The 115,343-nt window shown below is 64.1% G+C and carries 63 protein-coding genes, 2 tRNA genes and 2 pseudogenes (2 of these 67 only partly in view); 41 read left to right on the top strand and 26 right to left on the bottom strand.

Features of this window, described 5'->3' with window-relative positions; translation table 11 throughout:
- The 12 genes from nosZ to AC1RMD_RS10045 form a co-directional block, all read left to right on the top strand.
- On the top strand, window positions 1-1,734 hold the 3' portion of the coding sequence (gene nosZ / locus AC1RMD_RS09990) for a TAT-dependent nitrous-oxide reductase (RefSeq protein ID WP_492926370.1). 195 nt of this gene lie to the left of the window's left edge; 1,734 of the gene's 1,929 nt are visible here — the last part of the coding sequence; its start codon lies beyond the left edge, outside the window; the stop codon is at window positions 1,732-1,734.
- A 59-nt stretch (window positions 1,735-1,793) separates the two neighbouring features.
- A complete protein-coding gene (locus tag AC1RMD_RS09995) occupies window positions 1,794-4,439 on the top strand; it encodes a 4Fe-4S binding protein (protein ID WP_492926140.1) in 2,646 nt (881 codons plus the stop codon).
- On the top strand, window positions 4,436-5,719 hold the full coding sequence (locus tag AC1RMD_RS10000; RefSeq protein ID WP_492926142.1) for a nitrous oxide reductase family maturation protein NosD: 1,284 nt from the start codon (window positions 4,436-4,438) through the stop codon (window positions 5,717-5,719). Before AC1RMD_RS09995 ends, AC1RMD_RS10000 begins: the two co-directional genes overlap by 4 nt.
- Complete coding sequence (locus tag AC1RMD_RS10005; protein ID WP_492926144.1) at window positions 5,694-6,632, top strand: ABC transporter ATP-binding protein; 939 nt, start codon at window positions 5,694-5,696, stop codon at window positions 6,630-6,632. The genes AC1RMD_RS10000 and AC1RMD_RS10005 overlap by 26 nt, the downstream gene beginning before the upstream one ends.
- 16 nt (window positions 6,633-6,648) lie before the next feature.
- Window positions 6,649-7,464 carry an ABC transporter permease gene (locus AC1RMD_RS10010; RefSeq protein WP_492926146.1) on the top strand — a complete coding sequence of 272 codons (816 nt, stop codon included), beginning with the start codon at window positions 6,649-6,651 and terminating at the stop codon, window positions 7,462-7,464.
- Window positions 7,461-7,991 (top strand): nitrous oxide reductase accessory protein NosL, encoded by a 531-nt coding sequence (locus AC1RMD_RS10015; protein ID WP_492926148.1) that lies wholly within the window; start codon window positions 7,461-7,463, stop codon window positions 7,989-7,991. Before AC1RMD_RS10010 ends, AC1RMD_RS10015 begins: the two co-directional genes overlap by 4 nt.
- A gap of 27 nt (window positions 7,992-8,018) precedes the next feature.
- Window positions 8,019-8,702 carry an energy transducer TonB gene (locus AC1RMD_RS10020; RefSeq protein WP_492926150.1) on the top strand — a complete coding sequence of 228 codons (684 nt, stop codon included), beginning with the start codon at window positions 8,019-8,021 and terminating at the stop codon, window positions 8,700-8,702.
- Between the two features lie 31 nt (window positions 8,703-8,733).
- Window positions 8,734-10,857 (top strand): TonB-dependent receptor, encoded by a 2,124-nt coding sequence (locus AC1RMD_RS10025; protein WP_492926152.1) that lies wholly within the window; start codon window positions 8,734-8,736, stop codon window positions 10,855-10,857.
- 22 nt (window positions 10,858-10,879) lie between these two features.
- Window positions 10,880-12,064 carry a sialidase family protein gene (locus AC1RMD_RS10030; RefSeq protein ID WP_492926154.1) on the top strand — a complete coding sequence of 395 codons (1,185 nt, stop codon included), beginning with the start codon at window positions 10,880-10,882 and terminating at the stop codon, window positions 12,062-12,064.
- Window positions 12,048-12,572, top strand: coding sequence for a hypothetical protein (locus AC1RMD_RS10035; protein WP_492926156.1), 525 nt, complete (start codon window positions 12,048-12,050; stop codon window positions 12,570-12,572). Before AC1RMD_RS10030 ends, AC1RMD_RS10035 begins: the two co-directional genes overlap by 17 nt.
- 123 nt (window positions 12,573-12,695) lie before the next feature.
- On the top strand, window positions 12,696-13,082 hold the full coding sequence (locus AC1RMD_RS10040; RefSeq protein ID WP_492926158.1) for a c-type cytochrome: 387 nt from the start codon (window positions 12,696-12,698) through the stop codon (window positions 13,080-13,082).
- A gap of 17 nt (window positions 13,083-13,099) precedes the next feature.
- Window positions 13,100-14,128 carry an FAD:protein FMN transferase gene (locus AC1RMD_RS10045; protein WP_492926160.1) on the top strand — a complete coding sequence of 343 codons (1,029 nt, stop codon included), beginning with the start codon at window positions 13,100-13,102 and terminating at the stop codon, window positions 14,126-14,128.
- A gap of 148 nt (window positions 14,129-14,276) precedes the next feature.
- Here AC1RMD_RS10045 and AC1RMD_RS10050 read toward each other — a convergent pair whose 3' ends face one another.
- The 4 genes from AC1RMD_RS10050 to AC1RMD_RS10065 all read right to left on the bottom strand — a co-directional run bounded on the left by AC1RMD_RS10050 (window position 14,277) and on the right by AC1RMD_RS10065 (window position 19,267).
- Entirely contained in the window at window positions 14,277-16,508 is a 2,232-nt protein-coding gene (locus AC1RMD_RS10050; RefSeq protein WP_492926162.1) for a hybrid sensor histidine kinase/response regulator, read from the bottom strand.
- Window positions 16,505-16,867, bottom strand: coding sequence for an Hpt domain-containing protein (locus AC1RMD_RS10055; RefSeq protein ID WP_492926164.1), 363 nt, complete (start codon window positions 16,865-16,867; stop codon window positions 16,505-16,507). Before AC1RMD_RS10055 ends, AC1RMD_RS10050 begins: the two co-directional genes overlap by 4 nt.
- Window positions 16,864-18,531: a sensor histidine kinase gene (locus tag AC1RMD_RS10060; RefSeq protein ID WP_492926166.1), complete on the bottom strand. Its 1,668-nt coding sequence runs from the start codon at window positions 18,529-18,531 to the stop codon at window positions 16,864-16,866. The genes AC1RMD_RS10055 and AC1RMD_RS10060 overlap by 4 nt, the downstream gene beginning before the upstream one ends.
- A gap of 100 nt (window positions 18,532-18,631) precedes the next feature.
- Window positions 18,632-19,267 (bottom strand): response regulator, encoded by a 636-nt coding sequence (locus tag AC1RMD_RS10065; RefSeq protein WP_492926168.1) that lies wholly within the window; start codon window positions 19,265-19,267, stop codon window positions 18,632-18,634.
- Between the two features lie 204 nt (window positions 19,268-19,471).
- Here AC1RMD_RS10065 and AC1RMD_RS10070 point away from each other — a divergent pair, with 204 nt between their 5' ends.
- Together AC1RMD_RS10070 and AC1RMD_RS10075 are read left to right on the top strand one after the other, a co-directional pair.
- Window positions 19,472-20,539, top strand: coding sequence for an HD domain-containing phosphohydrolase (locus tag AC1RMD_RS10070; RefSeq protein WP_492926170.1), 1,068 nt, complete (start codon window positions 19,472-19,474; stop codon window positions 20,537-20,539).
- Entirely contained in the window at window positions 20,536-20,790 is a 255-nt protein-coding gene (locus AC1RMD_RS10075; RefSeq protein WP_492926172.1) for a helix-turn-helix domain-containing protein, read from the top strand. Before AC1RMD_RS10070 ends, AC1RMD_RS10075 begins: the two co-directional genes overlap by 4 nt.
- A 25-nt stretch (window positions 20,791-20,815) precedes the next feature.
- Here the strand turns inward: AC1RMD_RS10075 and AC1RMD_RS10080 are convergent, their stop codons facing one another.
- The 7 genes from AC1RMD_RS10080 to AC1RMD_RS10110 form a co-directional block, all read right to left on the bottom strand.
- Window positions 20,816-21,256 carry an FKBP-type peptidyl-prolyl cis-trans isomerase gene (locus tag AC1RMD_RS10080; RefSeq protein ID WP_492926174.1) on the bottom strand — a complete coding sequence of 147 codons (441 nt, stop codon included), beginning with the start codon at window positions 21,254-21,256 and terminating at the stop codon, window positions 20,816-20,818.
- A 145-nt stretch (window positions 21,257-21,401) separates the two neighbouring features.
- Entirely contained in the window at window positions 21,402-21,551 is a 150-nt protein-coding gene (locus tag AC1RMD_RS10085) for an AbrB/MazE/SpoVT family DNA-binding domain-containing protein (RefSeq protein WP_492926176.1), read from the bottom strand.
- Between the two features lie 99 nt (window positions 21,552-21,650).
- Window positions 21,651-31,715 (bottom strand): amino acid adenylation domain-containing protein, encoded by a 10,065-nt coding sequence (locus AC1RMD_RS10090; protein WP_492926178.1) that lies wholly within the window; start codon window positions 31,713-31,715, stop codon window positions 21,651-21,653.
- On the bottom strand, window positions 31,712-38,275 hold the full coding sequence (locus AC1RMD_RS10095; protein ID WP_492926180.1) for an amino acid adenylation domain-containing protein: 6,564 nt from the start codon (window positions 38,273-38,275) through the stop codon (window positions 31,712-31,714). Before AC1RMD_RS10095 ends, AC1RMD_RS10090 begins: the two co-directional genes overlap by 4 nt.
- 47 nt (window positions 38,276-38,322) lie before the next feature.
- Window positions 38,323-45,063 carry an amino acid adenylation domain-containing protein gene (locus AC1RMD_RS10100; protein ID WP_492926182.1) on the bottom strand — a complete coding sequence of 2,247 codons (6,741 nt, stop codon included), beginning with the start codon at window positions 45,061-45,063 and terminating at the stop codon, window positions 38,323-38,325.
- 51 nt (window positions 45,064-45,114) lie between these two features.
- Window positions 45,115-58,299: an amino acid adenylation domain-containing protein gene (locus AC1RMD_RS10105; RefSeq protein ID WP_492926185.1), complete on the bottom strand. Its 13,185-nt coding sequence runs from the start codon at window positions 58,297-58,299 to the stop codon at window positions 45,115-45,117.
- Window positions 58,300-58,399: 100 nt separating this feature from the next.
- Window positions 58,400-58,618, bottom strand: coding sequence for an MbtH family protein (locus AC1RMD_RS10110; protein WP_492926187.1), 219 nt, complete (start codon window positions 58,616-58,618; stop codon window positions 58,400-58,402).
- A 273-nt stretch (window positions 58,619-58,891) separates the two neighbouring features.
- Here AC1RMD_RS10110 and AC1RMD_RS10115 point away from each other — a divergent pair, with 273 nt between their 5' ends.
- From AC1RMD_RS10115 to AC1RMD_RS10170, 12 genes are all read left to right on the top strand, one after another.
- Window positions 58,892-59,983, top strand: a complete 1,092-nt coding sequence (locus AC1RMD_RS10115) for an efflux RND transporter periplasmic adaptor subunit (protein ID WP_492926189.1) — start codon at window positions 58,892-58,894, stop codon at window positions 59,981-59,983.
- Entirely contained in the window at window positions 59,980-60,648 is a 669-nt protein-coding gene (locus tag AC1RMD_RS10120; RefSeq protein WP_492926191.1) for an ABC transporter ATP-binding protein, read from the top strand. The genes AC1RMD_RS10115 and AC1RMD_RS10120 overlap by 4 nt, the downstream gene beginning before the upstream one ends.
- The gene (locus AC1RMD_RS10125; protein WP_492926193.1) at window positions 60,645-61,913 is read left to right on the top strand and encodes an ABC transporter permease; all 1,269 of its coding nucleotides are present in this window, start codon (window positions 60,645-60,647) and stop codon (window positions 61,911-61,913) included. Before AC1RMD_RS10120 ends, AC1RMD_RS10125 begins: the two co-directional genes overlap by 4 nt.
- Window positions 61,906-63,282, top strand: a complete 1,377-nt coding sequence (locus AC1RMD_RS10130) for a TolC family protein (RefSeq protein WP_492926195.1) — start codon at window positions 61,906-61,908, stop codon at window positions 63,280-63,282. Before AC1RMD_RS10125 ends, AC1RMD_RS10130 begins: the two co-directional genes overlap by 8 nt.
- 50 nt (window positions 63,283-63,332) lie before the next feature.
- The gene (locus AC1RMD_RS10135; RefSeq protein ID WP_492926197.1) at window positions 63,333-64,433 is read left to right on the top strand and encodes a glycosyltransferase family 8 protein; all 1,101 of its coding nucleotides are present in this window, start codon (window positions 63,333-63,335) and stop codon (window positions 64,431-64,433) included.
- Between the two features lie 19 nt (window positions 64,434-64,452).
- Window positions 64,453-65,619 (top strand): serine hydrolase domain-containing protein, encoded by a 1,167-nt coding sequence (locus AC1RMD_RS10140; RefSeq protein WP_492926199.1) that lies wholly within the window; start codon window positions 64,453-64,455, stop codon window positions 65,617-65,619.
- 53 nt (window positions 65,620-65,672) lie between these two features.
- Window positions 65,673-67,541: an asparagine synthase (glutamine-hydrolyzing) gene (asnB, locus tag AC1RMD_RS10145; protein ID WP_492926201.1), complete on the top strand. Its 1,869-nt coding sequence runs from the start codon at window positions 65,673-65,675 to the stop codon at window positions 67,539-67,541.
- 20 nt (window positions 67,542-67,561) lie between these two features.
- Entirely contained in the window at window positions 67,562-69,235 is a 1,674-nt protein-coding gene (locus tag AC1RMD_RS10150; RefSeq protein ID WP_492926203.1) for a cyclic peptide export ABC transporter, read from the top strand.
- Complete coding sequence (locus AC1RMD_RS10155; protein ID WP_492926205.1) at window positions 69,228-70,037, top strand: 4'-phosphopantetheinyl transferase family protein; 810 nt, start codon at window positions 69,228-69,230, stop codon at window positions 70,035-70,037. Before AC1RMD_RS10150 ends, AC1RMD_RS10155 begins: the two co-directional genes overlap by 8 nt.
- A gap of 163 nt (window positions 70,038-70,200) precedes the next feature.
- Window positions 70,201-70,551 (top strand): hypothetical protein, encoded by a 351-nt coding sequence (locus tag AC1RMD_RS10160; RefSeq protein WP_492926207.1) that lies wholly within the window; start codon window positions 70,201-70,203, stop codon window positions 70,549-70,551.
- A 156-nt stretch (window positions 70,552-70,707) separates the two neighbouring features.
- Window positions 70,708-73,245 (top strand): EAL domain-containing protein, encoded by a 2,538-nt coding sequence (locus AC1RMD_RS10165; RefSeq protein WP_492926209.1) that lies wholly within the window; start codon window positions 70,708-70,710, stop codon window positions 73,243-73,245.
- A gap of 25 nt (window positions 73,246-73,270) precedes the next feature.
- The gene (locus AC1RMD_RS10170) at window positions 73,271-75,823 is read left to right on the top strand and encodes a transporter substrate-binding domain-containing protein (RefSeq protein WP_492926211.1); all 2,553 of its coding nucleotides are present in this window, start codon (window positions 73,271-73,273) and stop codon (window positions 75,821-75,823) included.
- Between the two features lie 86 nt (window positions 75,824-75,909).
- Here the strand turns inward: AC1RMD_RS10170 and AC1RMD_RS10175 are convergent.
- Window positions 75,910-75,985: transfer RNA gene (locus AC1RMD_RS10175), tRNA-Gly, on the bottom strand.
- A gap of 17 nt (window positions 75,986-76,002) precedes the next feature.
- Window positions 76,003-76,101 (bottom strand) — tRNA-OTHER (locus AC1RMD_RS10180).
- 191 nt (window positions 76,102-76,292) lie between these two features.
- Here AC1RMD_RS10180 and AC1RMD_RS10185 point away from each other — a divergent pair.
- The 7 genes from AC1RMD_RS10185 to AC1RMD_RS10215 all read left to right on the top strand — a co-directional run bounded on the left by AC1RMD_RS10185 (window position 76,293) and on the right by AC1RMD_RS10215 (window position 83,000).
- Entirely contained in the window at window positions 76,293-78,854 is a 2,562-nt protein-coding gene (locus AC1RMD_RS10185) for a hypothetical protein (RefSeq protein ID WP_492926213.1), read from the top strand.
- On the top strand, window positions 78,851-79,882 hold the full coding sequence (locus tag AC1RMD_RS10190; protein WP_492926215.1) for a ComEC/Rec2 family competence protein: 1,032 nt from the start codon (window positions 78,851-78,853) through the stop codon (window positions 79,880-79,882). The genes AC1RMD_RS10185 and AC1RMD_RS10190 overlap by 4 nt, the downstream gene beginning before the upstream one ends.
- 262 nt (window positions 79,883-80,144) lie before the next feature.
- Window positions 80,145-80,567 carry an IS66 family insertion sequence element accessory protein TnpA gene (gene tnpA, locus AC1RMD_RS10195; protein WP_492926217.1) on the top strand — a complete coding sequence of 141 codons (423 nt, stop codon included), beginning with the start codon at window positions 80,145-80,147 and terminating at the stop codon, window positions 80,565-80,567.
- Complete coding sequence (gene tnpB / locus AC1RMD_RS10200) at window positions 80,561-80,908, top strand: IS66 family insertion sequence element accessory protein TnpB (protein WP_492926219.1); 348 nt, start codon at window positions 80,561-80,563, stop codon at window positions 80,906-80,908. The genes tnpA and tnpB overlap by 7 nt, the downstream gene beginning before the upstream one ends.
- A gap of 41 nt (window positions 80,909-80,949) precedes the next feature.
- A complete protein-coding gene (locus AC1RMD_RS10205) occupies window positions 80,950-81,072 on the top strand; it encodes a hypothetical protein (protein WP_492926221.1) in 123 nt (40 codons plus the stop codon).
- 21 nt (window positions 81,073-81,093) lie between these two features.
- The gene (gene tnpC / locus AC1RMD_RS10210) at window positions 81,094-82,494 is read left to right on the top strand and encodes an IS66 family transposase (RefSeq protein WP_492926372.1); all 1,401 of its coding nucleotides are present in this window, start codon (window positions 81,094-81,096) and stop codon (window positions 82,492-82,494) included.
- Between the two features lie 17 nt (window positions 82,495-82,511).
- The gene (locus tag AC1RMD_RS10215) at window positions 82,512-83,000 is read left to right on the top strand and encodes a hypothetical protein (RefSeq protein WP_492926223.1); all 489 of its coding nucleotides are present in this window, start codon (window positions 82,512-82,514) and stop codon (window positions 82,998-83,000) included.
- Between the two features lie 37 nt (window positions 83,001-83,037).
- Here AC1RMD_RS10215 and AC1RMD_RS10220 read toward each other — a convergent pair.
- A pseudogene (locus AC1RMD_RS10220) lies at window positions 83,038-83,217 on the bottom strand (ATP-binding protein); the annotation flags it as partial.
- Between the two features lie 417 nt (window positions 83,218-83,634).
- Here AC1RMD_RS10220 and AC1RMD_RS10225 point away from each other — a divergent pair.
- Both AC1RMD_RS10225 and AC1RMD_RS10230 read left to right on the top strand, forming a co-directional pair.
- Complete coding sequence (locus AC1RMD_RS10225; protein ID WP_492926225.1) at window positions 83,635-86,379, top strand: hypothetical protein; 2,745 nt, start codon at window positions 83,635-83,637, stop codon at window positions 86,377-86,379.
- A 1-nt stretch (window position 86,380) separates the two neighbouring features.
- Window positions 86,381-87,091, top strand: coding sequence for a hypothetical protein (locus AC1RMD_RS10230; protein WP_492926227.1), 711 nt, complete (start codon window positions 86,381-86,383; stop codon window positions 87,089-87,091).
- A gap of 44 nt (window positions 87,092-87,135) precedes the next feature.
- Here AC1RMD_RS10230 and AC1RMD_RS10235 read toward each other — a convergent pair.
- Together AC1RMD_RS10235 and AC1RMD_RS10240 are read right to left on the bottom strand one after the other, a co-directional pair.
- Window positions 87,136-87,318: pseudogene (locus AC1RMD_RS10235) on the bottom strand (helix-turn-helix domain-containing protein); the annotation flags it as partial.
- A 192-nt stretch (window positions 87,319-87,510) separates the two neighbouring features.
- Window positions 87,511-88,493, bottom strand: a protein-coding gene (locus tag AC1RMD_RS10240) for an IS5 family transposase (RefSeq protein WP_492926374.1) whose coding sequence is annotated in 2 segments (ribosomal slippage) — window positions 87,511-88,376 and window positions 88,376-88,493 — 984 coding nt in all. Because the reading frame shifts where the segments join, the coding sequence is not laid out codon by codon here.
- A gap of 241 nt (window positions 88,494-88,734) precedes the next feature.
- Between AC1RMD_RS10240 and AC1RMD_RS10245 the strand changes: the two genes are divergently transcribed.
- On the top strand, window positions 88,735-90,180 hold the full coding sequence (locus AC1RMD_RS10245; RefSeq protein WP_492926229.1) for a DUF4403 family protein: 1,446 nt from the start codon (window positions 88,735-88,737) through the stop codon (window positions 90,178-90,180).
- 729 nt (window positions 90,181-90,909) lie between these two features.
- Here AC1RMD_RS10245 and AC1RMD_RS10250 read toward each other — a convergent pair.
- Genes AC1RMD_RS10250 through AC1RMD_RS10265 form a run of 4 tightly spaced genes read right to left on the bottom strand, consistent with a single transcriptional unit; the run spans window position 90,910 to window position 99,169 of the window.
- A complete protein-coding gene (locus AC1RMD_RS10250) occupies window positions 90,910-95,022 on the bottom strand; it encodes a C-terminal helicase domain-containing protein (protein WP_492926231.1) in 4,113 nt (1,370 codons plus the stop codon).
- On the bottom strand, window positions 95,015-96,976 hold the full coding sequence (locus AC1RMD_RS10255) for a phospholipase D-like domain-containing protein (RefSeq protein ID WP_492926233.1): 1,962 nt from the start codon (window positions 96,974-96,976) through the stop codon (window positions 95,015-95,017). Before AC1RMD_RS10255 ends, AC1RMD_RS10250 begins: the two co-directional genes overlap by 8 nt.
- On the bottom strand, window positions 96,973-98,247 hold the full coding sequence (locus AC1RMD_RS10260; protein ID WP_492926235.1) for a hypothetical protein: 1,275 nt from the start codon (window positions 98,245-98,247) through the stop codon (window positions 96,973-96,975). Before AC1RMD_RS10260 ends, AC1RMD_RS10255 begins: the two co-directional genes overlap by 4 nt.
- Window positions 98,248-98,278: 31 nt before the next feature.
- Window positions 98,279-99,169 carry a hypothetical protein gene (locus tag AC1RMD_RS10265; RefSeq protein WP_492926237.1) on the bottom strand — a complete coding sequence of 297 codons (891 nt, stop codon included), beginning with the start codon at window positions 99,167-99,169 and terminating at the stop codon, window positions 98,279-98,281.
- An 812-nt stretch (window positions 99,170-99,981) separates the two neighbouring features.
- Here AC1RMD_RS10265 and AC1RMD_RS10270 point away from each other — a divergent pair.
- From AC1RMD_RS10270 to AC1RMD_RS10290, 5 genes are read left to right on the top strand one after another with little or no spacing between them, the layout of a single operon-like run.
- Complete coding sequence (locus AC1RMD_RS10270) at window positions 99,982-100,911, top strand: DUF4007 family protein (RefSeq protein WP_492926239.1); 930 nt, start codon at window positions 99,982-99,984, stop codon at window positions 100,909-100,911.
- The gene (locus tag AC1RMD_RS10275; protein ID WP_492926241.1) at window positions 100,904-104,242 is read left to right on the top strand and encodes an ATP-binding protein; all 3,339 of its coding nucleotides are present in this window, start codon (window positions 100,904-100,906) and stop codon (window positions 104,240-104,242) included. Before AC1RMD_RS10270 ends, AC1RMD_RS10275 begins: the two co-directional genes overlap by 8 nt.
- Complete coding sequence (locus AC1RMD_RS10280; RefSeq protein WP_492926243.1) at window positions 104,235-105,074, top strand: phosphoadenosine phosphosulfate reductase domain-containing protein; 840 nt, start codon at window positions 104,235-104,237, stop codon at window positions 105,072-105,074. The genes AC1RMD_RS10275 and AC1RMD_RS10280 overlap by 8 nt, the downstream gene beginning before the upstream one ends.
- 30 nt (window positions 105,075-105,104) lie before the next feature.
- Window positions 105,105-107,453 carry a sensor histidine kinase gene (locus AC1RMD_RS10285; RefSeq protein ID WP_492926245.1) on the top strand — a complete coding sequence of 783 codons (2,349 nt, stop codon included), beginning with the start codon at window positions 105,105-105,107 and terminating at the stop codon, window positions 107,451-107,453.
- Window positions 107,450-109,444, top strand: coding sequence for a hypothetical protein (locus tag AC1RMD_RS10290; protein ID WP_492926247.1), 1,995 nt, complete (start codon window positions 107,450-107,452; stop codon window positions 109,442-109,444). The genes AC1RMD_RS10285 and AC1RMD_RS10290 overlap by 4 nt, the downstream gene beginning before the upstream one ends.
- Window positions 109,445-109,956: 512 nt before the next feature.
- On the opposite strand, the gene AC1RMD_RS10295 is transcribed toward AC1RMD_RS10290, so the two are convergent.
- From AC1RMD_RS10295 to AC1RMD_RS10320, 6 genes are all read right to left on the bottom strand, one after another.
- A complete protein-coding gene (locus AC1RMD_RS10295; RefSeq protein WP_492926376.1) occupies window positions 109,957-110,511 on the bottom strand; it encodes an ATP-binding protein in 555 nt (184 codons plus the stop codon).
- Window positions 110,512-110,561: 50 nt separating this feature from the next.
- Window positions 110,562-111,347: an IS21-like element helper ATPase IstB gene (istB, locus tag AC1RMD_RS10300; RefSeq protein ID WP_492926249.1), complete on the bottom strand. Its 786-nt coding sequence runs from the start codon at window positions 111,345-111,347 to the stop codon at window positions 110,562-110,564.
- Entirely contained in the window at window positions 111,344-112,423 is a 1,080-nt protein-coding gene (istA, locus tag AC1RMD_RS10305) for an IS21 family transposase (RefSeq protein WP_492926251.1), read from the bottom strand. The genes istB and istA (AC1RMD_RS10305) overlap by 4 nt, the downstream gene beginning before the upstream one ends.
- 68 nt (window positions 112,424-112,491) lie before the next feature.
- The gene (locus AC1RMD_RS10310) at window positions 112,492-112,797 is read right to left on the bottom strand and encodes a hypothetical protein (RefSeq protein WP_492926253.1); all 306 of its coding nucleotides are present in this window, start codon (window positions 112,795-112,797) and stop codon (window positions 112,492-112,494) included.
- Window positions 112,790-114,274 (bottom strand): IS21 family transposase, encoded by a 1,485-nt coding sequence (istA, locus tag AC1RMD_RS10315; RefSeq protein ID WP_492926255.1) that lies wholly within the window; start codon window positions 114,272-114,274, stop codon window positions 112,790-112,792. The genes AC1RMD_RS10310 and istA (AC1RMD_RS10315) overlap by 8 nt, the downstream gene beginning before the upstream one ends.
- Window positions 114,275-114,333: 59 nt before the next feature.
- Window positions 114,334-115,343 carry the 3' portion of an RNA/DNA-binding domain-containing protein gene (locus AC1RMD_RS10320; RefSeq protein ID WP_492926257.1) on the bottom strand. Its footprint extends 313 nt past the window's final position, so the window shows 1,010 of its 1,323 coding nt (coding positions 314-1,323); the start codon falls outside the window, past its right edge; it ends in the stop codon at window positions 114,334-114,336.

Here is a 115,343-nt window from a genome sequence, read left to right on the forward strand (position 1 = left end):
CTGAAGCCAGGCGAGCTCGACACCTACTATGGCCTGTGGAGCGGCGGCCACACCGGCGACATGCGCGTGCTGGGCCTGCCCTCGGGCCGCGAGATCCACCGCATCCCCTGCTTCGTGCCGGACGCGCTGGTGGGCTGGGGCATCACCAACGAATCGAAGAAGATCATGGGCACCAAGCCCGACGGCAGCCTGAAGTACACGGTGGCCGACACCCACCACACCCACGCCTCCTACACCGACGGCAACTACGACGGCCGCTACGCCTGGATCAACGACAAGATCAACGCCCGCATCGCCCGCATCCGCCTCGACTACTTCATCTGCGACAAGATCACCGACCTGCCCAATGTGCAGGGCTTCCACGGCATCTTCCCGGACAAGCGCGACCCGGTCGACGAAAAGATCAACCACACCACCCGCGTGTTCTGCGGCGGCGAGTTCGCCATTCCGCTGCCCAACACCGGCCTCGACGACAACGCCAAGTACCGCTCGCTGTTCAGCTGCGTCGACGCCGAGAGCATGGAAGTGCGCTGGCAGGTGCTGATCGACGGCAACTGCGACCTGGTCGCCACCACCTACGACGGCAAGCTGGCCGCCACCAACCAGTACAACACCGAGATGGGCGCGCACTACGAAGACATGATGTCCGCCGAGCGCGACGCCTGCCTGTTCTTCCACATCGCCCGCATCGAGGCGGCCGTCAAGGCCGGCAAGTTCAAGACCATCGGCGACTCCAAGGTGCCGGTGGTCGACGGCACCCTGGCCGCCAACAAGGATCCGAAAACCGCGCTGACCGGCTACGTCTCGGTGCCGAAGAACCCGCACGGCGTCAACGCCAGCCCGGACGGCAAGTACTTCATCTGCGCCGGCAAGCTGTCGCCGACCGGCACCGTGATCGAGCTGGCCCGCGTGCTGGACTGGTTCGACGGCAAGCTGGAAAAACTCGACGGCGCCATCGTCGCCGAAGTCGAACTCGGCCTGGGCCCGCTGCATACCGCCTTCGACGGCCGCGGCAACGCCTTCACCACGCTGTTCCTCGACAGCCAGGTGGTCAAATGGAACGTCGAAGCGGCGATCAAGTTCCACAAGGGCGACAAGACCGCCAAATACGTGGTCGACCGTATGGACCTGCAATACCAGCCGGGCCACCTGAACGCTTCGCACTCGGAAACCAAGGCCGCCGACGGCAAATACCTGGCGGTCGGCTGCAAGTTTTCCAAGGACCGCTTCCTGCCGGTCGGCCCGCTGCATCCGGAGAACGAGCAGTTCATCGACATCTCCGGCGACAAGATGGTGCTGCTGGCCGACCACCCGGTGCGCGGCGAACCGCACGACTTCATCATCTTCAAGCGCGAGCTGGTCCATCCGAAGCAGATCTACGCGCTGGACGACTTCCCGCTGGCGACCAAGGATCCCAAGGATTCCGGTGTGGTCCGCAACGGCAAGAAGGTGACCGTCCGCATGACCTCGCAGGCGCCCGCCTTCAGCCTGCGCGAGTTCAAGCTGAAGAAGGGTGACGAGGTGACCCTGATCCTGACCAACCTCGACAAGGTGGAAGACTTGACGCACGGCTTCGCCATTCCGAAGTACAACGTCAACTTCATCGTCAACCCGCAGGAAACCGCCTCGGTCAGCTTCATCGCCGACAAGCCGGGCGTGTTCTGGTGCTATTGCACCCACTTCTGCCACGCGCTGCACCTGGAAATGCGCACGCGCATGATCGTCGAAGGCTAAACGCCGACGGCAGCACCAGCGCGCCCCGCTCCGGGGCGCGCTCTTCACCAGGGACTACCATGTTTTCTTACCGCGACTTTTTTGCCAGGCAAGGGCTCGCCAAGCAGCTGCTCACGCTGCTGATGCTCGGCGCCCTGTGGCTGGCCGCGGCCCCCGGCCGCGCCGCCAGCGGCTCCTATGAGGCGGCCCTGCCGCCCGAGCTGGCCACCGCCAAGGACCTGTGCGCGCTGGTCGCCTGCGCCGAGGTGTTCCCCGGCGCCGCCAGCTTTTCCGAACGGCTGGGCCAGCCGCCCTATGTGCAAGCCTTCGGCCCCGAGGTCGCGGGCCGCAAGCCGCTGCTCGGCTACGTCATGCTGTCGACCGACATCACCGACACCCCGGCCTACTCCGGCAAGCCGGTGGTCACCCTGATGGGCATGGACTTGAAGGGCCGCTTCGTCGGCATCAAGGTGCTCAAGCACTCCGAACCTATCCTGCTGCTGGGCATACCGGAATCGGCCCTGCTCAACTTCAACCGCCAGTATCTGGGCAAATCGGTGGCCGACAAGATCGAGGTCGGCCAGTCGCGTCCCGACGAGGGCGTGCTGGGGGTCGACGCGATCTCCGGCGCCACCGTCACGGTGATCGTGCAAAACCAGGTCATGATGAGCTCGGGCATGGCGATCGCCCGCCAGGTCGGCATCGTCGCGCCCACCGTGCGCGCGCCGGCCGTCTACGCGGTGCGCGGCGCCCACCTGTCGTGGGAGCAGCTGGTCAAGCAGGGCAGCGTGCAGCGGCTGCTGGTCAAGCCGCAGCAGGTCGGCCTGGAGCCGGGCGGCAGCCCCTTCATCGAACTGTGGTTCGGCGACCTGGGCCACCCCGACGTCGGCGCCAGCCTGCTGGGCGACGCCGGCTACCGTTCGCTGCAGGCCCAGCTCGGTCCGCACGACCACGCGCTGTTCATCGTCCGCAGCGGCGGCATCGAATCGTTCAAGGGTTCAGGCTTCGTGCGCGGCGGCCTGTACGACCGCATCCAGGTCAAGCAGGGCGCCGATTCCTATACCTTCCGCGACACCGACTACCTGAACCTGTACGGCCTGGAGGCGGCCGGCGCGCCGGCCTACAACGAGTCGGCGATCTTCGTGATCCGCTCGGCCGCCTTCTCCAGCGCCTATCCGTGGAAGCTGTCCTTCCTCGGCAACCGGGTCGACCGCGCCACCGGCGCGCGCAGCTTCACCACCTTCGACGCCGGCTACTGGCTGGCCGCCGAGCTGCTGCAGGGCGGCCGTCCCGCCGTCGCCGAGGCCGCCGCGCCCTACGAGCGCATCTGGCGTTCGCGCGCGCTCGAGATCGTCCTGTTCGGCCTGCTGCTGGTGGGCGTCACCGTGGTGTACGCGCTGCGCGAACGCCTGACCCGGCGCGCCACCCACAAGAACAAATGGCCGGTGAACGCCTTCAAGTACAGCGCCTGGGGCCTGAGCATCGGCCTGGTCGGCTTCGGCGCCATGGCCCAGCCCTCGATCACCCAGGTGCTGACCTGGTTCCACGCGCTGCTGTTCCAGTGGACCTGGTCGCTGTTCCTGACCGACCCGTTCATCTTCCTGTTCTGGATCTTCATCATCGTCACGGTGTTCCTGTTCGGACGCGGCCTGTTCTGCGGCTGGATGTGCCCGTTCGGCTCGCTGTCCGAGGCGCTCTACAAGGTCGGCCGCGCGATCGGTCTCAAACGCTTCCAGCGGCAACTGCCGCGCGCCCTGCACGACCGCCTCAAATGGCTCAAGTACGCGATCTTCCTGGCGCTGCTGACGGTGTCGATGTTCTCCATGGGCCTGGCCGAGAAGCTGGCCGAAGTCGAGCCGTTCAAGACCACCTTCCTGGTCGGCATCACCCACCGCGCGTGGCCGTACGGCTTGTTCGTCAGCGTGCTGCTGGGCCTGTCGCTGTTCATCGAGCGGCCGTATTGCAAATACATCTGCCCGCTGGGCGCGGCGCTGGCCGTGCCGAGCACCTTCCGCTGGTTCGGTCTCAAGCGCAAGCAGGACTGCAACAGCTGCAAGGCCTGCGCGGTCGGCTGCGGCGCCCAGGCGATCGACGCCGACGGCCGCATCGACCACCGCGAATGCCTGCACTGCCTCGACTGCATGGTGTTGTACACCGATCCCAAGGCGTGCCCGCCGCTGTCCAAGGAACGCAAGCGGCGCGAGCGCGACGGCCTGGAGATCAAGGCGATCGGCGCCGACGGCTACTTCATCCCGATCTACCCGGTGCCGTCCACACCGGCCTCGGCCGCCGTGCTGGCCGGCCCCGACCCGCGCATGCCGACCGATCCGGCGACGCCGCCACGGCCGGCCAGCAGCGGCCCGGCCTGGGTGGTGCGGGAAGTGTTCGAGCACCTGTGGCCGTGGAGCGCAGCCGGCTGGGCCGCGCAGCGCTGGCTGCAACTGGCCGGCTACGCGCTGGCCGTCGCGGCCAGCCTGGCCTGGCTGTTCGCCGGACTGGGCCAGCTGTCGGCCGGCGCCATCATCGGCTGGTGGACCGGCTGGAGCGTGTTCGAAGTGGCGCTGCGCCTGTCCGGCCGCCGCTACGTCAAGGACGGCCCGTGGTGGCAGGCCCACTACCGCCGCGCCAGCCTGATGGACATGCTGAGCTACGTCAGCTTCAAGAACCTGCTGGTCGGCGCCGCGCTGTTCCTCGCGCTCAAGACCTGGGGGGCGCTGTCGGTATGATGCCCGCCGCCCCGCTCCGCGCGCTGACGCCGCTGTTGTTGCTGCTGTGCCTGGCTGCGACGCCGGCGCGCGCCGCCACGCTGCAGGTCGGCCCCGGGGCGTCGCTGCAGCAGGCGATCGCCGCCGCCCGGCCCGGCGACGTGCTGGAGATCGCGCGCGGCCACTACCACGGCAACTTCGTGGTCGACAAGCCGCTGACCCTGCGCGGCCTGCAGCGCCCGACCCTGAGCGGCGACGGCCACGGCGACACCTTGCGCGTGACCGCCGCCGACGTCGTCATCGAAGGCTTGATCGTGCGCGACTCCGGCGACAGCCTGAAGGACCAGAACGCCGGCATCTACCTGTATCCGGGCGCCCACCGCGCCATCGTGCGCCACTGCGACCTGACCTACAACCTGTTCGGCCTGTGGATAGAAAAATCCAACGACGTGCTCATCGAGGGCAACCTGATCACCGGCAAACGCGACTACAACTCCTCGCAGCGCGGCAACGGCGTCCAGCTGTACAACACCACCGGCGCCCGCATCATCGGCAACAACATCAGCTTCGTGCGCGACGCGCTGTACGTCGACGTCTCGCACCACGCCGTGTTTCGCGGCAACCGGCTGCACCACAGCCGCTACGGCAGCCACTACATGAACTCCTACTACAACCTGTGGGAGGACAACGACAGCTACTACAACCGCGGCGGCCTGGCGCTGATGGAGGTGCGCAACCAGGTGGTGCGCAACAACCGCACCTGGGGCAATTCCGACCACGGCATCATGCTGCGCACCATGCAGGACTCGCTGGTCGAGCACAACGTGGTCGCCGGCAACCAGCGCGGCCTGTTCATCTACGACGTCGAGTACGTCACCATCCGCGACAACCTGGTGGTCGACAACCGCGTCGGCGTGCACCTGTCGGCCGGCTCGATCCACAACCAGGTCGAGAACAACGACTTCATCGCCAACCGCGAGCAGGTGCGCTACGTCGGCGCCCGCGACGAACGCTGGGGCGGCGAGCGCGGCAACCACTGGAGCAACTACCTGGGCTGGGACCGCAACGGCGACGGCATCGGCGACTTCGCCTACGAAGCCAACGACATGGTCGACCGCCTGACCTGGCGCCATCCCGGCACCCGCCTGCTGATGGCCAGCCCGGCGGTGCAGGCGCTGCGCCTGGTGTCGCAGCAATTCCCGCTGCTGCGCGTGCCCAGCGTGGTCGATCCCAAGCCGCATATGCAGCCCAATAACAAAAACTGGAGCACCTGGTATGGCAAGCACTATCCCGGACAATAAGCCCGCCGACGCCGCGATCCTGGTGGCCGGCGTGAGCAAGCACTACGGCGCGCTGCGCGCGGTCGACGGCGTCGACCTGGCGGTGGCCGAAGGCGAGATCTTCGGCCTGATCGGCCACAACGGCGCCGGCAAGAGCACGCTGTTCAAGATGATGCTCGGCCTGGTCGCGCCCGACGCCGGCACGATCCGCATCCACGGCACGGCGGTGGACGGACGCGGCTTCCGCCACACCCGGCGCCAGCTCGGCTACCTGCCCGAGAACGTGGTGTTGTACGACAATCTGAGCGGCCTCGAGACGCTGGCCTTCTTCGCCCGCCTGAAGGGCGCGCCGGCCAGCCAGTGCGCGCCCATGCTGGAACAGGTCGGCCTGGCGCACGCCGGCCACAAGCCGCTGCGCGACTATTCGAAGGGCATGCGCCAGCGCCTCGGCTTCGCCCAGGCGCTGCTGGGCTCGCCACGGGTGCTGTTCCTCGACGAGCCCACCAACGGCCTCGACCCGCAGGCGATCCGCGACTTCTACGCCACGCTGCGCGGCCTGCGCGACCAGGGCGTGACCATCATCATCACCTCGCACATCCTGGCCGAGCTGCAGGAGCGGGTCGACCGGCTGGCGATCATGTCGGCGGGGAAAATCCAGGCGCTCGGCAGCGTGGCCCAGCTGCGCGAGCAGACCCATTTGCCGCTGACGCTGCACCTGACGCTGGCGCCGGACGACCACGCGCTGGCGCGCCGCCTGACCGCCCACCTGCCCGGCGTAGCCGCCACCGACGGCCCGCGCGGCCTGACCCTGCGCTGCCCGCGCGAGGCCAAGATGGCGGTGCTGGCGGCGCTGTCCGGCCTGGGCCCGCGCCTGGCCGACCTCGACCTGCGGGAGCCGTCGCTGGAAGACGTCTTCTTCGGCTTTTCGGACTAACAAAGGAATACCCGCCATGGAATGGTCCCAAATCTACACGCTGGCCGCGAAGGAATTCCGCGACCGCATCCGCAACCGCTGGGTGCTGGCGGTGGCGCTGGTGTTCACCGTGTTCTCGCTGGTGATCACCTACCTGGGCGCGGCCCAGCAGGGCGAGATCGGCCTGAAGTCGATCGAGCTCACCATCAGCAGCCTGGTCAGCCTGGTGATCTACCTGATCCCGCTGATCGCCCTGCTGCTCGGCTTCGACGCCATCGTCGGCGAGCGCGAGCGCGGCTCGCTGGACCTGCTGCTGGCGCTGCCGCTGACGCGGCTCGAACTGCTGCTGGGCAAATACCTGGGCCTGGCGGCCGCACTGAGCTTGTCGACCTTGGCCGGCTTCGCGCTGGTGGCGGTGCTGCTGTACCAGCAGTTCAGCTGGCCCGGCCTGGTGCACTACCTGGGCTTCATGTTCAGCTCGGTTCTGCTGGGGCTGGCCTTCCTCAGCCTGGCCGTCTGCATGTCGGTGCTGGCGCGCGAGCGCACCCGCGCCTCCGGCCTGGCGATCGCGCTGTGGTTCTTCTATGTGCTGGTGTTCGACTTGATCGTGCTGGGCGCGCTGGTGGCCAGCGGCGGCAGCTACGGCGGCGACCTGTTCGCCTACGTGCTGCTGTTCAACCCGGCCGACGTGTTCCGCATCATGAACATCTTTTCCCTCGACGAGGTCCGCACCATGTACGGCCTGAGCAGCATCATTCCCGCTGCGCTGGCCAAACCGTGGATGATGGGCAGCGTCATGTTTGCCTGGATTATCGCGCCGCTCGCCGTGGCGCGCTGGAGATTTACATCATGAAAACCACCCGCCGCAACTTCCTCTTCGCCACCGCCGCCGTGCTGCTGGCGCCCGCGCTGGCCGGCTGCCAGCGCCGCGTGCCCTCCGCCCTGACCGCGCCGCTGGAGATCGACGCCCGCACCACCTGCGACCTGGACGGCATGCTGCTGGCCGACTACCCCGGCCCGAAGGCGCAGCTGTTCTACGCCGGCCAGAGCACGCCGGTGTACTTCTGCGACACCGTCGAACTATTCCACACGCTGCTGGCGCCGGAGCAGCTGCGGGCGGTCGCGGCCGTGTTCGTGCAGGACATGGGCAAGACCGACTGGGAACAGCCGCGCGGCCACTGGTTCGACGCCAGCACCGGCTTCTACGTGCTGGGCAGCAAGCGCCACGGTTCGATGGGACCGTCGATCGCCAGCTTCTCGCGCCAGGCCGACGCCGACGCCTTCGTCACGCAATGGGGCGGACGCCGCCTGCGCTACGCCGAGATCAAACGCGACATGGTCGACCTGTCGGGCGGCGCGCTGCACGACAGCAAAATGTAAAACGACATCGCCACCAAGGACCAAACCATGCACCACTATTCCCTCGGCCCCTCCAGCGCGGACGGCGCGGGCCTGCCGGCGCTGGCGCTCAAGGGCGCGCTGGTCGGCGCCGCCCACCTCGCGCTGCTGCTGACGGCGCTGCACACCAGCGGCGTCATCACGCTCAAGGCCAAGCCGCGCCCGGCCGGGGTGTTGACCGTGATGCTGGTCGCTACCCCCGCCCGGCCGACGCCGGCCGCCCCCGCGCGCAAGCCGGTGCCGGTGTTGGCGCAGACCGCGCCGGCGCGCCAGGCCGCCGTGGCGCCGCCCAAGGCCGCCGCGCTCGCCATGGCCGAAACCGCCATGCCCGCCGCCGCGCCGGCCGCCGCCATCGTCGCTGCCGTGGCCAGCGTGGCCGGCACGCCGGCCGCCAGCGCGCCGGAGCAGCGCAGCGAGGCCAGCTTCAATGCCGCCTACCTGAACAATCCGGAACCGGTCTATCCGCTGGCGTCGCGCCGCCAGGGCGAATCCGGCAAGGTGGTGCTGCTGGTGCAGGTCAGCCCGCAGGGCACGGTCGAGCGGGTCGAGGTGCGCCAGAGCTGCGGCCACGCCCGCCTCGACCAGGCCGCGCTGGACGCCGTGCGGCGCTGGCGCTTCGTGCCGGCCCGCCTGGGCGAGCACGCCATCGCGGCCAGCGTGCTGGTGCCGCTCACTTTCAGTCTGAACAGCTAAGCAACACCCCAAACAAGAACAGGAACGCAGCATGAGCACCCACTACTCCCCGCGCCGCCTGGCCGGGCTCGCCATATTGGCCGCCGCCAACGCCGGCGCCACCGAACCGCAGCAACTGGAAGAAATGGTGGTGTCCGCTTCGCGCGGCGCCACCCGGCTGGCCGAGACGCCGACCGCGATCGGCGTGGTCCGCCAAGACATCTTGCAACGCGACCGCCCCAAGACCATGGGCGAAGTGGTCAACCGCATCGCCGGCGTCCACTGGAACGACCTCGGCAACGAGCAGCACAGCATGAGCATCCGCCAGCCGGTCAGCACCAACGCCGTCTACCAGTACCTGGAGGACGGCATCCCGATCCGCCCGCTGGGGGTGTTCAACCACAACGCCCTCAACGAGATCAACCTGGCCGGCACCGACAGCGTCGAGGTGGTCAAGGGCGCGGCCTCGTCGCTGTACGGCAGCAACGCGGTCGGCGGCGCGATCAACTTCATGACGGCGGCGCCCTCGCCCACGCCCTACGCCAGCGTCAGCGTCCGGCGCGACCACATCAACGGCTACCAGCGCTTCGACACCGCCGCCAGCAACACCTGGGGCGATCTCGGCCTGCGCTTCTCGCACTACAGCGCGCGCCGCAGCGGCGACAACTGGCAGCAGTACAGCCGCGGCGACAAGGATGCCTTCTCGCTGCGCGGCGACTACGTGCTGAGCGACCGCGCCCTGCTGCGCGCCACCTTGGTGCACACCGAGCTGGACGCCGCGATGACGGGCACCCTGAACCAGACCGACTACCAGCGCCAGCCCGGCAAGAGCGTCAACCGCTTCACCTACCGGCGCGACATCAGCACCCGCGCCAACCTGGCGTGGGAGGCCGAGACCGTCGCCCGTGGCCTGAGCACGGTCACGCTGTTCTCGCGCAAGAACGACCACGGCCAGCTGCCCAGCTACACCCTGGTCGGCTGCAGCGCCGGCGCCAGCGTGTGCCAGGGCAGCGAGAACAACAGCCATGTCGATTCGCTCGGCCTGGACCTCAAGCACCAGCAGGACTACAGCTGGCTGGCCTCGCGGCTGGTGGCCGGCGTTTACCTCGACAACAGCGCCGCGCCCTACACCAGCAACAATCTGCGCGTGCTGCGCGACCCCGCCAGCGGCAACAACCTCAGCTACAGCAACGCCAACCTGCTCAACCCCAGGGGCGTGCGCGACTACCAGGCCGACATCCGCAACCTCGCCCTGTTCGGCCAGTGGGAAGCCAGTCCGCTGGCGGCGACCCGGGTGGTGCTGGGCGCGCGCGCCGACCGCATCCGCTACGACTACCGCAACACGCTGGCCCCGGCCGGCAGCGACAACTACGGCGCCGCCAGCGAAACGCGCAGTTTCTCGCGGATCAGCCCGAAACTGGGCGCGACCTACGCGCTCGACACCCGCAGCAACGTCTACGCCAACCTCAGCCGAGGCTTCACGCCGCCGGAACTGAGCCAGCTATATGGCAAGACCGGCGTGCCGGACCTGCGCCCGGCCACCTACGACAACTACGAACTGGGCCTGCGCAGCACCCGGTTGGACGGCGCGCTCAAGCTCAACGCCGCGCTGTACCGGCTCGACGGGCGCGACACCATCGTCAGCTACACCATCGCTCCGGGCAACAGCGAGAACCGCAACGCCGGCCGCACCCGCAGCCAGGGGCTGGAGCTGGGACTGAACTACGACGCCGGCCGCTTCGACGCGCGCCTGGCGACGGCGCTGGCCAGCCACCGCTACCAGTCCTACCGCGTGGCGGCCAACCTGGACTACAGCGGCAAGCAGATGCCGCAGGCGCCGGCCGACATCAGCAGCGCCGAGCTGGGCTACCGCCCGGCGGCCGGCGCGCGCGTCGCGCTGGAGCTGCTGCACCAGGGCCGCTACTGGATGAACAACGCCAACACCGTGCGCTATGGCGGCCACACCCTGCTCAATCTGCGCGCCAACCAGGTGCTGGCCGGCGGCTGGGAAGTGTGGCTGCAGGTGCGCAACCTGACCGACCGCCGCTACGCCGACAACGCCAGCAGCGCCTACTCGGGCAGCGGCGCCTACCTGCCCGACAGCCAGAACGCCTATACCCCGGGGGCGCCGCGCAGCGTCATGCTGGGGCTGAACTACACCTACGGCAAACGCTGACACCATGGACACCGAGGCCACCATGACGATCTCCCTTTCGACGCCGCGCCGCGCGCTGGCCGCCCTCGGGCTGGCGGCGCTGGCCGCGCATGCAACAGCGGCGCCGCCTGCCCCCTACGCCGGCAACGCCTTCGCGCCGGACGGCACGCTGTGGAGCGTGCAGCTGGACGCGCAGGGCCGGCTGGCCGCCCACCGCAGCGCCGACGACGGCCGCCACTGGCTGCCGCCGCTGCTGCTCGACACCGGCGGCGACCCGATCAAGACCAGCGGCGAGGGGCCGCCGAAAATCTTGTTCGGCCCGCAGGGGCTGGTGCTGATCAGCTATGCACGGCCGCTGGCGCAAAAGTACGCGGCCGAGATCCGCCTGCTGCGCTCGACCGACGGCGGCGCCCATTTCGCCGCGCCGGTCACGCTGCACCAGGACCGCCAGCCGACCAGCCACAGCTACGCCGCCATGGCCTTCGACGCCGCCGGCGCGCTGCACACGGTGTGGATCGACGGCCGCGACAAGCTGGCCGCGACCGCTGCCGCCACCGTCGCAGGCACCAGCGCCAACTATCGCGGCGCCACGCTGTACCGCAACGTCTCGCTGGACGGCGGCGCCAGCTTCGGTCCCGACCTGCGGCTGTCCGACCACAGCTGCGAGTGCTGCCGCATCGCGCTGTCGCCCACGGCGGACGGCCGGGTGGCGGCGCTGTGGCGCCATGTCAGCGCGCCCAATATCCGCGACCACGCCTTCCTGCTGCTGCCCGGCGCCGACAACGCGGCGGCCGCGCCGGTGCGCGCCAGCTACGACAACTGGGCCGTCGACGGCTGCCCGCACCACGGCCCGGCGCTGACGCCGGCCGCCGCCGGCGGCTACCACGCGCTCTGGTTCGGCGTGCGCGACGGCGCCGCCCAGGTGCGCTACGGCCGGCTGGATCCGTCCGGCGCGCCGCTGGGCGCGGCCCAGGCGCTGCCCGACAGCCAGGCCGAACACGCCGACATCCTCGCCAGCGGCGCGCGCCTGGCCATCGTCTGGCGCAGCTACGACGGCAGCGCCACCCACCTGCGGGCCTGGCTGTCGGACGACGACGGCCGGCATTTCACCCTGCGCGAACTGGCCAGCAGCGGCGCCGACAACGGCTATCCGCAACTGCTGCAAAAGAACGGCCGGCTGTTTGTGATCTGGAACACCACGGAGGAACGCCATGTCGACGCACTGTGACAGCCGCGCGGCACGGCCGCGCCGCAACGGGTCCGCCTGGCTGGCGGCGGCGCTGCTGACGCTGGCCCAGGCCGGCGCCGCGCACGCCGCCGGCCGCATCGAAAGCTTCGACACCCACAGCTGGCAGCGCTTGCAGCAGGACTTGCCGCGCCCGGCGGTGGTGGTGTTCTCCACCACCGACTGCGGCCACTGCCCCGGCACCATCGCGGCGCTGGCCGCGCAGCTCCGGCAGCAAACGCCCCGGCAGCCCAAAGTTCCGCTGGTGGTGGTGGTGATGGACGGCGACGGCCAGCCCGAGCTGCTGCAGGAACCCCATTACCGCGCGGCCGACCGGCTGTTCGTGTTCCGCGGCCAGGGCACGGCGCTGCAATACTCGGTCCATCCGGGCTGGCGCGGCATGACGCCGTATGTCGCCCTGCTGCCGCGCGAGGGCGCGGTCGAACTGGTGCTGGGCCGGCCGTCGGCGCAGGCGCTGGAACGCTGGCTGCAACCCGGCCGTCAACCTTGACTCACATCATGAAAACCGCAATCCGGCGCGCATTTTGATCTGGATCAAGGAATCGGTGCATCCCCACGTGCAACACTCTCAGCACGCCCATGCACTACACCCATTTTTCTAAGGAACACCATCATGAAAACCCCTATCGCACTACTGAGCATCCTGAGCCTGGCGCTGCTGAGCGCCTGCGGCCAGAAGGAGGCGGCGGCGCCCGCCGCCGAGCCGGCCGCCGTCGCGGTGGCCGCCGCCCCGCCGGCTGCCGAGAACGTCATCGGCAAGGCGACCTACGGCAAGACCTGCTCGCTGTGCCACGCCGCCAATGTGGCCGGCGCCCCCAAGCCGGGCGACAAGGCCGACTGGGCGCCGCGCATCGCCCAGGGCGTGGACGTGCTGTACCAGCACGCGTTGGAAGGATTCACCGGCGCCAAGGGCCAGATGCCGGCACGCGGCGGCTCGCCGACGCTGAGCGACGCCGACGTCAAGGCCACGGTCGACTACATGGTGGCGCAATCGCGCTGAGCGCGCAGGAGAATGTGATGTTGACTTCCCTCGACGCCAGCCAGCTGCGCCGCCGGCGCCTGTTGCTGGCCGTGCCGCTGGTGGCCTGCGGCCTGGTGGTGGCGCCGGTGCAGGCGCAGCCCGGCATCCACCAGGCCTCGCGCAACCTGATGGGCACCCGGCTCGACCTGACCCTGCAAGGCGGCGACAGCCGCCGCCTGAGCGAAGCGGCCGACGCCGCCTTTGCCGAGATGACGCGGCTGGCCGACATGATGAGCCGCTACCGCCAGGACAGCGTGCTCAACGCGATCAACCTGGCGGCCGGCCTGCAGCCGGTGCAAGTGCCGGCGGAATTGATGCGGGTGCTGGAGATGGCGCAGCAGGCGGCCCTGGCCAGCGGCGGCGCCTTCGACGCGACCGTCGGCACCCTGAAGGACTGGAATTTCGACGCCGACCATCCCGGCCTGCCGACGGCCGCGCAACTGGCCGCGCAACTCCCGCTGGTGGGCAGCAAGGGTTTGCAGCTGGACCGCCGGCGCGGCACCGCCTACCTGCGCGAGCGCGGCATGCGGCTCGACCTGGGCGGCATCGCCAAGTTGCCGATCCTGCAGGCCGGCCTGGACCGGCTGCACGCGCACGGCGTGCGCAACGCCATGCTCAACGGCGGCGGCGACGTGCTGGTCAGCGGCAAGCTCGATGGCCGTCCCTGGCGGGTTGGCCTGCGCGATCCGCGCCGGCCAGACCAACTGCTCGGCGCGGTCGAGTTGACGCGCGGCTTTGTCGCCGCATCGGGCGACTACGAGCGCTACTTCATGCACCAGGGCAAGCGGCTGCACCATATCCTCGATCCGCACACCGGCTACCCGAGCCAGGGGCCGCACGGATTGGCGCTGGTCGGCGACGACCTGGCCGCCATCAACGGCCTGGGCGCGGCCATCATGGTCGCCGGCGCGGCGGCGGGACAGCGCCGCCTGGCCAGGCTGCCCGGCATCGACGCCTTCATCGTCGACGCCGACCGCCAGCTGTGGCTGTCCGACGGCATGCGCACGCGCCTGCGCCAGGCGTAAACGCGCGGGCGTGGGATATTCCCTTGTGCGCCAGCAGTTTGCGGCAGCGCTCGGCAACGTTGCGGGCGGCGTCCATGTCGGTGGCCGGCGGCGGCATCTTAGTCGAAGAGGTCGGTGAGCCGGCGATCATCCCGGCAAGACTGGGATCTCAATCCATTTTCTCGATGGTATCCGCATTCGCCGACGGCGCGATCCAGCGCACCACCATCGCATGGAACTGCAGCGCGCTAAATGGCTTGCTCAGATAGTCGTCCATGCCGGCCGCCATACAGCGCTCGCGATCGCCTTCGATGGCGCTGGCCGTCAGCGCCACCACCGGTATGCGGGCCAGGCCGCGCTGCTGTTCGCCCTGGCGCCAGCACAGGCAGGCGTGGTAGCCGTCCATGACTGGCATCATACAATCCATCAACACCAGGTCGTAGCGCTGCAGCGCCAGCGCGTCGAGCGCCTGCTGGCCGTCATGCGCTTCGTCCACCGCGCAGCCGAGGCGGGTCAGCAGGATGCGTGCCAATTGCCGGTTCATTTCATTGTCGTCCGCCACCAGCACACGCCGCTGGCCGACGTCGGGCATGGCCGGCGGCGGCGCGGCCGGCACCGCCACCGGCGCCCTGCCCGCCAGCGACACCGGAAAGTCGAACGCGAAGCGCGTGCCGGCGCCGGGACGGCTGCTGCAGCTGATGCGTCCATCCATCAACGCCACCAGGTGCTTGCAGATCGCCAGGCCGAGGCCGGTGCCGCCATATCGGCTGCTGATGCTGTCGTCGGCCTGGCTGAACGGTTCGAACAGCCGCTGCTGCACCGCCGCGTCGATGCCGATGCCCTGGTCGGTGACGGCGTAGCGCAGGCGCCAGAGGCCGGTGCGCTCGCCGTCGACCTCGGCGCTGTATTCCAGCGCGATCACGCCCGACGGGGTGAACTTGATGGCGTTGCTCAGCAAGTTGCCCAGCACCTGGCGCACGCGGGCGGCGTCGCCGCTGACCCAGAACGGCCCCTCGCCCACGCTGGCCTGCAGCCGCAAGCCCTTGCGCTCGGCCGTGACACGGTGCAGTTCGATCACCTGCTGCAGTTGCGCGGCCGGGTCGAAGGCTTGCCGCTCCAGCGCCATGTGGCCGGACTCGATCTTGGAAAAGTCCAGCACCTCGTTGATGATATGCATCAGCTCGCGGATGCCGCGGCAGACATTGTCGGCGTAGCCGCGCTGCGCCGCGTCGAGTTCGGTTTCCAGCATCAGCTCGGCCATGCCGGCCACGCCGCCCATCGGCGTGCGGATCTCGTGGCTCATCATGGCCAGGAAGCGCGACTTGGCCAGATTGGCGGCGTCGGCCTGTTGCTGCAGCGCCAGCGCCTGCTCGGCATCGCGCGCGCGCCGCGCCAGCAGCCGCGCCACCATCCAGAACGCCGCCAGCAGCCCCAGCAAGCCGACCATGGCGACCGCGCCCAGCAGCTTCATATTGCGCCACCAGCCGGCCAGCAGCATTTGCTCGGTGACGGTGGCGTTGATGATCAACGGGTAACCGCGCACCCGGCGCACCGCCCCCATGCGCAACACCGGCAGTTGGCCTTCGGCGGCGCGCGGCGCGCGCGTGATGCGCACATCGGCGTCGAGGCCGTCGCGCATCACGGCCTCGGTGACGCCGGTCACCACCTTCTGCCCGATCAGGGCGCTGGCTTCGGGCCAGCGCGCCATCAGCGTGAAATCGTCGCGGTACAGCGTGATCGCCGCCTGCGGGCCCAGGCTGACCCGCTTGAAGTAATTGACGAAATAGTCGACCGAGATGCCCACCGCGATCACGCCGGCGAAGCTGCCGTCGGCATCGTTGAGGCGCCGGCTCACACTGTACATCCACTTGCCGCTCACCTTGCTGCGCACCGGCGCGCTGATGTACGGCGCCGGGCTGGCATGGTCGCGATGCCAGGTGAAATAATCGCGCTGCGCCAGGTTCACGGCCGGCGGCGGCGGAAAAGCGCGGTTGAAATTGAGCAGTGCGCCATCGGCGCCGGCCACGCTGATCGCCTCGACCTGCGACAGGCCGAGGCCGATGTCGTGCAGCGTCAGGTACAGCTGGCGCGAGCGCAGTGCGGCGCTGCCGGCCTCGCCGCCGGCCAGCCCGGTCTGCACGCGTTCGGTGATGCCGTCCAGCGCCTGGATGGCCGAGCCCATGTTCTGCGCCGTGGTCTCGGTCAGCGTCAGCGTCAGGTTGCCCAGCGCCTGGCGCCAGCCGTCGACCTCCTGCTGGCGCAGCGTATAGCCGACCCCGGCCGTGGTGACCGCCAGCAGCAGCAACAGCGCGGCCCCGATCAGCGCCAGCGTGCCGCGTCCCTGCGGCAGGCGGGCGCGCAGCACCTGCGCGCTGCGGCTGCGCAACAAGCGGCGCATCATGGCGGCGGCTCCGCGCCGTGGTAGTGCGCCATGCTGGCGGCCACCTCGTCCATGACGCCGCGCAACAGGCCGGCCAGGGCGGCGGGCGGCGCCGCCGCGCCGGCCCTGGCCTGGCGCTCCAGCTCCTGCAACAAGGCGCTCAGCTGGTCGGCCCCCACCAGCAAGGTCATGCCCTTGAGCGCGTGGCTGGCGGCGGCGACGGCGCCACCCTGGCCACGCGCCAGCGCCTGCTCCAGTTCCGCCAGCCGGCCCGGCGCCAGGTCGAGAAACAGCTGCGACAGCGAGCGAAAGGTGTCCAGGTCGGCGCCGGCCGCCCGCCACAGCACCTGCGGCGCGATCAGGCGATAGCCGGCGCTCATGCGGCCTCCGCGCCGTCCGGGTCGCGCTGGGCCGGCAGCTCGACGATGAACAGCGCGCCCGGCGCGCTGTCCTTGTGCAGCCAGATGCGTCCGCGCATCAGTTCCACCAGGCGGCCGGCGATCGCCAGGCCCAGGCCGGCGCCTTCCTTGCTGCGGCTGGCGGCGTCGTCGGCCTGGGTGAATTTTTGGAAGATGGTGCGCCGCAGTTCCTTGGCGATACCGGGGCCGGTGTCGCGCACCTCGCAACGCAACGCGCCGCCGCCGGCCGGCGCCACCCGCAGCACCACCTCGCCGGACGGCGTCGCCGCCACCGCGTTGTGCAACAGCAGGTCGAGGATGCGCAGCAGTTTGGCGCGGTCGCATGGCCAGACGTCGGGCAGGCCGGCGTCCAGCTCGGCGCGCAGCACCAGTCCCTTGGCGGCGGCCGCGTCGCGCTGACGGGACAGGGCCAGCTGCGGCAGCTCGGCCATCGTCATCGGCTCGATCACCAGCGGTTCGCGCCCCGATTCCAGCGCGCTCAGTTCCAGCACCGCTTCGATCAGGCCCAGCAGCCGCATGCCGCTCTTGTGTATGGCGTCGGCAAAGCCGCCGGCGCGGCTGTCGCCCATTTCGTGCTGCAACAGCTCGGAGTAGCCGAGGATGCCGTTCAGCGGCGTGCGCAATTCGTGCGACATATTGGCCAGGAAGCGCGACTTGGCCAGGTTGGCCGCCACCGCGCGCGCGCGGCTGCGGATCAGTTTGCCGGTCAGGATGTGCAGTCCCAGCGTGAACAGCACGACCACCAGCGTGACGCCGGCGGCCAGCGCCAGCGTGCGCTGGCGCTCGGCCGCGTACTGCAGCCCGCGCTCTTCGATGTCGATGCCGACCAGCACATACAGCGGGAAGCGGTCCAGCCGCTGGAAGGCGTAGACCCGCAGGCGGCCGTCGATCGGTCCGGTCTGGGTCAGCAACCCGTGGCGTTGGGCCCGCATGGCGACAAACACCGGGCTCGACGAAATATCCTGGCCCAGGCTGTCGTCGCCGCCGACCCGGCGCACCCGCATCACGCCGTCGACGCCGACCAGCGCGATCGACCCCTGGCGGCCGACGTCGATGTCGTGGTACAGCCGGGTGAAGTATTGCGGGTCCATCGACACCACCACGGCGCCCTTGAAACGTCCGTCCGGATAGTTGATGCGTCGCGTCAGTTGCAGCGACCATTTGTTCGACACCCGGCCCAGCACCGGCTTGCTGATGTAGAGCAAGCCTTCGTCGCCCCGCATGTGCACGCGGATATGCTCGCGGTCGCCGACGTTGACGGCCTTGAACGGCATGCTCGACAGGATCACGTCCGCATGCTCGTCGACGATGCTGAACTGGTTGTAGATGTCGCTCGGCCCCAGGCCTTGCTGCAGTTCGTGGTTGATGTCGAGGCGCATGCCCTCGGCGTTGTAGCGGTGGCGCAGGAACGTCACCGCCTGGTCGGCGGCCTCCACCGTGCGGGACGCGTGCTCGCTGAACAGGCGCACCAGCATGCTGGCGTCGCGGCGCGCGTCGTCGAGTTGCATCCGCCGGGCTTCGCCGAGCTGATAGCGGGTCAGCGACCAGGTGCCGGCCACCAGCAACAGCGCAAAGCTCAGCAACAGCCAACGCAGGTCGACCCGCGCCGCGATTTTCTGCAACATCTTACCTCCCGCCATCAATAGTTGCCGCGCTGAATGCGCAGAGTACGAGTCGATGCTGCCCGAGTATCAGATATTTGTCAAATTCAATTAATTCATTGCGCTATGCGTCCCATCCGGCCACGCGCTCCAACTGCGCGCAGCAGGCCCGCATATAGCCACGCAATTCGTCGTAGTTGAGTGGCTTGCCAAAAAATACCACCCCGGCCGGCACCCCGCCGCGCTCGTCCAGTTCCTCCAATGTCAGGCTGGACAGGATGGCGATGTGCATGCCGGCCAGTTGCGGATCGGCCAGGATGGTCTTGATGACTTCGTAACCGTCGATGCCGTCCATGACGATGTCGGCCAGCAGCACATGCGGCCGGCGGCGGGCGATCTCCATCAGGGCCTGGTAGCCGTTCTCGCAAAAGATCAGGTTGACCGGCAGGTTCCACAAGGAAAACTGACGTTCGTAGACGGCGCGCTGCATCGGGTTGTCCTCGACCACCAGCACCGTCGCCGGCGCGCCCTGCGCGGCCGTGGCGATCTGCCGCTGGGCTGGATCGCCCGGCGAAACCGACCTGTAGCGTAGCACCGCCGACAAGGGAATGCGCCGATGCCCGCCCTTGGTTTTCCAGGCCTCGATCACGCCGGCCTCGACCAATTGTTGCACGGAGGATACAGAAATACCCAGGATTTCTGCTGCGCGCTGGGTCGTACAGACCTCCTCCACCGGCGAATCGCTGCGTTTATTGATCACACCAACCTCTTAAAAAAAATAATTAAAACGAATTTGCTATTTTCAACGAAAAATCATTACAATTGGCATCAGTTACTGAATTTGATGAAACCAGTATCTGTCTGTCATTATGCCGCGAAAGCGGCGCCGCGCCAATCCGCGGCGGCAGGCGCGATGCCGAATTTTGATCCCCCGACCCCAAGCCCTGAAACCGGAAGCTAGCTCATGAAGATCCTGATCGTCGACGACAACCAGTCCAACCTGGACCTGTTCGGGCACATGCTGGAAATACTGTGCGAATCGCCGCCAGTAACGATGACCGACCCCGCCGCCGCGCTGGACTGGTGCGCCGCCAACGACCCCGACCTGGTGGTGGTCGACTACATGATGCCGGACATCGACGGCCTGGAATTCCTGCGTCGCTTCCGCACCCTGCCCGGCAAGCGGCAAACCCCGCTGGTGATGGTCACCGCCGACACCCAGAGCAGGGTGCGCCACGAGGCGCTACGCCTGAGCGCAAATGACTTCCTGACCAAGCCGGTCAACTTCGTCGAGCTGAACGCGCGCGTCGGCAACCTGCTGGCGCTGCGGCGCGCCCAGCTGCAACTGGCCAGCCATGCGGCCAGCCTGGCCGAAGAGGTGCGCAAGGCCACTGCCGCCATCGCCGCGCGCGAGCGCGAAGCGATTTATCGATTGTCGCGGGCGGCGGAGTTCCGCGATCCCGAAACCGGCAGCCACCTGCTGCGCATGGCGGCCTACTCGGAACTGATCGCCCGCAACCTGGGCTTGCCGGAGGACGAATGCGAACGCATCCTGACCGCCGCGCCGATGCACGACATCGGCAAGCTCGGCATCCCCGACGCCATCCTGCTCAAGCCGGGTCCGCTAGACAGCGCCGAGATGGCGATCATGCGCAGCCACGCCGAGATCGGCGCGCAAATCCTGGCCGACAGCGCCTCGCCCCTGCTGCAAACGGGTGCCGTGATCGCCGCCAGCCACCACGAGCGCTACGACGGCAGCGGCTACCCGAACGGCCTGGCCGGTACCGCCATTCCGCTGAGCGGACGCATAGTGACCGCCGCCGACGTCTTCGACGCGCTCACTTCCGTCCGCCCCTACAAGGACGCATGGTCGTTCGCGCGGGCGCGGGCCGCCATGGAGGCGGACAGCGGCAAGCATTTCGATCCCGCATGCCTGCTGGCCTTGTTCCGCGACGAGGGCGCGCTGCTGGCCATCCAGCAACGCTACAACGATAGCCATCAATCTACCCAGCCACACCAGGAGGCCGCATGAGCAACCACATCCCCACTCCGCTGACCGCGGCCAGCGCCCGCTGCCCGCATCCGCTGCTCGACCACATGCTGGAACACTTGCGCCTGAAAAACGACGCCGCGCTGGCGCGGGCGCTGCGCATTGCGCCACCGCGCATCAGCAAGATACGCCGCGGCCACACCCAGGTCAGCTCCGATCTGCTGCTACGCTTGCACGAGGCGGCCGAGATACCGGTGGCCGACCTGCGGCGCCTGCTGGATGGCGTCCAGTAGCGCAGCCGCCGCCGGCCGCCAAGGCTCAGCGCACGTCCAGCAGCTCGACGTCGAAGATCAGCGTGGCGTTCGGCGGGATCGGGCCGGCGCCGTTTTCGCCGTAGCCCATGGCGGCCGGCACGATCAGCGTGCGCTTGCCGCCGACCTTCATGCCTTTGACGCCCTCATCCCAGCCCGGAATGACGCGGCCGGCGCCGAGCGGGAAGCTGAACGGCTCGCGGCCGATCGAGGAGTCGAACTGGGCGCCGTGCTGGGCTGGCGCATCCGGCAGGTACAGCCAGCCGGTGTAGTTGACCACGGCGGTGGCGCCGGCCACCGCTTCCTTGCCGGTGCCGGCCACGGTGTCGATCTTTTGCAAAGGTGCGGCGTTGGCCGCGGCAGGCGTCGGCGCCTTGGCGCGCTCGCAGCCCGCCAGGGCGAAAGTCAGGGTGAGGCCGATAACGCAGGAGGACAGCAGTTGTTTCATCTAGTACTTTCGTTTGGAATATAAACAGGCCTTCCAGTTCACGCCGGAGCTGCAGGATAGTCTGGGTGCGCAGAAATCAAGAGTCGCGGGAATGAGCTGGAACGGCGTCATTGTGCACTAAATGTGGCGACCTCATACTGCTATGCTATCGCGATGATCTGGCGACGCCCACCGGCTGCCCCACTGACAAATGCGCGGAACGGGCAATCGCCGCCGGGATACGTACCGCCAGGCTATTGCCCCACTGTTGAATGGTAAGTTTTGCTGGCTTTGCCATAGTATCCTCCAGAGGCATCTACAAGTATCCACATGGCCAGGCCCATGTCAACAAGCCAGACCGCCATGACAAAAAGGGCAGCCACATCGGCTGCCCGGCGCTGCATCATCGATCGCGTCAGCTCCAGGATAGGCTGGCCGGCAACGACGCCGGCGTGGCGGCGGCGCCCTCCCCGCCGGCACGCTTCAACAGACCAGACAACAAATCCGCGAAGGCGGCCGCATGGTCGCGATGCAGCACGGTGTAGTGATTGCCGGCGACGGTGTGGACGCGCAAGTCATCCGCGCCCAGGCCTTGCCACCCTCCGGACAGCCGGTCCCCCGAGTCGATCCCGGCGCGGCCCTCCTCGGCCACGAACAGATGCACCGGTCCGGCCGGCATGACGGGCAAGTGCGCGCCCTCCAGCTGGCGCAAGTACTTGACGATCCGGATCATGTGGTTCAGCTGGGCCGCCGAAGTCAGCGCGCCTGGATCGAACGCCGCCAGCAAGGCGTGCAGCGGGTGCCCGCGCAGCGCCTCGGGGCTGCCATCCGCCACGTAGTCGATATCGGCGAGGCGGTAGTCGTAGCGGTCGGCGTCGGGCACCTCGCTGTCGACCATGCCGATGAAGCTCAAGGTCTCGCCGCGTTGCTGCAGCTGGCGAGCGATCTCCAGCGCCAGCAAGCCACCGGACGACCAACCGAGGACGCGATACGGTCCCGCAGGCTGCACTTGCCGCATCACGTCGCAGTAATGCGCCGCCAGCAGCGTGAACGAGCGGTGTTCTTCCAGCGCCAGCGGGGCATGCCGCACCAGCAGCGGGTCGTCGCTCGCGGCCTCGAAGCCGGGAACCTGGATCCCCCACACGCTGGCGTGCGGCACCAACTGGGCCGCCAGTTCCCGGTAGGAGAACGCATCGCCGGTGCCGGGATGGATGCAGAACAGCGGGTCGGCCCGATGCGGGCCCGTCAGCGGCACGGCAACGCCAAACTGCGCCGCCACGCCTGGCGCCGCAGCATCCTGCACCTCCACGCAGCGGCAGAAGGCTTCCAGCGTCCGATGCGTGAAGATGCTGATCAGCGACAAATGGCGACCGGTCAGTTTCTTCACCTGGGCGACCAGCTCCACGCCCAGCAGCGAGTGCCCGCCCAGCGCAAAGAAGTCGGCCGTCATCGACACCTTGTCGAGCTTGAGCAGCTCGCACCACAGCTGCGCCACCTGTTGTTCCAGCGCGGTGCGCGGGGCGACGTACAGCCCCTGGTCCTGCGCCAGCTGGCTGGCCGTCTTGGGTAGCGGCAGCGCCTTGCGGTCCAACTTGCCGCTGGCGGTCAGCGGCAGTTGCTCCAGCACGATGAACTGCTGCGGCACCATATAGGCCGGCAGCTCGCTCTCGAGACGGTCGCGCAGACGTTTGACCAGCAAACGCTCCACGCTTGCCCTCATCGGCTGGTTCGCGTAGACCGGCTCGCCTTCCGCTGGCGCGTCGGCCGCGCCCTGCCATACGGCCAGGCTCGGCCATTGCGCAGGCTCGACCTCCGGCCCCACCAGCAGCAGATCGACGTAGCGCGCGTCGCTGCGATCGAAAGCCATGTCCAGACGCCAGCCGTGCCGCTCGGCCCACTGCCAGAACAAGCCCAGGGCCAGGCCGGCGGCCGGCGCCACGGCGGCCTGCAGATCGCCGGCCTCCTGCTGCGGGTCGGCGTCGGCGTCGAAGATTCTTGCCGTCAGTTCGAGCTGCCGTTGCAGGCGCGGATTGGGCACGCCGGAAATCACATAGGCGCGGTCGAGCGCCAGTTCCTGCAGATCGTCGATGCCACCCAGGTCGGCGGACCAGTCGCGCTGAAGCAGCGGCGCCGGCGCGGCGGCGTCCACCGGCGCGCCCTCGGCGCCGACGGTCAGCACCACGTCGTAGCGGAAGTTGCTCATTTCATTGTCGTGGTCCTCCCGTTTCAACAGAATCCGGCAGGCGATCCGGCGCCGGTGCAGACGGCAGAAATCGTGGAAGAAGGACGGCGCCAGCAGCAGTTCCGCTTCCCCGTGGATCAGCTCATCGATCTGATGGCGCAGGCTGGCCAGCGTCTTGTGCGGCGACGCGGAGAAGCACGCGACACTGGTATGGAACGCCCGCAGCAGGCCGAAGTGACGCACATCGCCGATGAACAGGGAGCCGCCCTGCGGCGGAATCTTCTCCACCAGCGCCTGCAATACCTGCCGCGCGTAGTCGACGCTGGGGAAGTACTGGATGACCGAGTTCATGACGATGGTGTCGAACGGCTCGTCAAGCAGCGCCGCGCACTCGTCGGCCGCGGCCCGCACCGTCACGACATGCGCCAGTTCGGGGTGCTGCGCGACTTGCGCGTCGATGGCGGCCAGCGCGCGCGGAGCAATGTCGGTGGCCACATAGCGCTTGGCGTCCCTGGCCAGGCGGAACAGCAGCAAGCCCGTCCCACAACCCACTTCCAGCACCCGCGCGCCGCTCACGGCGCTGATGCGCGCCACGGTGTTGCCCACCCAATCGGCCATTTCGTCGGCGGCGATGGCCAGGCCGGTATAGCTGCTGTTCCAGCCGACGATGTCGAACTGCGCGCTCGTGTCCGCTGCGGACGCCGCATAGATATTCTCGAACACGTGGCTCCACTGGTCGACCTTGCCGTCCGCCAGCGACGCCAGCTCGGCCGGGGCCGCCGGCGCCAGCGCGTCGTCGGCCGGCACCACATAGGCCAGCAACAGCTTGTTGTCGCCCAGCTCGGGCGCCGCCGCCGGGTCTTCCCAGACCGTCACCGCAGCCGCCGCCAGGCCGCCCAGGCGCATCAGCACCGCTTCGATTTCACCCTGCTCGATGCGCAGACCGCGAATCTTGACCTGGTGATCGATGCGGCCGTAGTACTCCAGCGCGCCGTCGAAGCGATGCCTGGCCTTGTCGCCGGTCTTGTACAAGCGCATGCCGAGCCGGCCGGAGTCGATGAACTTCTCGCCGGTCAGGTCCGGCTGGTTCAGGTAGCCACGGGCCAGCCCGACGCCGCCGATGTGCAGTTCGCCGACCGCACCGCGCGGCAGTAACTGGCCGCGCGCGTCGAGCACGAACAGCTGGGTGTTGGCGATCGGGTGGCCGATGGGCAAAGGCCGCCGGTCGTCGACGCCATCGCAGCGCCAATAGCTGACATCGATCGCCGCCTCGGTCGGGCCATACAGATTGTGCAGTTCGGCCTGGGGCAACTGGTTTTTGCAGCGCTGCTCGAGCACCTTGCCCAGCGCCTCGCCGCTGCAGACGATGCGGCGCAGGCTGGCGCACGACGGCAGGTCCGCCAGCCGCAGGAAGGTCTGCAGCATGGAAGGCACGAAGTGCAGCGTGGTGACCGCCTCGCGCGCGATCAGCGCGGCCAGGTAACCCGGATCGCGATGGCCGCCGGGCTTGGCGACCACCAGGGTGGCACCGCAGGCGAGCGGCCAGAAAAACTCCCAGACCGACACGTCGAAGCTGTACGGCGTCTTTTGCAGCACCACGTCGTCCGCCGTCAACCGGTACTGCGCCTGCATCCAGGCGATGCGGTTGACCAGCGCGCCGTGCACGTTCTCCACGCCTTTCGGCCGCCCGGTGGAGCCGGAGGTATAGATCACGTAGCAGCGGGAATCGGCATGGGCGAGCTCGCGCGGCCGGCCGGTCGCCGGCCCGTTGTCGGCCTCGAGCAACCGCCCGTCCGCCATCACCAGCACATGCTCGATCCCGGCCAGCGCCGGCCAGTGCTGGTATTGCTGCTGCGCCAGCACCACCGTGAGCGCGGTATCCTCCACCATGTAGCGGCAACGGCTGTCCGGATACTCGGGGTCGATCGGCACGTAGGCGCCGCCGGCCTTGAGTACCGCCAGCAGGCCGACCACCAGTTCCAGCGAGCGCTCCATGGCGACCCCGACCAGATCGCCGGCGCCGATTCCGAGCGCCTGCAGGCGGCACGCGACCTGGTCGGCCGCGGCGTCGAGTTGGCGGTAAGTCAGCGTCTGCTCGTCGAAACGCACGGCGATCCGGTCCGGCGTGGCGCGGCATTGGCGCTCCACCATGTGATGCAGGCACGTCACGTCGTCCAGTACCGCTGCGGTGCGATTGTAGTCTTCGATCTGTTGCCGCGCGGCGCCGTCGTCAAGCAAGGCGTAGTCCATGACGCCGCGCGCCGGCGCCGCCACGATCTGGCCCAACAGATGCTGGTAGGCGGCGGCGAAGGCTTCGATGGTGGAGCGGTCGAACAGGTCGACATTGAATTCGATGCCGCCCGCCAAGACCTCCGAGTTGTCGAACAACTCCACGCGCATGTCGAAGATCGAACTCTTGCGGCCGGTGTCAAGCAACTCGCCGGCGGGGCCGTCGGCGGCGCTGGCCGCGACGTTCTTCGGCACGTTCTGCAGCACGAACATAATCTGGAACAAGGGATTGCGACTGGCGTCACGTTCGAGGTTCAGGTGGTCGACCAGCAGTTCGAACGGCATGTCCTGGTGTTCGTAGGCGTCCAGCGCGGTGCGCTTGACCAGTTGCAGCACCTCGGCGAAGCTGGCGCTGTCGTCCAGTTGCACCCGCAACGCCAGCGTGTTGACGAAGAACCCCACCAGCGCCTCGATGGCCGCATGGTTGCGGTTGGCGATCGGCGTGCCCACGCACAGGTCGCGCTGTCCGGTGTAGCGCGCCAGCAGCACGTACAAGGCCGCCAGCGTGACCATGAACAGCGTCGCCTCTTGATCTTGCGCCAGCGCGCGCAACCGCGCCGACACCTCGGCCGTCAACGCCAACGGCACGTAGTCGCCGCGATAGCTGACCTGCATCGGTCGGACCCGGTCGACCGGGAAGTCGAACGGTTCGACCCCGTCGAACTGCCCACGCCAATAATCAAGCTGCGCCTGCAAGCGCTCGCCGCTGAGCCACTGGCGCTGCCAGTGGGCGAAGTCGGTGTACTGGATCGGCAACGGCGGCAGCGGCGACACGCGGCCGGCGTCGAAGGCCTGGTACAGCTCCGTCATCTCGCGCTTGAGCACCTCGAGCGACCAGCCGTCGGCCACGATGTGGTGGGTGGCCAGCAGCAGCAAGTGCTGCTCGCCCAGGTCGAGCAGTTTGCAACGCAGCAGCAGATCGCGCTCCAGCGCGAACGGCGTGCCGGCATTGGCCTGCGTCGCGGCCGCCACCCGCTCGTCGCGCTGTGGCGCCGGCAGCGCGGACAGGTCGAGCGTGTCGAGCCGCCAGTCGGCAGGCACGTCGCGAACGATCACCTGCGGGCGGCCCATGTCGTCGGCCACGAAGTTGGTGCGGAACACCTCGTGCCGCGCGATGATGTGCGACAGCGTGCGTTCCATGGCATCGACGTTGAGCTTGTCGAACCGCACCACCACCGGCAGGTTGTAGAACGGATCTTCGGGCGCCACCTGGGTCAGGAACCACAGGCGTTGCTGGGCGAACGACAGGGGCAGCGCGCCGTCCCTCGGACACAGCGCGATCAGGCTATCGGCGGGCGCCGCGTTGCGGCCCAGGCGCTGGTCGATCTGCTCGGCCAGCTCGTCCAGGCGGGCGTACTGGAACACCACGCGCAAGGGCAGTTCGAGGCCGAACTGCTGCGCGATGCGCGACACCAGCTGGGTCGCCAGCAGCGAATGCCCGCCCAGCGCGAAGAAGTTCGCGGTGCGGCTGTCGACCTGCCGCTGCAGCAGCTCGCCGACGATCTCGGCCAGGCGCACCTGGGTCGGCGTCGCCAGCGGCGCGTCCTCATCCGGCGGCGCGGACAAGTCCGGGTGCGGCAAGGCCCGGTAATTGATCTTGCCGTTGTCCGTCAGCGGCAGTTGCGCCAGCGCGACGAAATTGGACGGCACCATATACTGCGGCAGCCGCGCCTGCAGCTGCAGCGTCAGCTCGCTCGCCGAAGTCGCCTCGGCGCAGAAATAAGCAACCACGCGCTTGCCGACGGGTTCGGCGAACTCCACCACCTTGACCGCCGCCGCCGCCACGCCCTGGCAGCCGCGCAGGACGGTTTCGATCTCGTCGAGCTCGATGCGGTAGCCACGGATCTTCACCTGGCGGTCGTTGCGACCCAGGTAGTGCAGGTCGCCCTGCGCCAGATAGCGGGCGCGGTCGCCGGTGCGGTAAAAGGTGGCGGCGCCGTAGCCGAGCTGCGGCAACGCCAGGAAGCGCTCGGCCGTCAAGGCCTCGCGCCCCAGGTAGCCTTGCGCCACGCCGCCGCCGGCGATGAACAGTTCGCCCGGGAAGCCGGGTGGAACGCGCCGCAGGCAGGCGTCCAGCACCACGGCCACCAAGTGCGGCAGCGCCTTGCCGATGGTGTTGCGGCCTTCGGCGAAATCCTGTTCGGTGATTTCGTGGAAGGTGGCATGCACGGTAATCTCGGTGATGCCGTACATGTTGATCAGCGCCGGACTGCCCAACGGATGGCGCGCGCGCCAGCGCTGCAGGTGGTTGATGTCCAGCGCCTCGCCGCCGAACACCACATAACGCAGCGCCTGCAGGCTGGTTCCGGCCTGCTCGCCATCGTACAAGGCCAGGGCCTGGAAGGCCGACGGCGTCTGGCTCAACACCGAGATGGCGTGCGCTTGCAGCCACGCGTGAAAGCGCGGCGAGTCCTTGATGGTGGCGCCATCGACGATGCAGGCGCAGCCGCCGCTCACCAGCGGGCCCCATAACTCCCACACCGAAAAATCGAACGCGAACGAGTGGCACACGCTCCAGCGGTCGGCCGGGCCGAACGCGAACAGCGCGCCGCAGCCGTCGAACAGGCTGGCCACGTTGCCGGCGCTGACCATCACCCCTTTCGGATTACCGGTGGTGCCCGAGGTATAGATCACGTACAGCGCCCGGTCGGGATCGGGCGACGCCATCGCGCCGGTCATGGCGCCGGCCGGGTCCTCGGCCAGCACGTCCGCCAGGTCTTCCCACAGCAACAGCGGCGAACCGGCCGCGTCGACCAGCCCGCGCAGATCCGCGCAGGTGATCAGCACCGCGGCGGCGGCATCCTCGAGGATGAAGGCGATCCGCTTCGACGGCTGCTCGGGATCCAGCGGCACATAGCAGGCCGACGCCTTGGCGGCGGCCAGCATCGCGATCGCGAAGCGACGGTCGCGCGGCAGCAGCAGCGCCACCTTGTCGCCCGGTTTCAAATGGCGCGCGCGCAGGCGGCACGCCAGCGCGCTCGACTGGGCGTCGAGTTCGGCATACGTCATGCCGCCGGCGGCATCGGTCAGGGCCAGCGCGCCGCCCTGCTCGCCACAGCGCTGGGCGAACAGGCTGAGGACGTCCGGCGCGCGCGCGTGGCGGGCCGGTGCCGCGCCGGGCGTCTCCCATGCGGCCAGCTGGCGCATTTCGTCGGGCAGCAGGAAATCGAGCATGGCCACCGACGGGCACTCGCCCTGGCACAGCTGACGCGTGACGCTGATGAAACGCTGCAGCAGGCGGTCATCGCAGAAGGTGCCGTCGGGATAGACCAGGTCGACCTGCATGTCCTCGCCCACGTTCTTCATGTAGAACTGCACCGCGTCCTCGATCTGCGGAATGAAGCCGTTCTGATCGTCCGGCCCGCTGCCGTACAGGACCTCGATCGGCCTGACGTAGCCGTTGTAGTTGTACATGAAGCTGATGCTTTGCGCCGGCGCCAGTTGCGCCTGGGCGTGCACGCTCAGGCCGGTGTGGGGCTTGCACGCGCGCTGGAACTGCTTGTGGTAGGTCCAGAACTGGGCGAACGTCGCTGCCGGGTCGAACATATCGCGCGCAAACACGAACGGTTGCTGGCGGTAGTAGCAACCGAGGTCGTCGAGCTGCGCTTCATTGCGCCCCAGGCTGAACTCGGCGATGAGAAAGTCGGCCTGCCCCTGGAAGTAGTAGTCGATCAGCAGGCCATAGACGCCCTTGCAAAAAATCGCCGGCGTGATGCCCTCGCTGCGGCAATAACGCTTGACGCCCGCCCACAGCTCCCGGTCGAAGCTCTGCGTCGCGCTCACCAGCGCCGCCCCGGCGCCGAGCTGCGGCACCGGCAAGGCCTCGACACCGGCCAGCTTGCCGCGCCAGAAATCGATGGTGCCGGGTGCGTCCATGCCGGCCGCCATCTCCGCCGCGTACGCCTGGAACTGCTCCGTGCCGCGCAGTGGCAGCGCGCCGCCGCCCTGGGCCAGGTAGGCTTCCGCGATACGCTGGGCGAACAGCACGACGGCGCCGCCATCGTACACCGCGTGATGGGCCGCCAGCACGAACACATGGTGGTCGCTGGCGAGACGGATCAGCGCCACCCGGTGCAGCGCAGCGCCTTCGAGCGTGAAGGGACGATGGGTGAAGCTGGCGGCGAACGTGTCGAGCGCGTCCGGTCCCCGTTGCGGCCCGGCGCTCCAGTCGTGGAACTCGTATTCGCACGCGGTGTCCGACGTGACCCACTGGTAGACGTCATGGATCTTGCTGTCCTTGAAGCGGTGCAGCCGCAGCCGCAGCATGTCGTTGCTGGCCATCATATCCGTCAGCGCGGCCTGCCAGCGCGCGGCGTCGATAGGCTGGTGCATATGGGCGCTGCAACCGAGGTTGTTGCGCTTGGTGGCGGGATCGAGCAGCGCACTGAAGTAGATATCGCGCTGCACCGGCGACAGTGGAAACGCTTGTGTCGCTTGCGGGTGCTCGGCCTGCAGCCAGCGCAGGATGTCGGCCTGGTCGTACCACGAGATGCTGCGCAAGGCGGGTTCACCGCCCTGGACCAGGCGCGACAGCAGCCGGTCGTAGTGCTCGACGAAACGCGCCATCGCGTCGGCCGAGAACAAATCGGCGTTGTATTCGACCCAGCCGGATATGCCGGTGGCCGACGCCGTCAGGTAGAGCGTCACTTCGTGGCGGGCGGCGCTGTGGAACGATCCCAGCGACAGCGGCGCCAGCGGCAACATGCCGTCGGCCGGCCCCTGCTCGCCGCTCTCGTCGACGAAGTTGAACGCCATCGGCATGTCGAGGTGCTCGGCGCCGCCACGCCCCCGGTTCATGATGTCGGCCAGGCATTCGAGCGGCACGTGCTGGTGCTCCAGCGCCTCGAGCAAGCCGCGCTGCACCGATTGCAGGTAGTCCAGCACCGAGCCGGACCCGGGCAGGTCGACCCGGCACACGATGGCGTTGACGAAGAAGCCGATCAGCGCCTGGGCGGCGGGCTGCTCGCGTCCTGCGGTTGGAATGCCGAAACTCACCGCATCGCGCCCGGTATAGCGCGCCACCAGCAGCGCGTACGCCGCCAGCATCACCGTCGACGGCGTCAGCGCGTGCTGCTCGCCCAGCGCGCGGATGCCGTCCACCACGCCCGGCCCGGGGGTGTAGGCGATGGCCTGGCCACGGAAGGTCTTGTGGCGCGGCCGTGGACGGTCCGAGGGCAGGCGCGTCTGGAAGCTCGCCTCGCTGAGGTTGGCGCGCCAGAAATCGATCGAGTCTTGCAGCTTGCCGCTGGCGAAGCGCTCGCGCTGCCAGGCCGCGTAGTCGGCGTACTGCACCGCCAGCGGCGCCAGCGCGCTCGGGCGCCGCTCGCAGGCGGCGCGGTACAGCTCGGACACCTCGGCCAGCAGGATCTGCTGCGACCAGGCGTCGGTGGCGATGTGGTCCATCGAGAAAAACAGCACCGCGCGTCCGTCGAAACGCAACAAGCGCGTGCGCAAGACCTCGCCGGCGGCGACGTCGAATCCGCTGGTCAGTTCCCGCTCGTAGACCGCCTGGCACACGGCCCGGTAGGCGGCGGCGTCGCTGCCGCGATGGTCTTCCACCACCAGCTTCGAGCCCGTCCCGGCCAGCGGCGCCTGGTGCGGCACCCCGCCGACCATCACGATCCGGGTGCGCAGGATTTCATGACGCTCGATCACTTGCCCGATCGCCGAATCCAAAGCCGCCTCGTCCACATCGCCCTGCCACTCGAAGGCATGCACCATGTTGAACAGCGCCACCTCGTCGAACAGTTGGTGCAGGAACCACAGGCGCTCCTGGCCGAACGACAGCGGCATCGGCTGCTCGCGCCCGAGCGCGCGCGGCGCGTCCTCGTCGCCGGCGCCGGCCTGCTGTTTGAGCAGGGCGACGATGGCGTCGCGGTGCGCGATGATGTGGGTCCGGAAATGCTCCGGCAAGCCGCCGGCGGGGGCGCGGAACTTCAGCTTGCCCTCTTCCAGCCACAGATGGATGCCGTTCTGCGGCAGTTCCGACAGCAATTGCTCGATATTCATAGTTCTCCTTCTACATACTGTTCCTGGTCCGCCGGCACGTCCACCGGCTTGCGCCCGAGTGTCGTGAGCAGATCGATGTAAGCGCCCATGCTGGCGCAGCTTGCCTTGTCGAATACGGTTGTCACCGTCAGGTTCACACCGAAGCGCTTGTTGACCACCGCCAGCAAGCGCATCACCAGGATGGAATGGCCGCCCAGCTGGAAAAAGTTATCGGTGATGCCGACGCGCGGCGCGCCCAGCAAGTCTTGCCAGATCTCGCACAGCGCCGCTTCGGTCGCGGTGGTCGGCGCCACATAGCTGTGCCGCAGCGGCGCGTCGTCCTTGAGCGACGCCAGCGCCCGCCGGTCGACCTTGCCGTTGGACGACAAGGGCATGGCGTCCAGCGCGATGAAGCGCGCCGGCACCATGTAGTCGGGCAAGGCCTGCTGCGCATGCTCGCGCAGGCGCTGCTCCGCCACCTCCCCGGTGTAGTAGGCCAGCAGCCGTGGGTCGCCGTGCGCGTCCTGCCTGGCGATCACCACCGCCTCGGCCACCAGCTTGCCCAGTTGCGCCTCGATCTCCCCCAGCTCGATGCGGAAGCCGCGTATCTTGACCTGGAAGTCGTTGCGTCCCAGGTACTCCACGGTCCCATCCTCCAGCCAGCGGCCCAGGTCGCCGGTCTGGTACAGCCGCCGCCCCGGTTGGTCCGTGAACGGGTCGTCCGTGAAGCGCTGCGCGCTCAGCTCCGGGCGGTTCAGGTAGCCGCGCCCGACCTGCACGCCGCCGATGTACAACTCGCCCGCCACGCCCACCGGCACCGGCCGCCGGCGGCCGTCGAGCAGGTAGATCTGCGTGTTGGCCACCGGACGGCCCAGCGGCACCGACGCGCGCCGGTCGTCGCTGCGGCAATGCCAGGCCATCACATCCACCGCCGCTTCGGTCGGGCCGTACAGGTTGTGCAGGCCGACCCCGGGCAAGCCGGCGTGACAGCGTTGCGCCAGCGCGCCGGGCAAGGCCTCGCCGCTGCAGATCACGCGCTTGAGCGCGGCGGACCGCAGACCCAGCTGCTCCAGGTACATCTGCAACATCGATGGAACGAAATGCACCGTCGTCACGCGCTGCGCCTCCATCAGCGCGCTCAGGTACGCCGGGTCCTTGTGCCCCTCCGGCCGGGCCAGCACCAGCCGGGCGCCGTACATCAGCGGCCAGAAGAACTCCCACACCGACACGTCGAAGCTGAACGGGGTCTTTTGCAGCACCACGTCGCCCTCGTCCAGCGCAAAGGTTTCCTGCATCCACAGCAAGCGGTTGACGATGGCGCGGTGTTCGTTCATGGCGCCCTTGGGCAAGCCGGTCGAACCCGAGGTGTAGATCACATAGGCCAGGTGGTCCGGCCGCAGGCCCAGCGCGTGCGGGTCCAGGTTGTCGGACGGCTGCCCGGCCCAGCGTTCGCGTTCGCGCTCGCGCTGCAGGTGCAGCCGTGGCGCGGCGGGTTCCAGCCCGTCCAGCGCCAGGGCGCCGGTGTCGTCGGTCAGGACCACCATCGGCGCGCTGTCGCGCAACATGTGCGCCAGCCGCTCGGCCGGATAGGCCGGGTCCAGCGGCACGTAGGCGCCGCCCGCCTTGAGCACCGCCAGCAGCGCCGTCACCAGCTCGAAGCCGCGGTCGGCGCAAATGGCGACCCGGCAGTCCGGTCCCACGCCCAGCGCGACCAGGTGCCGCGCCAGCTGGTTGGCGCGCCCGTTGAGTTCCAGATAGCTGAGCTCTTGCTCGCCGAACCGCAGCGCCACGCCGTGCGGCCGGCGCGCCACCTGCGCTTCGATCAGCTGGTGCAGGCAGTCGCCCTGCGGGTAGGGCCTGGCCGTGGCGTTCCACGCGTGCAGCACCTGCTGCCGTTCGGCCGCAGGCAAAATCTCCAGCTCGCTCAACGCCACGGCGGTCTTCCCGCTCACGGCCGTCAGCAGCGCGTCCAGCGCCGTCTCCATATACCCGCACACGCGCTGCGCATCGATTGGTTCGCGCGCCTGCAGCACCAGCATGAAGTCGGTCCCGCTATCGTCCACCGACAAGGTCAACGGATAGTTGGTGCGTTCCTGCGCGCTGAGTACTTCGATCTGGTCGCCCTGCTCCGCGTCCGGCGCGGCTTCGGCGACGCCACGCATGTGGCGGTAGTTCAGCAGCGTGGTGAACAGCGGCGCCTGGGGATCGACCCCGCTGCAGCGCTGCGCCAGCGCCAGCGGCGCGTGCTCGTGCCGCAGCAGCCTGGCCAGCAGCGCATGCGTGCTCCTGAGCCCGTCGGCCACCCCGGTGTCCGCCATCGACACCCGCACCGGCAGCGTGTTGACGAACATGCCGATGCCGCGCTCGGCCTGCTCGCCGCCCTGCATGCGGCCAAACAGCACCGTGCCGAACACCACGTCGTCGCGTCCCGTCAACCGGCCCAGCACCACGCTCCAGGCCAGGTGCATCACGCTGGCCGCGCTCACGCCCAGCCGCCGCGCCTCGCGCCGGATCGCCGCCGACAACGGCGCCGCCAGGGTCTGTTGCACCTCGACGATGCCGCGCCCGTCGCCGCGCGCGTCGAGCACCCCATAGGGCGCGGTAGGCTCGTCCACATCCTGTAACAGCTCGCTGAAGAAGGCCTCGTGCTCGGCCTGGCTCACGCCCAGCCGCGCCTGCGCCACGAAGTTACGGAACGGCACCGGCGGCGGCAAGCGCTCGCCGTGGCCGCGCTCGATCGCCTCGGCCTCCTCCACCAGCAACTCCAGCGTGGTGTGGTCGATCGCCAGGTGATGCACCAGCACGCCCAGCAGCCAGCGCCCATTGCCGGCGTCCTCGGCCGCCACGCAACGCATCAGCGGCGCCCGGCTCACGTCCAGCCGGTTGCAGCCGGGGTCCAGCCTGGCCTGGAGCTGGGCCAGCACCGGCCCGCGCGCCGGCTCGAAGCGCACCGTCTCGACCGGCAGCGTCACCTGCTTGCGCACCACCTGCAGCGCCTGCTCCAGCCCCTCCCAGTGCACGCCGGTGCGCAGGATGTCGTGGCGGTCGACCACCGCCTGCACCGCCGCCAGGAAGCGCGCCAGCCGCGCCTGGCTGCCAAAGCTGAGCACGGTGGGCTCCAGGTAGGGATCGCCCTCGCCCTCCATCATGTGGTGGAACAGTATGCCCTCCTGGGCCGGCGCCAGCGGATAGATGTCCTGCACATTGCCGGCGCCGCCTTCGACCTGCGCCACCACCCGGTCGATCTCGTCCTGCTCCAGCGCCAATAGCGTCAGCATAGGCGGCGTGATCCGTTCGGCGTCGGTCGGAATCAGGTTCGGCGGCACCGCCACCTCCAGCTTGGCCGCGCCCACTTCCAGCGCCAGCTCGCGCAGCGTGGGCGCGGTAAACAATGCCCGCACATCGACATGCAGCGCCTCGCGCCGCATGCGTGCGATCAGCCTCAGGGCCAGTAGCGAATGCCCGCCCAGTTCAAAGAAGTTATCGTCGCGGCCAATCGGGCCGCCCCCCAGCAGCTCCGACCACAGCGCCGCCAGCGTGGTCTCCAGCGCGCCTTGTGGCGCCTCATAGCTGCGCTGCGCATACGCTGCGCCCTCGGGTGCCGGCAGCGCCTTGCGATCGAGCTTGCCGTTCGGGCTCAGCGGCAAACGCTCCAGCCTCACGTAGGCCGATGGCACCATGTACGCGGGCAGCGCCTGCGCCGCCTGTTCGCGCAGGCGCTGGCCCTCCGCCTCCCCGGTGTAGTAGGCCACCAGGCGCTGGTCGCCCGGCGTGTCCTCGCGCGCGATCACCACCACCTCGTCGACCAGCTTGACCAGCTGCGCCTCGATTTCGCCCAGCTCGATACGGAAGCCACGGATCTTCACCTGGTCGTCGATGCGCCCCAGGTATTCGATGGCGCCGTCGCGCGCATGGCGCGCCAGGTCGCCGGTCTGGTACAGGCGGCTGCCCGCCGGCCCGAACGGGTTGGGGATGAATTTCTCCGCCGTCAGCGCGCCGCGCCCCAGGTAGCCGCGCGCCAGGCCGATCCCGGCGATATGCAACTGGCCCGCCACGCCCACCGGCACCGGCTGCAGCTGCGCGTCGAGCACGTGCAGCGCGAGGTTGGCGATCGGCCGGCCGATCGGCACGCTGGCGCGCTGCGAGCCGGGCTGGCACTGCCAGTAGCTGACGTCGACCGACGCCTCCGTCGGCCCGTACAGATTGTGCAGCTCCACGCCAGGCAGTTGCTCGAAGAAGCGCTGCTGCAGCTCCAGCGGCAGCGCTTGCCCGCTGCAGATCACGCGCCGCAGCGGCGCGCACAGGCGCGTGTCGGCCGTGGCCAGGAACACGTCCAGCATCGGCGGCACGAAGTGCAGCGTGCTGACGTTTTGCGCCGCGATCAGCGCGGCCAGGTAGGCCGCGTCCTGATGCCCGCCGGGCTTGGCCACCACCAGCGTCGCGCCGGTGATCAGCGGCCAGAAGAACTCCCACACCGAGACGTCGAAGCTGAACGGCGTCTTCTGCAGCACCCGTTCGCCCGCCACCAGGCCGTACTGCTCCTGCATCCAGCGCAAGCGGTTGACGATGCCCGCCTGGTCCACCGCCACGCCCTTGGGCCGGCCAGTCGAACCGGACGTGTAGATCACGTAGGCCAGGTGCGCCGGCTGCGTGATCGACGGCGGATTGTGCGCGCCGTGGTTCTCCCATGTCTGCCCGGCGTCCAGGCACAGCGTCACGCCGCCGTGCGGCGGCAATTGCGCCAGCAGCGGGGTTTGCGTCAACAGCACCGCCGGTGCGGCGTCGTCCAGCATGTAGGCCAGGCGCTGCGCCGGGTAGGCCGGGTCCAGCGGCAGATAGGCGCCGCCGGCCTTGAGCACCGCCAGCAAGCCGACCACCATCTCGACCGAGCGCTCGGCGCAGATGCCGACCAGCACATCGGGCCCTACCCCCAGCTCGCGCAGCCGGTGCGCCAGCCGGTTGGCGCGCGCATTGAGTTCCGCATAGGTCAGCTCGCTGCCCTCGTAGACCAGCGCCAGCTCGTTGGCCGAGCGCGCCGCCTGCGCCTCGAACAGGGCCGCCAGCGTGTGCGGGCCGTCGTAGCGCGTGGCAGTGGCGTTCCATTCGACCAGCAAACGCCGGCGCTCGCCGTCGTCCAGCATCGGCAACTCGCCAACAGGACGTTCGGGGTCGGCCACGATCTCGGCCAGCAGGCGCGTGAAGCAGCGCGCCATGGCTTCGACCGTCTCGGCGTCGAACAGGTCGGTGTTGTATTCGAAGGCCGCTTGCAGCATCTCCCTTTCCTCGATGAGCGTCAGCATCAGGTCGAACTTGGCGGTGGCGTTGTCGGTGGCCATCGGCTGCATGCTCAAGCCCGGCAGGCGCAGCGCGCCCATAGTCGCGGTCTGCAGCACCAGCATGACCTGGAACAGCGGCGCATGGCTGGCGTGACGCGCCACCTTCAATTGCTCGACCAGCTGTTCGAACGGCACGTCCTGGTGCGCATAGGCTTGCAGCGCCGTGGCGCGCACCTGTTGCAGCAAATCCCGGAACGAGGCGTCGAGGTCGATCTCGTTGCGCAACACCAGCGTATTGACGAAGCAGCCGATCAGCGGCGCGACTTCCGGACGGTTGCGGTTGGCCACCGGGGTGCCGATGCAGATGTCGCGCTGGCCGCTGTAGCGTGTCAGCAGCACGTACAAGGCTGCCGTCAGGGTCATGAACAGCGTGGCCGCGCCTTGCCGGCCGAGCGCGTTCAAGCCGGCCAGGGTGGCGGCCGGCACGTCGCAGCGCAACGTGGCGCCGCGATAGCTCTGCAACTTGGCGCGCGGACGGTCGGTCGGCAACGCCAGCACGGCGGGGGCATCGGCCAGTTGCCCGCTCCAGTAGGCCAGCTGCCGTTCCAGCACCTCGCCCTCCAACCATTGCCGCTGCCAGTGCGCGAAGTCGGCGTACTGGATAGTCAACGGCGGCAACGGCGACGGTTCGCCCCGCACGTGGGCCGTGTACAGCGCGGCCAGTTCGTTGAACAGCACGCCCGCCGACCAGCCGTCGGTGACCACATGGTGCAAGGTGAACACGACGATGTGTTCGCTCGGCGTCATGCGCACTAGGTTCGCGCGTACCAGCGGGCCGGCCGCCAGATCGAACGGCGTCGCCGCCTCGCGCTGCGCCAGCTGCGCGGCCTGCGCCGCGCGCGCGTCCGGCTCCAGCGTGCTCAGGTCGGTCAACGGCAAGTCCAGCGCGAGCGTGGCGGCGATGGTTTGCAGCGGACCGTCGTCGCTCAGGTGGAAGGTGGCGCGCAGCACTTCGTGGCGCGCGATCACGTCGTTGAGCGCGCGTCCGAGCGCGGCGGCGTCGAGCTGCCCCGTCAGTTTCATCGCCAGGGCGATGTTGTAGACCGCCGTCCCGGGCGCCAGTTGGTCCAGCACCCACAAGCGCTGCTGTGCGAAGGACAGCGCCAGCCGTGGCAGGTCGTGCGGCCTGCTGGTGATGGGCAAGGCGGAAAAATCGACCCCTTTCTTGAGCAAAAGCTGCCTGGCAAGCTCCTGTTCCTTGAAGGATAGTCGGCTGTAGAACTTGACGAAGTCTTCTGGTTTCATAACTTTGCAAAAAATAGGAGGTTGGGTGGGGGCTGCCGCACGGCGCGCTACTCGGCCGTCTTGATCATCGACGCCAGTTCGCTTTGAACCTCCGCCAGCAGGCTTTCCATCGATATCTCCTGGTCGGCGGCGGTGCTGACCAGGGTGTCGACCACCTTGGCCAATTGCGCCACCGTCGGCGATTCCAGCAGGATGCGCAGCGCCACTTCCACGCCGAACGCCTTGCCGACGCGCGACAGCAGCAGAAGCGCAGGCAGCGAATGGCCGCCGAGGGCGAAGAAATCGTCATGCACGCCGACGTTGCCGCGTTGGAGGATTTCCTCGTACAGCGCGATCAGCGTCCGTTCGGTCGCACTGGTGGGCGCGGCGTAGGCGACGCCGCTGGTCGCCACGGCCGGCAATTGACGCTGGCCCAGCGCCTTGCGATCGAGCTTGCCGCTGCTGGTCATCGGCAGCGCGTCGAGTTCGGTAAAGCTGTGCGGTATCGAGCTGAGCGACATGCGCTCGGCCAGGTAGCCGCGCAGCGCCACCGTCAACGGCCCGCTGGCGACCACGTAGGCGTGCAGCGTGGTGGCGCCGTCGGCGGCCGTATGCGGCACCACCGCGCCTTCCACCACCTGCGGGTGGCTGAGCAGCGCATCCTCGATGGCGCCGATCTCGACCCGCACGCCGTTGACCTTGACCTGGCCGTCGCGCCGGCCGAGGAAGCGCAGGCTGCCGTCGGGCAGGAACAGGCCCATGTCGCCGCTGCGGTAGACCCGCTCGGGGTCGTGCTTACGCAAGGGGTTGGGCACGAACACCGCCGCGCTCAGCGCCGGGGCGCGGTAGTACCCCAGCGTAAAGAACGGCGAACGGATGAAGATTTCGCCCGGACTGCCGGCCGCGCACGGCCGCCCCGCCGGGTCGAGCACGATCACCTGCGTGTCGGCGATCGGCTTACCGACGGGCACGAAGCCGCGCTCGATGTCGGCCTGCGTGACGCGGTGGAAGCAACGTATCATCGTGGTTTCCGACGCGCCGTAGAAATTGACCAGCTCGATCCGCGTACCGAAGTGGGCCTGCCATGCCTGCACCGTGGCCGGCAGCAGCACCTCGCCCGACAGGCATATGCGTTGCAGCGCCGGCAGGCGGCCGGCGACGGCCGCGTCGGGTTCCTGCTGCAGGTAGGCCAGCAGGTTGCGCAACACCGACGGCACGCAATGGACCATGCCGACGGCGGACCGCTCCAGCCAGTCCAGCAACTGGTCGGGCGCGATCCGATGGGCTGGCGGCAGGCACAGCGTGCCGCCCGCGCACAGCGGCACGAACAGGTCGCGCAGGAAGGCGTCGAAGGTCGGCGCCGTCAACTGGCTCACGCGGCAGGCGGCGTCCAGGCCGAACTCGGCGATCTCCCAATCGATGAAGTGGGCCAGGCTGCGTGCCTTGCCGAGTATCGGCTTGGGTTTGCCGGTCGAACCCGAGGTGAAGAAAATGTAGCAGGGATCTTCCGGCTCAAGTTGGGCCGCCAGCGGCCGCGCATCGTCGGCCAGCGCGGCGAAGCCGGGCGCCGGCGTTCCGGCGCCTAGCCAGATGCCGCGCGGCGCCGCCGCCAGCTGGTCGGCGATGCCGCCGATGGCGTCGAGCGCGGCCTGGTCCACCATCCACCAGTTGGGCGCGGCCGCTTCGACCAGCATCCGCAAGCGCACCGGCGGTTCCGCCGCGTCGAAGGTGGCGAACACGCCGCCGGCCTGCATGGTGCCGATGACGGCGGCGACATGGGACAGCGGATCGGCCAGCATCAGGCCGACCACCTCGCCGCGCACCAGGCCCAGTTGCAGCAGGTGGCGCGCCACCCGGTTGCTCTCGGCGGCCAATTGCGCATACGACCATTGCCGCTCTTGCCATTCAAGCGCCACCGCATCGGGGCTGGCCTCGGTCACGCGCCGCAGGCGCTCCAGCACCGGCTCCGGCGTCGTCGGCGCCGGCAAGGCGTTGGCAAAGCGCAGATAGGGCGAGGCCAGCGCCAGCGCGCGCGGCGCGGCGAACAGGTCCCACGCCGCGCTCGCGGTGCGCGGCGCCAGCGCGATCTGTCCGATCAGCGCCAGCCACTGCCCCATCAGGTATTCGATGGTCTCCGGCGCGAACAGCGCGCTGCGATAGTCGCACTGGAAGGCCCAGACGTCGGCGTGCTCCTGGACCGTCAGTTCGAGCTCGATCTTCATGTCCTGATCGAGCGCGCAGTGCGCCGCCGGCGGACGGTGGTATGGCGTGTCCTGGTCGCGGAAACTCAGCACGTTGAACAGCACCGGCGTCACCGGGAACTGCCTGGCCGGGCGCGCCAGCTTCAGCTCCTCGATCAGGCGTTCGAACGGATAGTGCTGGTGCTCGAGCGCCGCCAGCGTATCGTCGCGCACCCGCATCAGCAGGTCGTCGAAACACTGGTCCGGCTCGACTTGCGTGCGCAGCACCAGGGTGTTCAGGAAGAATCCGATCAAGGGCTGCAATGGGGCCGCATTGCGGCCGGCGACCGGCGTGACCAGCGCGATGTCGCGCTGCCCGGTCAGGCGCGCCATCAACACCGCCAGACTGGCGTGGAGCAGCATGAACGGCGTCACGGAACGCTCCACGCACAGCGCCTTCAGGGCGCCGTGCGTCGCGCCCGACACGCTGAAGTGATAGCGCGCGCCACGGTTGGACGCCGACAGCGTCGGCGCCGAGTCGAACGGCAGTTGCAAGCGCACCATGCCGGAGCCCAGCCGCGCATGCCAGTATTGGCGGCTGGCGGCGCCGGATTCGGCCTCCAGCAAGCCGTTCTGCCAGGCGGCGTAGTCCTTGTACTGGATCGGCAACGCCGGCAGGCGCGGCGCGCGGCCCTGGAGGTCGGCCTGCAGCAGCTCCATCACCTCGTGCTGCAGCACCGCGGTCGAGCTGCCGTCGGCCACCACCTCATGCATGCACGACAGCAGCAGGCGACGGCCGTCCCAGGTGTGCAGCAGCCCCACGCGGAACAGCGGGCCCTGCTCGAAATCGAACGGCCGGGCGACAAATTGCCTGACATATTCCTGCAGCGCCGGCGCCGACGCCAGCGTGCTTTCCGCCAGCAGCACCGGCCGCGCGGCCTCGATCACCTGCAGCGGCAAGACGCCGTCGCCGGTCCGAAACACCGTGCGCAGCACTTCATGGCGGGCGACGACCGCGCTCAGCGCGCGTTCCAGCGCCGCGCGGCCTATATTCGGCGGCAAGTCCAGCAAGGCCATGCCATGGTGGGCCGTGTTGTCGGGGTCCAGCTGGTGCAACAACCACAGGCGCTGTTGCGCCGGCGAGATCGCGTACGCGGCGGCGGCTGGCAGCCGTTCGATGGCGCACCCGCCCCCCTGGCGCCGCCCTTGCGCCGCCTCGACATGGGCAGCCAGTCCGGCGACCGTGGGCGCTTCGAACAGGGCGCGCACGCCGACTTCGACATCGAAGGCCTGGTTCACCTGCGCCAGCACGATGGTGGCGCGCAGCGAATGGCCGCCGATTTCAAAGAAATTGTCCTCGACGCCCACCCGCTCCAGCTTGAGCACGCTCTGCCAGATGCCGGCCACGCTGGCTTCGAGTGCGGTGCGCGGCGCCACGAAGCGCGCAGCCACGCCTAGCCCATCCGGCGCCGGCAGTGCCTTGCGGTCGACCTTGCCGTGCGCCGTCAGTGGCAACGCCGCCAGCATGCAAAAGTGCGCCGGCAGCATGTACTCGGGCAGACGCCGCGCCAGCGCCTTGCGCAAGCCGGCCGCCGTCCAAGGCCCTTGCTCGACACCGTTGCGCTCGTCCTGCTGGTGTAGGAAGTGCGAGATCTCGACATCGCGATCAGCGTCGGCGTCGGCATCGGCGACCACGTAGGCGACCAGGCTTTGCTCGCCGTCGTCGTTGTCCGTGGCCAGCACCAGCGCCTCACGCACGCCGGGCAACTCGGTCAGGGCGGCTTCGATCTCGCCCAGCTCGATGCGGAAGCCGCGCAGCTTGAGCTGGCTGTCGGCCCGTCCCAGGTACTCCAGGCTGCCATCGGGCAGGTAGCGCCCCAGGTCGCCGGACTTGTACAGGCGGCCACCCGGCGTGGCGCCGAATGGATCGGGCACAAACCGTTCCGCGGTCAGGCCGGGGCGATTCAGGTAGGCGCGCGCCAGGCCCGCCCCCGCCACATGCAGCTCGCCCACGACGCCGGCCGGCACCGGGTTCATCTGAGCGTCCAGCAGGTAGACGCCCAGGTCCGGGATCGGCTTGCCCACCGAGCGCGGCGCCGCGCCATCGGCGCGCAGGCGCTGATAGGTGACATGCACCGTCGTTTCCGTGATGCCGTACATATTGGCCAGCGCGGGAAGCTCGTCGCCATGGGCGGCGAACCACGGCGCCAGCGCCGCGCGGTTGAGCGCTTCGCCGCCGAAGATCACGTGCCGCAGCGCCAGCGGCGCGCCGCCTTCGCGCTGCAGGTCCACCGCCATCAGTTGCTGGAAGGCGGACGGCGTTTGGTTCAACACCGTGACCTGTTCCCTGGCCAGCAAGGCGTGAAACTCGGTGGGCGAGCGCGACACGTCGAAGCTGACGATGACGAGCTTGCCGCCGTGCAGCAGGGCGCCCCAGATTTCCCAAACGGAAAAATCGAAGGCGCAGGAATGGAACAGGCTCCAGACGTCGTCGGCGCCGAAACCGAACCAGGCCTCGGTCTGCGCAAACAGGCGCATGACGTTGGCGTGCGGGAGCGACGCGCCCTTGGGCTTGCCGGTCGAACCGGAGGTGTAGATGACGTAGGCCAGGTTGCCGGGCAACGCCCCGCTGTCCGGGTTGTCGGCGGAAAACGCCTGCCAGGCGGCGGCCTCGGTGTCCAGCTCGATCGCCTTGATCGCCAGCGCGGGCAAGCGCGGCGCCAGCCGCTGCTGCGTCAACAGCAGCGCCGGCCGGGCGTCGTCCAGCATGAAGGCCAGGCGTTCCTGCGGATAGCCGGGGTCCAGCGGCAGGTAGGCGGCGCCGGCCTTGAGCACCGCCAGCAAGGCGACCACCATGTCGATGCCGCGTTCGACGAACAGGCCCACCAGGCTTTCCGGCCCCACGCCGTTGCTGCGCAGGTAGTGGGCCAGGCGGTTGGCGCTGGCGTTCAAGTCCGCGTAGCTCAGTTGACGCTCGCCGTACACCAGCGCCACCGCGTGTGGCGTGCGCGCCGCCTGGGCCTCGAACGAGCGGTGCAGCGTCGCGCCGCTGTCCGGCGCGCCGGCGCGTGGACGGCCTTGGGCGATCAGTTGCGCCGTTTCGGCGGCGTCCATCAGCGGCAGGTCGTGGACCGGACTGTCGGGATCGGCCACGATGCCGTCGAGCAGGCGGGTGAAATGGGCCGCCATGCGCGCGATCGTGGCGCGCTCGAACAGTTCGACGTCGTACTCCAGCGTCGCCTCCAGCGTGCCCTCCACTTCCGTCATGGTCAGCGCGAGGTCGAATTTGGCCGCCGTGGCGCCGCTCTCGACGGTTTGCAGGCGCAGGCCCGGCAACGCGAGTTCACCCATGGGCGCGTTCTGCAGCGCGAAGCTGACCTGGAACAGCGGCGCGTGATTGCTGCTGCGGCTGACTTGCAGGGCGTCGATCAGCTGCTCGAACGGCATGTCCTGATGGGCATAGGCTTCCAGCGCGGTGGTGCGCAACTGTTGCAGCACCGCGCTGAACGCCGGGTTGCCCTCGATGCGGGTGCGCAGCACCAGCGTGTTGGCGAACAGGCCAATCAGCGGCTCAAGGTCGCTATGATTGCGATTGGCGATGACGGTGCCCAGGCAGATGTCGTCCTGGCCCGAGTAACGGGCCAGCAGCACATTGAAGGCCGCCGCCAAGGTCATGAACAACGTGGCTCCGGCAGCCGCGCTCAATGCGTTCAGGCGCGCCGTGGCCGGCGCGCCGATGGCAAAGCGGTGCGTCGCCCCCTCTTGCCTTGGCGTAGCCGGGCGCGGGCGGTCGGTCGGCAACGCCAGCAGCGCCGGTGCGCCGTCCAGCTGCTGTTTCCAGTAGCGCAGTTGGGCGCCGAGCGCCGCCTCGTCCAGCCGCAGGCGCTGCCAGTGGGCGAAGTCGGCGTATTGGATATCGAGCTCCGGCAGCGGCGCGCGGCGGCCGTCGGCGCGGTACAGCAAGGCCAGTTCCTTCACCAGCACGCCCATCGACCAGCCGTCGGCCACGATGTGATGTATGGTGAAGAGCAACAGGTGCTCGTCGTCGGCCCGCTTGATCAGGCTGGCGCGGATCAGCGGCCCGGTCGCCAGGTCGAACGGGATGCCGGCCTCGTCGAGCGCCAGGCACTGGACCTGCGATTCCTGTTCGCCATGCGGCATGGCCGACAGGTCCTTGACGGCGATGGTCAGCGCCAGCTCCGGCGCCACGACCTGCTGCGGCGCGCCGTCGCGCGCGACGATGGTGGTGCGCAGCACTTCGTGGCGGCGCACGATCTGGTTCAGCGACCAGGTCAAGGCATCGAGGTCGAGCTGGCCGAACAGTCGTACGGCGGCGGCGATATTGTAGGCCGAGCTGCCCGGCTGGTACTGGTCGAGGAACCACAGCCGCTGCTGGGCGAACGACAGCGGCAAGGCGGCGCCGCGCGCGATCCGTTCGATGGCCTGCTCGCGCCCGCCGCCCAGCACGTTCGTCAGGAAGTCGGCGATCGCGTCCTTGTGCTGGCGGATCGTCGCTTGCAGGTCCGCAGTCAAGGCCCCCTTGGCGCCGTGGCTGCGCAATTTTCCGTCCTGAACCGTCAGTGTGACGCCCAGGTCTTTCAGCTCTACGAGGAATTTTTCCAGATTCATTTGTGGTCCTGCCAAAGTCTAAATAAGGGGGCTGAGGCCGCCGTCGGCGCCTCAGAACTCGATCTCTTCCATCCCGTCGGCGTCCGTCGCGACCGCTTCGTGCGACAGCCGCAGCAGATTGCCGATCCGCTCGGCCAGCTCGGCCACGGTTGCCGTTTCGAACAGGACCCGCACCGGCAGGTTGACGCCGAACTCCTTGCGGATGCGCGACGTGACCTGCGTGGCCAGCAGCGAATGGCCGCCCAGCGTGAAGAAGTTGTCATGGATGCCCACCCGGTCCAGCTGGAGCACGCTGGCGCAGATACTCGCCAGCGTCTCTTCGGTGGCGTCGCGCGGCGCGACATAGCCGGCCTCGCTGCGCAGACCTTCCGGCGCCGGCAAGGCGTTGCGGTCGATCTTGCCGTTGGGCGTGAGCGGGAACTGCGCCAGCGTCACGTAGTGGGCCGGCAGCATATAGTCGGGCAGCATCGACCCCAGCGCCGCGCGCCAGGCCGACGCCGCCTCCGCAGACGCGGCCTCAGCCTCACCGTGCGGCACCACGTAAGCCACCAGGCGCAGGTCGCCGGCCGCCACCTCGCGCGCCAGCACGATGGCCTCGCGCACGCCCGGCTGCGCCGCCAGCGCCGTCTCGATTTCGCCCAGCTCGATGCGGAAGCCATGCAGCTTGACCTGGCCATCGATCCGGCCGAGGCAGTCGATGCGGCCGTCGGCGTCGAACCTGGCCAGGTCGCCGCTGCGGTACATGCGCGCGCCCGGCGCCGCGAACGGATCGGGCAGGAAGCGCTCGGCGCTCAGGCCGGGGCGGCGCAAGTAGCCGCGCGCCAGGCCGTCGCCGGCGATGTAGAGTTCGCCGGCCACCCCGGGCGGCACCGGCTGCAGTTCGGCGTCCAGGATGTAGATCCGCGTGTTGGCCAGCGGACGGCCGATCAGCGGCTCGGTGGCGCACGGCGTGATGCAATGCGCGGCCGACCAGATCGTCGTTTCGGTGGGGCCGTACAAGTTCCAGATCGCCGGCACGCGCCGCAGCAGTTCATCCGCCAGCTTGCGCGGCAGCGCCTCGCCGCCGCACAGCAGCTTGAGCGTCGGCAGGCGCGGCGTCCATTGGGCGTCGACCAGCATGCGCCAGGTCGACGGCGTGGCCTGCATCACGGTGACGCCGTGCGCGTCGATCATGGCGGCCAGGCGCTGCGGATCGCCGGCCTGCTCGCGCGTGGTCAGCACGGTACGCGCGCCGCACATCAGCGGCAGGAACAACTCCAGCGCGGCGATGTCGAACGACAGCGACGTCACGCTCAGCAGCACATCGCCGGCGCTCATGCCGGGCGCCTGCTCCATGCTGCGCAGGAAGTTGACGACACCCGCGTGCGCCAGCGCCACGCCTTTCGGCCGGCCCGTCGAGCCGGACGTGTAAATCACATAGGCCAGGTGCGCCGGGTGGGTGTCGGACTGCGGGTTGTGCGCGCCATGGCCGGCCCACGCCTGGCCCTGGTCCAGGCACAATGTCTGCCAGTCCGCCACCGGCAAGCCCGGCAGCAGGTGCGATTGCGTCAGCAGCACCGCCGGCCTGGCGTCGTCCAGCATGTAGGCCAGGCGCTGCGCCGGATAGGCCGGGTCCAGCGGCAGGTAGGCGCCGCCCGCCTTGAGCACCGCCAGCAAGCCCACCACCGTATCCAGCGAACGCTCGGCGCAGATGCCCACCAGCACATCGGGCCCTACCCCCAGTTGGCGTAAATGGTGCGCCAGCCGGTTGGCGCGCGCATTGAGTTCGGCGTAGGTCAACTCGCCGGTTTCATCCACCAGCGCCACCCGCGCGCCGGCGCGCGCCACTTGCGCCTCGAACCATGCGTGGATGGTGGGCGGGCCGTCGTAACGGCTGGCGGTGTCGTTCCACGTCAGCAGCAGTCGCTCGCGGTCGGCGGCCGGCAAAATATCCAGGCCGGCGATGGGCGCGGCGGAGGTTGTTTCGAGCGCCAGCACCAGCCGCTCTAGCGCGGTATGCATGTAGTCGCACAAGGCGTTGGCCTGCGCGGCATCGACCACCTGCGCGACCATGTCGAAACCGTCGCCCAGGTCGTCGATCGCCATCACGACCGGATAATTGGTGCGCTCGTCTTCGCTGAGCAACTGCACGCCTTCCCAGGCCGCAAAGGCGTCGCTGCCGTCGCCGCTGTGGCGGTAGTTCAACAGCGCCGAAAACAATGGCACGGTCGGCGCCACGCCGCTGCAGCGCTGCGCCAGCGCCAGTGGCGCATGCTCGTGCGCCAGCAATTCGCTGAGCAAGGCATGGGTCGCGCGCAGGCTGTGCGCCGCGTCATGCGCCACACCCGGTTCGGCCAGCGTGATGCGCACCGGCAGCGTGTTGGTGAACAGGCCCAGCACGCGGTCGCTACCGGCCGCTTGCATGCGACCGAGCAATACCGTGCCGAACACCACGTCTTGCAGGCCCGAGACCCGCGCCAGCACCATGGCCCAGGCCAGATGCATCAGGCTGGCGCTGCTGGCGCTGTGCAAGCGCGCCTGCTGCCGTATCCGGTCGGCCAGCTGCGGTGCGACGCCGCGCCGCGCCTCGGTGACGTCCGAGCCGTCGCCTTGCACATCCAGCAGACCGAACGGCGCGGTCGAACTGTGCACGCCGGCCAGCATATTGCTGAAGAACGCCTGGTGCGCCGCTTCCCGCGTCGTGCTGCGCACTTGCGCCACGAAGTTACGGAACGGCAGCGCCGGCGGCAATTGTTCGGACTGCCCGCGCAGAATGGTCTGGACTTCGGCGATCAGCAGCTCGAGCGACGCATGGTCGCACACCAGGTGGTGCACCAGGATTTGCAGCAGCCAACGCCCCTGGGCCTGATCGAACACCACGAAGCCGCGCATCAGCGGCGCGCTGCGCAGGTCCAGCAGGTAGCGGCCCGGCGCGTGGCGCGCCTGCAGCTGCGCGGCCGGGTCGCCCAGCCGCGCATCGAGCGTGAGTTCCTCGACCAGCATAGTCGCCTGCCGGCACACCACCTGCACCGGGTTGGCCAAGCCGTCCCACAGCACCGCCGTGCGCAGGATGTCGTGGCGCGCAATCACCGCCTGCAGCGCCGCGACAAAGGCGTCGAGCCGGGCGCGCGTATCGAGCGCCAGCACGGTGGCCATGACGTAGGCGTCGTTCTCCGGGCTGACCACATGATGGAACCAGATGCCCTCCTGCAGCGGTGTCAATGGATAGACGTCCTGGATATTGGCCGCCCCGCCCGGCGTTGCGCGCACGATCTGCGCCACTTCGTTGGGGGTCAGTTGCACCAGCGTCAGCATCTCCGCGCTCAGCGCGTCGCAGCCGTCGGGAATGCCGTTGGGCGGCACCTCGGCCTCGTCATACCCGTCACCGACGGCCAGCGCCAGCGCGGCCACGGTCGGCGCGGCGTACAGCCGGCGCGCATCGAGCCGCATGCCCTCGGCGCGCAGCCGCTCGATCAGCCGGACCGCCAGCAAGGAATTTCCGCCCAGGTCGAAAAAGTTGTCGTGCACGCCAACCGGATCGCGCTGGAGCAGCTCGCCCCAGATGCGGCACAAGGTCGCCTCGGTCCGGGTCCGGGCCCCGACCTGCGCGGCCTCGCCAGGACCAAGGCCGGCCACGGGCGCCGGCAAGGCCTTGCGCTCGATCTTGCCGTTCGGGCTCAAAGGGAACTGCGCGATGGCGACGATGTGGCGCGGCACCATGTACTCCGGCAGCGTCGTCGCCAGCGCCAGGCGCAGCGCGGCGGCGTCCTGCGCAGCATCCGGCGTATCGCCGTGCGCCACCACGTAGCCCACCAGCGTCGGCTCGCCCGGCACGTCCTCGCGCGCCAGCACCAGCGCATCGCGCACCCCTGGCTGCGCCTTCAGTGCCGCCTCGATCTCGCCCAGTTCGATCCGCAAGCCGCGGATTTTCACCTGGTCGTCGAGACGTCCCAGGTACTCGACGGCGCCGTCGCGCAAGTAGCGCGCCAGGTCGCCCGTCTTGTACATGCGGCTGCCCGCCGGCCCGAACGGGTTGGGGATGAATTTCTCCGCCGTCAACGCGCCGCGCCCCAGGTAGCCGCGCGCCAGGCCGATCCCGGCAATATGCAGCTCACCCGCCACGCCCACCGGCACCGGCTGCAGCTGCGCGTCGAGCACGTGCAGCGCGAGGTTGGCGATCGGCCGGCCGATCGGCACGCTGGCGTGCGGCGAGCCGAGGCCGGCCTGGCACTTCCAGTAGCTGACGTCGACCGACGCCTCCGTCGGCCCGTACAGATTGTGCAGCTCCACGTCAGGCAGTTGCTCGAAGAAGCGCTGCTGCAACTCCAGCGGCAACGCTTGCCCGCTGCAGATCACGCGCCGCAACGGCGCGCACAGGCGCGTGTCGGCCGTGGCCAGGAACACGTCCAGCATCGGCGGCACGAAATGCAACGTGCTGACGTTTTGCGCCGCGATCAGCGCGGCCAGGTAGGCCACGTCCTGATGCCCGCCGGGCTTGGCCACCACCAGCGTCGCGCCCGTGATCAGCGGCCAGAAGAACTCCCACACCGAGACGTCAAAGCTGAACGGCGTCTTCTGCAGTACCCGTTCGCCCGCCACCAGGCCGTATTGCTCCTGCATCCAGCGCAAGCGGTTGACGATGCCCGCCTGGTCCACCGCCGCGCCCTTGGGCCGGCCGGTCGAGCCGGACGTGTAGATCACATAGGCCAGGTGGGCCGGCAGCGTGATCGACGGCAGATTGTGCGCGCCGTGGTTCTCCCATGTCTGCGCGGCGTCCAGGCACAGCGTCACGCCGCCGTGAGCGGGCAATTGCGCCAGCAGCCCGGTCTGGGTCAGCAGCACCGTCGGTGCGGCGTCGTCCAGCATGTACGCCAGGCGCTGCGCCGGGTAGGCCGGATCCAGCGGCAGGTAGGCGCCGCCGGCCTTGAGCACCGCCAGCAAGCCCACCACCATCTCGACCGAGCGCTCGGCGCAGATGCCGACCAGCACATCCGGCCCTACCCCAAGCTCGCGCAGCCGGTGCGCCAGCCGGTTTGCCCGCGCATTGAGTTCCGCGTAAGTCAGCTCGCTGTCCTCGTAGACCAGCGCCAGCTCGTTGGCCGAGCGCGCCGCCTGCGCCTCGAACAGCGCCGCCAGCGTGTGCGGGCCGTCGTAGCGCGTGGCAGTGGCATTCCATTCGACCAGCAAACGCCGGCGCTCGCCGTCGTCCAGCATCGGCAACTCGCCGAGCGCACGCCCGGGGTCGGCCACGATCCCGGCCAGCAGGCGCTTGAAATAGCCCGCCATGCGTTCGATCGTCTCGGCGTCGAACAGGTCGGTGTTGTACTGGAACTTGATCACCAGTTGCTCGGGCAACTGCGTGATGTCGAGCATCAGGTCGTCCTGTCCGTAACTCATCGGGCTTTCGGCCAGTGCGGCGTCCAACCCGGCGAAGGCCGGCATGTCGCGCGGACGGTCGAGGTTGAACATCACCGGCGCCAGCAGCCTGCGCTGGGCGTTGTGCCGCTGGCCGAGCTTGCGCGTGAGCAGCGCGAACGGATAGTCGGCATGCAGATACGCTTCCACCAGCGACGACTTGATGTCGGCCAGGTAATCGGAAAAGATGGCGTCGGCCCGTGGCCGGCAGCGCACCGGCACCACGTTGAGGGTACAGCCGACCAGGTGCGCTTCGCCATCGTCCGGCCGTCCGACGGCAACCGGAATGCCGATCACCAGGTCATCCTGATGGGTCAAGCGGTGCAGCAGCACCGAGGTGGCCGCCATCAGCGTCATGAACAGCGTGCAGCCATGGCGCGGGCCCAGTTGCAGCAGTTGCTGGTACTGGAGGCCGTCCAGCGTCACTTGCCGGCGTTGGGCGCGCAGCGACGACTGGCGGTGCGGCGGGCGGTCGGTCGGCAAGGCCAGCGGCGCCGGCATGTCGGTGAACCGGTCCATCCAGTAACGCTCGTCGCGCCGGCACTGCTCGCTGTCCAGATACGCCTGGCGCTGTTCCACGTAATCCCACAGCGGCGCCGCCGGCGGCAGCTGGGGCGCGCCATGCCGGCACAGTGCGTTATAGAGCTCGGCAATTTCCGCCACCAGCACAGCGAGCGAGATGCCATCGATGACAACGTGGTGCACCGTGAGCGACAGCAGGTGCCGCTGCGCGTCGTCGCGCCACAGGGCCGCGCGCAGCAATGGTCCGCGCTCGAGGTCGAACGGGCGCTGGCTGTCTTGCTCCAGCCAGCGTTCCAGCGCGCCCGCCGGCGCGCTGGCCGCTACCGACGGCGCCAGCGCCAGCTCGATGTCCGGCGCGGGCAACACCCGCTGCAATTCTCCGGAGGCGTCGATCACGGCGCGCAGCGCATCGTGGCGCGCGACCACCTGGCGCAGGGCGCGCTGCAGCAACGCCGGGTCGAGCGGACCGTGCAGACGCAAGCCGACGTGGGTATGGTAGGCCAACCCGGCCTCGGCATTGAGCCGGCACTCGAGCCAGATCCCTTGCTGGGTCGAGGTCAACGCCAGGCTCGTCGCGTCCGCTTGCGGCGCGCGCTCGGGCGGCGCCGCCCGGTCCGCCGGACCCGGCGCAGGCGGCAGGAAGCCGCCGTCGCGCAGGTCGCGCACACTGGCCTCGAAGGCGCGGTAAATGAAATCGAGATCGGCGTCGCTGTGCGCGGTGGACAGGAACATATTGCGTCCCTCCCACACGTACAGGCCATGCGCGACCAGGTGGTAGCAGAACAGGTCGAGATTTCCCGTGGTGTTCAGCCGGAACAAGGAACCGCACTGCACCAGCCGCATCGACAACTGTTCGCGCGCGAACAGCGCGTTGATGCGCTCGACCAGCGCGCCGGTGCGCTGCGTGAGCCGCTCCTGCAGTGCCGGGCCTTCGCGTTTCATCCTGCCCAGCACGGCACGCGCGGCCGCCATCGTCAGCGGGTGCTTGCTGAAGGTGCCGGCGAAGAAGGTGGTGGTGACCGAGGCGCGGCCATCGACGCTGTCGCGGCGGCCGCCGTCGACCGCATCCAGGTAGCGCGCCGCCCCGGCGACCATGCCGAGCGGCATGCCGCCGCCGGCGGCCTTGCCGTAGGTGGCGATGTCGGCGCTCACGCCGAACAGCGCCTGCGCGCCGCCCGGATGCAGGCGGAAGCCGGTGATCATCTCGTCGAAGATCAGCGTGATCCCCAGCTCCCGGGTCAGCGCGCGCAGTTGCTGCAGGAAGGCGCGCGGCTGCAGTTCCGGGTGCCGCCCCTGGACCGGCTCGACCAGCACCGCCGCCAGCTCATGGCCGTGGCGGCGGATGATGTCGAGCGATTCGGCCTCGCCGTACTCGAGCACCAGCGCATGCTGTTCGATGCCCGGCGTCAGGCCCGGCATCAGCGGCGCGGCCATGCCGGTGCCGCCCTGGTCCAGGTCGACCCCGACCAGCGAGCCGTCGGACCAGCCGTGGTAGGAGCCGTTGAACATGACGAATTTTTTGCGCGCGGTGGCGGTGCGCGCCAGGCGCAAGGCCAGGATCACCGCTTCGGTGCCCGAATTGCAGAAGGCGACGCGCTCCATGCCGGTCAACTCCTGCACCAGTTGCGCGACCTCGCCGGCCAGCGGCGACTGCGGGCCGATCGGCATGCCCTGCTGCATCTGATGCTGCAGCGCCTGCTGGATGAAGTCGGGGCTGTGGCCGAACAGGTGCACGCCGAAGCCCATCGTCAGGTCGACGTATTGATTGCCGTCGACGTCCCAGATGTGCGCACCGGCGGCCCGTTCCGAGACGATGGGATAGAACAGCTCGCGCAGCGTGAGCGGCAGCACCGGGTCGCTGGCGGAAAAGCGGAAGCCGGCCTGGGCGCGGTAGTCGGCGTGGACCGGCTTGTACTGCGCCGTCTGCTCCATCGAGCCACGGGTGCGCGCGACGAAGCGCTGCATGAACTGGCGCAGATAGGCGGCCTGGTGCGACGTCAGCTGTGCGTAGGGATCGAACTGCTTCGGCTGGGTCGGCGCCGCGCGCACGACCGGCGCCGGGATGGTCGCCGGCAGGCGCTGGTGCTGATGTTGGTACGGCGCAGCGTCGCGGTCGGCCTTCAGGGCGTCGAGCTGCTGCAGCAGCACCTGGGTGGTTTGCTGCGTCATCTGCGCCAAGCCTTCGATCTGGAGCGCGATGATGCGTTCGAGCGGCGACGCCGCCGGGTCGCCCACGGCGTCGGCCCGCTCGACCGGGGCCGGCGGCTGGCTCGGCGCCGCCACCGCCAACTGCGTGCCGATGAACTCGGCCAGCAGCGCAATGCTGGTCAATTCCTCGAACAGCTGGCGGATCGTGACGGTGACCTCGAAGTGTTTCTGGATACGGCTGATGGCCTGCACCAGGATCAGCGAGTCCGCCCCCAGTTCCAGCAGCGGCGCGTCGACACTGATCTTGCCCGGTTCGATGCGCAGCAATTCGGCCACGATGGCGCAAATCTCGCGTTCGATCCCGGCCACGTCCGGCCGCGCCGTCGACATCGCCAGGGACGGCACGGTCGGCGCCGCCGCGACGGGCTGCGCTGTGCCGGCGGACGCGCGCTGCGCCGGCATGGCCGGCAACGTTTCGACCCAGTGGCGCAACCGTTCGAACGGGTAGCTCGGCGCAGGCACGCGGCGCCGCTGTTGGCCCGCATGGAGCGCGCTCCAGTCGACCTCCTGGCCGGCCAGCCACAGCTGACCGAGCGTGCCCAGGTATTGCGCCAGGTCGGGCTCATTGGCCGGGGCGGCGCCAAGCGACAGCAACATGGTCCAGCGGCAGGCGCCGGCGTTGGCGAATTGCCTGGCAAGCGTGGTCAGGGTTCTGCCCGGCCCCACTTCGAGGCACAGCGCCTCGGCGGCGCCGCTGCGCTCGGCCAGGGCGCTCAAACCCTGGGCGAAACGCACCGGCTGGCGCAGATGCCGCACCCAATAGTCCGGCGAGGTCGCCTCGTCGGGCGTGATCCAGGTGCCCGTCACGTTGGACAGGAAAGGCAAGCTCGGCGCATGCAGCGCGAAGCCCGCCACCAGCTGGCCGAACGGCGCCAGCGCCGCATCCATCATATGCGAATGGAAGGCGTGCGAGGTGGACAGGCGGCGATGCGAAACGCCCTGCCCGCTCAAGGTCTGCTCCAGCGCTTGCACCGCCTGCTCGCTGCCCGCGACCACGCAGCGTTCGCGGCCGTTGACCGCCGCCAGCGCGATGCCGTCGTTCAGATAGCCGGCCAGTTGCTCTTCCCCCAGGCTGACGCTCAACATCGCGCCGCCCGGCAATTCCTGCATCAACCGCCCGCGCGCGGCGACCAGCGCCAGCGCGTCGTCGAGCGAGAACACGCCGGCCACGCAGGCCGCCACGTATTCGCCCAGGCTGTGGCCTATCATCGCCGCCGGCCGGATGCCGCCATCGATCCACAGCCGCGCCAGAGCATACTCGATGACGAACAGCGCCAGCTGCGCATGCCGGGTTTGCTGGAGTTGTTCCGCCGACGGCGCGACTGCCGCATCGGCCAGCCCCAGCAGCGCGTGCAGGTCGATGCCGCACTGGCGCTGCACGCTGTCCACGCAGCGGTCGACCGTCGCGCGGAAAGCCGGCAGTTGCTGGTACAACTGGCGCGCCATGCCTGGCTGCTGCGCCCCCTGGCCGGGGAACATGAAAAATACCGGCGCCACTTGCTTGGGCAGTGGCGCGCGGCGGACGCGCTGCGGCGTCGGTGCGCCCAGCGCTTGCCTGGCGTCGTCGCTGCCGCTGCACACCAGCATGCTGCGCCAGCCGAAGGCATCCCGCCCCATCTGATGGGTGTAGGCGAGGTCGGCCAGGTCGGCGTCGCTGCGGCCGGCCAGGTGGGCCGCCAGGCGGCCGGCGCCGGCGGCCAATGCCGTGTCGGTTTTGGCGGAAAAAGTCAGCAACTGCCACGGCCAGGCGGCGCCGGACGGCGTCGGCGCCGGCCCTTGCTGCAACACGACGTGAGCCAGCGTGCCGCCGAACCCGAACGAGCTGACCCCCGCCAGCTGCGGCGCGCTGCGCGGCCAAGCCTGCAGGCGGGTTGGAATCGCCAGCGGCACGCCGTCCAGCGAGCAGTGCGGATTCGGGATACGGTAGTGCTGGTTGGCGGGAATGGCCTGGTGTTCGAGCGCCAGCACGGTCTTGATCAGGCCGGCGATGCCGGCGGCCGCTTCCAGATGGCCGATGTTGGTCTTGACGGTGCCGATGTAGCAGCCCTGGTCGGCGGCGCGGCCCGGCAACAGGACCTCCTTCAACGCCCGCAGTTCGATCGGGTCGCCCAGCGCGGTGCCGGTGCCGTGCGCTTCCAGATAGCCGATCTCGGCCGGCGCCACGGCCGCATCGGCGAGCGCGCACCGCAGCACGTCGACCTGGGCCGCGCCGTTGGGCGCGATCAAGCCATTGCTGCGGCCATCCTGGCCGACCGCCGAACCGCGGATGATCGCGCGAATCGGGTCGCCATCGCGCAGCGCGTCCGCCAGGCGCTTGAGCGTGACGATGCCGCAGCCCTCGCCGCGGACATAGCCGTCGGCGGCGGCGTCGAACGACTTGCACAGGCCGTCGGGGGCGAGCATGCCGGCGCCGGCGAAGGCGACGCCCAGCTCGGGCGACAGGATCAGATTGACGCCGCCGGCAAACGCCAGCGCCGTTTCGCCACGACGCAGGCTCTGGCAAGCCAGGTGCACCGCCACCAGCGACGACGAACAAGCGGTGTCGACGGCGACGCTCGGGCCGCGCAGGTCAAGCAGGTAGGACAGGCGATTGGCGGCGATGCTGGCGGCGTTGCCGGCGGCCGCATACAGCGTCGGGCCGTCGGCGGCGCCGGCTTGCAGGCTTTCATAGTCGTGGGTGGAGACGCCGACGAACACGCCGGTGCGGCTGCCCGCGATCCGGGCTGCGGGGATGCCGGCATTCTCCAGCGCCTCCCATGCCACCTCGAGCATCAGCCGCTGCTGCGGATCGATGCGTGCCGCCTCCAGCGGCGAAATGCCGAAGAATGGCGCATCGAACAGGTCGACCTGATCGAGAAAGCCACCCAGGTTGACCTGCGGCGCACCGCCGTGCGCGGCGGCGAAGGTGTGCGCGGCCACGCGCCCGGCGGGCACCGCCGCCGTCGCCACCCCGCCCTGCCGCAGCAGCGCCCAGAATGCCTCGATATCGTTGGCGCCCGGAAAACGGCAGCCCATGCCGATGATGGCGATCGGCTCGGCGCTGTCGCCCTGGCCCTGGCCTTGGTCCGCCGCCGGTTCGGCCGGCGCCACCGCTTGTTCGGCCAGGAACTGCGCCAGTTGCGCCAACGATGGATGGTCCCAGAAGACCGTCGGCGAGATCGTCCATTGCAGCGCGCCGGACAACTCGTCGGCCAGCTGTATCGTCGTCAGCGAGTCCAAGCCATAACTGGCGAACGGCTGCCGGGGATCGATCTCCAGCGGCGCCAGGCCGAGCCGGGCCGCCAGCTTGTCGCGCAGTAGCGCCAGCATCGCGGCGGCGCCAACCGCCGCCTGGCCCGGCGCCGGTGCGGAAGCGGACGGCGCGTTTTTTTCGTGCGCGCGCAGCGGCCGGTCCCAACGCGCCAGCGACGCCAGTTCTCCCTCTTCGAACATCTTCTTGCACAGCTGACGCTGGACCTTGCCGCTGGAGGTGCGCGGCAGCTGGCCCGCCTTGACCAGCACGATGGTGTCCGGCGGCAAATCGACCTGTTCCGCCACCGCGTTGGCGATCACACCGAACAAGGCGGTATCGGCGCCGTGGCGGAAATCCATTTCCTGGACCAGCACCAGGCGCTCGCTGCGCTCGTCCGCCACGCCGAAGGCGATCGCGCCGTCGATCCTGAGCTGTTCGTGCGCCGTGAACGAGGCGTTCTCGACATCCTGCGGATAGATGTTGCGGCCATTGACGATGATCAGGTCTTTCAGCCGTCCACAGAGATACAGTTCGCCGTCATGGAAAAAGCCGAGATCGCCCGTACGCAAATACGGGCCATCATCCTCGCCGGCGATGTGGGCCTGGAACGTGGCCTGGGTCGCTTCGTCCCGCTGCCAGTACCCTTGCGCCACGCAGGGCCCTTGGACCCACAGTTCGCCGACGCTGTCGGCGGCGCAACGCCGCAGCGTCTGCGGATCGATCAGCGCGACGCGGTAGTGCGCCAGAATTTTCCCCACGCTCACCATCGAGACCGCATCGGGGCCGTCCGCGCACGGCTCGACCGCTTGCCGCTGCAGCCCCGCCTTCGACAGGCTCAGATGCGTTGGCAACTGGCCGGGCGCCGTGCCCTGCACCGCCGTCACCAGCAGGGTGGACTCGGCCAGCCCGTAGCCAGGCACCATGGCGTGCGGGCGGAAGCCGCAGGCGCCGAAATGCTCGCCGAACTGGCGCACGGTTTCCAGGCGCACCGGTTCGGCGCCATTCGAGGCGATGCGCCAGCTGGCCAGGTCCAGCGTGGCCATGTGCTCGGCCGTGATCGCGCGCACACACAGGTCGTAGGCGAAGTTGGGCGCCGAGGCGATGGTGCCGCGGTAGTCGCTGATGGCTTTGAGCCAGCGATAAGGATGGAGCAGGAAGGACGCCGGCCGCATGAAGACGCAGCGATGGCCCCAGTACAAGGGATGGAGGATGCCGCCGATCAAGCCGAAGTCGTGATACGGAGGCAACCATGAGACGGTCACGTCGGATGCGCACACGTTGATCGCGTCACCGATGAGTTGCAGGTTGTTGAGCAGGTTGCCATGGCTGACCATCACCCCTTTCGGCGTGCTGGTCGAACCCGAGGTGTATTGCAGGAAGGCCAGCGTGTCGCCATCGACATCGGGGTCGCGCCAGGCACCGGCGTGCGGCGCCAACTGGTCGAGCACCAGCCAGTCGCTGATGGAAAATTGCGGCGCGCGGCCGCGCAGCTTGTCGATGCGCTGCAGATCGACGCTGGTGGTGATGGCCGTCTGCGCGCGCGCGTCGTCGACCACGGCCTGCAGCCGCGCCAGCTGGCGCGTGCTGCTCGCCGGATAGGCCGGCACCGGCAACGCACCGGCATACAGACAGCCGAAGAACGCCGCGATGTAATCGAGTCCGGGTTGGAGCAGCAACAGCACGGGTTGCGCGCGCATGTCTCCGCGCGCCTGCAAATGCGCCGCGATGTGTTGCGCTCTGGCATTAAGTTCCTTGTAAGTCAACGTTTCCGGCTGCCCGTCGCCGTCCGGCAGGAAGATGTAGGCGGCCTCGTCGGCCCCCTGTTCGGCACGGTATTGCAGCAGATGGAGCAGACTTTTAAAAGCGGGAACGTTCGACATGACCGGGGCCTAACTGTTAAAACTGACAGGGTGGAAGTGTTGCTATTGGACCAATAAATCAATAAACAACAGGAAAAAGCATTGCCTAATAAGCATTATTTCAATTGGACGAAGACGCCTCGCCCATGGCCTTGCGCAGACTCAGCGGACGCATGTCGACCCACGTGGCCTCTATATGAGCCAGGCACGCTTCCTTCGGCCCAGAAAACCCCGAGGCGCGCCAGCCAGCCGGGATCTCACGCCCCGACAGCCAGATGGAATACTGCTCTTCTTCGTTTAAAACCACGCAATAACTTCTAACATCTGCCTCATTGGACATAAACGTATTCCTTCACAAATCAAATGGAGAGGGCGGATTGCCATCGGTGCAAGCAACTATCATGACGATATGTTTTAAATTGTACAATATTCTCATGGTGCATTTTGCATTATTTATTGTACAATCTGCCCATCAATTTGTTATCCATACTGCAAGTCACGCACGATTGTTTCGTTCGGTAGTAAATTCCGGGCCGCATGGGACAGATGGAAAGATGTCTATACAACTTAGTGCTGACGTGGCCTGCCGCCACGGCCTAAAAATGGGAAAAACATGAACAAGTTCAGGCTGCGCGCCGCTGTGGCGACGGTCACGCTCGGCGTCGCGGTGGCGCTGAGCGTCGGCATGACGGACCGCTCCCCGCCCCTGGCGTTGGCGACGGTGCGCGTCGACTCCGGCCCGGTCACGTCCTACATCCGGGCCACGGGCAGGGTCAACAGCGTGAACGATGTGCGGCTCAGCGTGGTGTCCGCAGGCCTGGTACAGGCCGTCGATATCGCGGTCGGCAGCGAGGTCAAGCCGGGCCAGGCACTGCTGCGGCTGGACGCGCGCGACGCCGAACTGCAGACGGTCGCCGAGCAGGCGGCGCTGCGCGAAATCGATGCCGCCATCGCGCAGCAGGAGCGCGCCCTGCGCGGCCTGCGCGCCGACCATGCGGCCGGCGCCGTGGCGCGCGAGCAAGTGCTGCGCGCCGAGGAAAACCTGGCGCTGGCGCGCATCCAGCGCCAGAAAGCCGCGGCCGCTGTCGCCCATGCCCAGGCGCGGATGGCGCAGCTGGCGCTGCGCTCGCCGATCGCCGGCGTGGTCACCGACGTCGCCGTGCAGCCCGGCGAGGTGGCGCTGGCCGGCCAGCCGCTGGTCACCGTCTCCGATAGCAGCCATCGACAGATCCTGGCCCGCATGGAGCAAGACGATGCGCAAGACCTGCGCGTGGGCATGCCGGTGCGCGTCTCGCTGCAAGGCGCGCCGGAGCAGATGAGCGAGGAGCGCATCGCCCGCATCGAACCGGCGGTCCGCAAGGAAGGCAGCACCAGCTACACGGCGGTGTGGATCAGCCTCACCGCGCCCAAGCTGCAGCTGCGCCCCAACCAGCAGGTCGACGTGCGGGTGCCGATCGGCTCGCATCTGCCGGTGCCGCGCTTGCCGCTGGAGGCCTTGACCACCCAGCAGGACAAGGCGGCGGTCTGGACACTGGACGGCAGCGGCGCCCTGCGCCTGGTGCCGGTCACGACCGGCGTGATGGGCGACCGCTACGTGGAAATTCGCGCCGGCCTGCCCCAGGGGCAGCTGGTGGCGCTGGCCGCCGGCCGCGCCCTCAAGGAAGGCGAGCACGCGCGCGACGCCAACGCGGCGGGCAAGCCATGATGCGCTTGACCGGGGCGTGCAAACGCTATCGCAGTGGCGGCGGCCACATCGAGATCCTGCGCCAGGTATCGGTGGAGATCGCCGAAGGCGAGTTCGTCGCCATCATGGGGCCGTCCGGCTCCGGCAAGTCGACCTTGATGAACGTGCTCGGCTGCCTCGACACGCTCGACACCGGCACCTACGAGCTCGACGGCAAGCGGGTCGACCAGATGGACGACCTGGCGCTGGCGGGCCTGCGCAACCGCAGGTTCGGCTTCGTGTTCCAGCTGTTCAACCTGATTCCGCGCCTCGATGCGCTGCGCAACGTCGAACTGCCGATGATCTACGGCTGCGTGCCGGCCGCCGAACGGCGCCTGCGGGCCCAGGTCGCGCTTGAGCGGGTCGGACTGGGCGAGCGCAGCCATCACGTGCCGTCCAGCCTGTCCGGCGGCCAGCAGCAGCGCGTGGCGATCGCCCGCGCGGTGGCCAACGACCCCGACATCATCATCGCCGACGAGCCGACCGGCGCGCTCGATTCGCGCTCCAGCGACGAGATCATGCAGCTGTTCGCCGGCCTGCACCAGCAGGGCAAGACGATCCTGATGGTCACGCACGAGAACGACGTGGCCGCGCACGCGCAGCGCATCATCCGGCTGCGCGACGGCCAGCTCAGCGAGGCGGCATGAACCCGCGCTTCGCACCGGGACGGCGCTGGCGGCTGTGGCTCGACATCGGGCTGCAAGCCTGGTACAGCCTCGGCGACCGCAGGTTGCGCACCCTGCTCAGCGTGTCGGGCATCGCGATCGGCATCGCCGCCGTCACCCTGATCGACGTTGTCACCCATGGCGGACGCGAAATGGTGTTTGCCGAACTGCAGACTTTCGGCCTGCGTTCGGTGTGGATCTCGCGCGACCGCAAACTGCTGAACCCGCACCAGCAGCAGCGCACCGGCAGCGGCATCGACAACACCGACTACGAGGCCCTGCGCAACTCAAGCTGCTGCACCGCGTTCACGCGCATGAGCCCGATGGTATTGGGTGCGCCCGACACTCCCAGGCTGGCGCGCGCCGGACGGCTGTACAGCCAGGTCCAGCTCGAGGGCGTGAGCGAGGACTACCTGGCGATGAACAACGACCAGCTGGCCAAGGGCCGCGCCTTTACCGCCGCCGACGTCAACCGCGCGCGGCCGGTGGCGATCATCGGCGCCAAGATCGCCGCCGAGCTGTTCGCAGCCGGGGTCGATCCGGTCGGGCGCGAAGTGCGACTCGATAACCGCACCTTCGAAGTGATCGGCGTGCTAGCCGCCAAGAACCGCTCGCTGCTGACCAGCATAGGTTCCGGCCAGGACGCCAACGGCCGCCTGCTGATGCCCTACACCCGCGCCCAGGCCATGCTCGACAGCGATCAGATCGACGTGCTGCAGGGCCAGGTCAGGGAAGGCGTGGCGGCCGCCGTCGCCGCGCAATCGGCGGCCGACTTCCTGCGGCGCCGGCATCGTGACGCCTACGCCTACCGGGTCGATACGATGGCGCAATATGTGCAAACGGCCGACAACATCCTCGACGGCGTGGCCGTGATCGGCCTGGTCGCCGCCTCGGTCTCCCTGTTCGTCGCCGGCCTGGGCATCCTGAACATCATGAGCACGGCGGTGCTGGAACGCACGCGCGAAATCGGCGTGCGCAAGGCCATGGGCGGCAGCGCGCACAACATCCTGCTGCAATTCCTGTTCGAAGCCGGCTTCATCAGCCTGTTCGGCGGCGTGCTGGGGCTGCTGCTGGGCGGCGTCGCCAGCGTGCTGATCGCCCGCCTGGCCAACGTCCCCCTCGAGCCCGCCATGTTATTCAACTGGGTGTCGCTGCTGGTGGCGGTCGGCGTCGGCCTGGTCGCCGGCCTGTATCCGGCTTACCGCGCGGCGCACTTGCGTCCGGTCGAGGCTTTGCGCTATGAATAAACCCATGCTGGCCGGCCTGCTCGCCGGCGTACTCGGCACCCTGAGCGGCGCCTCGTGGGCCGCCTTGGCCGCCACCGGGGGCGCGCCCGGCAAGACCTTCGCGCAGGCCTTCGAAACGGCCGCCTCAACCCGCCTGTCGGTGCGTATCGCGGCGGCCGAGGTGGACGCAGCAGCCGCCCGCGTGGCCCAGGCCAGGGCGCAATTCTATCCAACCCTGGATCTGTCCTACAACGCCGACCGCTTCCACCACAACGACCCCTACACCGGCATCAACGCCTCGGTGCTGATTCCGGAGCTCAACACCAGCGCGCAAGTGGCGGTCACGCAGACCGTGCCGCGCTACCAGAACGCCGCCACCCTGAGCGCGCGCTACCAGCTGTACACCGGCGGACGGACGCAGGCGCAACTGAGGCAGGACGAGTTGTCGCTGCAGGCGGCCGAGGTGGCGCGCAACATCGCGCTGCAACAAGTGGCGCTGGACGTCTCGTCGGCCTACTTCAGGCTGCGCCGCGCCTGCATGCAGACGGCCTCGGCCGCGCGCCAGCTGCGGCGCGCCGAGACGCAGGCCGACGTCACGCGCCTGCGCCTCGGCCAGGGCCGGGTCGCCCCGATCGAGGAACGCGTCGCCACCCTGGGCGTGGCGGAAAAGCAGTCGGCGTGGCGTTCGCGGCAGGAGGAACTGGAACTGGTGCACGCCGGCTTCCGGGCAGCGCTGCAAACCGGGGCCGCCGACGAGGGGCCGGAACAACGCTGCCAGTTCGTCAACACGGTCGACGTCGACCTGGACCAGGTGCGCCGGCTGAGCGACCAGACCCTCGACCTCCGCCACGACACGCTGACGCTGGCCGCAGCGCGCGAACGGGTGGCCGTCCAGCGCGCGGCGCTGCGCCCGCAGCTCATCCTGTACAGCAATTACTCCGGCATCGGCCGCAGCGACAGCTCGATGCGGAGCAGCCTGTCCGACTTTTCCTTCCGCCAGTTCAATGTGGGACTGATGCTGAGTTTCAACCTGTTCGATCATGGCTTGACGTCGCAGCGGGTGTCGGAGGCCGAGGCCGAGTTGCGCAAGCAGTCCCTGCATGCGGAGCTGGCCGCCGCCGAGCGCGACCAGCAGACCCGGCGGCGCGAACTGAACGAGCGCATGGTCAACACCCGCATCGACCTGCTGCGCGCGCGCCTGGAACTGGCCAGCGCGCAGGCCGACATGGCGCGCCAGCAGCTGAAGACCGATTCCGTCAGCGCCGCCGTGGTCGAGGAACGCGCCGAGCTGGAACAGGACGCGCGCGATGAACTGCAGGCCGCGCAGGTCGACGCGGCACTGGCCCATCTGGCGCTGCTGTTTCCTATGCGAACCCTAAGCACGCCATGAACCGCCGGCGCCCCCCTTTCCATCCCCGTCACGTCAAGGAGATAGCTCCCATGTCATCCAAACCTTCCATCGATATCGCTTTTCAAACCGACGACGGCCACGCGTGGATGACCGGCGTGGCCCTGCGTTCGCTGATCACCGCCTTTTCGCACTCGCTCAACAGCAAGGTGTATCGGCTGCGGATTTTTTTCATCTCGCACGGCCTCGACGCCCGCAACCGCGAGCTGCTCGCGCGTGCCAGCGTCTCGGACACGGTGGAGGTCGAGACCGAGATCGTCGACTGCCCGCTGAGCGCCACCGACCCGGACCAGCGGCGCATCGAACTGTTCACGCTGCGGCTGCGCTTCGCGCAGCTGCTGCCGCAGCTCGACCGCGTCCTGTTCCTGGACTCCGACATCCTGGTGGTCGACGACATCGCCAAGCTGTGGCAGACCGACCTGCGCGGCCATTGGCTGGGCGCGGCGGCCTGCCTGGTCACCACCGACGAGGCCTGCCTGCGCAACTACAACAACGAATTCGTGATGCAATTCAAGCAGGCCCAGGATCCCATCAACGGCGGCGTGATGCTGCTCGATCTGCAAAGGATGCGCGAGCTCGATGTCTCGGCCACCATGCTGGCCTGGCTGGAGGCGCATCGCGCCACCATCTACAACCCGGACCAGGAAGCGATCTCGATGGAGTGCGCGGGTCGCTTCACGGTGCTGCCGCCGGAGTGGAACTTCCGGCTGTTCGCCGAGCCGTACTGGACCTCGTCCTGGCGCGGGTTTCGCGAGTACCTCAAGCTCAAGCCGTCGATCGTGCATTTTCAAAACCCGCTGCGCCCGCATCTGATCAAGGGCAACCTTCCCTACTTCGCCGAATGGGTCGCCTGTCACGACGAGGTCGTCGGGCGCAAGCTGAGCGGCGCCAAGCGGATCGATTACTTCATGTTCGTGTACTTCGAACTGTATTTCGTCATGACCGTGATGGCGGGCACGATCGCCTCGTACCGCTGGCGGGCGTTCCTGGCCGGGGTCTTGCTGAGCCCTTATGCGCTGTTGAAGTACGCGCAGTACCTGCTGGCGCCGGAACGCTACCGTTTCGGGATTTGCAACGCGCTGGCGCAGGCCACGCCGCCCGCAGCGGCAACGCGCACGCCCCTTGCGCAATAAGCAGAAAGTGACCGACAACATGTCTCAAGCAACCTCCCCCATTTCGCGCTGGCTGCCCTTGGCCGCCAAGACCGGCCTGTGGCTGAGCATTGCCGTGCTCGGCGCGGGCCACGCTGCGGCGCAGGAGCGCGCCGCGCCCGCCGCCGCGTCTGCGGCCGAGCGCCAGGCCAGCCTGGAGCATCTCGCCGACCGCTATGGCATCTGCACCGTCGCCCTGGCCGTGGTGCGCAATCGCGAGCTGCAGTCCGTCCAGACCGCCCATGGCTGCGACGCGAACTCCGCCTTGGCACAGGGCAGCGTGTTCGAAGCGGCATCGCTGGGCAAGCCCTTGTTCGCCTATGCCGTGCTAAAACTGGTTCAACAAGGAAAAATGGACCTCGATGCGCCCGTGCTGAAGTACCTGCCGCATGGCTACACGCACCGCCACCAGGCCTACCTGGCCGATTCGCCGGTCGACCAGGTGGCCGATCCAAGACTGGCTGCGGTGACGGTGCGCATGGCGCTCAATCATACGTCCGGCCTGCCCAACTGGTCGGGCGGCCCCTTGACCTTCGACATCGCGCCCGCGACCCGCTGGCAGTATTCCGGCGAAGGCTATGTGCTGCTGCAACGGGCGGTCGAAGCCGTCACGGGCGAGGGGCTCGATCAGTTCATGCGGCGCCAGCTGTTCGTCCCGCTGGGCATGACCCAAAGCGCCTACACCCGGCAAGCCGGCATCGAGCGGCAAATCACCCCTGGCTCGACCAACGATGGCGTGCTGCTGCCGTCCTTTCCTTTTCGCGAGCCGGTGGCCGCGTTCACGCTCTACACCAGCGCCGGCGACTATGGGCGCTTCCTGGCCGCGCTGCTGAAGGACGAAGCCAGCCTGCGCCAGATCGTCGCCTCGCCGGTCGCCGTCAGCGCCAAGCTGGACCTGGCCTGGGGACTGGGCTGGGGACTGGAACAGCACGGCGGCGACAATTTTATCTGGCACTGGGGTAACAACTCCGGCTATCGGGCCTTTGTGATGGCCTCGCCGCGCAGCGGCGACGGTTTCGTGATGTTCACCAACAGCGAGCGCGGCATGGCGCTCGCCGAGCCGATCGGCCAGCAGGTCCTGCCCGGCCCGCACCCGGTGTTCCGCTTCCACCTGTTGCGCGACGGCCTGGCCAATTTGCTGTGCGAGATGGTCGACATCTGCCCTTGAGTTGCATGGGCAGCGCCGGCACCTGAGTTTTGATCAACCAACCAATACATCCTATGTGCGGAATCGCCGGTACCTTTAACTTAAGCAATCAACAGAGCGCGTCGATGGACGTGCTGGTCCGCATGGCCGACCAGTTGATCCATCGCGGGCCCGACGACGCCGGCTACTTCATCCAGAACGAAGCGGGCCTGGCATTCAGGCGCCTGTCCATCATCGATCTGCAACATGGAAACCAGCCCTTCTTCAGCGAGAACCGGGCCATCGTCGCCATCTGCAACGGCGAAATCTACAACTACAAGGAATTGCGCAGCGATCTGCAGCGCAAGGGCTACCGCTTCAACACCGAGTGCGATGTCGAGGTACTGATTCCGCTGTACCAGGAATACGGCGTCGAGTTCGTCAACAAGCTCAATGGCCAGTTCGCCATCGCGCTGTTCGACGACGACCAGAAGCGCCTGTTCCTGGCGCGCGACCATGTGGGCATCTGCCCCCTGTTCTACACCATCGCCGACCACACCTTGATCTTCGGCTCCGAGATCAAGGCCATACTGGCCCATCCGCTGGTCAAGAAGGAAGTCGACCTGCGCGGCCTGGACCAGCTGCTCAGCTTTCCCGGCGTGGTCAGCCCGGTCACCATGTTCAAAAACATCCACTCCATACGGCCGGGGCACTATCTGCTGGCCCGTCCCGACGGCTCCCTGAAGGAGCATGAATACTGGGATCTCGACTATCCGAACGCGCCCATCGAGCAGCGCAGCGACGAGGAGTACCTGGCGGAGTTCGACCAGATCCTGCGCCGCGCCGTGACCGACCGCCTCAACGCCGACGTGCCGGTCGGCTTCTATCTGAGCGGCGGACTGGACTCGTCGCTGATCGGCGCCATCGCCCACAGCGCCGCGCCGGACAGCGCGCGGCATTCGTTCTCGGTGGTCTTCTCCGACCAGGAAATGGACGAGCGCCAGTTCCAACACGCGTTCAATCAAAAAATCGACACCCAGCACCATGAAATTCCTTTCGACTGGATGCAAGTCGCCGAGCGCCTGAAAAAAGCGGTCTATCATGCCGAAACACCGCTCAAGGAATCGTACAACACGTGCTCGCTGGCGCTGTCGGAACGGGTGCGCGAGAGCGGCGTGAAAGTGGTCCTGACCGGCGAGGGCTCGGATGAACTGTTCGCCGGCTACGTCGGCTACCGCTTCGACGTCATGCGCGCCGAGCGGGCCGATGCGGAAGACTACGCCGCGATGATGGAAGACGAGGAGCGCCAGACCTTGTGGGGCAACCGGGACTTCTTTTACGAAACCGACTACTTCGCCCTCCGGGACGCCAAGCTGGGACTGTACAGCGACGCCGTGGCCGAGCGCTTCCCGGAATTTAACGCCGTGCACGGCAATGTCGTCAACAAGACCCGGCTGGCCGGCCGCCATCCCATCCACCAGCGCTCCTACATCGATTTCAAGCTGCGCCTGTCGGACCATCTGGTGGCCGATCATGGCGACCGCGTGTCCTATGCCAACTCGATCGAGGCGCGCTACCCCTTCCTGGATATCCGCGTCATCGAATTCGCCAAGCGCCTGCCGCCACGGCTCAAGCTCAATGGGCTGATAGAAAAATACATCGTCAAGGAGGCCGCCAGGCGCTATCTGCCGGCGTCGATTTGCGACCGCGAAAAGTTTGCCTTCGTCGCGCCGGGCAGCCCGTCGCTGCTGGCGCAGAATATCGGATGGGTCAACGACCTGCTCTCGCCGGAAACGATACGGCGCCAGGGTTATTTCAATCCGGCGACCATCGAGAAACTGAAAAAAATCTACTCCCGTCCCAACTTCAAGCTCAACCTGCCTTTCGACAGCGATTTGCTGATGATCGTCCTGACCTTCGGCATTTTTCTTGAAGTGTTCGAGATGCCCAATTACACGGACTGAGCGCAACACGGAACCACACTATGAACCTGATCAAGTTTCTATACCGCCAGTCCAAAACCTCGCTGCTGTTCTCCACCATCGCCAGCCTGGTTTCCGGCATCAGCGGCGCCGCGCTGGTGGCCGTCATCGGCCGGGCGGTGAGCAACGCGGGCGTCGAAACACGGCTGGCGCTGATGTTCTTCGGCGCCTGCCTGCTGCACATGGCGGCCAAGGCCTGCTCGGAGATCGCGCTGCTGCGTCTAACCCAGCAAGCCATTTTTGAATTGCGCACCTCGCTGTGCCGCAAATTGCTGGCGACGCCGCTCAAGCAACTGCAGTCGCTCGGCAAGGACGGCCTGCACGTGATCCTCACGCGCGATGTCGACACCTTCATGAGCGCGTTCCAGCTGATGCCGCTCGCTTTCGGCAATGTGGTCATCATCCTGGTGTGCATGGGCTATATGGCCTGGCTGTCGTGGCAGCTGTTCATCATGTTTACGCTGTGCCTGGTCGTTTCCATCGTCGGCTACGGTCTCGCCGAGCGGCGCCCCTTGATCCAGCTGCGCAAAATCCGCGAACAGATGGAAGTCTTGTATGAGCATTTCCGCAGCCTGATCGACGGTAGCAAGGAATTGCAGCTCAATGCGGCGCGCGGCGCCATGTTCATCGACGAAGTGATTACGCCCGGCGCGCGCAACTTCCAGCAGCTGGTGGTCACGTCGCTGTCGACCTACACCTGGGTGCAGAACGTGGGCACCGGCATTTTTTACCTGGTGGTCGGGGCCTTGCTGTTCCTGGTGCCGATGGCACTGCCGCAAGCTCCCGCCGTGCTCATCACCTTCACCTTGATCTTGCTGTACCTGATACGGCCCATCATCGAATTGATGAGTATCTTGCCGATGCTGCGCCAGGCCACCATCGCGCTGAACAAGATCGAGCAGTTGAAAGACCGTCTGATGCCGGCCGCGGCGCGCCTGCCGGGACACGATGCATTTGCCAGCAAGGCGGCGCTGCGCCTGGAGCTGCGCGGCGCCTGCCATCATTACGCGTCGGCCAGCGAGGATAGCCAATTCATGATCGGCCCGCTCGACCTGACCATCGACGAAGGCGAAATCGTGTTCATCGTGGGCGGCAACGGCTCGGGAAAAACCACGCTGGCCATGCTGGTGCTGGGCCTGTACGAGGCCGAGCGGGGCGAACTGCGATTGAACGGCGTCAGCGTCACCGACGCCAATCGCGACGAATACCGGCAGTATTTTTCGGCCGTGTTTGCCGATTTCCACCTGTTCGAACAATTGCTCACCAGCGAGCAAGGCGAGCTGAGCGCGCGCGCCAACGCCTACCTCGACCTGCTCCAGATGTCGCACAAGGTCAAGCTCGTCGATGGCAAGTTTTCGACCACCGATTTGTCGACCGGCCAGCGCAAGCGCCTCGCGCTGGTCTCGTCCTACATCGAGGATCGCCCGCTCTACCTGTTCGACGAATGGGCGGCCGACCAGGACCCGGTGTTCAAGCGCGTGTTTTACACGGAACTGCTACCGGACCTGAAGGCGCGCGGCAAGACGGTGATCGTGATCACCCATGACGATTCCTACTTCGGCTGCGCCGACCGCATCATTACACTCGAGGACGGTCAACTGAAGCACGTGACGGCGCAAGGCGCCGAGCCCGCCGCCGCGCGCCAGCAAACGGCATGCGAGTCCATCGATGGCTGATGCGCCGGCCCCATATGGCATGCAGCCGCAGCGGGCCGACCCGCACTTCATCAGCGGCAAGTTCGTGCAACTGCCGCAGGAAGATGGCAATCTGAGCTATTTTCTGGCCCGCTATGACATCGCCCGCTACCACCGGGATTTGTTCGGCGCCTACGGGATCGATCTGCCCGCCTCCATCCGCACCAGCGTGCCCAAGCGCCAGACCGAGTTTCTCGCGGGGCGCCTGTGTGCCCGCTCGATCCTGAGCCTGCATGGACATCCGGGGCACACGGTGGGCACAGGCATGCACAGGGAGCCGCTATGGCCTGACGGTGTAGTCGGCAGCATCAGCCATGCCGGCCACTACGCCGCGGCGCTGGCCTGTGCCGGTCGCGGCATGCTCGGTGTCGGCATCGATATCGAAGCGATCATCGGTCAGGATCAGTTCAATGAGATACGCGCGCTGGTCGTTTCCTCAAGCGAAATGGCCTGCCTGCAAGCGAGCGGCCTCGGCACCGACACCGCGCGCTTGCTCACGCTGGCCTTTTCAGCCAAGGAAAGCTTCTTCAAAGCCGCATTCGCGACGGTAAAGGAATACTTCGGCTTCGAGGCCGTCGAGATCGTCGAGATCGACCTGAAGCGGCGCAGGCTACGCATGCGCTGCACGCGCAACCTGGGGCCGGGATTGGCGCAAGGCGGCATGCATGAAGCGCATTTCGAAGCACTGGACGACGCCACCCTGTTCACCGCGGTCGTGCTGACCGCCGAACCGACGCCGCTGCAGGGTCCGTCCCGCGTTTTCATAGCCGGGTCGAATTCCTGATCGCAAAGTTCGCCTTGACAGGATAGTCAGCTTAGCCTAAATTGGCAATGCACGATTGCCGCACGGAAACATAAGTTGATCATATAACACCCTCTGGAAGTCCTGGCTGCGGCGGCGCCTGAGTGCGTATGAATTCAATCGAATCTAATTCGGGAGACTTGCGATGAGCGTGTCAGTCGAACCAGCGCTGCCCACGATGGACGAGAGTCTGTTTTGCCGTCTGCTAGAGGGGCCTGGCAGGGTAAGGGTGGAAATCGTCACGCTTGCGCAGTATTTTTTGCCTTTCGTCAGTTTCGTTGCAGACAACGACACGCCGCCCGTACAGTACGGCGCGATCGTTCGAGCCAGAAGCGACTTGCTTGCGGCCGAAACGGTGGCTGACCTCGTGTCGCTCCTGCGCAACATCGCCGGCGAATCAACCCGCCTTGAAATCTTTCCCCCGGCGTGTCCGCACGATGGCGCCGGCAGTTTCCCCCATCTGCCCCTCCGGACGCCAACTCATTGGTTCCGATGATGGCGTTTGGGGCGCAAGTCCGTTCGTGACAATGCATGTGTTTTCGTTTATGGTGCATTGGTCGACTCGATCAATTACATAGCGACAGGCCTTCAGGCCGGGATACTCTCTGCGCACCACCCTGAGGGGCCGGGTCTCAACCGGAGTCAGAGTTAGATGATGGAAGAACGCTTAGCGCGGGCGGCAATTGCTCTGGTCATCGACGATGATCCTTTTATCCGGCTCCTCGCGCGCGACAGCATGGAAAGAATCGGCCTGCAAGTGTTTGAGGCAGCTGACGCCACTTCCGGACTGGCCGCGATTGGCGCACACGCCCCCGACATTATCTTGCTCGACGTCGTGATGCCGGGAACGGACGGTTTCGAACTCTGTCGCCAGGTGCGCCAACTTCCCAGCATGGAATTCTGCCCCATCGTCATGCTGACCTCGCTTGAAGATACGGACTCGGTCACGCGGGCGTACGAGGCCGGCGCCACCGACTTCGTCGGCAAGCCCATTAATTGGCAACTATTGCAACATCGGATAGGGTTCATCCTCAAGGCGGCCGCGTCGTTTCGTTCCGTGCTGAAGAGCGATCAGCAGATGGCGAACGCACAACGCATTTCGTCGGTCGGAAGTTGGGAATGGAACGTGGGGCCCGACATCATGTTCTGGTCGAATGAAATGTATCGTATTTGCGGGGTGGCTCCCGAGACATTCGGCAGGACACGCCGGGACTTTCTCGCGCTGGTGCACCCGGCGGACCGGCCACAGGTCGAGACCGCGCTACATGCCGCGCTCGACCATGGGGCGAACTTTGACATCGAACATCGCCTGCTGCTGCCCGACGGCACCACGCGTAGCGTACACGGCAAGGCCGATGTGCTATTCGGCATCGATGGCAACGCCCTGTCGATGAGCGGCACGCTCCAGGACATCACCCAGCGCAAGCTGGACGAGCGGCGCATGCACTATCTCGCGAACTACGACGGACTGACGGATCTACCTAACCGCAATCTGCTGAAGGACCGCCTGAGCCTGGCGATCACGCAGGCAAGACGCAACGGCCAGCGCATCGCCATGCTGTGCCTCAATTTGGATGGATTCAAGCTCGTCAATGACAGCTGCGGCCATGTGGTTGGCAATAGCTTGCTCATCGCTGTCGCGGCGCGCATCAAGGACGCGGTCCGCGAGTCCGATACGGTTGCCCGTTTCGGCGGAGATGAATTTGTGTTGATCTTTCCCGGATTGATCGACAACCACGACGTGAATTGCTCGGTGCAAAGGGCCTTGGATCTGTTCGCCCAACCGTTCAGCGTGGACGCCCGCGAATTTCACGTCACGGCAAGCATCGGAGTCTGCCTCTATCCCGACGACGGCGAAACCGTCGATGCGCTGTTCAAGAATGTTGACGTGGCCATGCACGAGGCGAAAGCCAGCGGGCGTCATTGCGTTCGCTACTACGCCCGGGAAATGGGATGCCGCATCGAGCAATACGTCGAGATGGAGACGGCGCTACGGGCGGCGCTCGATGCGCGTCAATTCGAGGTCTACTATCAGCCCAAGGTCAATCTTTACAGTGGAAAGTGTAGCGGCGTGGAAGCGCTGATCCGCTGGAACCATCCTCGGAATGGGATGATGCAGCCCGGTGTCTTCATTCCCCTGGCCGAGAAGACGGGCTTGATTGGCCCGATTGGTGAATGGGTGTTGCGCACGGCATGCGCGCAAACCAGGCAGTGGCATGACATGGGGTTTGACGATCTGTCGGTCGCGGTCAACCTCTCGTCCTTGCAATTCAGTCAGCAAAACGTCGCCAGCCTCGTGATGCGCGTGCTCGCCGAGACCGGATTGGCGGCCGGGCACCTCGAACTCGAACTGACCGAGAGTATGCTGATGAGCGACAGCGACAGCATGCTCGCGGCCCTGCGCGAGATCAAGGACCTCGGTGTCACGCTGGCCCTCGACGACTTCGGCACCGGCTATTCCAGCCTGGCCTACCTGAAGCGCTTTCCCATCGATGTCATCAAGATAGATCGCAGTTTTGTCCGCGACGTCACGACCAATCCCAACTGCGCGTCGCTGACCAAGACGATCGCGCTGATGGCCCGCTCCCTGAAGATGAAAACCGTGGCGGAGGGGGTGGAGACGGAGGGACAACTGGGCTTCCTCAGCGCGATCAGATGCGACGATGTGCAGGGGTATTACTTCAGCAAACCCGTGAACGCGGCGGCGCTTGAAGCCCTGCTGCGCCGGCACATAAGCCATCCGTTGCTGGTGCGCGCCGCCACGCCCGAACGAACCATCTTGCTGCTCGATGACGAACCCAATGTGCTCAGCGCGCTCAGACGTGTTTTCCGCAACGAAGATTACCAGATACTTCAGACGACATCGGCACTTGAAGCCTTTGAACTGCTGGCCACGCATCGCGTCCAAGTGATCATCAGCGATCAGCGCATGCCCATCATGTCCGGCACGACCTTTCTGTCCAAGGTTAAAGAACTGCATCCCGACACGATCCGCATTATTCTGTCCGGCTATACCGAACTGGAGTCGGTCATTGACGCCATCAACCGTGGCGCCGTGTACCGTTTCTTCACCAAGCCGTGGGACGATCAGGCGCTGCGCGATCAGATTCGGGAGGCGTTCGAATATCATTGCCTGCTTCATGGCAAGGCGGATCCGCAGGTGGCGTACGGCGCCGAACTGCCGGCCTAGCGCTTCAGTCAAACAGGAGACCTTCATGGCACTGCTGATGCGATCATGGATGATGGCGCTGCTGTTGACGGCGTCGGGCTTGGCGTTGGGCGCGGGGCAGGAGGGGCGACCGTTGGTGGTCGGTAGCGAGGCGGCATTCCCCCCCTTCTCTACCGGCACCACCGACGCCACCGCGGGCGGATTCACGGTGGAGTTGTGGAAGGCGGTGGCCAGGGAGCAGGGGCTCGCCTACACCCTGCGGGTTGGACCGTTCAGTCAGATATTGCAGGAATTCAAGGACGGGAAAATCGATGTGCTGATCAATCTGGCGCAATCCGAGCCGCGGCGCCAATTTGCCGATTTCACGATACCGCACGTGACAGTCAACGGTGCGATATTTGTCCGGAAGGGCGAGTCCGGCATCCATGTCGAATCAGACCTGGCGGGCAAGTCGATCATCGTGCTGCAGGCCGATTTGGCGCATGACTACGCAACGGCCCGAGGTTGGCAAAAGCACCTCGTGGTTGAACCGACCGCAGCGGACTGCTTCAAATTGCTGGCCTCGGGCAAACATGATGCGGTGCTGATCAGCAAGCTGGTCGGGTTGCAGACTCTGCGTGCTTTCGATATCGGTAATATCGAGCCGCTCGATATCAAGGCGGGGTTTGCGCAGAAGTTTTCATTCGCCGTACAAAAAGGTAACGCCGATCTGCTCGCCAACATCAACGAAGGCATGTCCATCGTCAAGTTGGGCGGCACCTATGACCAGATCCACGACAAGTGGTTCGGCATCTACGCCGAGCACCAGGTATCGTTGCGCGATATGCTGCCGTATTTGATTCCGGGCTTGATTGTAGTGTTGCTACTTGTGGGCTACCTCGCGCACCGACGCCGGATTGAAAACATGCTGCGTCACGCGAATGAAACGCTGGAAGCGCGCGTTGCGCTGCGCACGCGTGAGCTTGAGGCGGCAAAAGACCTGGCGGAATCATCGAGTCGCGCCAAGGGCATTTTCCTGGCCAACATGAGCCATGAAATCCGCACGCCGATGAATGCGATCATCGGCATGCTGTACCTGACGCTGAAGACCGACCTGCAGGCGAAACAGCGCAACTACCTGGAAAAGATCGACCTGGCCAGCAAGCATTTGCTCGGCATCATCAATGACATCCTCGATTTTTCAAAGATCGACGCCGGCAAGCTGGATATCGAGGTCGTCGATTTCGACCTGAAGGGCGTGCTTCAAAGCGTGCACGATCAGGTATTGTTCCGGGCGCTTGAAAAGAGCTTGCGGGTGCGCCTGGAAATCGATCCGAATTTGCCGCGCTACCTGCGCGGCGATCCGCTTCGCCTGACCCAGGTGCTGCTCAACTTCGCCAACAATGCGGTGAAATTCTCCTCCACCGGCGAGATCGCCATCATGGCCTCCGAGGCTGACGCCGGCGACAATGACAGTCTGGTCCGTTTGGAGGTGCAAGACAACGGTTCCGGCATCAGCAGCACCGAGCAAGAAAAATTGTTCCAGCCGTTCCAGCAGGCCGACGCAACAACCACACGTCGTTATGGCGGCACCGGGCTCGGGCTCGTCATCAGCAAGCAATTGGTGACGATGATGGGCGGCGCCGTCGGGATGCGCAGCCAGCCTGGCCAAGGCAGCACCTTTTGGTGCGAGATACGCTTTGCCTTCGGCCGCGCACCGCTCGGCAACGACGAACCGCATGCGCGATCGAACACGGCCAGTCTGGATGGCATGCGCATCTTGCTGACGGAAGACAATTTGCTGAACCAGCAAGTGGCGTGCGACATGCTGGAAGACGCGGGAGCGCAGGTCACCGTCGCCAGTCATGGCGTCGAGGCACTTGAGCTGCTGCATCAGCAGAATTTCGACTGCGTTTTGATGGACATTCAGATGCCGGAAATGGATGGCCTGGAGGCGCTCAAGCACATCCGGGCAGATCCCGCCCTTTGCGCCATCCCTGTTATCGCTGTCACCGCCAATGCACGCGGCGAGGAACGCGAGGTCTATCTTGCGGCGGGCATGACTGATGTCATGAGCAAGCCGATAGACCCCGCGCTACTATTTGCGATGCTCAAGAAGTGGGTAAGCTTGCCGGATGCAGGTGCGCAACTGCCGGCAGCGCCGCTGGCCGGACCTGGGCACCGGCCCGAGCCCACCGCCAATGCCGCGCCGGCGTCCGGGCCGACGGATTTCGACCGGTCGGTACTGGCCAGGCTCTGCGTCGACAATCCGGAGCGTCTGGAACGCTATGTTGACGTATTTATTGCATCGCTGCAGCAGGCCGTGACCGAGATCGACGGCGCTTTGGCGCAGGAGGATTTGGTTGCGATCGGTACGTTGGGGCATCGCATCAAGTCGACCGCCAGCTCGGCCGGTGCGACCGGATTGGCCGACGTCGGACGCATGCTCGAGGCAACAAGCACGGACGGCAACCTGGAGCTGGCGCGCGAGCTCATCGCCCGCCTTCCCGACTACGTCGAGGCCATCATGACACTGACCGACGCTCATCGAACCACAGGAAACGGCGCGCGATTGAAACCGGTCGCGCTCGCATCCGGCACCGATTCCAATCCGAATTGACCGCGACGGTCGGCGCCGCCAGGCGCACGCCAACTAGCTTCTCGCAACGAAAAAAGGGCAGCCATAGCGGCTGCCCTTCTACATACTGGAGCGGGAGAAGAGTCTCGAACTCTCGACCTCAACCTTGGCAAGGTTGCGCTCTACCAACTGAGCTACTCCCGCTTGGAGTTCAAATTGTCTGGAGGCGAGGATCGGAGTCGAACCGACCTAGACGGCTTTGCAGGCCGTTCAGAGCCATTATAAATCAATGACTTAGACGGTAAACCACGCTTAACGCCACGCTTTCGTAAATTCTCTTTCGATGTCAAACGTCGACGGCTGGAACAGCGCACCGCTCCCGCGCGGAAGCCGGCCTTCCGGCACTTCCATCGCGGCTATTCCGAACCATTATCAGAAAAGTATATATTTCCACTGGTAAATTTTTGTTTCAGTGCTAAGATGGCAACTACGATTAGCAATTGGACTGTAAATGGGCAACAACGACATCGATTGGTTGGGCGAGCACGCCGCGCTCGGGCCGATGGTCCGGGCAGGGCTTGGGATTCTCTTAGCGCAGGAAAATTGGACTTGGTGGCATCATCCCAGCGCAGCGTCCATGATTATGCTGAATGCGGTTGCAACGTCGGGCGTCGCCGAGTGGGGCGGTGATCCAGCGGTACTCGATGCGTCACAGTGGCTTGACCTCAATATCGCGCTGGAGGTGGCCAATGCGTTTAAGACGGTAATCGCGCGTCGCGGGGGCGACCTCCGCATCAAGATATTACGCAACGTCTACACTTGGGACGCCGCGCTATCCATGCATGAAATTGGAGACGACTTGGGCCGCGCGTTCGCCCGTGAGCGCATCTTTAACGACTGGCCGGTCGATCGCCGTTCTCGTCGCCCGGCTGCCTCCACAAAGCAGGGTGTATGCGTTACCTCGTCAGTTGACCTGGCTGCAACGACAGGCTCACTGATCAAGTCGCTCCCGACTGCACACTGGAGTGTATCGACCCAACCGGCGACTATTGCCGTGGCCACCCTCGCCGATTTCCTTCAGCAACCGTTTTCAAGCGAACTGCTGATCATTGTGGATCAATCCCGTGCGGCGGTGAAACCTCATATTGATATGATACGCGATGCTACCGGGGCGCAATGTGCCATTTTCCTACCTTCGGACCAGCTCAACATCGACCGCTGGCTTGAAACATTCGGGGCAGGGATCGCGGCGCAGTTACCGATTGATCAAGCACTGGCCGAGGCAAACAAGCAGGTAGCGCAACATGGCGTCTTCCTCGCTTCTACCCAAATCTTTATGGTTCAGTCCAATCGCACCTTCTTTCCGCGCACGACGCGAACGTCGGGGCGTGAGGAACGGCGGGATGGTCCATCCCTCGTCAACTCAGCCAAAATTACGAAGCAAGCAAGGCCCCGCTCTCAACGACTACCGAATCTGGAAATCGAAGGGGTAAGGATGGAATCGCCACCGCCTTCCGTTCGCGTGATTGACGCGCAGGTCACGCATAATGGACTACCTGTTAAAACGTTTCCTCCGGTTGGCGCGGTCGATATCTATATCAGCATCCAACCCGTCTCACCATTGAAGCTTGCCACTCCAGCCTTTCCCGAACAGAACTTGGACTGGACCAAAGATCAAAAAGTGCTGCAAGTACATCTGCTTGAAATTGGTGCTGAACCAATGTCCGCGCCCATACTCCTGCCACGGTCGGGCGCATCGACGCCTGCGGTTTTTCGTTACACGGTACCGCCTAATCGTTTGATCGATTTATCCTTCGTGATCAGCGAGCGCACATGTGTTCTGCAAACGGCCAGGATGCGCGGCCGCGCTGGCGCCGCGATCGAGTTCCTCGTCGAAGCATTAAATTCTTCAGTTGAGCACAGCAAGACCGAATTTGATGTCGCACTGGTGATGCAAGATGGAAGGGGCGGCGAGCCTAGCGCAACCATCCTTACCAGCGAAGGCATATATCTGACCGATTGGGAATACCAAGATATGTTGAAGGCCCGAGAGGATTTGCTGACACAGCTGGCGACATGCCTTGAACCGGAAGCTCCGTTCAATTCGTCACTATTCAATCTGGCAAATTCCGGTAAAGTCATGTTGGATGCCTTGAAGAACTTCGCTCCCGACTGGCCGACAACCATGAACCGGGTGCAGCTGACCACCCCAGCCAATGACCATTTCCCTGTCGAGTACCTGTACGACGGCGAACTACCCAATAACGAGGATGCAGGTTTATGCACAGATCGTGCGGGCTGCCTTACGTCCGGGATGGCCGTGCCTAATTGCGAGATCAGGGCTGGGCGCCAACAACTCTGTCCGATGGGTTTCGCGGGCATCACCGCAGTGATCGAACGCCGCACCTGGGACCGCACTATGGACAAAAAACTCTGGTTAAAACAGGCGACCGATCTGGCCGGACGCAATCGAATTTCCGATCTGCGACGCGCACTGTTTGCAGCTTCAGACCGGGCAGACGAGTTCCAAGACGATGAGGTTCCCTCGACTTTTCCCGTTACCCGTAACGTGGATGTGGCAGCGTTGATTAAGGGATGGCGCCGCCACAGCTGGGATGAATGGACCCATAGTATTGCTGCATTAAATCCCAAGTTACTGGTCTTGGTGCCGCACATTGAAAATAAACATTTATATATTAGCGACAATAAGAAACTCGCGCTGGGGTCCCTGGGGCGTCTGCATGTCGGCAACTCCGGGCCAGTTGTCGTTGTGATTGGTTGCAATTCCGCCATTGGGCCCAGCGCCAGTACCAGTTTGCCAGCCATATTATTGCGCGGAGGGGCTAAAGTTGTGATTGGCGCCCTCACCTGCGTCCTCGGGCGGTTCGCTAATACCGCAGCTGCCGATCTGACCACAAAGCTGATTACGGCCTCAAGCAGCAGCGTTCCAGTCACCATCGGCGAACTGATTACCCATATGCGCCGCGAATTTCTGGCGAAAGACAATGCGTTGGGGATGGTACTGGTTGCTTTCGGCGACGCCGACGTCTATTTGGGAGAACCATCAGCATGAAGGGGTATTTCGATATCAAGCTGATCCAGGCCGAACACGGTGATGCGATCCTGGTGAGCTACGGACAAGATCCCGTTCGACATCTGCTCATTGATGGAGGTCCCGCCTCGTCACTCACGAACCTGACGGAGGTCCTTGCCGCAGCGCGCACCAATGGCATCTTGACGCTTGAAGCGATTGTGGTCACCCATTATGACTTCGACCACATAGGCGGCATTATCGCGCTGCTAGAGCAAGTCCCGGAATGGCTGATCATCAACGACATCTGGTTCAACGGTAATAAACACCTTGTACCGCAAGACATGCTCGGACCACAGCACAGTGACACCCTCGCTCGCCTAATAGTGAAACGCCAGTTTCCATGGAATAAGAAATTTAACGGAAAAGCCGTTTGCGCACCTTGCGCGCACAGTATCGAGTTGGAGGGTGGCGTCGCAATCGAAATTTTATCGCCGACACGAAGGGAGTTGACCGCATTGGCTAAACAGGGCGGCGTAGGTCTATTCAACAATGAGAAAGCAACGCCAGGTGATCGGTTGGGACGACATGACAGCTGGCCACCGACCTCACATGCCAGTCTGATCGCTAAAAGAACGTCTGTGGACCAATCCGCCTCAAATGCCAGCAGTATAGCTCTCTTGTTGAGCTACGGAGAAAAGCGAATCCTGCTATCCGGCGATGCTCATGCCGATGTGATCTGCAATACACTAACGCACTCTTGGCCTGGTCGCAAGCTGACAATCGACTTATTGAAGGTGTCTCACCATGGTAGTCAAGGCAACACATCTACGGGCCTCCTGAGCAGGATACAGTGCAAGCGATTTGCCTTCAGTACAAACGGGAAAATCCATTTTCACCCCGATCAGATTGCAATCGCGCGCGTAATCGCGTCCACCTATAATCCCGAGCTCATTTTTAACTATGCCAACCCGTGGACCAACAAATGGCGGAATCGCCCCGCGTTATGGCCCATTTACTCAACCACTTACCCGAGCAATGAAGGACCTTATGTACGCGTGGCCGTCTAAGCAAAAATCCAAGGCCAAATACTGACGTTCGCTGTTTTGCCACAGTCAGTCTTCTTCGTTGATAACAGCATGCACAATGGGGCTAGCGGAGGGCCAATTGTAGATCTCAACGGAAACGTGATAGGGATAAGTACAAAACGCGCTGTAGTATCAGCTTCACAATCAGACGCTCCCAATGTAAGTGTCAGCGAATCCCCGCCTATGCATGTCCTGCCTGATCTGCGAATGTACGTCACATCGATGACAACGCAGGGAGCAGGCTATGAGAAAGCAGTTAGTTCAACACGGCGCTGTGCGCTACTACCGGCACGGCGACGAGTTCTGGCTTGATTTGATCACACGGTGGAAAGCATCAGGCATCGGCGTGCGCAAATTTTGCGAACAGAATGGCGTGGCGACCAGCACGTTTCACAAGCGGCGCGCGGACCTGGCCAAGTGCGAGGTGACCGTGCCGACAGCGGCGAGCGTGATGACACCAGATGCTTGCTTCATTCCGGTGCTGCCAGATTCAATGATGGAGTGCGCCGCACCGGTCGCGCCCCCGGTCGTTGCGGCGCCAAGCAAATCAGCGGCGCGCGATAGCGTCGTCATCAGCAGTGGCGGGATGCGCATCGAACTGACCGGCGCCCATGCCGACCGTGTCGTGCGACAGTTGCTGGGTCGCCTTGGCGGCTTCTCATGCTGATCGCAGGTTCCTGCCGCGCCTACGTATGCCGCGACCTGGTCGATATGCGCAACGGCGTCGATGGCTTGTCCTACCTGGTCGAACCGCTGCTGGCACAACACCCGATGTCCGGCCACCTGTTTGCCTTCGTCGGGCGCGACCGGCGCAAGGTCAAGATCCTGTACTGGGACCGCACAGGCTTCGCGCTGTGGTACAAGCGGCTCGAGCGCGGCCGCTTCCCGGCTCCGGAGTCGCTGACCCAGCGCGGCCTGTCGGTCGCCGAGCTGCACGCCTGGCTCGAAGGTATCGACATTCCGCCGTTGCAGCCACATCCGCCCGTCACGGCACAGCGCGTCGCGTGATGCTGCGATAAATATTTTCCATGCGCTGTAAACGCGCCGGCATGCTCATGCGTTTGACCTGCATGCTGGCGCTCATCGATCCCTCCGACCTTCCACCCGACCTAGACGCGATGCGCCGCATCGCCCTCGAACAGAATCGCATCGCCCACGATCTGTGGATGTAAGTCGAATTGCTCAAACACCAGTTGGCCCAGTTCGTCCGTGCGCGTTTCGGTGCCAGCTCGGAGCAACTGCCTGGACAGGGAGATCTGTTCGCCGAAACCGTCACCATTCCCGTGCCGTCGGCCTTGCCCACCACACAGGTCGCCGGCCACGTGCGACGGGGGCGTCCGGCGCTGCCCAAGGACTTGCCGCGCGAGCGCGTCGAGTACGACCTGAGCGACGCCGAGAAGGCATGTTTCGATCGGATCGAGAAGATCGGCGAGGAGGTCTCCGAAACCCTGGACTACACGCCGGCGAAGCTGACGGTGATCGAGCACGTGCGCATCAAGTACGCGTGCAAGAAGGATGGCGAATCGACTGTGCGCACGGCGGCGGCGCAGCCGTCGCCACTGCCGAAGTCCAATGCCAGCGCTGGCCTGCTGGCGCAGGTGTTGGTGAGTACCTTCGCCGACCATCTGCCACTGAACCGCCAGGAGGCGATCTTCAAGCGCCATGGCGTGCATCTGCCACGCGCCACGCTGTGCGAGTGGAAGCTGGCAGCGGCCGAACTGCTGGCGGTGCTGCGGCCAGCGCTCAAAGCCCATATCCTGGCCGCGCCGCGCGTGCACTCGGACGACACCACGATGCCGCTGCAGGAGGCTGGCCGTGGTAGCACCAAGACGGCCCGCCTGTGGGGATACCTTGGCGCCGGTCAGCGCGAAGAAAATGGCTTGTGGGTCGATCATCCGCCGGCGGTCCTGTTCGAATTCACCGCGTCGCGCGAGGCGATTCACCCGACGACCTTCCTGGCCAACTATCAGGGCTATTTGCAGGCCGATGCCTACAGCGGTTATTCGGCACTGTATCGTGGTGGGCGTGTGGTGGAGGTCGGTTGTTGGGCCCATTGCCGACGCAAGTTCTTCGAAATCGCCAAGGTGCAGAAGACACCCGGATTGGCCAGCGCGGCGCTGGCCTGGATCGCGCGCTTGTACGCTATCGAGAGGACCATCCGCGACCTGACGCCGGACCAGAAGTTGCGACAGCGCCAGGAACACAGCGTGCCGCTGCTGGCCGATTTCCGCCGTTGGCTAGATGGGCACGTGCCGCAACTGGTTCCGCAGGCGCCACTGGCCCAGGCATTCGGCTACGCCTTGCGCAACTGGGAGGCGCTGGCGCGCTATACCGAAAGCGGTGTGCTGGTGCCCGACAACAACGCGATCGAGCAGGCCATCCGTCCGATCGCCGTGGGGCGCTCGAATTACCTGTTCGCCGGTTCGGCGCGTGGCGGCCACGCGGCGGCGACGATGTACTCGTTGATCGGCACGGCCAAGCTGAACGGAATCAATCCCTACCTGTGGCTCAAAGACGTGCTGGCCCGGCTGCCATCACATCCGATCAACCGGGTCGCGGAGTTGCTGCCACTGCCTACCTACCACTGGGCGTGACGCGTTAAAATTGCGGGATGGACTCCCGCCTTCTCGACGCCCTGCGTAACGCCCCCAGCCTCGACTTGTATGAATTGAGCCTGGCCCTCAACCAAATGCTCGCCGACCCGCGCCGCATACTCGACGTTCGCCGTCATCTGCACCTGGGCGCGCAGGTGATGTATTTTGACCACCGCCGGGGCACCCTCGCGCCCGGCCGCGTGCTGCAACTGCAAGCGACCAGCGCCACTGTTCAGGACACCGCTACGCATACGCAATGGAAGCTGCCCTACGCCGCCATTGTCGCCGATCCGGCCAAGCGCGCCGAGCCGGCGCCTCCCATGCCACAGCGCCCCGTTGATGCGACCGCGTTCAAACTCGGCGACACGGTCAGCTTCACCGACAAGCATCTGCGCGAACGCATCGGCACCGTCACACGCATCAACGCGAAGTCATGCTCGCTACTGTGTGACGGGGAGCAATGGCGCGTCTCGCCGGGGCTGCTGCGTAAGATCATCGATTTGTAAGCAGCGTTGCGGTGACTGGGTTCCGCTGACACTTACGGATGTCGCAATGATGCGTGACGCGGTCCAGCAAGGCTGTCGTCATCTTGGCGTCGCCAAATACTTGCACCCACCCGCCGAACGACAGATTGGTGTTGATGATCAGGGACGTCTTCTCATACAGTTGGCTGATCAGGTGAAACAGCAAGGCGCCACTCGATGGCGGAAACGGCAGATATCCTCGCCGCCAACGTGCGCCCCTGCGCATTGAAATAAATCTTTCGCTGAAAACTCAATATAATTCAATCATGATTGAAAATATGGTGAATATTTCGTTACAATTTCGATAATTACGTGCTAGGATCTCTCGGACAATACCTCCCCTCGAGAGACATATATGCGAATTCTTACGAATATTGCACTTGGTATTTTCATTTCTCTGTCGTCCCAAGTTTATGCGGCCGGCGTCATTGTCGGACCTCTCTGTTTTGATGGCGTCAAGCAGGTAGATCACCCTGCCGATAGCATAACCGTTGGTGACGGTACCTGGACGCCCGCGGACTTCACAATATCTGGTCCCGCACCTCGAATAATCGTTTTTGATAGGCCCGTTGTTGGATCCGCTGGTCTTGAAACTTGCATCCAAACGGAGACCCGGATGACTGGCCTTGGTGCCGGTGTGATCCTCGCTGGAAAACTTACCGCCTTAAAGCTGCATGCACATATCTTTGCCGGCGGCGATCTCAGGAAAATTCAAATTGACGCAGACCAGCTTAGCGCGACACTCGCGTCCGTCGAAAAAGGCAAGCGTTCCATCGCAGGTGGCAGTATTAGTTTCAACGGATCAAAACTCTGGATTGGGAATACAAAGACGGTTCTAAGTACACCGACGTCTATCGATGGCGAATTGTCGGTCGAGTCATGGAACCGAACCATTTCTGGGGCCAAAGTCCTGGCAACAGGTGGAGCCACATTCACGACAGATCTGAAGCCAAAAGCTGGAGGGAATCTCACAGTCCATCTGGACCTCGCTTCGGGCAATGCATCACTGTGGAAAGGTGATCTTCGCGGGAGTCCAACCGCTGAAAAGAACAAGGACTGGCGACTCGGTTTCTTGGACCTTGACGCTGCCAACGTCTCGGCATCATCAATTCGACTCTCGGCGGTTGACGGGGTAGTTCAAGCTGTACTCGAAGACCTCAAGGGTGACGCTCAAGCGATGCGGCTTCCGACAATTGACCTGGCCTGGGCGGTCGACCGGCCGGCAATCAAAGCTGGCTCTTTAAGCGCAAAATTTGACCAGGGCGTAACCGGCTTTCAAATGAAAAGCCCTGATTTTCATGATCTGAACATCGAGTCCCCGTCGGCCAACATCCACAATATGGCTGGTGAAACGCTGGTATCGGGCAAATTGGCCATGGAACTCGGCCGCCTTTCCAACGACCTGATCTCATCCAGAACCATCTGGACCAAGCCGGCATCCGACGCTCTACTACCAATTTTTTCACAGAAGCGTCTGTCCAAAGTCACCATGAGCGTCGATGGAGCCCAACCGGCCCCTGCGATGGCACTGCAGATCGAGAGTCTCGGAATTTCAGTAGGCGGCGTCGATATTGAACACCCCACGGTTCTAACGACGCCAGCAACGCCTCTTGGCTCTGACCTCGTTTTTAAGGTGTCGATCAATGTCCCGACCGTTGGAGGTTCAGCTTCGATTACGGATGGGGACAATAAGGCAGTTATATCTGCCGCGCTTCAGACTTTTGCATTGAACGCCGTGGTAGTCGTTCCGTTAAAGGATTTAAAATCCAGCCGCATGGAAGTCAAGCCAAACGACTTTGTCCTCACTGTAACGGCCGCTGAATCGCTCACTCCATTTTTCGTGGGGGCGAAGCCAAATTTCGCAAAGCAAACTCTGAGCCTGACCAACAAGTCGGCACTTGTGGTGGGACGGCAAAGCACAGGCTATATTCTTGTGAAGGCCGAAGCCATGACGGTTGGTGAACCAGTCATTCGCATTGGTTCTCTAGGAACTTCCGGAAAGACAAGCATCGCCCTGAAATCGGTCGGGGAGGCTAGGCTATTGTATGACCTGGCGAGTCGTGATGTTCTCGTTGCGCAGGTCAAATTACATGCTGACGGCATCAAGTTCAAACTGGTGGGGCCAGGCGTGCAAAAGGTTGATATCGGCGACAACATCATAGAGGACCCTGAAATTCAAATCGCCGATTTGCTGATCGAGATTGACGAATTGGGGCCAGTACGAATCTCGCAGGGCCGGATCTTGGACTTCCAGGCAAGCGCTACGCAACTTAGTCGTACACCTCCCGCCGATAGCCCTGGCGGCCTAGCGTATTCCGGCAAGATGTCGAAACCATTCCAGGTCGCTAAAATTGCAGCGGCGCAGGTCAAAGCTAGGAACGTCATCGAATTTGAGCAGATTTCGTTTGAAGGGCTCACGCTGGACATCGATAGTGCGAGTGTTGCATTGGGGTCTGGAAGCGGCGTGAACGAAGGAAAGCTCTCGTTGACGATAGGTTCAGCATCGCACGTCATCGACCACGGCAAGGGCACCAATACCGTCTCGAATGCTCATCTTCTCGCGAGCGGAAAACTCAAGTTGAAGTCCGCGACCTTGAGCGCGAATGGCGGCATTAAAGCTGGTCTAGACCTCAACGTTGACGGGCCTATCAACGCACTCAACGGATCGGGCGCCATGCAACTGGCCGAGTTCACTGGCCACGCCAATGGCGACCTCACTATACCTTTCAAGTGTGAAAACGGTGAACACTTAAGGGTGCCCCAAGAAATCGACTTTGCTCTGCCGTCGTGGAGCCAATATTCGGCCAGTCTGGTTGGTGGAGAATTGGAAGCCACAGGCGATATGCCACCAGTTGGATTGGATCTGCATGCGAAAGGTGGGGCAGAATGCAACAACGCCGTCACCAAATATGTCGTAGTAAAGTCTCAAAGTGGCTGGACGAATGGCATTTGCGTCCATGGTTTTCCACCACAATTCCGGCGGTGCCGCTGGTCTTTTACCACGCCAGAAATAGCGTTCAACTACCATATTAAGTTGGCGATTCGCTTCGATAATATTGCCGCTACTATGTTGGCGCCGCGGCTAACGCTCAAGAACGGAGATGTATCTTTTTGCAACTCAAAAGGATTGCTGATGTTGCCTCCCACGTTGATCGTCGGTGGATACTCACCACAAATTGACACGTCATTTGGTGGGCCAGCGGAAAAAATAGTGAATGCCATCATTTTGGCAAACTTTGAGCTAGCAGAGAGTGCAATAGCAACAGGAATCTTGGGTGGTGCTGGTTTTTTGGTTAATTCGATAGCCCCTGAAACAGGGGCAGTCTATTGTGTTGGCGCGGACATTTTACGGAAGATCTAATATGAGAATGCTCTCGAACTACATATTTGCGTTAGCTGTGACTGCAATAGGGCTTCCGGTTCACGCGGCGCCAACCCCACTAAAAGTATCGATCCCATCACACACAGTTTGGTGTGTTGAGACAGCACAGGCGATCGAGATTCAGCCAGGCGACAAGGAATTTAGCGAAATCCTTTTCAATACGCTCTACCAAAAACTAGAAGTGGCGGCGATTGGAGCGAAATTGGCGAGCATCGGAGTCCCCTACCTTGAAGCATTGCCCCCAGTTGCTCCGAACCCCACACCAGCGCCACCCGCCCCACTTCCCGTGTCGCCAACGCCGCCCCCAGTTGGCCCTGGCGCGGCCGCGCCGGCACCAATTAGGCAATTTGTCCGTGTATGCGCTGCTGTGCCCCCACAAGCGCCTGCAACGCCGTCCGGAGTCACGAAGATCGACACCGCAGCCGTTGATTTGTATGCAGTACTCTGCCCTGTCAACGACGATACTGAGTGCAAAGAAGCCATTGGCAAGCTATTGATCTCAGCCCACGCAAAGACGGACGACGAAGTCCGCAATGTCGCGTGGCATACGAACCAGCCTACCTCCACAGATGGGAGCAAGGATGGACTTCAAAAGAGCCTGATTGATTATAAATTTCGTCCCCTCAAGATGGGGCAGACTTCGGCCAACGACCTTACTGAATTGACGATAATTTCCACACCCGTTCCTTGACGACAAGCGTCGGCGTCCTATATTCGTAATCCATGCAGACCGCACTGGGTGTGGGCCAGGTTGGCATCGTAGACGCCCTTGCCGCTGGTGCGCTTGAGTTTGCGGCTGATCGTGCTGGCAGAACGGCAAAGGCGTTTAGCAATGGAACGGGTGGAGCACAGGTCGGCGCGCATGGTCATGACAACGGCGCGCTCCTGAGTCGTCAAATGTTTGTAGATTTTCGCCATGGCGGCACCTCACAGCAGAAGGTATTGCACTTGGTCTTTGAGAACGTAGGGAGGCGCTGATTAATTCATGATTTTTGGTCCGCCGTCGATTTTCAGAGACAGAATTTCCCACCACTCGAAAACACGCAGAGCGAAGCTTCAAAAGGAGCGGTTTAACGCGAAACGGTGCCTATTTTGCGCGCCTTGCGGCACTCATGACGCACGTCGGGATTCAGTGATCGTAAACCGCCGGCCGGCGAGCACCAAATTGGCGAAGCCAAACAGCACGAACAGCTGCGCGGTGTTCTTGGCCAAGCCACGATAGCGAGTCTTGCGATGCCGGAACAGATTTTTGATGACGTGAAATGGATGCTCGACTTTGGCGCGCACACTGGCCTTGAGATGTTCGAGCTTTTCCCGCATCCGTCCCAGCTTGTTGTTGGGCAGAGCCTTACGTTTGGAGCGCTTCATGGCCACATGCCACGTCACGGCCTTGCCGATGTTCTCGGGGCGCTTCTCCACACCCTGGTAGCCGGCGTCGCCGAGGGCAGCGATCTCGTCCCCATGCAGCAACGCATGCGCTTGGGTGACATCAGCGACATTGCCTGCCGTGCCGACGACGGTATGCAACAGGCCGGACGCGGCGTCGACACCAATATGCGCTTTCATTCCGAAGTGCCAGTCGTTGCCCTTCTTCGACTGATGCATCTCCGGATCGCGCTTGCCATCCTTGTTCTTGGTCGATGGCGGCGCTGCGATCAAAGTCGCATCGACGATGGTCCCTTCGCGCATCATCAAACCCTTGCTGGCCAGGTGGCCGTTGATCTCGTTGAATATGCGTTCAGTCAGTTTATGTTGTTCCAGCAATCGCCGGAACTTGAGCAACGTGGTCGCGTCGGATGCGGATTCATGGGTCAGGTCAATGCCGACGAAGCCACGAATGGCTTGGCTGTCGTAGATCGCATCTTCGATGCCTTCATCGGACAAACCAAAGCACTGCTGGGCAATGTACATGCGCAGCATGCGTTCCAGACCGATCGGTGGACGGCCACGTCCGTCGCCTTTTGGATAGTACGGAAGAGCACCGCCACCAACGCTGGCCACGGCATTGCGGTTTCAATCTCGGCCAGAAAACGGTCACGCCGCGTCAGCTTCTTTTTGCTGGCGTACTCGGCATCCGAAAAGCTCGATTGCATCATCAGTTCTCACGAGGAATGGAAGTGATATTGTGACAGCTTACCGGCTGATGCGGCCACGCCGGACCGATTAAATCAGCGGTTCCCTAGGAAGTCTCAAACACCGTACTGCCGAACCAAATAGGACTCGCGTCTAACTATTTTCCAATCGGCACGGAATTTGGATTATTATTAATTTTTTACCTATTCATTATTACAATTTACTGCACAAACTGACTGCCGCCACCATAGGGAGAATACCTTGCAAATTGCAACTTTCCTGCGAATCGCCTTGTCTACTACAGTTACAGTCGCCGTCAGCGCCTGCACCACTGTGCTCAATCCAGCACGGCCGCCGGATATTCAAGCAGGGCCACCGCCATTGGTTCACGATTCAACAATTGCCGTACCTATAAAAATTGATGTTGGCGTATTAGCACAAGCTGCTGAAGCGCATTTACCAACGACCCAGGGACCTGGAGGCATTTATTGGATTTCAGGCATGGGCGTGGAGCACGGCGCTTCGGCGCAACTTGGCATTCATCGTTCAGGCCCAGTGACGGCATCGACTTCAAATGGTTGTGTGTCAATGGCTGCACCACTACAGATAAATAACGGGCGTATCGACTGGTCAGAGAAAATATTATTCGCTAGAGTGAGTAAACACTTCGACTTTGGAGGAGGAGGAAGTGTGAAAATCAAATCCTGCCTTAGCGTGACGCCAGAGTGGAGCATTAGTGCCAACCTCGTTCCAGACTTTACTTGGACCGAATCACCATGGATTGACATTAATCCACCGCTAGGCCACATCAAAATTTCTCTTCAAGACAAAGTTGATCCTATCCTTCGATCAAAGCTACCCGGAATTGCACAACAAGCGAATCAGATGGTGTCCGCATTTGACGTACGGACTAAGGTCAATTCCGCATGGAAAATAGTGCAGCGCCCAATTGTACTCGCGAAGTCGCCTGCGATCGTGCTTGACGTTCAGCCAACAGTAATAAGCATGCCGCCCATGGCAAGTGAAGGTAACTTGGTAGTCCTTCGTCCGGCAATCACGACCAAGTTGCTTCTGCGCTCAGGCGAGCCTGGGCCAAATGTTGCTGCGTTACCACTGCCGCCAAATAATGGCGCGATCGTCACGGACGACATCTTCATATCCCTCCAGGCAATTGCCGAATACTCTGCGCTGAATAACCTGATAAAGACTAAATTGGATGGCAAGGAGTTTGATCTTGGCGACGGAAAGTCAGTGACGGTTCGCAGTTTATCCATCTCTGGTTACGGCCCTCGAGTTCTTATACGCTTGGACATGAAAGCAAAAATCGGCATGTTTAAGAACGTCGAGGGCGTGTTGTATCTGGTCGGACAACCAAGGTACGACGACGCGTCACGGAAGATCTCGATTACCGACTTTAACTACGACGGCGTCACTAATAGCCTTATCGTTAACGAGGCCATTGCATTGACGCGTCCACTGTTTCTAAGTTACATCAAAGACAAACTGGTGTTCGACATATCTGGAAAGGTCGACCCCCTGCGAAAGCAAATTGAAGCTGGCGTCAAGGACTTCAAGGTGGCTAACGGCGTTACGGCCGATATCGCAGTAGCATCAATCGGTTTATCGGATGTGTTCGTGACAAACAATGCGATTGGCATAGTCACTGTCGTGAAAGGCAAGGCCCAGATCAACGTGAACAGTCTGTGAGAGAACATCGCTTGAATAACTGAATCGTTTTACGCAAAATACCGTAGTTTTTCTCAAAGCTCGACAATAAGTCGTAGAAATAACACGCCAAGTCCAACAGGCCGCGATATGTGAATATTGCGGCCTTTTTTTCCCACAATGGAAAGTACACCTAGCAAGAAAACCAGCGGCATCTGCGCCCCCCTACCAAGGGCTGGGATTTCGTAGAATCGGATCTGCCAACTGGGCCGCTGGCAAGCTGACAAATTGGCCTCCCCTGTCCCTGCCCTGTCTAAGTGACAACCTGCCCACTGTCCGCAGGTCTGGCATAGCCAGTGGGCTGAACGACTTCCGCGACGCACCGGAATTGCGCTGGCTGGATTCGCCTGTCCATCCCCGGTTCGTCGGTACGAAAAAGCCTTGCAGATCGTATCTGCCCGTGAGGTGTGAAGCCGCCGCGTCGCGGACCTCTCAGGTGAAAAACCGACAGCCCATGCCTCAAGGAGTTCCTTGACGCATTCTGTGATCGGCGTCAGGCTCGCTATCTAGCGTATGGCCCAAGTCGGTTGTTGGCGCGTGCGGTAGAGCCTTGTTTTGAAAATCCTTGTGTCAGTGGTTCGATTCCGCCCCGGCACCGAAAACATCGTTCACGCAACGCCCCCTTACGCAAGTGGGCGTTATCGTTTCTGAGATTCTTGATTAGTGAATCAGGGATCTTGGCTCCGATTTGACAACCAGGTAACTTTCAGATCAGTCCAGGGCGTTGAGGAGCAGGTCACGGTTGTGCTTCCGCGTGAAATTATCCAATTCATGCAATTTGCTGCGAACAGTCGACAGCGCGCCGAGCAGATTCTTACGAGCACGCTCCCAATCCTGCGGCGCGTGGTACACGGCGGCGTAGCGATAGTCGCGCTCATCGGAACTGGTATAGGCGGCGACGCCGGCGCGGATTTCCCCCTCCCACTCCGACGGCGACGCATGCGGCAACTGGTCGAGATCCGACGCCGGCAGCTTCGGCGGCTTGCCCAATCCGTGAGGTGTGACGACCAGCTCCCACCACATCTTCGGACCGGCAAACGGCGCTTGCAGCGTGCCCGACAGGTCCAGGCCGGCCTGCAGGCGGAAACGTTCTGCGCCGTCCGTCGTCAGGTGCAGCATGCCGTCCGGCAGGAAGGTCAGCGGCTGCGTTTCCAGCGCGCGGCCACCCGCGCCGACCTCGCCATACAGGGACTCAAGCATCGCCTCGAAGGCCTCTTCAAACCATGCTTGCACGCCGGTCAGCGCCTGGCCGCAAGCAATTACATCGGATTGCGTCATCGTCTTCTTCCATATTGAGGGTACGCCGGCCGGGAAGGCCGTGCGCGCCCAGTAATCATTAGCGTCCGGAGCGTTGCCGGGCTGGCGCAAATGCTGCGCGATACGGTGCACGCGCGCGGCCATGTGGTTGAGCAGCGTTTCGGCGCCTGGCGAACGCAACACCACGGCGCCAAACCACACAGCCCCGTCGGCCGCCATCAGATAGCCCGCCGTACGCGCACGATTTCGCTCGGCTAGCCAGTTGCCATGCGCGCGTTTGCCGTCGAGGTCAACGAAACGGTCTTCCTGCACGTGGCAGCGCAGCAGCCAGAAGTCCGTGCCTATCGCCTCCAGCAAGACCGGCGCACTGCCGGCCAGCCAGAGGCAGGTGTTACGTCCGGCGTCGAATGCAAACGCGGCGCTGGGCGGCTGCTTGACTGCGTGCGGCCCGCCTGACGCCAGCAGTGCCGCCGGCGACGGGGCCGCGCCGGCGCCGCGCACCATCACATACTCCTCCGCCCAGTGTTCCGTGCCGGCCGCCGCGTCGACAGCCAGCCGCAACACGCCGCCGCCCTGCTCCAGCCTATGGCGCACCACCATCGCGCCATAGGCCGGCAACGGCGTCACGCTGTCGGCGGCGCCGGCATCGGCCGGCTTGCCCGAGGTGACTTCCTGCTGATCCCGCTTGCGCACCATGCCTGCCGGCAGCGGCAGTTCGCCGCCGTCTTGCCGCACATAGCTGACACTGTCCGGGAAGTAGACGGCGCCGCCCTGCGGCTCATCGGCGCGATGCTGCGGCCGGGCCGGCGCGTCAAGCGCGTCGATGCTGATGTCGCCGATCTCGTCCTTGCGCTTGCCCAGATCCATACGCAGGTCACTGGCGATCTTGGCGCGGATGACGCGGTTGACCTGATGCTGATCCAGCGTGCCTTCCAGATACGGGAAGCCCACTTGCAGGCGCGGCAGGTCTGCGTCAGCGGCCTCGTGGGCGCCGATGCGCCGGCTGATCAGGCTGCCGAAGCGGTCGACACGACCGATGCGCTGCTCCAGGTCGCCGGAGGTCCACGCCACACCGTAGTGCACCACGCGGTCGCAGAACAGGTGCAGGTCGACGCCCTCCTTTAACACGTCCGTGCACACCAGGATGTTCGGATGGCATGGCAGGTTGAAGTGGGCGATCGCGTGGCGGTTGCGCACCCGGCCGGAACGGCCAATCACCGGCGCGAGCGGGCGGAACACTTCGCCGATGCGGGTACGCCACACATCCTCCCAGCTGACGACGACGCCGCCACGGAAGCATTTGCCAACGATCAGGTCGAAATTCTCAATCCATTGGCGCAGGCGGGTGCGCTGGTTGGCGACATACTGCGCCAGCGCGGCCGGCGCCTGCAGTTCGAGCAACCACAGCAGCTTGTCGGGCAGCTCGGCCGCGCCATCCGGCGCCTGCGGCAGGTGGGTGTGTAGGATGAACAGGTCGACCACGAAGTCGGTCTGGCGCATCGATTGCAACAGGCACAGCTGCATGGCCGCCAGTTTGTAGGACAGTGGTGTGTCCAGCGCAGGATCGCCCAGCAGCCAGTGGTTGGCGGCTTCATCCAGGTAGGGCTGTCCGAGCACGGCCAGCAGCAGGCGCTGCCAGCGCGCGCGGTTGCGCTCCCATGCCTGGTCTTCCTTCGCCTGCGATTCGCCGTCTTGCGGCTCCGGCCGCCGATGCAGGAAACCGCGCATCGGCTTGTGCAGCAGGTCCGTGTGACTGTGCAGGCGGCTGCGGAAGGACACCAACTTGCCGTTATGGGCATGCGTTTCCGAGCGCTGTTTCAGCGCTTCGAAGTACGGCAGCTCGGCCTGCTCGCGGTAGGCCTGGTTGTGGGTGGCGACGCCGGCCGCCGAAAGCTCGTCGTCATCGTCTTCCTCGTCGTCGTTGGCGGGCGTGGTTTCCGGCAGCGGCTCCTGGGCTTCGGCGCCGGTTGCCGGCACTTGCCAAAAACTGCCTGCCCACGGCGCGCCCGCCACATCGGGTGCGGACAGCAGCTCGCGCCAGGCGCCGAGACGCGCATCGACGCTTTCCTGGAAGCGCAGGTGCAGCAGGTCGCGGATTTCCTCGACGGTGTCGATGCGGCGCACGAACACCAAGGTCTTCTGCGTGCTGCCCTGGGCGATGCTGCGGTCGTACAATTCGTCCACCATGCGATTGAGCTTGGCATGCGGCATGCCGTAGCCGCTGCCCTGCCCCATCGCCTCCACGAAGCTGAAGTTCAGTTCATCAATCGCATTGCGGTCCAGCGCCTGGCCGTGCGGCTCGCTTTGCTTGCGGTCCTTCAGCGGCTCGATTTCCGGCGACACCGGGTCCTGCGTTTTGGCCGTGGCCGGGCCGATGCTGCGCGCCACCGATGACGACAGCGATTCAAACGACGCGCACTCGCCCAGCCGGAACCGGTTCGCCCGTCCGGCCAGCGCGCCGACCAGACGCTTTTGCACCAGCGCCATCGTCATCGCCATGAATGGATCGTCGGCGCCGGAATAGCGCACGCGATCGTATCGGCGGTATTGCACCTTGCCATGGCGCTGGCCGGGCTTGTCGGCATAGGAGCGGGTGCGGCGTATCATCATCTGCTGCAGCAGCTGCACGACGTCCCAGTTCTTCTGCGCGGCGCCGATAGCGGCGGCGACCGGTTCCTGTTCCAAGTAGGCATCCAGGCTGTTGATGTCCTTGGGGCCGGAGTGCAGCGGCGTCGCGCTGAGAAACAGCCATTTTTGCACCCTACCACGGAAGATGCGGCGGATATGCTGGTTCTGTTTGTTGTCGGTATGGCGCAGGTACTGTGCTTCATCTAGGATGATCAGGTCGAGCGGCGAAGCCGGCTGCGATACCGCATCGCTGCCGTCCGTCAAGATCGAGGCAAGGCGGCGACAATACTGCTCGGCCAGCGCGTAGCGCATCGCCTCGTTCCAGCCTTGCTCTTGCGCTTTGAACCGCGCGCCTATCGCCCGCTCCGCCTCATCGAGATGCTCTACATCGGCGACGCCTATGGTGGCAGCGTAATCGCTCAGCATGCCGTGCGCGGTGTGCTTTGCCAGCGACACCGGGCGGCTGAACGACGAGTAGCGCAACAGATGGATACGGCTGTCGTCGTTCTTCAGCGCGACGGTGAACTGGCGCAGATTGTTATGCAAGTGCAGTTCCTGCAACTGCGCCGCGTCGGCGCTCAGCAGCCTGTCGTCCAGCAGGCGGTAGCAGTTTCCCAGGAAGGCCGACCATTCTTTTTGCCACTGCTCCTGCAAAGAGGCGCTGGCGCAGACAATCACAATGCGCGAATCCGGCTTGCTCAGGAACTGGGTGGCGATCACGCCCATGGCTTGGCGCGTCTTGCCCATTCCGACTTCGTCCGCCAGATAGGCATAGCCCTGCTGCCGCAGCAAGGCCCACAGACCGGCCACACCCTCGCTTTGCAGAGTGGCTTGGGGACTCGGCTGCTTGGCGCCGGCGGTGGCTTCATGACCGTCAAAATCGATGTACGAGCGCACCATGCGCGCAGTCAGTGGCGACGGGATGATGTTTTCATTCATGGCTGGCCTCTTCCTTCTTCATCTCGTCATGGAACCATTTCAGGAATACTTCCACCTCAGCCGGCGCGCGGGCGCCAAACATGCTCTGGAAGGATGCCGATTCCGCCAGCGCCATGCGGATAGGTTCTAGCAGCGCGGCCAGCTCTGCGCCGATTTCGAGGCAGCAAGAACCTTCCGGCGCCCGCACGCCGACGCGCGCCAGACTCTCCATCAACTCCTGCACTTCGGACAGCTGGATGTAGCGGCCGATTTTTTCACTCGGCTTGACCGCCGGCTGCAGCGTGATGGCGCGGTACAGCGTGCTCACGCAGTATGGCGACGTGCTGTCGAAGGCCGGTACCTCTTCGCCCGAAGCCAGGCGGCGCAGCAGGTGCGCGCGCAGCTTCCAGGTCGCCTGGAACAGCCCGAAATAGTCGTAGCTGGCGTCGTCCTCATCCTGCTCGCCGTCGCCGCCGCCGCTACGGCGGCGGGCGGCGCGCTTGCGCAGCTGCTCATCGCTCGACTCGAGGTCCAGACTGCGCAGCAGCGCCAGTACCTTGTCAAGCCTTGGCCGTGGCTGGTATTGCAGTTCATCGTCCTGCGCATTGATCTGCAGCACCGCACCGCAATAGCTGCCAGGCTGGTTATTGCCATCCTGCCAGCGCACGATGAAGGAGCGCTGTGGCCGATGGCAATGGAATGTGATGGGCGCCAGATGCCCCCCCGCCGCGAAGGCGCGGCTGTGGCCCGCAACCTCCAGCGAGATGTTGAACGCGGCCGTCGGATCGAGCACCGTCAGATGTCCGCCAAACTCGCGCTTACTCCAGTCGTAATAGACGGTGGCATCGACCGGAGGCAACGCCGGCGGCTGTTCCTCCTCAAAATTGCCTGCCGCATCATCGAGCAGCGCACGATCGAGCGGCTGAAAAGGCGGCCACGGGCTAGCGCCCGCCGGCAGCTCGTAACGCAGCACCGCTTCCACATTGGCCATGCCCCCCGGCGCCGGACTCAGCGCCGCCGCCGTGAAGTTGGCCGAGCCTATGCACAGTGCGCGCTGGCCATCGGCCTGCTCCAACAGCAGCGCCTTCGCGTGCGTGTACTGTTCATCGGCAAACTTACCGAAACTAAAATGGTCCGGCTTCGGCAGCGTTGAAATTGGAAACGCGTAACCGGCCTTGTGCAGCGATGGCACGAACTGGCATTCAGCCACACCCAGCTTGCGCACCAGCCCCGGCACATCGCTCCAGAACGGCGACACCACGCTGGCACGCCGCCATGAACGGCCAGCCACCAACGCATCAAGCAGAGGGCCGCGCTGCTCGGACGGCAGCGCCAGGTGCAACGACGGCATCCCTGCGTAGTCGCGATACCATTGCGTTTCGTCTTCCAGGCGGGCCAGCAGCTCTTCGAGCACTTCGCGCGTGCCGCCTTCCTCTTTCCCCTGCACACCGCCCAGCTGCGCCTGCGCCTGCGCCTGTATCCAGTGCAGCAGCAGCGCCAACTCCGTCGCATGCTGGCCCGCGACCGGCGTCACGCCCACGATTTCCCGGTTCCTGGCCCAGCCGGACAAGGACAGGTTGCCGCTGCCGACCAACAGCCACAAGCCCGGCTTTCCGGTGTCTTTCAGCGTGCCGGCCATCAGCATCAGCTTCGGATGGAAGCGCCCTTTCCGCAGTCCAACCGACAGGCAGCCATAGCGCATATCGCCCTTCGGTTCGGGGCGCATCGAGCGATCATTGACGACCAGAACACGGATGTCCTTCAGCTCTTCATTGATCGCGTGGCGCGTCTCCGACACCCCCGCCAGATCGGCAACCGTGTCGCCGGCCAGCAATGGCAGCAGATTGTCTTCAAAGAAGCGCGGTTCGAAGTTGAAGGTGGTGAACAGCACCAGCCGCTCATTGTCCGCCGCAAAGCGGTCGACGACGGACTGGAGGGCTTCGCGCATGAGCGCGACCTGCTTGGGCGCACTCATGGCTGCTCTCCGTGCAATTGTTTGTAGATGGCGCCGGCGGCGTTCAGATAGTAGTCGTTGTCCCAAGAGGGATCGTCGGACGCCAGACGCTTCAGCGCGAAGTCGGGGTTGCGTACGTCGCCGCCGTGAACGGCGACCAGCTGGCCTTCCAGCGCGACCAGCGGATCGCGGCCGCGCGCTTCCATGCAATCCCTGTGATAAAGGACCAGGGCCTCGACGAACTCGGTCAATATGGCGCCCTCACTCGCATGCTGAGGATGGACCAGCAGCTGCGCCAGCCGCTGCAACTCACGCATGCGCCTGGCAGGTCCGGCCTTGGTGATGGTGGCGGCCAAGCCAGTGAACGCGACCGCCCGCCGGCGGATCTGCGGCAGGCTGTTCCGGATCTTGCCGACGACATCGGCAACAGTCTCATTCGCCGACGCGCGCAGGATGTCGAAGGTATCCTGCAACACCAGCAGGAAGGGTTCGCAGCGGTGCATATCGTCGATCTGGCGCGACAGCGCTTGCGAGGTCAGCAACTGGGTGCGTTTGTGCAACGGGAGGTCGCGGCTGCGAAGCTCGGCGAAGGTCTGTGCCAGCGCGCGATACTTGTCCTCCCCCAGTATGCAGCGCAGATACTCCCGGATGGCATGGTCCTGGAAGACGCTTTCAAGCGCCGCCTTGATGTTCTTGTGGCAAGCGACTTCCCTGACCAGCAACTGCCCACGCTCCAGGTAGGGTTCCAGCGCCTGCGCCAGGGCGTTTGTCGCCGCTTCGTTCCAGCTGCGCTCGAACAGGCCGCCTAGCTTGGCATCGACGATCCAGTCGTCATCGAACAAGCCAGCGCGTTCGCAACTGCCACGGTAGTACTGATGCAGGCCGTTGGCGACGGTCTTGCCGCTGCGGGCGGAGACGGTGAAATCTTCGCCTCGGCCGAGCAGCGCCTGGCTACCGTAGCAAATAGTGCGCTCGGACTGCTTGAGCCAGTATTCGATCAGGCCTTCCATCAGGCGGATGAAGCCGCGCTGGCGGGGGGCGTTCGTCAGCAGCGCCTGGAAACGCGGCCGCTCCCTGATCCAGTGAATCAGCAGCACGGCGCGCACGCCGTTTGCCTGCTGTACCGGCGAAGCCAGGTTCGGCACCAGTTCGCGGCCGATCGTGCTCCATACCGGCAGCAGGCCAAGCGGATCGCGGCCGGCCGGATCGCGGCTCAATTCGGGATCAAGTTGGGTGAAGTAAGGAAAAATGGCGCCAGGGATGTGTGGCGCGGATGGGGACTGAAGGCTCAAGCTCGGCTTTCGATAATGAGGGAGACCGCGATCACGGCAATGGCTGCAGGCAGCCCACGTCGTAGCCGACCATGAACAGACTGGCTTCCAATGCACGCATGCGCTCGATGTCCGTGGCAGCGGCGTCGGCGAACATCTTCGGCTCCAGGGCGAGGATGCCCTGCATCAGCCAGCCAAGACGGATTTTGGCTTCGCTCCAGCGGCGCGCCGTGCGCGCCTCGCTGGGTTTGCCGTAGTTCAGCAAGCCGGGCGTCATGGCGTTGTCGTACAAATGGCGCACAGTACGCGTGCCCAGGGTGGCAGGGAAGGACAGCAAATCGGGCAATGCCCCGGCGCTCTCGTTAGCGGTGCGGCGCCACATTTCCACCAGCGCGGCGATTGCTGCCGCCACGCGCGAATCGTAAATCGGCAAGCCGTCGCCGGATGCCAGCGCGTGTACCTTGGTCAGCATGGAGTTCATCTTGAGCACGCTCAGCTCGCCCGCCAGCGTGGCGGTATCGAGTTTAAAGTCCTTACGGGTGCTGGCGAGATAGGCGACCAACTGTTTTTTGCGGGCGAGCTCACGCAGAAAAGGCATTGCGCCAACCAGCGGATTGCGGTCGCCACCCCACACAATGATCGCCGCGCAGACATTAAAGGCGGCGTCGTCATCCTTGGCGGTGATGGCGGCATTTAAGTCGAGACGAAATTGCGACAACAGCCTGGCCGTCCCGGCCCAATCCCCAGTAGTGTTTCCTTCGCTCGTCCAGACATAGTTCGCAAGCGCGCCCGGCAGGCCGATCACCTCCCGATGCAGGCCGCCGGGTACGGCCCACGAAGACCGGTAGTTCAAGCTGATGGGCAGCGTGGCCGCGTGCTTCGATACCCATTTCGTGAAATCACGCACATCCTTATTCGTGTCGTACGCATGCTTATCTGTCACTGACGCCACCTTTCACTGCTGCAATATTTTCCTTATTGTAAAATATTTCTCATTTGGAAAATCTCTCGATTTGTTGCATTCGCCCTTCCTCGGCACCAGTAATGCACTCAGCCGAATAAAAAACGGGATCACACTGAGCAAGTTGCACTGCATCCATTCACCGAGTACCGAGGCGCCGTGGCGAGCATTTTGAACGGCTCGCGAGCGTCTAGTGAACTCGTGGCGATTCAAACGTTCCGTGCACTCAATGCATACAAGTGCGCATGCATGGCTTGCCAGAGTCCTTCACACCGAACGTCAATGAGCTTGCGGCCATGAGTCAATTCGGATTCTGTGGCGGACACGGTCGTTCGCGGCATCGCGGGATTAATCAGCGTTCACAGCTAACAGCATCTTGAAATAGAACGCCACTTCTTGGGCAAGACAAACCGATGGTGCCGATTGGGCCTCGCACTCACATTCAAGACTGAATAATAAGTCGGCGGTCAATCACTGTGGCGCCGAGGCCCCTCGCGCGGCTCTTGTCGATCCGAACCGAAGAGCAATGCCCATGGCCAATACCACAGAGAATTTCACGAAAACTCCACAATACTGTATATTTACACAGTATCGATACAAGGCCAATATTGCACTTGGAACACAACAGACTGTTCTGCATGCCCTTGGGTCGTGGCAAATCATGAGATTTGTGCAGACGTCTGCACATCATATTTGCCATCGCGACAGCCCACTGGCGAGAGTCTCCAGTTTATTAAGTCCACCAAAGGGCGAAACTGAGCCACTGGCGGATGTCTCCAGTTATAATTGAAACCATGAAGAAAAATACAGTATCCGAAGGCGTTACGGCGCACTTCTCAGGGCACGAGACTTTCCCGCTTCGTCAAATGTGGCTTAAAAAAGCCTTCGACCAAGCGAAGTCGCAAGGCATCATTCTAAAATCAACGTTCACCGACGACAATGCGATCGCCGACTTCGGTGTCGGAAAAAACATGGTCGCATCAATTCGCCATTGGGCTTTGGCCTGCAACGTGATGACTGAAGAAGGCGCCCCGAGTGGCGCTTACAGGGTCACCGACGCAGCCAACTCAATTTTGAAAGACGGCGGCTTAGATCCCTATTCTGAAAACCCGACCACCGCTTGGTATGCGCATTGGTGGCTCGCGGGGAAAGGCAATCGGGCGACCACTTGGAAGTGGCTTTTCAACCATGTGACCACTCCAACCTTCTCGCGTGAGGACCTCGAAGTCCCATTGGCGGAATATGCCCGAAGCTTGGACGCCAATCGCAAGCTCTCGCCGGCCACCCTGTCACGCGATATCGAAACGTGCTTGCGCGGCTATGCTCCCCGGTCCATAGGTGGCTCGCCTGAGGACTATGCCGAACCTATGCTTGGCGAATTGGGGCTGATATTCGAGGAGCGGAAAGGTCACTTCGCCTTCCGACGCGGCCCCAAGGCCACGCTGCATGATGGAATGTTCGCATATGCCCTCTTGGACTTTTGGGAGACGGCCGCGCCCGGGCTTAGCTCGCTTGCTTTTGAAGCGATCGCATTTGGCGAAGGCTCCCCCGGCCGCGTCTTCAAACTCGATGAGGACTCAATCGCGGAGCGTCTTCTCTCACTCCATGACCTCACCAATGGCGCGCTTACTTGGACCGACACTGCGGGCCTGAGGCAAGTTCACCGGGACATCAACAAAACTGAAAACCTCAGCGAACTCATGATCGAGAGAGCTTATGCCTAACGAGCCAATCATCAAACTCTCGGACATCGTGCATGTATCCCGTCACTACCAACGCTCGATACGCATCGACATCGATCTCGGCCGCCCCGATGCATTGAACGGATACATCTGCCACGGAACGGCCACAGGCGTTTTAAGCAGCATGACCAAGCAACTGCTCGAGAGCAATCAGCGCGCCTTCACATGGACAGGACCTTTCGGCGGCGGCAAGTCGTCGCTAGCGGTTGCATTCGCAAGCGCGCTTGGTTCAGACAAGCCTTTGCGCGAGAAGGCCCGCGAAGTGTTGAAGCTGGATGACATCCCTTCATTTGATCAGGCCCTGCCGCATCGCAAGGGTTGGCTGACCATTCCTATCGTTGGCAAACGAGCGAGCGTCGTGTCTGAGCTCGCAAAAGGCCTTCGCCATGCGCAGGGATTTAGCCACGATGGGCGCAAGACAAATCCATCGTCGCTCATCTCCGATATCTGCGAAGCTGCCGAGTCCAAAAAGAACGACGGCGTCCTCATCATCATCGATGAAATGGGCAAGTTCCTCGAAGCCTCCGCGCTAGGCCTGGGGGACGACGTCTATTTCTTCCAAGAGCTTGCGGAAGCCGCAGCCCGGACATCTGGCAAGGTTGTTGTGATTGGCATCCTCCACCAATCGTTCTCCCAATATGCGGGTCGGCTTGGCATTGGAACTCGCGACGACTGGGTCAAGGTACAAGGCCGGTATTCTGACATCCCATTGGTCGCCGCTAGCGACGAGGTTGTGGAATTGATTGGGCGCGCCATCCATGCAGAGGTCACGCCTGCATGGATGATGCCTGCATCCGTCGAGATCGCAGACTCCATCCGCGCTCGACGCCCGACTGTTGGAAGTGGCTTCTCGAAAAGCTTATACGCTTGCTGGCCATTGCATCCGACCATGGCCGCTCTGCTTGGCCCAATTTCCAAACGCCAATTTGGACAGAACGAACGAAGCACGTTCGGCTTTTTGGCATCGGTGGAGCCGTCTGGCTTCCGCTCCTATCTGGAGTCCACGCCGCAGCTACAATCCTCCTGGTATCGTCCTAGCGATTATTGGGACTATTTGCGCGCCAATTTGGAGCCGGCCATCCTCTCGTCCCCGGATGGACATCGCTGGGCTCAGGCAGTCGAAGCTGTCGAGCGCGCCGAGGCAAAAACCACCGACACATTGCACGTGGAGCTCATCAAGAACATTGCTGTGATCGACCTGTTCCGCAATGGTTCAGGACTTGCGGCAGAGGCGACCGTTCTCAAAACACTTTTCTACGGCCATACCATAGAGCAGGTGGAAGCCGCGCTAGAACAGTTATCCAATTGGCGGGTGATCCTATTCAAAAAGCACATCGGAGCTTGGTCGGTCTTCGAAGGCAGCGATTTCGATATCGAGAGCGCCATTTCGCAAGCCCGAGGCGGCATGGCCGGCGTCGATTTTTCTTTGATTGAAAGCCTCACCAATCTCTATCCGGTCATCGCAAAGCGCCACTACCACGAAACGGGCACGATGCGATGGATGAATATGGCGCTTTGCCGTTTGGAAGATGCCCAACGCATCGCCACAAAATTCAAACCGCACAATGGCGACTTCGGCTTGTTCCTTCTGACGCTGCCTGGCTCGAACATGAGCAACAAGGCAGCCATGCGGAAGTGCCATGAGTATTCGAGAGTTGGGCCTTGGCCGGTTGTCATTGGGATTCCGCGCAACCACGCCAAAATTGAAGATCTCGGCTCCGAGCTTCTCGCGCTTCAAATTGTCCAATCGCGTCACGAGCTCATCGGCGATCCTGTCGCGCGCCGCGAGGTGCAGGCGCGCGTTTCGTCGGTGCGCGCCAATCTGGAAGAGCAACTGCGCGAAGCTGTGATCAATGCCCGATGGATTGCTGGCGAGGAGGAGCTAGAAACAAGCGGGCGCCTGTCCCCCATTGCATCCAATTTGGCTGATGTCATTTTCCCGGACGCCCCGGAACTGTGGAGCGAACTCTTGAATCGAGACAGCCCTTCGAGCAATAGCGTCAAAGCTCGCAGGGACCTGCTCTATTCCATGCTCGACCATGAAGCGGAAGAGAATCTAGGTGTTTCGGGATATCCAGCCGAACGAGGCCTCTATGAGACCTTGCTCCGAGCAACTGGCTTGCATCGACAGGATGGCAACGGAGCATGGCGCTTCTTGCCGCCAGACGATCAACACGCCCCTACTTTTGCCCCCCTTTGGAACGCGACGCGCGCCCGCTTCACTGACGCGAACACGAGAGTGAAGATTTCTGAGCTTTACGAGTTGTGGGCCGAGCCTCTATTTGGCGTTCGCAAAGGTGTCATGCCCGTGCTCCTCACCGCGTTTTTGCTTGCCCACAAAGGCAACCTCGCGTTGTATAAAGAGGGCATGTTCATACCGCGCGTCACGGATGCTGACATTGATGAATATCTTCAAGACTCATCGCGTTTTTCCATGCGTTGGATTTTGATCGACCAAGAGAAAACCAGCATCCTTGCAGGGATATCCGACATTCTTGCCGAAGTTGGAGCGTCCGCGAATACTAGCGACCCATTGGAAGCGGCGCGTGGACTTGTCGCGATGGTCTTCGCGCTGCCAGCATGGAGTCAGCGCACCCATACCATCAGCGACATCGCTCGTTCTGTGCGCGACACGCTCCTAAAAGCCAACGATCCGCACAAGGTGCTGTTCATTGATCTAGCCGCGCTTCTTGAAAAGAATAGCGACAAGTCCTATGTAGAGGCGCTTCGAAGCCCCATCGCAGAGATCGCGCGCGCATATGACGGTTTGCTTGAGCGCATCAATGATTCGATGCTAGAAGCCTTGGATGCGCCTGCCGATAAATTAGACCGGCTACGCGCCAGGGCTGAGGTTTTGAATGGCGTAACAGGCGACCTGCGCCAAGATGCTTTTGCCGCGCGGTTGGCTAAACACGATGGGAGCAAAGAGAGCATTGAAGGCATTTTGAGCCTTGCCGCCAACAAGCCCCCGCGCGATTGGAACGACCGTGACATCGATCACGCGCTTTTGGACATCGCCCAAGCTTCTCTTCGATTCCGACAGGCCGAAGCATTTGCATCGGTCAAAGGCCGCGCGCCAACTAGCGAAGCATTCGCCGTAGTCATTGGCGCCGGCGCTCAAACCCGCACCGTCTCGCGATCCTTCTCGATTCCAGACCGGCATCGCGAGGCCGTCGAGTCTATGGCTGAGAGATTGGCGACCACTCTTCTGGCAGAGGGGCATAGCACGGAAATTTTGCTCGCCGCGCTGGCGAAAGCTGGCATGCGCTTGACCCTTGAAGACGATGCAAAAACGGAGAAGTCCCATGGCTGAAAAACATGTTCTCGGAATATCTGGCGGCAAGGACAGCGCCGCCTTGGCGGTTTTCGTTCGCCAGAACTATCCTGAGCTCGACGTCGAATACTTTTTCACCGACACCGGCAAAGAGCTGCCGGAGGTCTATGAATTCTTAGGGCGCCTTGAGGGTTTTCTTGGCAAGCCAATCGCCAGGCTGAACCCGCGCCGCGACTTTGATTTCTGGCTTCGCGAATACAAGCATTTTCTGCCTTCAGCCCAAACACGCTGGTGCACCAGGCAATTGAAACTAGCGCCGTTTGAGCAATGGATTCGGCCTATGCTGGCCGCTGGAGACACGGTCACAAGTTACGTAGCGATCCGCGCCGACGAAGAATATCGCGAAGGCTACACGTCGAAGCATGAGAACTTGAAAGTCCGCCTTCCTTTCCGCGAAGGCGGAATCGACAAAAAGGGAGTGATGGATATTTTGGAATCGTCCGGCGTCGGCGTTCCGAAATATTATGACTGGCGCTCTCGCAGCGGATGCACCTTCTGTTTTTTCCAGCAAAAGATCGAGTGGGTGCGTCTCAAAGAACGCCACCCCGAAGCCTTTGAAGAGGCCAAGCTATACGAGAAGAACGCATTGGAGCACGGCTCACCATTCACCTGGACTCAAGGCGAAGCTTTGGATGAGCTGGAGAAGCCTGCCCGCGTCATCCAAATCGTCACTGACTTCGAGCGTCGCAAGCAGCGAGATCTGGCCAATCGGCCAGTTAATCCTCTGCGCCCTGTCGAAATCTTAGAAGACATCGACGATATCTACGGAGAGGACGAAGGCAATGGTGCATGCGTGGTCTGTCACAAGTAGTTCCCCGATTACCAAGCAGGAGACGAAGAAGTGACGTTCAAAATAACAGCTCGAACAGTTCTTGAACTCGGCTCTGAATTGATCAGTTCCGACATCATTGCCTTCTATGAATTAATTAAGAATGGTTTCGATGCAGCGACAAGAGATGGGGTAACTATCCGGTTTAACATCGTCCTTCGACGCAACTCCTACCTGCTCCTTCGGAAAAAAGTTGCAGAGAAATTGCCCGATCTCGCGGCCAAAGAAATTTTGGCCGCGCTCAGTCCTGACGCGCCCACTGAAATTTTCAAGAGCGCGAGCAAATTAATCAATGACTCAAAAGGTTCCCGCTCTCAGCTAGCCACGGCGCTTGACCAAGTTTATCTTCTCAATAGCATTGTTGTCGGCGATACCGGTTGCGGAATGTCCGCAGCGGATCTTGCCAATAGCTTTCTGGTTATCGGGACACCGTCACGCAAGAAGGAAGTCGACAAGGCACTTGCTCGGGGAGACAAGACAACACCCTATCTCGGAGAAAAAGGTATCGGACGATTGTCGGCTATGCGTCTTGGGGATCAGCTTCGCGTCGAAACCGCGCGCGCAGATGACGCTTGTCTCAACGTTCTGGTGATCGACTGGGCCAAATTCGCGGAAGTCGACGCAATGCTCGCAGACGTTCCTGTCAAAATAACTCTAGGCCCCTCTAAGGAAGCTCCTACCTGGTCCGGGACCAGCATCATTATCAGCAACTTGACGGAAGACTGGACAGAGGCTCGTGTAAGACGAATGGTGGACTATGATTTCGCTAGGTTAAGTGACCCTTTTGAAGATCAGAAAAATCGGCCGCGTATCGCTGTTTATTGGAACGGTGCCCGAGCGGACATTCCATGGATGGATAGCGCACTGCTCGCATCTGCGCACGCTTCCGCAATTGGCTCCTACTCTATTGTTGACGGCCATCCCCAGATCACTTGCGAGTTAGTGGCCACTAAACTCGGCTTCGATCATCCCAAAGAGAGTGAAGTTGCCACTATAAGTGGGCCGGACCTTGTATCCGCCCTAGTAGGGACATCGCATGAAAAGCCAGAGTCGGCTTTGTTATCAGTCGGACCGTTCACTTTTGAAATCTATTGGTTCAACCGTAGGATTCTTACCGCCATAGAGGGGCTTGGTGATCTAAAAGTCGTTCGAGATCTGCAAGAGAGATGGTCGGGAATCTTGTTGTTCCGCGACCGATTCCGAGTGTTTCCCTATGGCGAAGATGAGGATGATTGGTTGGGGCTGGATCGAAAAGCGCTTAGACGCTCAGGATACTCCTTAAACAAGACACAATTTGTGGGCCGAGTGAAGATTTCGCGGGTCGCCAATCAGATGTTGGTCGACCAAACGAATCGGGAGGGGCTACGAGAAACCCCCGAACAACAGGTGCTAATCGAAGTCCTGCAATACGTGATACAAGATCAATTGTTCCGGTTCATGAAGGCTGTTGAGCGCCAATACAAGGGACAAAAAATAGACCTTTCTGGAGCGAAAACAGAAGTGGATTTATTGAGCAAGCGTGCCAAGTCCGCGATCACGAAACTACGCCGAAGCGCCCCGAGCCCAGAAGTCGAGGATCTTCAACAAGTCCTTCTTGAATTCTCAGATTTTGCCGCGCGCGCGCGCCAGCGCATTGAAGAGGTAGAAGCCGAGGGCCGCCAGATGATCCATATGGCAGGAGTCGGCCTAATGGTCGAAGTGATTGCCCACGAATTAGCGAGAGCTTCGGAAAATGCTTTGCAAAATATTGAAGCGCTGCAAAAAAGAGACGTGCCCGACGATGTTAAATCGAGGCTCGCGTCGCTTCGTTCTCAAATGAAGAGTCTGGGGAAAAGGATTCGAATCTTGGATCCGATGAGCGTCTCTGGACGGCAAACGTCCGAAACCTTTGCACTAAATGGGCTGGTGAACGAGGTGCTGGAAGGCCACGAGGCCCAGTTCGAACGACACGGAATCAAGGTCAGCTTCCAAAAACCAGAATCAGCAGTTCAAGTTCGACTCGTCAAAGGCATGATGGTTCAGATTTTGGAGAATCTCATCTCAAACTCGAAATACTGGTTGGAAATGAAGGGGAGCAATTCGAACTTCGAGAAGCGAATCAACATCCTGCTGACCCAATCGCCGCCTTCTTTAATCTATGAGGACAATGGACCTGGCATAGCGGCCGAAAACAGAGAAAAAGTTTTTCGGCCTTTCTTCTCGTTGAAAGAGAAAAGCAAGCGACGTGGCTTGGGCCTGTTCATCGCGCGTGAATGTGCAGAGCAACTAGGAGGAACGCTGGAACTTACTGACCCACCTGATGACTCCGGGCGATTACATAGATTTGTGTTGGAACTTCCAGAAAGCATTGTGATCCGATGACCATTTCAGAACTTTTGCAGGCGATGGGCATATCTCATGCGCTAGTAGTGGACGATGCCTTTGACGACGTGCCAATTCCTGATGATCTGGTCATTGAGTCAGAAGAGTGGACTCGGCTTTTTGATGACCTGCATGTTGACGACCGCGCGAAATTGGCGTCAATGTATCAACCATATGAGACCGCGCGGGCTGACACCCTCAGGTTCGACCCCGCCTTTGTATCCTTGCTGTGGCAATGCAAGGATCAGTTGGTCAGTCCGGCAGTTCACGAACTATTCGATCGTTACGACGCTGAGAAGGCAATCGATAGGCGCCTACTTGCGCCACTGATCACATTTCTCGAGAGTGTCGGGCTCGTTTGCGCGAGATCCGGTAGAAACTTCCAAGCAGCCGCAGCAGGCGCACAGCTCATCTTCGTTGATCTTTTCCTCAGCGCCGCGCAACGGGAAGGAGACATGAACATATCTGTCGATGGCGTCGCCAAGATCGTCGAAGCAAAGAAATCGGCACCTCCTCTTATCGTCCTCATGTCACGGAGCAACGCGTTGCTGGAGAAACGAAAAGAGTTTCGAGATCGCGCCCAACTATTCGAAAGCAATTTCAGGATACTCAGTAAAGACGATATTTCAGATCCCGCCAAATTGGAGCGAATTCTCAGACGTCTGGCGACTCATTATGAAGAATCTAAGAAGCTCGCATCGTTTGTCCATGCTTGGGAAACAGGACTGACAGGCGCGCGCGATCGAACGACCGCGCTCATTCGCACGTTGCGGTTGGCCGATCTTGCTCAGATTTACGAATTACTCCTCTCGGCGGAGGGCGAGCCCACCGGGAGCTATCTCGTTGATATCTTCGACAAGGTCTTGCAACACGAAATCGAAAGAGAAGCGTCCATCATTGACGCGGCAGTCGCGCTAAATACATTGACGGGCGAGTCATATCCTCCGCCGTATGTGCCCGGGGCTCCCGAACTTCAAGATTTGATTCACAGGTCGCTATTTCAAAACCGAGCACGACTGAGGTTGCCCGGAGCTCTGTCGAGCGCAGTGGCTTTTGGCGACCTCTGTCGAGTTTTAGGAAATCCTGACCCCAAAGCACCAAGTCTTGTCGACGAATTAAACACCGACACAGTGCTTGCCGCGCTGACACCCGCTTGTGATCTCCAGCGAAGCGGCGCCAAACGAATTCTCTTGCTTGTAGGAACCCTGCGACCGCTGACGCGAGAGTCATGGACCTATGGTGACGAAGGTCTAAAGACCCCAGTTGTCGAGATGCCAGATGGCTCCGTCTCCTGGATCAAATGGGATATGAAACACATTCTGGCTTGGTCGCAAGATGAGATCTCGACGCTCTTCGCCAGCGCGAGACTTGCAACTGTCGCACGCATCCGCGAGTCGCACGCCGTCGAACTGCAACAGCGCCTGTTGTCGAATTTGGGACGCGTCGGCCTTGCGGCCCCCATGCCGGCAACGTTCGTATTTCGTGTCGAAGCATTTTATCCAACGTTGGATAACGCTCTCAAATTGCTCCACATTCCAGCACTGGAAGACGGGGGGGTTTGCTTTGTCGGCCGAGGCAAGAAAGATTCGAAGATGGAAGAACGATTGGCGCTTACCGAGTCAGCGTGTGATGCGTTGGTGTCCGCGCTGGGGGAGCTTGCAATTGATAACATCAGTCAGGGAGCACGCGCGCTATTTGAAGAGCTAAGAGGCACGACAGCCCTGCTTCAAGCCCTTGAACGCGGCATACCATTGAACTCGTCCAAACCGAATGAGTGGAAAGAAATCGTAACTGAGGACGGAAAGGCGGTGGGATACATCCGTCGGTCATCTATTGCGGATGGAGATATTTCGCTTGCACGTGATCGACAAAAAATCGCCAAAGGCGGCGTCTTTTTAACCGTTTTTGAACAAGTGCAAGATGACGTCGAGGTGCCTGCCGAAATCTCGGCCGAGAATATTGCCCCGGCCAGTGAGTCGTCGGCAATATAGAGCCAACCAGCGCTCTATTCCTCCAACAGACGCGGCAGATTCAGTCAATGATGAATTGCCTCGTTCGGCCGCTATAGATGCCGCTCACAAGGTAAGAGACCCGAGCAAGAAGATCGTGGTCTCTGCATTTAGCTCCTTCTACACCCTGCCACGTTGGCGTCGACCGTCGCCGCCAAGCTCATCAGGAAAATCGATGGACTAATACTTTCCTTGGTGTGCAGGCTCTTGCCAAGAGATTCTCGCGGCGGTCGATCCTAACCACCAAGTCCCTGCTTGGATTTGGGATTCAGCAGCGGGACGCCCCTACTGTCGACGACAGCTAGCAGGAATCTGGACTATCCCCTATTGCGGCCTCCGCCAAGACGGCCTCCGACCTTGGATCTTTGGAGTCTGTTCGATTTGCCCGGACTCGCGCAGGCGATAAAAAACAATTTTCATCGAACTTTCAGATTTTATGCCAGTGTCTGGCGTCAATTAGATTTTCCGGTGGCGTCAATTAGAATTGCCGCCCTTTAGGCTGCCACCGCTGTCGCTGCGGCTGCCGATTTTGATCGTTTTGCTGCCGTAGCCCGATAGCTGTCCACATTCATCAGATCGAGCACGACGCTGTGATGCACGACGCGGTCGATGGCCGCCATCGTGGTCATGGGGTCCTTGAAGATCCTGTCCCACTCAGAAAACACCAGGTTCGTCGTGATGATCATGCTTTTGCGCTCGTAGCGCTCGGCTAACAGCGTGAACAGCACTTCCATTTCATCGCGATCGTGCTGCACGTAGCCGATGTCGTCGAGGATGAGGCAATCGAAACGGTCCAGCTTGGCGAGTTCCTGGGGCAGGCGCAGATCGCGCTTGGCCGCCAGTAGACGCTGGACCAATGTTGCAGTTGGAGTGAAGAGGACTGGATGCCCGAGCTCGATCAGGGCGTGCCCCAACGCACAGGCGAAATGGCTTTTGCCGGCGCCAGGCCTACCCACTGCAACAACGTTGATTGCGTCACTGAGGAAGCTGCTGTCAACAGCGATTGAAAACTGATACAGTTTTGGCGCCCGCAGCGATTTAAAACTGATACACCTCCGTCACCAGCTCGCGCTGGCTTTTCACGCTTTTCTTCATCCGCTCAAGCGGCCTTGTCGTCCCTAATGCCTTGCACGATTCCCGCCTGCCGCTGATGCTTGAGGCGGTAGCTCTCGCCGGCGATGGGCACGATGTGCGCGTGGTGCAGCAAGCGGTCCAGCAGCGCCGCCGTCAACGTGGCGTCCTGCGCGAAGGTGGCGTCCCACTGCCCGAACGGCAGGTTACTCGTCACGATCAGACTGCCTTTTTCGTACAACGCCGCGATCACCTGGAAGAACAAATTGGCCTGTTCGCGGTTCATCGGCAGGTAGCCGATTTCGTCGATGATGAGCAGCCGATACGTCTTGATGGCCCGGTGCATCACCGTCTTCAAACTATTTTGCGCGTGCGCCGTCGTCAGCGTCAGCAGCAAGTCGGAGGCTGTCATGAAGCGCGTCTTGATGCCGGCCTGCGTTGCCTTATAGCCCAACGCCATTGCCAGGTGGGTTTTGCCGACGCCACTGGGGCCGACCAGCACCACGTTCTCGTTACGCTCGATGAAACCCAGCCCGGCCAGTTCCTCGACCTGGCTGCGCTTGACGCCCTTGGCAAAGTCATAGTTGAACTGCTCCAGTGTCTTGATGGCCGGGAAGCCTGCCAGGCGCGTCATCATGCTTTGCTTGCGCACCGTCCGCCCCGCCATTTCCTCCCGCAGCAGCCCCTCCAGAAAGTCGCTGTAGGCTGTCCCGTCCTTCGCCGCCTGCTGGGCCGCCGCGCCGTAACCCTGCGCCACGAAAGGCAGCTTGAGCGCGTCGCACATCTGGGCGATCCGTTCATGTTGCAGATTCATGCCGCCACTCCTTCCCTGACGGTCATCAGCAGTTGTTCATAGACCGCCAACGGGTGTTGTGCCGGCGCCGCTTCGGCGATCCGTTCCACCACGATAGCCGGGCGCGGCACGGACGCTTCCGGCACCTCTGACTGCGGTCGCGCGGCGGCCACGTCACCGCGCCATGGTGGCGCGAGCGCTTGCAGGTGCGGCACTTCGGCCGCCATCCGCGTGGCCGGTTTCTCCTGTGTCGTGCCGTGTACCCGCTCGTTGGCCACCTCGCGCAGCCAGCGCGCCACTTCGGCGTTGGCGGTGACGACGTCGAGCTGCAAACCGCTCTGGCCAAGGCGGCTCGCCAGCGGCACGTAAAACGACCGACGCAGGTAGCCGTTGAAGCGCTCGACCTTGCCCTTGGTCTTGGCCCGATATGGCTGGCACAGCTTGATGATGAAGCCGCTGTGCTTGGCAAAGTCGAGGAAGCCGGCGTGGTAGCGGTGCTGGCCGTCGCCGTACACGTCGCGCTCGATCACAACCGTCTTCATGTTGTCGTACAGGACCTTGCGCGGCACGCCGCCGAACGCGGCAAAGGCGCGCTCGTGGCAACTGATCAGCGTGGCCACCTTCATGTCGCTGACGAACTCGACGTAGCTGGCGCGGCTGTAACCCATCGTGGCGCAGAACGCGTGCAGCGGTGCGCTGCCTTTGCGGAACTCGACCCAGTCGACCTGCAACTGCTCGCCCATTGCCGTCTCGAAGCGCACTTCCGGCTCGACCGGCAACGCCGGCCGCAACGAGCGCATGAACGCACGCAGCTGGCTCAGGCCGCCCTGGTAGCCGCGCTCGACGATCTCCCGGTGCAAGACACTGGCCGGTATCCAGTTCGGTTGCGCTGCCGTCTGCCGCTCGCGCAGGTAAGCTTCGTGCGCCGCCAGCTTCGTCACCCGTTTGACCTTGCGTTCATATTTCGGCACCGCCTCCAGCGCCAAGTGCCGCCGCACCGTGTTTACCGCGCATCCCACCTCGGCGGCGATCCGCCGCAGACTCAACCCATGCTTGCTCAATAACTGAATTTCCACATACACCTCGTTGGGTTTCAAGGCTGCTCCGCAAAGCAGCCATCTTCTCAAAACGGTGTATCAGTTTTCAATCGCTGAGGTGTATCAGTTTACAACCGCTGCTGACAGCTGCCCCCGCGCAGGCGCTCCATTTGCATCCTCGTACTCGCGTCGAATCGATTCAGATCGAGCGTGCGCAGATCCTTTCCTGGCAGAAGGCCGGATTGCTTGCGTAGTCGGTCGGTGCGTCTGGCGGCCTTGGCCGCCAGTTCGATCCGGCTCAGCTCAAGCAGGTAGGCTTCGTGGGTCAAGCCTTCCTTGGCCGCGCGCAGCGCCGTCGCGGCGGCCGCATCCGCCATGGCCGTCAGGTTCAGGGCACGCAGGCAGGTTTGCAGGTCATCGTGCGGGTTAGCCATGTACGTTCCTCGACGGGATCAGGCAGTCGTAGCTGGCCAAGTTGACGACGCTCTTGTCTACGACGGGGGCGGGGTCGCATTGGCTCTGCCCGAGCACATCGCGGGCGGCGTCGAATGTCGGCGTCAACCCTTCCTTCATCAGATCGAAGATGACTCGCTCGACGTCAGCTTCCGAACCGCTGGCGGCGAGATGCAGCAGGCGCAGGTAGTCGCGATCGGCCTTCGATGGCATCGCCGCCAGCAACGTATCGTAAGCCCGGCGGAAGGTCGTAGTGGGGAACAACTCTTCCCGATAGCAGTAATTGGCAAAGGCGCCCGGCTTGCGCACCAGCGACCAGATCAGGTGGCGATAGTCGATCCTGCGCTGGTTGCGTCCCGCAATGCGCGGCAGCGTCAACACGTGGGCCGCGCCGTGGTGCAGTTCCAGCGACTCAGAGCGTACCCGCACTTTCACCTTCGCGCCGATCAGTCGCGACGGAACCGAGTAATGATTGTTGAGCACGCGGATCAGGCTGAAGCGCGAAACGCGCACCGCCAGTTCGCGCATGAAGTCCAGTGGCGCAGCTGGCAGCGGACGTAGCGCTGCACGATCAGCCTCAAATCGCTGGCTGCGGGTCAAGTTGCGACTGCGCACCAGCTCGTGCAAGAAGCGCTCGTAGCTCCCTCTATCGCTGAAATCGCGGCTGCCGCGCACACGCAGCGCCTGATCGACGGCAGTCTTGAAACGGAAGTGCGACTGTTCCACATCACCGTTCTGGTTTGCGCAGCCGGCCGTATTTGCCGAGGGCTGCATGCCATAGTGCTCCATCAACGCCCGATAGTTCTGCGTGAAGTCGTGCAGGCCATCACGGTCAAGGTCGCGCACCGCCGCCGACAGGTTGTCGGTCCGGTGCAGCAGCGGCACTCCCCCGATTTGCCAAATGCAAGCTTCCAAGCCTTCCGAGAGCGCCTCGAAACTCTCCGAGAAGCACACGCGCACGGCCTCCACGTTCGAGTAGGTCAGGACCATGTGATAGACCAGGTGAGCAAATTCCACGCCCCCGATCGTGACGCCCAGCGAATTCATGACCGTGAAGTCGGACTGCGCCATCCGCCCTGGCACATGCTCCTGCTGGAACATCACTTCGCGCTCGTCGCCGTGCGCGAGGCGCCAGCCATGGACATGGCGCTGCAGGGTGCGCAGCTGGCTTTCTTGATAGCGGCCCGGATAGGCTTGGCAGAGAAGAGCGAACAGCGTCTTCGTTTGCAGGGCCTGATCACGCCGCAGTTGCTCTTCCACCCACGGCCAATCGGCCTCGAACGGATTCTGTCGCGTCCGGTGTGTCCGCTTGGCCTTCATTTGACTGGGCAGCTTGCCGGCCTGCACGTACTTGCGCACAGTCCGCTCGCTCATCCCGGTGCGCGCTGCCGCCAATTTCTGGCTTGCGCCCTTACGACGTTCTTCAAATAACAAAGTGATTTCCCCGTCTCTCTTCATGCCGCCCCCTTCTGGGCAGCAATGATAGATAAGAGCCAGGCCGTTGCCAGCCTGGCTCCTCAACCGGCAAATCTAGTTGTCGCCACCGGCATTTCTAATTGTCGCTGGACAATGCCAGTCAACTCACGAGCTATCGTATTAGTTATCTCAGCTTCACGACTTAAATATTCCATGACTATCTGCTCAGGCGAACCAAGGCTTTCATGCCGCAATGTGATAATGACTGAACTATCGGTTTCATCGATCAATGGCTTCTTGAGCCGCAATTTTCCCATTGCTTCGAATGCAGTATTCAACCCCTCTCCCACATCTTTATTAGGAGGGTTTTTGAATTTATTTATAAGACGAACAATCTTTGGATTACGGGCAAACTGAGTTTGGATAATGTTCTTAAGCGTCACATGACCAGGGAGGCGCCCGGGGCTTTCGATCTCAACTCTATTATCAAAGATTCTCACCTGGACATCAGCTTGGACATTATAGTCGCGGTGCAATACCGCGTTTGTCAAAATTTCATGCAACGCTTCCTCTGGATATTGAATTTTTTCGAGACCGCTTGGTCCTAACTTTTCGATCCCTTCGATAATTTCTTTAACTTTCTCCACGGCCTCATAGATTAAGGAATAAATTGGCCCTTCGATGGTGATAGGATCAAAGACAAGATAATCGCGCTCAGCCTCTTGTTTCGTTTGATATCGAAGGACCTTCACAGCTGATCGTTTAGCCAATATGACTTGTGGGCAATCGGAAAACAAAAGTATGCCGCCCACCGTCGGCCGGTCATCAATTAGAACTCTTTGCTTGCTAAGCCAGGCCTCCGGCTCCCCCGAGGGCACGACATCCAATAGAAAGGCGAGCACGGTATTTGAGTTAGTTATTTCAGAAGCATCTATATGTATTAGCTCGTCCTCAAAAGATTTTATCCCCTTGTCATATCTCAACCTTTCCAAGGCTTCATCGCCTGAAACTGGCAAGCTCTGGGCATTTCGCCGCACATAGCATCGCCCATCCGAGGCGGCCACCATATCCTTAGTTTTAAAGATGGTCAAATGCAAAACAATGCCAGGCG

It is taken from the genome of Duganella sp. GW822-FHT06D06 (genome assembly GCF_058799615.1).

What these genes read in the sequence shown, in the direction of transcription:
- AC1RMD_RS09995 (WP_492926140.1), top strand. Translation starts at nt 1,794, where the DNA reads ATGTTTTCTTACCGCGACTTTTTTGCCAGGCAAGGGCTCGCCAAGCAG.
- AC1RMD_RS10000 (WP_492926142.1), top strand. Translation starts at nt 4,436, where the DNA reads ATGATGCCCGCCGCCCCGCTCCGCGCGCTGACGCCGCTGTTGTTGCTG.
- AC1RMD_RS10005 (WP_492926144.1), top strand. Translation starts at nt 5,694, where the DNA reads ATGGCAAGCACTATCCCGGACAATAAGCCCGCCGACGCCGCGATCCTG.
- AC1RMD_RS10010 (WP_492926146.1), top strand. Translation starts at nt 6,649, where the DNA reads ATGGAATGGTCCCAAATCTACACGCTGGCCGCGAAGGAATTCCGCGAC.
- AC1RMD_RS10015 (WP_492926148.1), top strand. Translation starts at nt 7,461, where the DNA reads ATGAAAACCACCCGCCGCAACTTCCTCTTCGCCACCGCCGCCGTGCTG.
- AC1RMD_RS10020 (WP_492926150.1), top strand. Translation starts at nt 8,019, where the DNA reads ATGCACCACTATTCCCTCGGCCCCTCCAGCGCGGACGGCGCGGGCCTG.
- AC1RMD_RS10025 (WP_492926152.1), top strand. Translation starts at nt 8,734, where the DNA reads ATGAGCACCCACTACTCCCCGCGCCGCCTGGCCGGGCTCGCCATATTG.
- AC1RMD_RS10030 (WP_492926154.1), top strand. Translation starts at nt 10,880, where the DNA reads ATGACGATCTCCCTTTCGACGCCGCGCCGCGCGCTGGCCGCCCTCGGG.
- AC1RMD_RS10035 (WP_492926156.1), top strand. Translation starts at nt 12,048, where the DNA reads ATGTCGACGCACTGTGACAGCCGCGCGGCACGGCCGCGCCGCAACGGG.
- AC1RMD_RS10040 (WP_492926158.1), top strand. Translation starts at nt 12,696, where the DNA reads ATGAAAACCCCTATCGCACTACTGAGCATCCTGAGCCTGGCGCTGCTG.
- AC1RMD_RS10045 (WP_492926160.1), top strand. Translation starts at nt 13,100, where the DNA reads ATGTTGACTTCCCTCGACGCCAGCCAGCTGCGCCGCCGGCGCCTGTTG.
- AC1RMD_RS10050 (WP_492926162.1), bottom strand. Translation starts at nt 16,508, where the DNA reads ATGATGCGCCGCTTGTTGCGCAGCCGCAGCGCGCAGGTGCTGCGCGCC.
- AC1RMD_RS10055 (WP_492926164.1), bottom strand. Translation starts at nt 16,867, where the DNA reads ATGAGCGCCGGCTATCGCCTGATCGCGCCGCAGGTGCTGTGGCGGGCG.
- AC1RMD_RS10060 (WP_492926166.1), bottom strand. Translation starts at nt 18,531, where the DNA reads ATGTTGCAGAAAATCGCGGCGCGGGTCGACCTGCGTTGGCTGTTGCTG.
- AC1RMD_RS10070 (WP_492926170.1), top strand. Translation starts at nt 19,472, where the DNA reads ATGAAGATCCTGATCGTCGACGACAACCAGTCCAACCTGGACCTGTTC.
- AC1RMD_RS10075 (WP_492926172.1), top strand. Translation starts at nt 20,536, where the DNA reads ATGAGCAACCACATCCCCACTCCGCTGACCGCGGCCAGCGCCCGCTGC.
- AC1RMD_RS10080 (WP_492926174.1), bottom strand. Translation starts at nt 21,256, where the DNA reads ATGAAACAACTGCTGTCCTCCTGCGTTATCGGCCTCACCCTGACTTTC.
- AC1RMD_RS10085 (WP_492926176.1), bottom strand. Translation starts at nt 21,551, where the DNA reads ATGCCTCTGGAGGATACTATGGCAAAGCCAGCAAAACTTACCATTCAA.
- AC1RMD_RS10090 (WP_492926178.1), bottom strand. Translation starts at nt 31,715, where the DNA reads ATGAATATCGAGCAATTGCTGTCGGAACTGCCGCAGAACGGCATCCAT.
- AC1RMD_RS10095 (WP_492926180.1), bottom strand. Translation starts at nt 38,275, where the DNA reads ATGAAACCAGAAGACTTCGTCAAGTTCTACAGCCGACTATCCTTCAAG.
- AC1RMD_RS10100 (WP_492926182.1), bottom strand. Translation starts at nt 45,063, where the DNA reads ATGAATCTGGAAAAATTCCTCGTAGAGCTGAAAGACCTGGGCGTCACA.
- AC1RMD_RS10105 (WP_492926185.1), bottom strand. Translation starts at nt 58,299, where the DNA reads ATGTCGAACGTTCCCGCTTTTAAAAGTCTGCTCCATCTGCTGCAATAC.
- AC1RMD_RS10110 (WP_492926187.1), bottom strand. Translation starts at nt 58,618, where the DNA reads ATGTCCAATGAGGCAGATGTTAGAAGTTATTGCGTGGTTTTAAACGAA.
- AC1RMD_RS10115 (WP_492926189.1), top strand. Translation starts at nt 58,892, where the DNA reads ATGAACAAGTTCAGGCTGCGCGCCGCTGTGGCGACGGTCACGCTCGGC.
- AC1RMD_RS10120 (WP_492926191.1), top strand. Translation starts at nt 59,980, where the DNA reads ATGATGCGCTTGACCGGGGCGTGCAAACGCTATCGCAGTGGCGGCGGC.
- AC1RMD_RS10125 (WP_492926193.1), top strand. Translation starts at nt 60,645, where the DNA reads ATGAACCCGCGCTTCGCACCGGGACGGCGCTGGCGGCTGTGGCTCGAC.
- AC1RMD_RS10130 (WP_492926195.1), top strand. Translation starts at nt 61,906, where the DNA reads ATGAATAAACCCATGCTGGCCGGCCTGCTCGCCGGCGTACTCGGCACC.
- AC1RMD_RS10135 (WP_492926197.1), top strand. Translation starts at nt 63,333, where the DNA reads ATGTCATCCAAACCTTCCATCGATATCGCTTTTCAAACCGACGACGGC.
- AC1RMD_RS10140 (WP_492926199.1), top strand. Translation starts at nt 64,453, where the DNA reads ATGTCTCAAGCAACCTCCCCCATTTCGCGCTGGCTGCCCTTGGCCGCC.
- asnB (WP_492926201.1), top strand. Translation starts at nt 65,673, where the DNA reads ATGTGCGGAATCGCCGGTACCTTTAACTTAAGCAATCAACAGAGCGCG.
- AC1RMD_RS10150 (WP_492926203.1), top strand. Translation starts at nt 67,562, where the DNA reads ATGAACCTGATCAAGTTTCTATACCGCCAGTCCAAAACCTCGCTGCTG.
- AC1RMD_RS10155 (WP_492926205.1), top strand. Translation starts at nt 69,228, where the DNA reads ATGGCTGATGCGCCGGCCCCATATGGCATGCAGCCGCAGCGGGCCGAC.
- AC1RMD_RS10160 (WP_492926207.1), top strand. Translation starts at nt 70,201, where the DNA reads ATGAGCGTGTCAGTCGAACCAGCGCTGCCCACGATGGACGAGAGTCTG.
- AC1RMD_RS10165 (WP_492926209.1), top strand. Translation starts at nt 70,708, where the DNA reads ATGATGGAAGAACGCTTAGCGCGGGCGGCAATTGCTCTGGTCATCGAC.
- AC1RMD_RS10170 (WP_492926211.1), top strand. Translation starts at nt 73,271, where the DNA reads ATGGCACTGCTGATGCGATCATGGATGATGGCGCTGCTGTTGACGGCG.
- AC1RMD_RS10185 (WP_492926213.1), top strand. Translation starts at nt 76,293, where the DNA reads ATGGGCAACAACGACATCGATTGGTTGGGCGAGCACGCCGCGCTCGGG.
- AC1RMD_RS10190 (WP_492926215.1), top strand. Translation starts at nt 78,851, where the DNA reads ATGAAGGGGTATTTCGATATCAAGCTGATCCAGGCCGAACACGGTGAT.
- tnpA (WP_492926217.1), top strand. Translation starts at nt 80,145, where the DNA reads ATGAGAAAGCAGTTAGTTCAACACGGCGCTGTGCGCTACTACCGGCAC.
- tnpB (WP_492926219.1), top strand. Translation starts at nt 80,561, where the DNA reads ATGCTGATCGCAGGTTCCTGCCGCGCCTACGTATGCCGCGACCTGGTC.
- AC1RMD_RS10205 (WP_492926221.1), top strand. Translation starts at nt 80,950, where the DNA reads ATGCTCATGCGTTTGACCTGCATGCTGGCGCTCATCGATCCCTCCGAC.
- AC1RMD_RS10215 (WP_492926223.1), top strand. Translation starts at nt 82,512, where the DNA reads ATGGACTCCCGCCTTCTCGACGCCCTGCGTAACGCCCCCAGCCTCGAC.
- AC1RMD_RS10225 (WP_492926225.1), top strand. Translation starts at nt 83,635, where the DNA reads ATGACTGGCCTTGGTGCCGGTGTGATCCTCGCTGGAAAACTTACCGCC.
- AC1RMD_RS10230 (WP_492926227.1), top strand. Translation starts at nt 86,381, where the DNA reads ATGAGAATGCTCTCGAACTACATATTTGCGTTAGCTGTGACTGCAATA.
- AC1RMD_RS10250 (WP_492926231.1), bottom strand. Translation starts at nt 95,022, where the DNA reads ATGAATGAAAACATCATCCCGTCGCCACTGACTGCGCGCATGGTGCGC.
- AC1RMD_RS10255 (WP_492926233.1), bottom strand. Translation starts at nt 96,976, where the DNA reads ATGAGTGCGCCCAAGCAGGTCGCGCTCATGCGCGAAGCCCTCCAGTCC.
- AC1RMD_RS10270 (WP_492926239.1), top strand. Translation starts at nt 99,982, where the DNA reads ATGAAGAAAAATACAGTATCCGAAGGCGTTACGGCGCACTTCTCAGGG.
- AC1RMD_RS10275 (WP_492926241.1), top strand. Translation starts at nt 100,904, where the DNA reads ATGCCTAACGAGCCAATCATCAAACTCTCGGACATCGTGCATGTATCC.
- AC1RMD_RS10280 (WP_492926243.1), top strand. Translation starts at nt 104,235, where the DNA reads ATGGCTGAAAAACATGTTCTCGGAATATCTGGCGGCAAGGACAGCGCC.
- AC1RMD_RS10290 (WP_492926247.1), top strand. Translation starts at nt 107,450, where the DNA reads ATGACCATTTCAGAACTTTTGCAGGCGATGGGCATATCTCATGCGCTA.
- istB (WP_492926249.1), bottom strand. Translation starts at nt 111,347, where the DNA reads ATGAATCTGCAACATGAACGGATCGCCCAGATGTGCGACGCGCTCAAG.
- AC1RMD_RS10310 (WP_492926253.1), bottom strand. Translation starts at nt 112,797, where the DNA reads ATGGCTAACCCGCACGATGACCTGCAAACCTGCCTGCGTGCCCTGAAC.
- istA (WP_492926255.1), bottom strand. Translation starts at nt 114,274, where the DNA reads ATGAAGAGAGACGGGGAAATCACTTTGTTATTTGAAGAACGTCGTAAG.